We start from the raw sequence: 114901 nt of genomic DNA, 5'->3' as shown, positions 1-114901 counted from the left end.
TACCACCTCGACTGACTCATTTTTGCAGGGTCCGTGCCGTTTTTTGTGCCTGCTCCACGGCAGCCCTGGCCTCGGGCGGCATGTAGTTCTCATCATGTTTGGCCAATACTTCAGTAGCCACAAACTGTCCATTTCCTAAATTTCCTTCTGCCACTACGCCCCGTCCTTCCTTGAATAAGTCAGGCAGAATGCCCCGGTAGGAAACCGCGATTTCATTGACGGTATCCGTGACAATGAAATGAGCCACGAGGTCATGCCGCTGCAAAGACCCCGTTTTGACCAGTCCGCCAATGCGAAAAGCCCGGTCTTTCGGTGCTTCTCCGCGCACGATCTGAGTGGGGGTATAGAAAAAAACCAGATTGCTGCGAAAGGCATTGAGTACCAGAGCCACGGCTACCCCAAGTACCACCACCGCCCCGAAAATCAGCGCCAACCGTTTATGACGAGGTTTCATCCGTTCAACTCCTGCTTGGGTAAACGAGACTGAATGGTGCGCAAGCGCTGGCGCACCCACAGGGACTCGATGAGCATGCCCAAGGCACAGGCGCCAAAACTGCCCCATACATAAAGACCATACCCGCGCATAGTCAGAAAATCCTGCAAACTAGTCCAATGCATTACGTTTCACCCATTCGCTTGTCAGCTCCCGTTCCAGAATGATACACCGGACCCTCGTCAAAACCACGGCAATGGCGTAGGACCAGAACCCCAATGCCATGATCAACATGCCTTCCAGCATGATATGCGCCATGCTGGGGGCCTTGGTCAGGGATACGGAAGCGCCCTGATGCAGGGTATTCCACCATTGCACCGAAAAATAGATGATCGGAATATTGACCACACCGACCAAAGCCAGCAACGCTCCTGCCCGGTCAGCCCGACGCGGGTCATCAATAGCCGACTGCAGGGCAATGAAGCCCAGATACAGAAAAAACAGGATCAACTGTGACGTGAGGCGGGCATCCCAAACCCACCAGGCTCCCCACATGGGTTTGCCCCAGAGTGCACCCGTCCACAGGGAAAGAAAAGCGAAAAGAGCGCCAGTGGGTGCCAGCGCTGCGGTTAACATGCCGGATAATCGGGTATTGAAAGCCAAGCCCAGGGCCGACCAAAAGGCCATGACGCAGTAAATGAACATGGACAACCAACTGGCAGGTACATGGACAAAAATGATGCGGTACCCTTCACTCTGCTGTGCGTCGGTGGGTGCCACAAACAGTCCGATCCACAATCCCCAAGCGATCAATAGAACCGACAGCCCGAAAAACCAGGGAATCAAACGTCCTGCCAGAGGATAAAACGTGGCAGGAGAGGCATATTTGTACCAGTTGATAACCGAGTTGCTCATGGGAAATCTTACTCCAGTGCAATACGTAACGCCAGGGATGTCACCCAGGGAGAAAAAAACACGCTCAGAACCAGCAAGGCCCCCAGCAAGGATAAATGCCCCTGCGGGCTGATGCCGGACAGATCTGCTTCCACGGCTCCTGCGCCAAAGATCAAAGCAGGAATGTACAACGGCAGAATGAGCAACGACAAGAGGGCCCCGCCCCCCCGCAGACCCAGGGTCAGTGCCGCGCCCAGAGCCCCCACCGCCGACAGGATAGGCGTTCCGAGCAGAAGGGACAAGACCAGGATACCCAGGGAACGAGCGGGCAGGTCAAACTGGAGACCCAACAGGGGAGCCATGAGTACGACGGGCAGACCGCAAACCAACCAGTGGGTCACCATTTTACCCGCCACCAACCAGGCCAGGGGCACCGGAGAAAGGGCCATTTGTTCCAGGGTTCCATCGCCATGATCCGAGGAAAACAAGCGCTGCAGCCCCAACAAGGTGGAGAGCAATGCCCCGATCCACAATACTCCTGGCGCGATTTTGCGTAGTAAAGACACTTCCGGTCCAACCCCCAGGGGCAGCAGGTTGGTAACCATGACAAAAAAGAATAAAGCCGTCAGCCATTCACTCTTGTGCCGGGTCGCCAGCACCAGGTCCCGCCTCATGGAAGTCCAAAACCCCGTCATCATAACGCAATGCTCATGCCCGGGCGCAAACCCAAGGTTTGATGACTGGTGAGTATGGCACTGCCTCCCCGTTCCAAATGATCTTCAATGACCGTGGAAAGAAACTGGGTCGCATGAGTATCCAGGGCCGTATAAGGTTCATCGAGAATCCATACTTGTGCCGGACGGATGAGCAAACGTGCCAATAAAACACGCCGCCGTTGCCCTGCAGAAAGATAGCGAACCGGAAGATGCTCCCGCTCCTGCAAACCAAAACGATGCAGTGCTTCCATCAAAGCTGCTTCATCCACTGGAAAAGCTTCCAGCCCAAGACTGAAACGCAGGTTTTCCAGCGGGGTCAACTCTTCCTTGAGGGCCGCATGATGACCCAGATAGAGCAGAGCGCGCTGCCATTCGGCACGGCATTCCTGCACATCCTGGCCCTGCCAGGTCAAAGTTCCTTCCCGAGGTTGGACGAGTCCCGCCAAAACCCGCAGCAAAGTGGTCTTGCCTGCCCCATTGGGGCCTTGGATCTGTATCCATTGTCCTTCCGGCAGCGTGAAGGAAAGCCCCGAGAAAAGGGTGCGTGCGCCACGCTGACAGGTCAGTTGTGCCACAGCAAGCATATAACCGTTCTCGGCTCAGGGCTGCACTTGGTTAATGACCAGTTCCACCCCATGCGCTCCTGGTTTGAGCGGCAAGGTCGCTCCGAACAGGTCGCCGCTTGAAGGCATGGGATTACCCGATTGCGTCACCCGAACTTCCACCCGCACCAGATCCACCGACGAAAGGTTGAACTGAGGACTCATGGCCTGAGCATCGGTCAACTGAAATTTGAGGGGCCAGGACCCTACCGTGGTTCGAATCACTGCCAGAGGCATGGGAGGACCTTGTACTGCCTTGGCAAAAATGAACAGGGTTTCTCCCGGGGTGATCTTGTCCTTGAGCGCAGGATCCAGCGTCACTTCCCCACTGATGCTGCTGGCTGCAGCCCCTTTTTGAGCCTGGGGCTTGACGGGTCCTTCCGGCCCTGCGAAGGAATCTGCGGTCACCGGGGCCAGTTTGAGTTGTGCCCGTGCCTTGTTGAGTTGTTCCAGGACAAAGGAGGAATCCTGGGAACTCGGTTCCAACAGGGGCATCAACTTGCTCCAGTAGGACACCGCCAGAGCGTATTGCTGAGTGATGAAAGCAAAACTCCCGGCCATGAAGAGTCCCTTGCCATTACCCGGTTCCAGTTTGAGAGCATTCATGACCCAGGTATTGGACTCGATCATCTGCTTGTCATCGCCCCGCACCTGAGCATCCGCTGCCAATGCCTCGGCATAATCCACCATCAGTTCCGGATCATTGGCCATTTCTTTCTTCAGATGACCAAAAGCCTTGATGGCTTCTCCCGGTTTGTCCAAATTCATGTAGGAACGTGCAAGCATGGCCCATCCCTGTGGGTTATCGGGGTTTTTGGCCAACTTCTCGGCCAGGGCCTTGACCATGTCATTGATCTTGGCGGGGGTCATTTGCTGCGCTGGGGCTGCTGTCATTTCCGCCGGTTGGAGATCGAGGGCTTCAGGATGCCCGCGCCAAAGATACATACCGATGCTGGCCAATGGAATCAACGCCAGGAGCAGCAGCGCAGTCGTTCGGCCATGCACCCGATCCGTCACTTCCGGCATGACTTCCGTATCCTCCAGAAGACGGCGTTCCACCTCTTCGCGCGCCTGGTCATAGTCCTGATCGGCCAAACTGCCATCGGCCCGCTCAGCCTCCAATTCCTGCAACTGGTCACGATAGACGGCGGCATTGAGCGCTTTGCGATGGTCGCTGACCACGCCCCCTCGGATCAAGGAAAAAACGAGATAACACAGAATGAGCAGGGTCAATCCCCCGCTCGCCAGAATAAATACGGTCATGGTTGGTCGCGCAGGAGCGCCTCGATCTGTTGTTTTTGTGCGGAGGAAAGGGGGAGTTCAGGAGGCCGTTGCAGAATCCTGCGACGCAATACCCAGCCCAAAAGTCCCACCGCCCCCAGCATGAGAATGAAAGGACCAAACCAGAGTACCCAGGTTGATGGCTTGACCGGGGGACGATAGCGCACGAAGTCCCCATAGCGCGCAACCATGTAGTCTGTCACTTCCTGATCCGTTTTGCCTTGGCGAATCTGATCACGGATCTCGCGGCGCAGGTCTTTGGCCAGATCGGCCTGGGACGCTGCCAGAGATTCGTTCTGACACACCAGACAGCGCATATCTTCGGCAATCACCAGCAAACGCTTTTCCACTGCAGGATCATCAGCCAAAGGCTTGGCTTCTTCGGCGTGAGAAAACCCCCAGGGCCCCATCAACCCAAACCCCAGCAGCAGGACAGGGAAGTATTTGCGCCATTTCACACTGCTCATTTCTGTAATTTCTCCAGTAGGGGCAGCAGGGTTTTCTGCAGGACATCTTCCGTAATGGGTCCAATCTGCTTGTAACGAATCACGCCATTGCCATCGATGACATAGGTTTCAGGCACGCCATAGACTCCATAATCGATGCCCACCCGTCCATCCTGATCCATGGCGGTCAAGGTGTAGGGGTTTCCATATTGATCCACCCACTTGCGCCCGGCATCAGGGTCATCCTTGTAGTCCAGTCCCACCAGAGGAACCTGATGAAGACGAGCATATTTCAGCAGAATCGGGTGCTCTTCACGACAGGACACGCACCAGGAAGCCCAGACGTTGAGCATCCAGACCTTGCCCCGGTAATCCGCCGGCGAAAAAGTTCCCTCACCTTCCAGAAGCGGCAGACGAAAACTCGGTGCGGGCTTGCCGATAAAGGGCGACGGCACTTCATGGGGGTCATGCTGAAGGCCAAGTCCCATGAACAGTGCCAGCCCCACGAAGACACCCAGGGGAACCAGAAACCAGACATTGAAACGCGCAGACTTTCTGACCTCTACGGATTCCGGTTGAGACATATCCGACTCGGGATTCGTTCCAGTCATACGGTCACCTCGTGCTGCACTGCCATTTCTTGCCGTGCAGCCTTGGCCTGCACGCGATAACGCCGATCCGATGCCGCCACCGCGCCTCCCAGAGCCATCAGAACACAACCAGCCCAGATCCAGTTGACAAAGGGCTTGTAATAGATACGCACGCTCCAAGCCCCATTATCCAGGGGTTCCCCAAGGGAAACATACAGATCACGGGAGATCGTGGAATGGATGGCGGCTTCGGTCATAGGCATGGGCGAAGAAAAATAGGTCCGTTTTTCCGGCTCCAGCAATCCTTCCACCTTGCCGTTTTCGCTGTAGGTCACTGCGCCACGCAAGGCGCTGTAATTCGGCCCCGGCACCGGTTCCACCCCCACCAGACGGAAAGTTGTTCCCTTGAGCGTCAGGGTGTCCCCCGGCCCCATGCGCACATCCCGTTCAATTTCATAACCCTTGATCAGGGTCACGCCCACCACAAAAACCGCCATGCCAAAATGGGCTGTCTGCATGCCAATGAACCAGCGCGGAATTGTTTTGAGATGGCGCCAGGACCAGACCTGGCGGGCAATACTGGTGGCCAGCCAGGCCGCCGTGGCGATTCCCAATGCCGACAACAGGCTGAACGCCCCCATCAGAAAAGGAACCACGATGCCCACCACCAGGGCGATGACCATATCCAGCCGCACCTCGCGCAGAATATCCTTCAAATTCGCGCGCTTCCAGTGCGCCAGCGTCCCGATGGGCAGAATCAGCAGCAGAGGAATCATGAGGGGCACGAACACCGTATTGAAGTACGGGGGACCGACGGACAATTTGCCCATCCCCAGGGCATCGATCACCATGGGATAGATGGTGCCCAATAACACGGCGGCGGCAGCCACAGCCAGCAGGACATTATTGAGCAGAATGAAGGATTCTCTGGAGACCAGTTGGAAGCGCCCTCCCTCACCCACTGCAGGAGCGCGCCAGGCAAACAGGGTCAGAGAGCCGCCAATCACCAGGGAAAGGAAGAGCAGGACGAAGATCCCCCGCTTGGGATCCGAGGCAAAGGCATGAACCGAATTCAATACCCCGGAACGGACAATGAAGGTCCCCACCAGCGAGAGGGAAAAAGCCGCAATGGCCAGCAATACCGTCCACCGTTTAAAGGCACCGCGCTTTTCCGTGACCACCAATGAATGAATGAGGGCCGTACCCACCAACCAGGGCATGAAGGAAGCATTTTCCACCGGATCCCAGAACCACCATCCCCCCCAACCCAATTCATAATAAGCCCAGCGTGAGCCAAAACAGATCCCCAAGGTCAAGAATACCCAGGCGGCCAAAGTCCAGGGACGGGACCAACGGGCCCAGGTGGCATCCAGTTTTCCTGAAATCAGCGCGGATAAGGCAAAGGCAAAAGCCACCGAAAATCCCACATAACCCATGTACAGCATGGGTGGGTGGTACACCAATCCGGGATCTTGCAGGAGCGGGTTGAGATCCCGTCCTTCCAGAGCCGCCGGAAAAAGACGGTCGAAGGGATTGGAAGTCAGAAGAATGAAGAGCAGAAAACCCGTGATGACCAGGCCCAGCACCCCCAACGCACGGGCCACCACAGGATCAGGGAGACGGCGGGAAAAAATGGCAACGGCGGCGCTCCAGGTACTCAATAAAAGCACCCATAACAACAGCGAACCTTCATGCCCTCCCCATACGGCAGAAAACTGGTACTGCACCGGCAACTTCGAGTTGGAGTGCTGTGCCACGTAAAGTACCGAGAAATCGTTGTGCACAAAGGACCATGCCAGACAACCGAAGGAAACGGCCATGGCCAGCAACAGGGTCAAGGCAAGGGGGCGCGACAAACCAATCCATGAAGCCACGCCACGTTGCGCGCCCACCAGAGAAAAAGTCGCCATGCCCACAGCCAAGGTCAGTGCCAATATCAGTGAATAATGTCCAAGTTCCGGGGCCATGAGATCTCCCAAAGGGGCTATAATTTCCGTAAAGTTCGTAAGTGTACCTCACCCCGAACAGGGATGGGGAATCGGGGAAGCCCCCAGTTCAGGTCTCGAGGGAGGATCATTCATGTTTACCCATCTACTCATCGCCACGGATGGTTCGGAACTTTCGCATAAAGCGTTGAATGGAGGGTTGAGTTTGGCCAAATCCTTACAGGCCAAGGTCACGGTTTACTGTGCAGTCATTCAATACCTGCCCACCACCGAGTTTGTCGTGGATTCTCCACTGGAAATCATGAAGCAACTGGAGGGCTTGGCCGATCAATATCTAGCGAATGCCCAAACCCTGGCGAGTTCGCAGGAGGTCTCCATTGAAACCCGCAAGTCCGTAGAGTATTCCGTTTATGAAGGCATTATCGAATGCGCGCGCATCCAAGGGTGCGACCTCATCCTGATGGCCTCCCACGGACGACGGGGACTGACCGGGTTGATATTGGGGAGCGAAACACAAAAAGTCCTGACTCACTCCAAAATCCCGGTCCTCGTCTTCCGTTGATCCCGCACTCAAGGCTGGACAGGGCCATTGGGTGTGCTGGGAACGGCGTGCCATGGCTCAGGGCAACTTTCGACGTAGGGGTAGTAGCCCTTTGCCGAGTCGCAGTAGAACCAGTCGTGCGTCGCTCCCCCCGGTGGATCATTCTCTGGTTCTTGCGCTGCCGGTCCGACATAAGTCGTTTCCTGAGGCGAAACCGGCGCAGAAACCACCACGGTGGGAGGCGCCTGATAAACAGGATAGCCCACCGGATAGGGATCGTAGAAGAGAGGGTCATTCCAGGCCCAGGCCCCATAGCCCAAGCCCAAACCTAGTCCGAAACCGCCCCAACCCCAGCCTTCTCCCCAGCCACCACGCCAGCCACCATCTCTCCAGCCACCGCGCCAACCACCGTCACGCCAACCGCCACCGCGCCAGCCACCGCCGCGCCAACCCCCACCGCGCCAACCCCCACCACCGCGCCAGCCACCGCCACCGCGCCAACCACCTCCGCCCCAGCCCCCCTGATGGAATCCTCCTCCCCTGGCACCGCCGCCCCTTCCTCCACCGCCATGACCTCCTCCACCGCCACGAGCCCAGGATGGTTCGGTCACAACACACAAGACGCCGACCAACAGCCACGCCAAGACAACCTGTGTCTTTTTCTTTTGGTCAGCGTTCATGCAGGTTCTCCCGGAAAGTGATGCAGATGAGAATGAGGACTCACCCAGTTCAGTGACTGGTTGCGGCGGGAGGTGCAGGGGGTGCAGGAGGCATGGGCGGATGCATCATCATCCCCCCCATTCCCATTCCCATGCCCTCGCCATGCCCGCACATGGGATGCCCCATAGTGCTTCCCACCGCATAGGCTTGTTGCCAGTAGAGATCGAAAATGGTTTTCTGATTGGTATCCAGGGTGTCATAAAACTTTTGCGTACTGGCTTGCAATTTTTCCAGTAGCGCCAAATGATCCTGTAGTCGTTCAACCTCCAGACGCATGTGATCCAGACCATGAGCCATACGTTCAGGCGTGGAGACACGAGCGTGATCTGCCGTTGCACGATCCTCTTCCAGGGCCTTTTTTTCATGCTCTGCACGCCAGTGATGAATTCTTTCCGTTTGTGCCTGCGTGATGGACAGGACATCACCTGACCATGCTTTCCACCCTTCCAGTTGCGCAGCGGTCAGATTGAGTTGCTCTTTCATATCCAGCAACATGGCTTGACTGTGCTGCATCCACATATCCGGATGATGGGCATGATGGGCCTTATGCTGCACCACCGGTGCGGGGACGCTGGCAGAGGGTGCAGGGGCACTGGCCGAGGGAGGGGTTCCGGCATCGGCCAGAACGGCAAGGGATGACCCCATGGCCATTACAGCCACCAGTGCCATCATTTTTTTACGGTTTACGACCATGAAAAACTCCTCCATTTTTATAGTGGGGGTGGACAAAGAACCTCTGTTTTCACAGAGAGTCGGAAAAATTCAATTCGTTCCCTGGATCATCATGCCACACACAGGGTTTTCAAAGTATGAAGAACGACAGGACGAACCTCAACTCCAGTCGGAACCCGAATCGTTACTGGTCCAACCGGAATCCGAACCAGAATCCCAGGAGCCCCCATCGCTGACACCAAAATCACGCCCTCCCATATCGCTGTTTCCTCCTGCGCCAGAAGCATACGGATCCGCGGACCCGGTGCCTTCGCTCGGCCCATCCACCAAACGATGTGCCAGCGCTTCACCCGCCACCATCCCGGCGCCCAAAGCCGCCCCAGTGGCCAGACTACCCATTAGACCTCCACCCCCCATACCCCCCCCCATACCACCTGTGGGCCCCATGGAAGGAGGAACCCCACCGCCCATTCCGTTGTTGTAGTACCCTCCCCCCGGGCGCGGCATCATTCCCATGCCTGCCGGGCCTTGCGCCGTTTGTCGGCGCACCAGCCAAATCACCAACAGCAGGGCTATCCCCCCCACCACCAACAAGGTCCCCCAAGGGGTATGGCCCGTTCCACCGGCAGGAACGGTGGCACTTCCCGTGCTGCGATCCAACTCATTTTTCAATTCGGCCACGGCACTTGGCTTGGCAAAGGGCAATCCAGGTTGAAGTTTCTGGGCCAAAGCCAGTTCATCTCGCCCACCTGCCAGATTACCGGAACGCGCCAGAACTTCGGCTTCGGTGAAATGAGCCTTGGCGCTGTTGGGGTGAGCGCGCAATACTTCCTGCATCATTTGCTGCGCCTCTTCCAGTCGGCCACTGCGCGTTGCTTCATAGACCTGTTCCAAACTGGGCTCAGCCCAGGCCAAGGTCCCTTGCAACAAGGCAAAGGTAACTAAAATATGACGAAAATGTAACTTCATGAATGCGTTCTCCTGATCGTTTCAGTGTTGCCCGAAGGTGACCTCGGCGGAGCACCCCTGTGCCCTCTCATTCCACCTGCTCAGATAGGGTCTGTTGACAGCCAACACAAGGGGGGCATGCGTTTTTCTCATTATCGCGCAGAAGCAGAGGTTCCAACTCCTGCCGGGGAACGGGCCGGGAAAAAAGAAATCCCTGCAAAAAGTCACATCCCAGAGCACGCAGACAATCTTTTTGCAACTTGGTTTCCACCCCCTCGGCAACGACGATCATCTGGGCCGATTTTCCCAATGCCACGATCATGCGCACGATTTGATTGTCTTCCCCGCTGTTCGGAATATTCTGGATGAAACTTCGGTCGATCTTGATCGTATCCAGGGGTAACTGGCGCAAATGGGACAAACTGGAATACCCTGTCCCAAAATCATCGAGGGCCAGATGAATCCCCAATTTGCGCAAACGCTGAAGCACTTTGGCCGAGCGTCCCGGATTGCGCAACACCATGCTCTCGGTCAATTCAAACTCGATCAGCCGAGGTGGGGCGCCCGTTTCCTCCAGTATCCTTTCCACGGTATCCACAAAGGCGTCAGACTCCACTTGCAGGAGGGATAAATTGATGGCCACTCGATGACCGTAAAACAAGTTTTGATCTCTCCAACTCACCACCTGACGACAGACTGCCCGAATGACCCACTCTCCAAGCGGAATGATCAAGGCGGTTTCTTCCGCCACAGAAATGAAATCGTCGGGTTGGACGAGTCCGCGGCGTGGATGTTGCCAGCGAATCAAGGCCTCCAGTCCACATAACCTTTCCGTGGACAGGCAAAATTTTGGCTGGAAATATAATTCGAATTCCTGCTCCTGAATGGCACGACGCAGGTCTCGTTCCACTTCCACCCGGGCCACGGCCCGGCGATTCATTTCCGGATCGAAGAAACGAAAACCCGATTTCCCACTCGCCTTTGCGACATACATGGCCGTATCTGCATGCTTGAGCAGAATATCCGCATCTATACCATCCTCCGGGTAAATGCTGATGCCAATGGAGGAGGTGGTATGAAAATCATACCCCCCCAGGACGATAGGCTGTTCGATGATCTCGATCAACTTTTCTGCAATGATGGCCAATTCCTGGTGCCCGGCAGGCTGTTGAAGCAATACCACGAATTCATCCCCTCCCAGACGGGCTACCGTATCAGAGGCTCGCACCCCTGCCTGGAGCCGCCGGGAAACAGAAATCAGTAACTGGTCTCCTGTGGCATGGCCCAATGAATCATTGACCCACTTGAAATTGTCGAGATCGAGAAAAAGCACCGCCAACTGATTCTGATTGCGTTCGGCCAGACGAATGGCCCGGGACAGACGATCCTGCAACAGGTGCCGATTGGGTAAACCCGTCAGGCGGTCATGGTTGGCCTGATAAATAAAACGGGCCTCACTTTCCTTCTGTTCGGTAATGTCCTTGAAAACGGCAATGTAATTCGTCACTTGCTGACTGGCGTCGCGCACCACGCTGAGACTGAGCCAACGGGGGTACAGAGTGCCATCCTTGCGCATATCCAGCAATTCCCCGCACCAATAACTGTTCATCTCCACTGCCGCCCATATTTGCGTCAGGGGCGTTTCATTGGGAACGCTTACCGTGCTTGACAGCATTTCATTGCCCAACACTTCCTCTTCACTGTAACCGGTAATTCGCTTAAAAGCTTCATTCACGGTTAATAACCGGCGATCGCGCGCCGAGATCGCAATGGCATCCAGACTGCTGGCAAAGACTCGAGACCACAAATGTTGTTTCGCCTCTTCCCGCATGCGCAAGTTTTCATGACGCTCCATGTTGTCGGCCATTCTTTCCAGAATATCCGCCACCACGGTAATTTCATCCCGACGCGCAGCCCGTGCTTCCACGAGCGCACGTACAAATTCCAGAGAAACGCGATGCTGATCACTGAAATGGACCACGGCTCTTTGCAGGGCCTGCACGCGCCGAGCGCCTTCCAGCATCCATTTGCCGATGGAAAAAGCCAGAATTCCGCCCACCAGAACGAAGGTACTGAGCAAATAACCCAGACTTTCCCAAGAAAAAAAGACACTTCCTTCCGTGTAGGTCAAACCATCGCTCACCAAAAACACCAACAAAGCCAGTGCGCCTGCGCAGAGAACAAAGCGAAGGAGGGTCTGACGGGCGATGGATTGAAATCTTTCTGCGGACACAGCGACTCTCCGAATGTGCGGTGAGACCGAGGCCTTGCAAGAGTACCGCAAAAGTATCCCATTTAACAACAAACCGATGGAAATTCCCTTTTAATGGAATGACAGGAAGAATCCCATCACCATCACGGGAATCACGGCGGGAGAGAGAATCGTTGGCCAAAAAAGCAGCCCCACCAACCCCAGCAACCCCCATACCGTTCTACGTCGCCAACGCCAGGCACGCTCCCAGCGGTTCCATTCATCCCGCGCGCGGGAGGGACTGCCCACCTGCCACATCAAGGCCAAGGGATATAATCCCCCACTCCAATGCAGCAGAGCCAAAGCGCGGAATGCTGCCACGCCTCCCTGCGTATCCCCCAGACGCCCAATGATCCTGGGTGCCCACTGGAGAATCCACTGTCCGCCCCAGAGTTGCTGGGCCCGTATCATTTCCACTGCCAAGGGGTGCCACATACTCTTTCACTTGACCTCTCCAGGAACCCGGAGGCGCGGCAGGCAACCCCAGATCACCCCTTGTCCGGAAAAGAACCCCAGATAATGCAAATCTTCCAGACGGGTCAACCAGCCTTCGGGAATCAGGGGAACCTCCTGCCACTGCCGTTGCAGCATGGCACCCGCGCGAGGTTGACCCTGCCACCAATACCGGGGAGCAGGGGCCGTCGTCCCTGCCTGACGTTTCTGGATCTGGACCCGGCCGGCCCGATCATTCAGCGTTCGACAAGATTCCGCATCCAGGGTACGAAATACCAACAGGTGGGCCGCATTTCCCACCATCATGCGGGCTGGAGCCATTCCCCCCATGGCCACCTCGAGATCGGTCAGGGTTTGAACTGCCAACGTCACCTGCATATCGCACTCACGTCCTTTATTGAGTAATTGCACAAACGTTTCTCCCGACAGTTCCGCTGCTTCATCCACAAAAATTCGCACCGCAGACCGTTGCACCGTGGAAGCACGGTAGCGATCCCCCGCCAGGGCCGCCAGTTCCCCCAATACCAGCGTTCCCAACATCTGAGCCACCCGCGCATTAGACAAGGCCCCCAAGGATACGTACACCACTGCACGTTGCTCGATGAGTTCCTTCAGGGTGAAACGTTTCCTCCCGGAATCACTCCCCAACAACGTGCCCAGGACACCGGTGGCGAGGATTTCCAGAAGGGGCAATAGCGACACGATCATCTTCGAGTAATGCACGGCATCATGTCGGGCCAGGTGGTCCATACCCACGCTCAGCGTATGCTCCCGTCCCCACCGCTGCCAGCATGTCCGAACCAGTTGCCGGCCCTGGTCCCCCACATGAAAACGCAGGCTTGAAAAGGTCAGGGATTCATTCAATCCACGCAGGGCGGCAATGATCCGAAACAGGGTCATCCAGGCAAACTGGCCAAACACCGTTGCGCGTTCCGCGAGGGGCAAGAGTTGGCACAGGCGACTGGCCAGTTCCGAGGGATCTCGTCCAGCCGCCAGAACATCGAGGCAGCCACCCTGATGGGGATGGTGGGCATCGATTTCCAGATACACACGATGCCGTTGAAGCGCTGCACTTTGCAAGCAACGAGGGAAGGTCTCCCCTCCCTTGGGATCCAATACGAGCACGGTGTCCCCACGGGCCAAAGCCTGTAGGGCCATCAACAAAAATGCCTGGGTTTTCCCAGTCCCTGGCGCCCCCAGCACGATCATATGTCCACGCCCCTGGTTATCGAGCCAGACGGGACGATCTTCCCGCACCGGTGACAACTGATGGGGTTCTCCCATACTGGCATCCCAGTGCCGTTGCAAGCGGATGGCATCCCAGGGACCTCCCCACCCAAGCCAAAGCGCCGTCCGATGGTTTCGGATTCGCCGGAACAGGGAGTGGATACTGATTTCCCCGGCGGCAAAACGTCCTGATCGAAACAGGAGACGGTGTCGCCACATATCGGCACCACTGGCCAACATCAGAAGGTGGGTACTCAGATGCACAAACCAGGGGCCGTCCAAACCACTCCATTGACCAATCCACCGGAGACTCAAGGCAGCCAATCCCCAGCGTCCCCAGAAACGCAGGAAATAGCTAACCCCCGCCCCCATTTCAAGGTGATGCATGGGTCTGAAACCATTCCGAGATCCACCTCTGCCAGAGTGGGCTGGGACATACCGCAGAGACCCTGCGCTGCAGCAAGGGATGCCAACGCTCGATTCCTTCCGCCGGGGAGTGGCCCAGTACGCCCCGCGTCTGCCAGTACAGACACATCTCCCGAGATTCGGAGGGCAACGTGCCTCCTTCTGCGCCCAATCCCCGACGAAGATCTTCTCCAACCCTGGGCCAAAGCAGATACCACAGGCCGGCATCCTGCCAAATTCGACCCGGTTTCTGGCGTGGATCCCAAAGACCTTGAGTCAACAACCTGTCAGCCACCTGCCATTCCATTCCCCGTTCTTCCGCGGAGGTCCCGACCTCACTGCGTTCCACGGGATACAACGCCTCCTTACTTTGCTGCTCCAGCCAGAGCCAGGTTTCTCCTGCCAGAATGCGCCCTGCCAGATGATCCTCACCCTGCCAGGACAGCGTCTCACTTCCCCGTGGTTCAAGCCAGACCTGGTGGTTTCCCTGATGGGCACACCAACGCGCCAGTCCGGCCGAGAAGCCGCCCCACCGACGTTCCCTTTCCACCTGACCCACAGGGGTCACCTGCCAGAACACGATGGCCCCATGCAGTTTTCGAATCAGCACCTCGAGGGTCCGCAGGCAGCATTCCTGCCCCGAAGTTCCCGTCCAGAAGGGCGCATGAAGCGATTCCTCGAGAGTGGAAGCCAAAATACCCGGCAATGGGGGCGACTCCCCTGGATGAAAGGTGTCCGGACAGGGCAAGTTCAGAACCCACTCGCTCATGCGTTCCACGGAAGGAAGCAGTACCCGTTCGAAGAGTTGAACTTCTCCGGCAAAACGGGCGGCCATCTGGTGCAGGGTCGAATGCAACAGAGGGCGGCAGCGGATTGCCGGGTGAACGGTCCAAAGAGTCATGGCTTGCCCCCCTGCAAACGCAGAGGCGCATTACCAGAGGATCTCTGTCGGCGCTGTCGACAGGGATCACAGCGGTATCCCTGGCGCAATCGACTCCAGGGTTGCACATAGAGACCTTGGCACCCCTGACACCGACATTGTTGCAAGTGACGCATTTCCAGGGACTTGACCAGCCACCAGGCACGATCCAGAGTCAGGCAGGGGGACAAGCCACAGGAAAGAATCACATCGCGCCACTGGCTATACCCTTCCATAAGCGATGTACAGGCATCTTCCTCCTCCCCCACCAAATTCTTTACTCTGGAATAAATTTGGCAAAATAGCGAAGACTGGAGGAGATGCTTGCGCCTCAGGTACCATTGGTCCGAATTGGGAACCTGCCCCTTACGCGGAGATTCCCCATTGATTTCAAGAGACAGCTTCCGCAGGAACCAACTGGACAAATGGGTCAGGTCCGCAACCACGGGCACCCGTGCCCCCAGTTCCAGCAACCGTTCGGCCTGTCGGTAGCGCCGGATCTCCTGCTGCAAATCACGTTTGGTAGCCATGATCGCGCTCCCCTTCGCCCAGCAACAGAGCACGGGGCAAAGCCGCATCCGTCCCCATGGCGTATTGGCCCAAACATTCCCAGACCCGCATCGAACGCCAGCGTAGCCCCACCAAAAGTATGGGTGACTGGGCCAGATGATGGATTTCGGCGGCGGACATCTCCAACACCAAATCTGCCACCGGTGGGAGCAACCCAAGATTGAGGAGGCCCTGTAACCGGTCGCGCTGCAATACTTCGCGCGCCAGATACAACATGCCCAGATTGATTTCCGCAAAAGATTTGGCAAACCTGCTCATTACCATGACCTCCTTTCGTTTATCGTCAAAATTTCCCGTACCGGGAATCCTGACTATAAGGAAAGAAAGCCTGCTGCCCCAAGGGGCGAATGGGATTCCGAATTCATTGCCCATGAACCGGTCGGCAAAAATCAGTTCCCTGTAAATTTACAGGTGTGACAATCGTACCCCGTAAAGAAAAAAGAATCCTTTTCCCCCAGGGGATGCGTCCCTGTACACAAGGTCAGCCTGAAAATCTTCGGCGTTGCCCGGCCCTTCAAATTTTGGGAAGGGTGACGCCGTGCTGTCCCTGGTACTTTCCGCCCCGATCACGGTAGGATACGTCACAGGTCTCATCCGATTCAAAAAAGATGACCTGGGCAACGCCTTCATTGGCGTAAATCTTGGCAGGGAGCGGAGTGGTATTCGAAAATTCCAGAGTGACGTACCCTTCCCACTCGGGTTCGAAGGGGGTGACATTGACGATGATGCCACACCGGGCATAGGTAGACTTTCCCAAACAGATCGTCAACACCGTGCGTGGAATGCGAAAATACTCCACCGTTCGGGCCAGGGCAAAGGAATTGGGCGGAATGATGCAAACCGGCGCCTTGACATCCACAAAGGAGTTGGAATCAAAATTTTTCGGGTCGACGATGGTGGAGTTGATATTGGTAAACAGCTTGAATTCGTCCGAACAGCGAATATCATAGCCGTAACTGGAGGTCCCATAGGAGACGATCCGTTGCCCATTCACCTCTTTGACCTGTCCCGGCTCGAAGGGGTCGATCATGCCATGTTCTTCAGCCATACGCCGAATCCAGCGATCCGCTTTGATACTCATCCCGATCTCCTCAACCACCACTCCGCCCCGGAAAGAGCCCTCCCTCTCCGGGTCCCTCTGCTCAAGTATTCTGCACCACGATCCTGGGAAACTTGACACTGGGGTTCTCACTCCGCTGCGCCACTTTGAGGGCCACGCGTTGCGCTATTTTACGATAGGTCTGGGCCAGAGAGCCATGGGGATCGGCAATCACCGTGGGTTTTCCCGAATCGGTCTGTTCCCGGATGCGGATATCGAGGGGCAATGCACCGATCAGTTCCGTACCAAAGTCGGCACACATACGCTCAGCCCCTCCCTTGCCAAAGATGGATTCCTCGTGGCCACAGTTCGAACAGACATGGGTACTCATATTTTCCACCACCCCCAGAATGGGAACCCCCACCTTTTCGAACATCTTGAACCCCTTGCGCGCATCGAGGAGTGCGATGTCCTGGGGAGTGGTCACGATCACTGCGCCAGTGACGGGAACTTTCTGGGCCAGGGTCAACTGGACATCCCCCGTTCCCGGCGGCATATCGACGATCAGATAATCCAGATCATCCCAATGGGTGTCGCGCAACAGTTGTTCCAGCGCCTGGGTCACCATGGGACCCCGCCACACCATGGGCTGATCAGGGTCGATCAGGAAGCCCACCGACATGGTCTGTAACCCATGCCCCATGAGGGGCTTCATGGATTCCCCATCTTCATGGGTTTCCGGATTCCCATGAATGCCCAACATGGTGGGCTGGGACGGGCCATAAATATCCGCATCCAGCATGCCCACGCGGGCACCCTCGGCCTGCAGGGCCAAGGCCAGATTGACGGCAGTGGTGGACTTGCCTACTCCACCCTTGCCGGAGGCCACGGCGATCACGTTGCGAATCCCCTTGATCGGCGCAAGCCCCGCCTGCACCGCATGGGCCTTGATCCGGCTGACCAGGGTGACCGTAACCGCCGTCACCCCTTCAAGGCTGCCGAGTTCCTTGCGTAACCCCTGAATCACGGCTTCCCCAAGAGTCGCCACGGGATAGCCTAAAGCTACCGTCACACTCAGGTGGCCCTGGTCCTGACTCAATGCCTGCAAAGCCTTGGGCCCCAAGGGCTTACCTGTATTAGGGTCGATAAAACCCTGAAGACGTGCTTCTGCGGCGAGATTGGGCATAATTTCTCCTGAATCAATGATGAGAGGACGGTTTAACGAATCATTATAGTATGAGTCTCGAAAATCCCGCACCGGATTGATACAATGTCGGATTGCCAATCATCATCGGCCCCGTTTGGGCAGCTTTTGCAACCGGGTCAATTTCTCAGGATTACTCATGTCTCGCACCCTTCTCGTCACCAGCGCACTTCCCTATGCCAATGGCAGCATCCACCTCGGCCATCTTGTGGAACATGTCCAGACGGATATCTGGGTCCGTTTTCAGCGGATGCAGGGACATACCGTTCACTACTTTTGTGCGGATGACACCCATGGAACACCGGTCATGCTGGCCGCCAAAGCACGGGGATTGACCCCGGAAGCCATGGTTGACCTCGCCCATGCCGAGCATCTGGCAGACTTTCAGGGGTTCCACATCGAGCAGGACCTCTATTACAGTACCCACTCTCCCGAAACCCGGCACTATGCCACAGAGTTATACCTGCGCCTCAAGCAGAAAGGTCTGATCACCGTCCGTTCCATCGAGCAATTCTATGATCCCGTGGAAGCCATGTTCCTGCCGGATCGCTTCATCAAGGGCACCTGTCCGCGCTGCAAGGCCCCCGACCAATATGGCGATAACTGCGAAGTCTGTGGTGCCTCCTATGCCCCCACCGACCTGATCGAACCCCGTTCTGCCCTGTCCGGCGCCATCCCCGAACGGCGTCTGTCCGAACACCATTTTTTGCGACTGGCGGCGTGTGAGGACTTTCTGCGCGCCTGGACCCGCTCGGGGACCATTCCCGAAGAAGCCGCCAACAAACTGGATGAATGGTTCAAAAGCGGACTCACAGATTGGGATATTTCGCGGGACGCCCCCTACTTCGGCTTTGAAATCCCGGACGCCCCAGGGAAATTCTTTTATGTGTGGCTGGATGCCCCCATCGGCTACATCGGCACCTTCAAAAAATTGGCGGAAATGCAGGGGCTGAATTTTGAGGAGGCCTGGCGGGCCGACAGTCCCTGGGAACTCTACCATTTCATCGGCAAGGACATTCTTTACTTTCATGCCCTGTTCTGGCCTGCCGTACTGCACCAGTGCGGACTGCGTCCACCCACCCGCCTTTTCGTGCATGGTTTTCTCACCGTCAATGGCCAAAAAATGTCCAAAAGCCGGGGTTCCTTCATCACCGCCCGGCACTATCTGGAACGCCTGGACCCCAATTACCTGCGCTATTATCTGGCCGCCAAGTTGAATGGCAGCATGGAAGACATCGACCTCAACCTCGAGGATTTCACGGCCCGGGTGAACAGTGATCTGGTGGGCAAATACATCAATCTAGCCAGTCGCAGCGCCGGTTTCATCACCAAACATTTCGACGGTTACCTGTCCGTTTCCCTGCCCCCTGCACAAACAGCCCTCATCACCCAGTTCCAGAACCAGGCCACGGCCATTGCCCGGTCTTACGAAGCACGGGACACCAGTCGGGTGTTGCGCGACATCATGCAACTGGCCGACCTCGCCAATCAGTTCGTTGACCAGCACAAGCCCTGGGAGTTGGCGCGCGACCCGGCGCAGACCTTAGCTCTCCAACAGGTGTGCAGTACAGTGCTGGAGTTGTTTCGCCTGCTCACCCTGTACCTCAGACCCATCCTTCCGCGCATTGCAGAAGACGTCGAGCGTTTTCTGGACATTCCGCCTCTCTCCTGGGCCGATGTGACCCATACCCTGGTGGGGGGGCACCGCATCCGGCCCTATACGCACCTGATTACCCGCGCTGATCCCGCCAAAGTAGGCGAACTGGTGGGGGCAAACCCACCGCTGCCCAAGTAATGAAGGACGAGGATGAAGCCTTCATGGGCGAAGCACTGAACCTGGCCCAACAGGCCGCCCAGGCGGGGGAGGTGCCCGTGGGTGCCCTTCTGGTCCAGGAGGGCAGAATTCTCGGGTACGGACATAATTCCCCCCTGAGCGCCTGCGACCCCAGTGCCCATGCGGAAATGCAAGCCATTCGCATGGCTGCCCGCACCCTGAACAATTATCGTCTGCCGGAATGCACCCTGTACGTCACCCTCGAACCCTGTTGCATGTGCGCCGGCGTCATTCAACATGCCCGTCTCAAACGGGTGGTGTATGGGGCGGCCGACCCCAAGACCGGAGCCTGTGGCAGCGTGGTGGACCTCTTTTCCGACCCTCGCCTCAACCACCATACCCAGATCCTCGGCGGGGTCTGCACCGAAGCCTCGGCTGAATTGCTCCGCAGCTTCTTTCGAGCGCGCCGATCGTGAGCGCGCCTTCTTTCATCCATCTGCGCCTGCACAGCGAATTCTCCATTTCTGACGGCCTGGTGCGCATCGACGAAGCCGTGGAACTGGCGCGCTCCCTGAATATGGGGGCCCTGGCCCTGACCGATCTCAACAATCTGTTCGGCTGGGTTCGTTTCTACCTGCAGGCCCGCAAGGCCGGCCTCAAACCCATTGCCGGCGCGGAAGTCTGGATCGCTTCGGACGAAGACCACCCTCATCCTTTCCGGATCGTCTTGCTGGCACGCACGCTCCCCAGCTACCACACGCTCTGTCGCCTGCTGTCGGCAGCCTGGCGCGAACATCAGGCACAGGGCATTGCTTATGTGCCCCTTGCCCTGCTGGCCCAGGAAAAAGAAGGACTTCTGGTCCTCTCCGGGGCGGACCAGGGAGATGTGGGTCAAGCCCTGAGTGCGGGGCAGTGGGACCTGGCCCGGGAACGGGCCCTGGCCTGGAAAACCCGGTGGGGGGATGACTACTATCTGGAACTTCAGCGGATCGGCGACCCGATGCGCGACCGACTCTGCGAACCCACGGTCCAACTGGCTGCTGAACTGGATATTCCCGTGGTCGCCACCCACCCCATCCAGTTTCCCGCACGAGAGGATTTCAAGGCCCATGAAGCCCGCGTGTGTATCGCGGAAGGTCGCCTGCTGGCAGATCCAAAACGCCCGCGTCTTTTTACCCCGGAGCAGTATTTCAAGTCCCCGGACGAAATGGCCGAACTGTTTCGTGACATTCCTGCAGCCCTTGCCAACTCGGTGGAGATTGCACGCCGCTGTTCTCTGGAATTGACGCTGGGGAAGCCCCGTCTTCCCGATTTCCCCACCCCCGACGGCATCACCCTCGACGATTTTCTGCGCCAGCAGGCCCACGAGGGCCTGGAACGCCGCCTGGCACAACTGTATCCCGATGAAACCCTGCGCCAAAAAGAAACCGCCACCTATCGGGAACGTTTGGATTTCGAGTGCCAGACCATCGTTCAGATGGGATTTCCCGGCTATTTCCTGATCGTGGCAGACTTTATCAACTGGTCCAAACATCATGGCGTGCCGGTGGGCCCTGGACGGGGATCGGGGGCAGGATCACTGGTCGCTTTCAGCCTGGGGATCACCGATATCGATCCCTTGCGGTATGACCTGCTCTTCGAGCGCTTCCTCAACCCGGAACGGGTATCCATGCCTGACTTTGATATCGATTTCTGTCAGGACGGACGGGACCGGGTCATCGACTATGTCAGGGAACGCTACGGACGGGATTCTGTAGCCCAGATCGCCACCTTCGGTACCATGGCGGCCAAGGCCGTGATTCGGGATGTCGGACGGGTACTGGATCTACCCTATAATTTTGTGGACCAACTGGCCAAGCTGATCCCCTTCGAAATTGGCATGACCCTGGCCAAGGCCCGTGAACAGGAACCCCAGATCAACCAGCGCGCTGCCCAGGAAGAAGAGGTCGCCGAATTGCTGACCCTGGCCGAATCCTTGGAAGGTCTCACGCGCAATGTCGGCATGCACGCGGGAGGCGTGCTGATTGCCCCCGGCAAATTGACTGACTTCACCCCGCTCTACCAACCCGAAGGTTCGGAAGCCGTAGTCAGTCAATACGACAAGGACGATGTGGAAAAGGTTGGTCTGGTCAAGTTCGACTTTTTGGGGTTGCGCACCCTCACCATTCTCGACTGGGCGGTGCGCCATATCCAGGAACGGGCGCGCACCCCCGAGGAACGGCACTTCACGGTAGAACAGATTCCCCTGGACGATTCCAAAACCTATGCGCTCTTCGGCAGTGGCAACACCACCGCCGTCTTCCAGCAAGAATCGCGCACAGCCAAGGATATGGAAAAACGGCTCAAACCCGACAACTTTGAGGACATCATCGCCCTGATGGCCTTGAATCGTCCGGGGCCGCTCCAGTCCGGCATGGTGGATGACTTCATTCTGCGCAAACAGGGCAAGGCCGTCGCCGAATATTTCCACCAATCCCTGGAACCGGTTTTACGCCCCACCTACGGAGTCATCGTCTATCAGGAGCAGGTGATGCAGATCGCCCAGATCCTGGCAGGCTATACCCTGGGGGCCGCCGATCTGTTACGTCGCGCCATGGGAAAAAAGGATGCGGTGGAAATGGGTCGGCAGCGCAGTCGTTTCATCGAAGGAGCCACCACCCGTGGAGTCAGTGTCAAGTTGGCCACCCAACTCTTCGATCTGATGGAAAAGTTTGCCGAATATGGGTTCAACAAATCCCATTCGGCCGCCTATGCCCTGATTTCCTATCAGACCGCCTGGCTCAAGACCCATTACCCTGCCGAATTCATGGCCGCCACCCTGTCCGGAGATCTGGACGACACCGACAAGGTCGCGCTCTTCGTGGCCGATGCTCAGCAAAACGGATTGGTCATTCTGCCCCCGGACATCAATACGTCGGATTACCGTTTTCGTCCCGCCGGGGAAAAAACCATCCGGTATGGCCTCGGCTCGGTCAAGGGTACGGGGGAAGGGGCGGCTCTTGAAATCCTCAGGCAACGCAGTGGCTCCCCCCCTGAACCCTATCGAAGTTTGTTTGATTTCTGCCGGCGGACGGACAAACGCAGCGTCAATCGTCGGGTCATCGAAGCCTTGATCAAGGCGGGAGCCTTCGATACCCTGCACCCCAACCGCGCCGCCGCCCTCAATGCTGTGGAATCTGCTCTCAATCATGGGGAACAGGCCCAGCGTCATGCCCTGCAAGAAGGTCTGTTTGATGCGCTGGCAGAATCGGCCTCGAAGGACCCTCCCCTGCCCCCCCATCCCGAGTGGTCACCCAACGAGCAACTGACCCAGGAAAAATCCGTGCTGGGCTATTACTTCAGCGGTCACCCCTTTACGCACTACCGTCCCCAACTCCAGCACTGGGGATTGACCCCTCTGGATCAGTTGGCCCCCCGTGCCGAGTTGATTCGGGTGGCCGGAGTGGTGGTACAGAGCAGGGTCCAGCAAACCCGGCGCGGACGCATGGGAATGGTTACCCTGGATGATGGTTCGGCCCGTGTGGAAATCACCGTATTCAGTGAATTATTTGATCAGGTACGGCCCCTGCTCAAGGAAGATCGACTGCTGGTGGTGGAGGGTAAGGCAACCCTGGACAACTTCACCCAGGGGGTGCGACTCACCGCCGAACAGGTCCTGTCCCTACCCCAGGCCCAGACTCGCTTTGCGCGCCAGGTTACCCTGGAAGTTTCCCACAGCCAAAGCGCAAAAACCCTTGCTCTCCTGAAAGAACTGAAGCCTTCTTTCCAGCCTGGTTCCTGTGCTTTTGTGCTGCGCTACTGCCGTCCCGAGGTGGAGGCTTCCCTCCGCCTGCCTGACTTTCAACTGGATGAAGCCTTATGGGACCTGTTCCGCGCACGCTTTGGCGAAACCGCCCTGACGCTTGATTATGGAAGCCGTCCGATCAGCGAATGACGCACTGTTTTTACTGCGTCTCGAACCAGGCGTCCTGATCGACGAACCAGTCTCCTGCGCCCACCTGCCCCACCGGGAAACGTTGCCCCTGATCCAGAGCCTGCAGGATGGCGCGTTTACTCCCCCCCGTCACCAGAAAAACCCGTCGACGGGCTTGCTGCAACAGGGTCAAGCCCAGGGAAATGCGTTCGGGAGGAGGTTTTGGCGCGGAATACTCGGGCACCACCGGCGCTTGGGACAACAGGCTGGCATGCCCCGGAAACAGACTCGCCGTATGACCGTCTTCACCCATCCCCAGCAATACCAGATCAATGCCCCCCAACGTCTCCAGCACCTGGGCATGATGGGCACTACCGACCTCGGCCCCCCATTCCGCCCGCATGGGCTCGAAGCGGGCCGAACGGGGTCCTTCGGCCTGAAGCAGGGTATTTCGAATCAAGGTATCGTTACGTTCCGGATGGTCCACGGGAAGGCATCGTTCATCGCCCAAAGACAAGTCCAGACGCTGCCAATCCAGAACTTCCCTGGCCATCTGACGATAACAGGCCGCCGGGGTTTTGCCACCCGCCAGCACCCAATGAAAGCGGGGAGCCTGCGCCAGGCCCCTCCGGAGGATCTGCACCAGATGCTCCGTGGCGCCCAATGCAAGGGACTCCGGATCGGGGTACAGGTACACCCGACCATGGTCTTTCCAGAGAAAGGTTTGCATGAGGAGTACGACCTCAGAAGGGGTGCAGATCGGCTCCCGACGGATCGAGACCGTGACGCCAGAATTGATCTTCGTGGGAAAACAGACGGTAGGTGCCCCGGGGTCCCCAGGTTCCCGCCGGGTAGGTCTGGATGAACTCCCGTTCCGTGGCCCATACCTTGAGCACCGGATCCACGATTTTCCAGGCCGATTCCACCTCATCGATCCGCAAAAACAGGGAATGGTCGCCCTTGATTACATCCAGCAATAATTCTTCATAGGCGCTGTAATCGGTTTCATCGCCTTGCCGGTAGGTGGCATCCAGACTCAGGGTGCGGGTCTGCAACTCGAGTCCCGGCATGCGGACCTGCATCTCCACGCGCAAACATTCATCCGGTTGAATGCCCATCATGATCCAGTTGGGCTGTGCCGGTCCTGACCGTATGCCCCGCAACAAATCCTGGGGCGGTGTCTTGAACCGGATGTAAACCGCCGAACTGTTCTCGGCCAGCCGTTTTCCGGTACGCAGGTAAAACGGCACGCCCGCCCAGCGCCAGTTATCGATATACAGTTTCAGGGCAGCGTAGGTTTCAGTGGTACTGTCGGAGGCTACCCCGGATTCTTCGCGATACCCCGGAACGGTTTCGCCATGAACCGCCCCCCCGACATATTGGGCGCGAAAGGCCTGGGCATGCACCGCATTGGGGGGGATGGCGCGAATCGACTGCAACACCTTGACCTTTTCGTCCCGCAGATGCTCTGCCTCCAGGGAAACAGGCGGTTCCATGGCCACCAGGGTCAGCACCTGCAACAGGTGGCTCTGGATCATGTCGCGCAGGGCCCCCGCACCTTCATAATAATCAGCGCGTCCCTCAATGCCCAGGGTCTCCGAGTGGGTAATCTGCACATGATCGATGTGATGATGGTTCCACAGGGGTTCGAGCAGAACATTGGCAAACCGGAACACCAGAACGTTCTGAACCGTTCCCTTGCCCAGATAATGATCGATGCGATAGATCTGATGTTCCTGCAAGTGCCGATATAAGCCGGCTTGCAGGGTCTCGGCGCTCAGCAGGTCATAGCCGAAGGGTTTCTCGATCACCACCCGGCGCCAGCCATTCTTTTCCTGCAGCAAACCCTGGGTGCCCAACTGGTCGATGATGCCCGGATAATCCGCCGGACGCACGGCCATGTAGAACACATGATTGGAGGGAAATACGCCCCCGTCCTTCAACGTCACCTGGAGTGCCCGATAGGACGCGGCATCACTGGGGTCGATGCGTTGATAATGCCAGCGGGCCAGAAACCCCTCGATCAACGCATCCCGTTCCTGGGGAAATAGTTGCTGAATCTTGACGCGCCAGGAGTCCTGATCTTCCTCCTCGAGACTCAGTCCCAGAAACGTCAGCGATGCCGGCAAACGTCCCAGACGTTCCAACTGAAACAGGGCCGGAATCAACTTGCGCCGCGCCAGATTGCCTGCAGCCCCGAAAATCACCAGGGTGGTCGGTTCGAGTTCCTTCATGGGCATCTCCTGTTTACTGACCGCTGGACTGAATGGCATGTCCACCAAAGGCGTGACGCATCACCGAGAGCAGTTTGAAGGTCAACGCCTCCCGATCCTGACTCTGAAAACGCAGATGCAGGGCCAGACTGAGCACCGGTGCGGGTATCCCCTGTTCGATGGCCTCAATGGCGGTCCAGCGCCCCTCCCCGGAATCCGCCACCACCGCCGCCATCTGATTCCAGTCCACGCCCTTGCGCAGGGCATCCGCCGTCAGTTCGAGCAACCAACTCCGCACCACCGACCCTTCCCCCCAAAGATCGGTGATCTTGGCCAAATCGAGATCAAAGGCCGTTTTCCCCTGCAACAGGGCCAATCCTTCCGCCAGGGACTGCATCATGCCGTACTCGATGCCGTTGTGAACCATTTTGACATAATGTCCTGCGCCCACCGGTCCCACATGGGCCCACCCCCGCTCGGGATGAGGGGCCAGAATCTCGAGGAAAGGACGTACCTGCCGAGCGACTTCCGGGGTCGCCCCCACCATCAGGCAATAGCCGTTTTCCAGCCCCCACACGCCGCCGGAAGTACCGGCATCCATGAAACCGATCCCCTTTTCCGCCAACAGGGCTGCACGCCGCTCGCTGTCGTGATAATTGGAATTGCCCCCATCCACCACCACATCCCCCGGCGCAAGGCGCTGGCTCAGTCCCACCAGTTGTTCTTCGGTGATGGGTCCGCTGGGCAACATCAGCCAAATCACCCGGGGTGCAGGAAGCGCAGCAATCAGGGCATCCACTGAGGAGGCCCCCACAATGCCTGCGGAAGCCACCCAGGAACTGACCACTTCGGGCGAATGATCATGGCCCACCACGGTCACTCCGGCGCGCGCCAATCGGGTCGCCATATTCCCGCCCATCTTGCCCAACCCTATCATTCCAATTTTCATGCCGGTTTCTCCCTTGACAATGGTCTCCGCTGCCTCGTTCGACAGGACTGACCAGCGGATCATTTTAGTCCAGTTATCGGAGCAAATTGTGTCAATTCGCATCCCAGGTCCCGTCTCAGCCTATTGTGCTGACCTGCCCGGCAGCGTCTTCGATCACCATAGATGTGTGAAATTTACCGCCATAGATGAAGCCCGGTGCAAAAACACGCAGACTGACAACCACAGACCCCGCAACATACCGGGTGACCATTCACTGCATGAAGTATCATTCGGTGTGACAGAGTGCGATATCTGGGCATCATCGGATGTTGCACTTTGAACTTCAACCCATCTCCGCGAGAATCCCCTCGCTTTAGCCATGGGGAGGAAAGCGGGAAGTTGGTTTTGACTTAGATTTGTCTTGCATTATATATCTAGCATCTGTATAATTAGTACATGAGCGATTACACCATAAAATACAAGAGCAACCTGAACGTAGTTTACTCTTGCAAGTACCATTTTATATGGTGTCCTAAGTATCGGCGTTCGGTTTTAGTGAAGGGCGTTGACGTTCGTCTGAAAGAAATTATACAAGACGTTGCTACTGAGTATAAATGTGAAATATTGGAACTTGAGGTTATGCTGGATCATGTACATTTACTGGTAGAGGTTGACCCCCAGTTCGGAATACACCGGCTGATTAAGTTGATGAAGGGCAGGTCATCCAAATTGATACGTGAAGAGTTTAAGTGGATAAAGTCGCGGCTACCGACCTTGTGGACGAATAGTTACTTTGTATCGACGATTGGCGGCGCACCGCTTGAAGTGGTTAAACAATATATCGAGCAGCAAAAGCACAAATGAAACGCACCGCCACGCCCACCTTTGTTCTCAGCATTCCCCTGGTTGTGAAACCCGGTGAAGACCGGATACTGATCGGGCGCATGGAGGCGGGTAGGCGTCTGTACAACGCCACTTTAGGCGAAGCACTTCGCCGCCATGGCTTGCTGAAGCAGTCCAAAGACTGGCAGCACACCCGCACCATCGCCGACAAGAAATTGCGCTCCGACGAGTTTAAGCGGCTCTCGAAAGAAGCAGGGTTCACGCCTGCGGCCATCATCACCTTTGCCCGTACCTGCAAAAATGAAGCGGGATGGAAAGACCGGCTTGGTTCTAACGTAACCCAGCGCATCGCGGAGCAGGTGTTCGCAGCCGTGCAGCAATATGCCTTTGGTAAACGCGGTCGCCCACGTTTTAAAGGTGCTTCCCGCCCCCTGCATTCGCTTGAGGCAACCACCAATGCGGCCAACATCATCTGGAAGCCTGAAACGGGCTGTATCGAGTTTGGCGACCTCACGCTACCGGCCTTGCTACCCTCCAAAACACAAGACCCGTATTTGCACCAAGCGCTCACCAATAAAACAAAGTATTGCCGCGTGCTGTGGCGCGTTGTTTCCGGCTCACGCCGCTGGTTTGTGCAACTCATGCAGGAAGGCATCGCCCCGGCAAAGCACGAGCAGGCTTGTGGCGAAATCGTTGGTCTGGACATCGGTCCGAGCACGGTTGCTGTGGTCGGCGACAACTCCGCATCGCTGGTGAAATTCTGCGATACCGTGGTTCAGCCATGGAAAGAAACCCGCCGCTTGCAACGTGCCATGGACAGGTCTAAGCGAGCCACGAACCCGCATTGCTTTAATGCGAACGGGACGTGGAAAAAAGGCCAGAAGTTCACACCATCGAAACGTTACACGGCAATCCGCACTGAGTATGCGGAAGTGGAGCGCAAACTGGCGGCTGAGCGCAAACGCGCCCATGGTGAGCTTGCCAACCAGATTCTCGGACTGGGAAATGTCATCCAGTCCGAAACCCTGTCTTATATCGCCTTCCAGAAGAATTATGGCAAGAGCGTGAAGGTCAGAGCGCCAGGAATGTTTGTCGAACAATTGCGTCGCAAGGCTGAAAGTGCTGGCGGCCAGTTGATTGATTTGCACACCTGGTCGCTGAAAATGTCGCAGTACGACCACACCACCGGAGTTTGCACAAAGAAGCCGCTCAGTCAGCGGTGGCATGTGCTGGGGGATGGATCGGGAGTTGTGCAACGGGATGTGTATTCCGCATTCCTCGCACGCTGCGTAATAAGCAACACGCACCACCCATCCCATATCGAAACGATGTGGGCGGCTCAGAAACCTGTGCTGCTGCAAACGGGGTGGCTGCGTTCCGAACCTGCGAAGATAGAGCCTTCGGGCAAAATCACGGTGGCAACACCGTTAGAGCAGGTCGTTTGTGATAGAGGGTTTGCCATCGGTCATGGCCTGGATGCTGTAGCGGCGACGCGAGAGCCAGGAGACCCCGGTGGATTCGCCCTTAGAACCCCCTGCCTTTAGGCATGGGGAGGTTTAGTGAGGTTTGGAACAATGTGCAGTTGTGGAACCCATGGCACAGGTTTGATAAATTGACTCCCTTGGAGCGATGGTTGATCCCTGAGCGGTTGCGGGTATATCCACGGATTTTTTTCATTGCATTTGTTGGTGAATCTTTGTGGAAGTGGTGGCAATATGCCGATGGAATTCGTCATGGAAATCTTCCGGACATAGATTTTACCGTGTTTTGGCTTGCCTCAAAAGCGACTGCATCGGGCCATATCGTGATGCTTTATGATCCCCGATACCTCTATCAGTTGCTTCACCCGCTCTCCAGTTCGATCCATGGTAACTATGGCTGGTTCTATCCCCCTTCCTTTTCATTGCTCTTGTTGCCCCTGGCGGTGCTGCCTTGGCTTCCGGCTTATTTTCTGTTTGTTGGAGGAACCCTCTGGGCCTATATTCATACCTTGAAGCCTTGGTTAACCTCTCCTCGAATGGTTTGGGGCCTACTGGCTTTCCCGGGACTCTGGTTTAATCTGCTGACAGGTCAAAACGCTTTTTTGACTGCCTCTCTGGCGGGGTTGACCTTGTACTGGATGGATCGACGCTGGAAGTTATCGGCATTGTTTCTGGGGCTGCTGTTCATCAAACCCCATCTGGCCATTTTATTTCCTCTCGTGTTGTTGATCACCGGGAAGTGGCGAATTCTTGGGGGAGCTGTGTTGGTTGCAGGGGGGGTGCTGGGGCTTGCCGTTTTAGGGGAAGGAACTGAAGTACTACCGGCTTGGCTACATAGCCTTGGCGTGGCCAAATCCTGGGCTGAAAATGGTGGTCCCGATTACTGGAAGTTCATGCCCAGTGTTTTTTCCAGTCTCCGCTGGTTAGGATTGAGTATCCCGCTGGCTTATCTGTTTCATGGGTTGGTGGCGCTGACCGCTGCCCTGGCCACCGCCTGGGTGTGGCGTACCTGCCAGAACGCAGAGGTACGTGCCGCCGTCCTCACCAGTGCCAGTCTCTTGATCAGCCCTTACCTGTTTTACTATGACCTTGCCTGGTTGGCGTTACCCTTGATCCTTCTGACCCGGCAGGGATTGAAACATGGCTGGCGCTCCTGGGAACGGGAAATTTTATTGGGCACCTGGTTATGCCCCCTGCTCTGCAAAGCACTCCCCGTCATCTTTCCTTTGCAAATCGGGCCGTTGTTTACCATCGCTCTTCTTTGGATCAGCGTAAGACGGGCGCGATGGAGGGGCGTATAATCGGGTCATTATAAATGGTGCGGATGGCTATTGGTCGTAATGAAAAGGAGATATCGCTCTAATGCGATTGGACACAAATCAGATCGCATTCATACGTGAGACGGTCGCAGGTATGCTTGGCGCTTCTGCCCGTATTTATGTATTCGGCTCCCGATTACAGGATGATGCTCGGGGAGGCGATCTCGATTTGCTGCTTGAAAGCGAAACCAAGCTTTCATTTTTGCAGCGAGCGTGCATCAAGTTGACGTTGGAGTCTCATCTGGGGATACCCGTGGATATTATCTCCACGCAGCAAGGCGCTGCCCGGACCGCGTTTCAGGCCATCGCGCACATGCAGGGAGTATTGTTGTGAAAACAGATTTATTGCTGGCCGAAAAAACGCACTTGGGTAATTTGCTGGAGGCGATCCAGCGTTGTGTGTATTTTCTGGACGCAACTTCACGCAAGTTACCGTGGTTACTGAATGGGCCGTTATTACGTCAATACAAAAAAGACGAGGCCTTGTTTGAGGCTTTGTCTGCCTTTAATGAGCGTTTTTCAAAGTTACAGGATACGCTGGCGGCGGCCATGCGCCATGCGCAGCTTTTGTTGGGTGAACCCGGTGATTCTTTTCTGAAAGTGCTGACTTACTACGAGAAACATGCGGTGATTGATTCGATTGACTCTTGGCAATTACTCAGAGCAGCCCGTAATCTTGCAGCGCATGATTATGAAATTGATTATGCGGAAATTGCTGATCACTTTAATAGTTTGTATGAACTGCTCAAGGTGCTCTATCGCACTTCGCGGGCTTTTGTTTTGCATTGTGATGAGCAACTCGGCATCAAGCCTGGCAGCATGGACTTCAACTCGGAATTTTTTGAAATCACATCCCGTTTTTCTGATTCAATTTCCTCCCAAGCCCCCTCTGTAGGACAGGTGCGAACAAAACCGTCGAAAGACGCTTGAAAGAACCTGACCAACCCAGATAAGTGGAGTTGCAGACATCACACGCCCCACAATGGCCCTCATGACTTTCGCCAAAATAGTCTAGCAGAACCTGGCGCCGGCACCGCTGCGTACCGATGAATCTCTCCACCCCTTCGCGCTTTCTTTGCCACACAAGTTGACGAGATGAATTTCCGGTTCCTGCCCACTCATCACAGGAAAGTGACGGGTCCTCGGGATGATGGAGCAACAATACTTCAGATACCTGCCCATCCCGTCCGGCTCTCCCGGTTTCCTGATAGTATCCCTCGAGAGAACGTGGGGCAGCCAGATGAATCACGAAACGAATGTCCGGCTTGTCAATGCCCATCCCAAAGGCAATCGTCGCAATCATGATCTGTCCCGATGGCTGCAGAAATTGGTTCTGCGCCTGCTCACGCAAGGCCGAACTCAATCCCGCATGATAATGAAGGCAGGGCCAACCCGCGATTTGTAGCCGCATGGCAAGACTTTCCACCATTCGACGAGTAGGACAATACACAATTCCGCTTTGCCCACAGTGCCGCTGAAGAAAATTTTCCACCTGCGGCAGGACGGCCTTTCGTTCCGTCACACAATAATGCAGGTTGGGCCGGTCGAAACTGCTGACGAAACACCGTGCCCCGTCCAATGTCAGGGATTCGCCTATTTCCTGGCGGGTGTGCACATCGGCCGTTGCCGTCACGGCAATGCGTGGAACCTCCGGATATTGCTCGGCCAGCACGGACAACTGTCGATATTCAGGCCGAAAATCATGTCCCCATTCGGCAATGCAATGACACTCATCGATGGCAAACAACGCCACTTGCCTGCTCTTGTACAACCCCTTCAGCAATAACTGAAAGTGGCGCTGAACCAAACGTTCGGGAGCCAAGTAGAGGAATTTGAGTTCATGGGCCATCAACGCTTTCTGAACCTCTCTCATCTCAACCTCTGCCTGAAATGAATTGAGACATGCCGCAGCAACCCCGCGCTTCCGGAGTGCCTGAACCTGATCCTGCATCAGGGCGATGAGCGGAGAAATGACCAGAGTCACGCCGGGTCTCAACAATCCCGGGATCTGGTAGCACAGAGATTTGCCTCCGCCGGTGGGCATCAGTACCAGCGCGTGCCCCCCGCCACCGACATGATCGATCACCTCCTTCTGGAACCCACGAAATTCCGTGTATCCAAAAGTCTCACGCAAGATTTTCAGTGCAGGGTCCATGACCCCAGTATAGACAGCAACCCAATCAGGAATGGCACCGGTAAGGATGTAGTTTCTTCGTTATAATCCCAACCAGTCCTTACTGTTCAGGAATTGACCCCAGGGTCCGACCAATAAACCCGTCAGCCCTTCACGACGTTCAGGCATAGCATCAGCGTCATCGGATGCTGCGGCGATTCCCGAAAACCATGGTGCTCGTAGAACTCTTTGGCACGGTCATGAAGCGCATGCACCAGCAGCGCTCGGACACCGGCGTTCCGAGAAACCATCACTGCCCGGTTGACAGCGTCTCGCAGCAGGGATGCGCCAAGTTTGATACCCTGGGCGCGATGCTCAACCGCGAGCCGAGCCAGAACCATCACCGGAACTGGATCAGGCATGTTCCGGCGCACCAAACCGGTTGCCATCGGGTGCGAGACAGCGCCAGCTGCCATGGCGTAGTAGCCGTAAACACGGCCGTCCTGATCCGCTACCACAAACGTGCGGCTGGCACCGCTCAATTGGTTGGTCATTGCGCGGCGCTTGAGCCACTCGTCGAGAACGGCCTCACCGCACTCGAATCCATCCAGAAGGTGGGTGGCCACGAGCGGCTGAGGTGCAGTGAGTTGCAAACTCATGCCTTGGCGTTGACCCAAGGAGCAGTCACGGTCATGAGACGCTCAAGACCCGGATTGTGGCTGGGCGGGGCATCGAGCATTGCAGTGAACTGTGTGAACTTGTCGGCATCCATATTGAAGAAAACCTGGTCAAGTACTACCGCTTGCGCTTTGTCGCAGGCAGCCTCAAGCATGAAGTCCGAACGGTTCTTTCCTAACAGGGTTGCGGCATGGTCAATCAAGTTTCGTTGCTCTGGCAATGCACGCAGGTTGATGGCAGCGTTGCGCATGGAATTTCCCCTCTCAATGCATACATAGTAGATACACAAAGCATAGTCGTCAGTGTAACTGTTGTCAATACATTGAGTGTAACTGTTGTCAATACATTGGTTGCCGTATTCCACACGTCGGGTCTCAACAATCCAGGAATCTGGTAGCACAGAGACTTTCCTCCGCCGGTGGGCATCAGCACCAGCGCGTGCCCCCCGCCCCCGACATGATCGATCACCTCCTGCTGGAACCCACGAAATTCCGTGTATCCAAAAGTCTCACGCAAGATTTTCAGTGCATCGAGAAGCATTGCACGAACGCACTGAATATTCTTGACCGGTTCCACAGTGTCGCCAAACTGAATCTGGCACTTGACGAAGTGCGCGCCTCCGAGGCCATGCGACTGGTTCAGGACGGCTATGAGCCGGTGTTGAAGAAATCGCGCTGGTGCCTGCTCAAACGCAGTACCAATCCGACCCCAAAGCAGCGGGGCAAATTGCGTTATGTCCTCCGCTACAACTTGCAGAGTGTGCGGGCTTACCTTTTCAAGGAATATTTCCGGGCCCGAAAACAGTTTTCCAGCGGCATTGTCGAGGGTCTGAACAACAAAGCCAAAGTCACTATGAGAAAAGCGTATGGTTTCAGGACCTTTGAAATTCTGGAACTCGCGCTATATCATGTACTTGGAAAATCACCCGAACCAAAACTCACCCACCCATTTTACTGACGAACCTCAAAAAGCATTCATTGCTGAGTTTTCTGAACACAGTGATTTTCAGGTGATCATGAGCAACGCTTTCATTTTAGCGCGGACGTGGATCATGACTTCTGGCGGCACAACTGCCTTCTTCTTGGCCCGGCGCACTTTCCAGTCGAGTGACTTGACTTGATCAGACAGCACCGCACAGTCGACGCCATCGACCTGAGTAACGACCTCAAAGGGGTGACCCTTGATCTTCGTGGTTATCGGACAACAGACCATCAAACCTGTTTTGCTGTTGTAGTTGGCCGGACTGATCACCAATGCTGGTCGGTGCCCCGCCTGTTCGTGCCCTGCCTGCGGGTCGAATTCAAGCCAGACAACATCGCTAGCATCGGGGACATAGCCACGTGCCGCCATTAGAGCGCCTCTTTACCTACGGGTTTGCCAAAGCCGAACTCACTGTGCCCATTGCTGGCAGTGACACCACCCACCAACGCATCCAGGTCATATTCCACCTTTTTCAAAGGCTGAATGATGATGCGACCTCGTGAAACGATCAGATCCACCTTCTGCTCGAGGTGATAGCCTGCCTCCTTCAGTGCTGAAGTTGGCAGTCTCAATGCCGGGCTGTTGCCCCACTTACGGATTACGGCTTCCATGAGATTCCTCCTGTTTATGTTTCTACATTGTAGATACATTGCCCGAAAAAGGCAAGTGCTACTGTGCTACTACGTGCCCCACCTTGTACGGTGAATCGGGTCGAAGAGAGGTAAGCGTCCGGTAGACGAGCGGCCCTTTTATCCGATTCAGATTGAAGCGGAATTTTGCGACAGAGTGTCGGTCACTTTTTCTGGCGTGACCAGAGGCAGCAGTTCGTCCGGTTTGGCGTTTGGCCAAGTCGGTAATTTCTCCAAGGTATCCTTGAGCCACTGGTAGGGTTCCAGACCATTCATCCTGGCCGTTTCCAGCAAGATCCCGTTATGGGATATTATGTAACGATGCATATCATTTCGCACGCAAAGATTGTCCAGGCGCAGGCCGCGTACCCGGGTTGAGTCGGGTCTCAACAATCCCGGGATCTGGTAGCACTAGTGTTTAATTGCATTAATAAAAGATATTAATTAGAATATCACCTCCAGAGTGCATTGACGGAGGTACCCCATGTCTCGCGTTGCAGTAAAACTATCATGCACAAATGAGCAAGAGATGGCGTTGAATAAACTCGCACGCAGCCGCACAGAGCAGGCCAGATTGGTTGAGCGGGCGCAGATCGTTCTGGCTTGCTTGTCGGGCAAGCGCAACGATGAAATTGCTACCGAGATGAAGTTGCGCCCAAATACCGTAGGCATTTGGCGTAATCGCTTTGCAACGCATGGCTTGGCTGGCCTGTATGATCACGCGCGTTCCGGCAAACCCGCCACCTATGACCATCCGGCTTTACGCCAACGGATTCTGACGCAACTGGAAATGCCACCACCAGATGGCATGAGCACTTGGGATGGTGGCTTGCTTGCGGTGAGCTTGGGTGTTTCGCCTGATATTGTTTGGCGCATTTTGCGCAAAGAAGGTATTCAACTGCAACGCCATCGGTCTTGGTGCGTTAGTACTGACCCGGAGTTTGCCGCAAAGTCTGCCGACGTAATCGGGCTATATCTCGATCCACCCCACAATGCCTTGGTGCTCAGTATTGACGAGAAGCCATCAATTCAAGCCATTGAACGGACTTGTGGCTATGTTCACACCAGCAGCGGTAAGATCGTGCGTGCCATGAAGAGCACCTATAAACGTCACGGCACGTTGAATTTATTTGCCGCGCTGCAAGTTGCTACTGGACAGATACAGGGCAAAATCACTGCAACAAAAAAGCGCATAGACTTTCAAGCCTTTCTTGATGATGTGATCGCAGAGCAACCAGAGGAGCGAGAAATTCACATTGTGCTGGATAACCTATCGACCCACAAAGGAAACGCCGACTGGCTTGCTGCGCACCCAAACGTGACGCTCCACTTTACGCCCACCTCGGCGAGTTGGCTTAATCAGATTGAAATATGGTTTGGAATTTTGCAGCGCAAAGCCCTGCGGGGAGCGAGTTTTGAAAGTATCGAAAAACTTACGCAAGCCATTGAGGATTTTACGGCTGCGTACAATAAAAGCGCATCGCCGTTCGTTTGGCGAAAACGTGAAGTCAAAGGGGCTCAACTTAGAAATACTATTGTCAACTTGTGCAATTAAACACTAGAGATTTGCCTCCGCCGGTGGGCATCAGCACCAGTGCATGCCCCCCGCCACCGACATGATCGATCACCTCCTTCTGGAACCCACGAAATTCCTTGTATCCAAAAGTCTCACGCAAGATTTTCAGTGCAGGGTCCATGACCCTCAGTATAGACAGCAACCCAATCAGGAACGGCATCGGTAAGAATGTAGTTTCTTCGTTATAATCCCAACCAGTCCTTACTGTTCAGGAATTGACCCCATGGCACAAACCGCTTCCACCATGCTCGCCCTCGGAACCCAGGCACCGGATTTTTCTCTCCCGGACGCCGATGGCAAAATCTGGCGGCTTTCCGACCTGGCAAACCAGAAGCCCCTGCTGGTCATCTTCCTGTGCAACCATTGCCCTTACGTCATCCATATCCGCGAAAAACTGGCTGAGGTCACCGGTCGATTCATGACCCGGGGCGTGGCCGTGGTGGGCATCAACGCCAATGATGCCGCCCGGTACCCCTTGGACAATCCGGAAAAGATGAAGGAGGAAAGTCTCCTCGCTGGCTATGCCTTCCCTTATCTGTATGATGAATCCCAGACCATCGCCCAAACCTACCGCGCCGCCTGTACCCCGGACTTTTTTCTCTTTGATCGCCATCATCAACTGGTTTATCGGGGACAGTTCGACGGAAGTCGTCCAAAAAACGCAGAACCAGTCACTGGCAAGGATCTCATCACCGCGTTGGAAGCCGTCCTCATCGACGCACCGCAGGTCACGGATCAGTTTCCCAGCCTGGGCTGCAATATCAAATGGAAGGAAGGAAACGAGCCCGATTACTTCTGACGGGTATTACAGTTGCCCCACTGACGATTAAAGTGTGCGGTTGGAGGTCGCGCAAAATAACGTATCTATTACGTCATTACCTAAGTGGGGTATTCAGCTTAATGCTGTGCCTAGCTTCTCCATGGGTGCGAAGGCACAGAAATATCCAGCGAAGCTGGCGCTTTATGGCGAAGCTTGGCTGACACCGCGAACTCATGCGCCACAACTTTTGGCTTGGGATTAGTTACAAGCTCACGGAAGGACATAGGATGCATGGAAATGCACTGTTCGATCAACCTGTAGAAGAGCATGCCCCGATGCGTGGACTTGCGGCGGTTGAACCGAAACGCGAATTCGTCGAGATAGGCCTGCAGGTGTTCCTCCTCGAAGGATCCTTGGTGCGTGCCCATCAGCCAGCGCTTAACCAGCGCGGCGACGCGGTGTACACCCGGCAAGACCTCGTTGGCATCTTTGCCGGAGCCTTTGACGGACGTTCCATGGTGGAGGTATTCGTCTTTGGTTGCGCCTGGGTAGGATGTCAGCCCGTCGGTGTAGATGGTCGAGCCCGGTTTGATATGCTTCTGAATAAACGTCTTGAGCGCTTCGGTTTCGGCGTTGGGGATGATTTGCAACCGGCAACGCCCGAAACCCTTGGGGGAAAGCAACTCCACGGCGATGGCGACCAGCACCTTGCCTCCGGCACCGTGCCCGCGCTTGCCGTGCCTGACGCCACCAAAGACAGTCTCATCCACTTCGACATGTCCGGACAGCATGTCGTGCCCCGCATGGCTGATTGCGCACCGGAAACGGTGCAGCATCGCCCAAGCGGTAGGGTAGGAGCCGAAACCAAGGATCCGATGCAGTGTCATGGCGGAAACGCCATTCTTGGCGAAGGTAAAATGCCAGGCAGCGGCAAACCAGACGGTAAGCGGCGTTCTGGTGCGGTGAAAGATTGTCCCCGCCGTGCCGGATATACGGGTAGAGCATCCCTTGCACCACCACCGACCGCATTTCATGCGCCACGCCGTGGAGCCTCCACAATCCGGGCAAACAAAGCCGTGTGGCCAGCGAATCCAATCGAGATAGTCGAGGCAGGCGGCATCATCTGGGAACCACGCCTTAAATTCTGCGTAGTTGCGTGGGTAGTCGACCCCGGCGCGGGGCGCGACGGATCGAACTTGCGGAGTTTTTGATTCCATTGCATAATTCTAACATCACAGCACTAAGCTGAATACCCCACTTACCTAATTAAAGTGGGGAGTCGCATCATGTCGAAAGAAGTTGTTTTCACGATGAAGTTGGAACCGGAACTGCGCGCCGAATTCATGGCCGAGGCTGAGGCAACACACCGGCCCGCGTCTCAAGTGCTCCGCGAGTTGATGCGCGAGTTTGTGCAGCAGCAACGTAACGCAAGGGAATATGAGGATTTTCTGCGCGGCAAGGTAGAGGCTGGTCGAATCTCGATGGGTGCCAGCGTTGGCCGGTCGAATGAGGATGTTTGAAGCCGAGTTTGCCGCACGGCGGGCCGCTGTGGCAGTTCAGGCGTGAGGGTCATTTGGACGCCAGAAGCGCAGCAGGATCGCGCTGATGTGTGGGACCATGATGGTCAAAATGCGCGGTTTTGGGGGTCAGCTGTCGAACTCGGGGGACCGGGTATGGGCTGGGAGGTGACCATTCGCGATAGTGAAGGTGGGGAGTAATGTATAAGTTTTGGTGAAGAAGTTGGTCTGAGTTGTGGAGGATACATCATGATTCAATGCGCAACTATTCTGAATTCCTTAGGGCTTGCCACAGTTTTTTTTGGGAGCATTCTCTTATATCGAGGGACATGGGCTTATGAGCCAACACCAAGCATGGATGTGGATGAAACTGCCAAGTCAGCCCACAATTTTGCGGGCATGGTTGCTATCCAAAATAATCTCTCCCCGTCTGAGACGTCAGATTACGTTGGCAAGACAATTAACGAAGCGCTTTGCGGTGCAACTGTTAGAAACAGAAGGCGGGAAGGCCTAAATCGCAACGGATTACGTTTGCTAATACTTGGATTTTTTCTTCAATTTTCTGCGTTATGGGTGAATTAATCGCCTCCTCGCGTGAGCAGTTCGCCATGTCACCTCTCAGCCCATTGGAAAACGCAGTGATGTTGTAGGCATCCGATGCCTGTTCGGTTAAGGCGAAATGTGATGCCCCCCAGAACACAAAAAGATCTGTATAGATGCTGCAGCCTTTCGGATCGACCAGCTTCGAGTACCGAACAAAATCAATGCCGAGCATCAGGAATATTCCCCAGCATAAGAAAAGAATAGAGCCTGACGCGCCCCCGACTTAACCAGTGGTCATTTTGATCCATTTCTCCATCCATTTTTATGAAGCAAAGCAGGATTACCTCAACAGAACGTCGGGTCTGGTGCCCATACGGATACGCCTCAGGATAAGCAGCAGCATCCCTATAAACAATAATGGAGAAATCTGGGGAATGGGCAACGGAATCACAAAATGGAGTCCAATCAACAATGGGGATATCCAGACCAACCCCAACAGAACTTTTTCCCATGATCGCCACGCTTCAGGCTTGATGTCACGAACCAACCAGACCAGAGAAACCACGGCCCAAGTCATATCATAGTAATAGGCATAGGGAGTTGCGAGAATGCTCGCCATCATGAGCAGCGCATATCTGAGGGAAGCCGAGGCATTCTGGTTACGCCATCCCTGTCGTACGGCCCAAAGAGCCAATAAGGACCCCAGGGCCTGCCCAACATAGGCCTGTGCGACCGAAAGACCCAATTGACGCCCCAAGGCGAACAGCGTAGGCATTAATGTCCATGCCGCATATCGATCTTCAAACGTCACCCTGGACAAAGGAATCGCCTGTAACCAAGCATGAAAAGTGTCGATCCCAAGGATAGCCACCGCCCCCCCCATGAAGAGAAGTGCGCTGATCCCTGCCACCCACAGGGTTCGCCAATAACCTCCCGCGATCAATGCGATGGAAAACAAAACCCCCAGTTGAGGCTTGATGGAAAGCACCCCGATCAAAACCCCCGCAAGGATGGGCCGTTTTTCAAGATTCCATAGGGCGGTCGCTGCCAAGGCTGCGGTGAGCAGCCCATTTTGCCCGGTAAAAAAATTCAGCAAGGTGGCTGAGGACAGTAACCCCCACAGAACACCTTCCCACTTCAATAACCGGTAAAGCATCCCCCCCAGTCCCAGTAGAGAGATCAAACAGAAAAACAGATAGGACACGCCCAACGACAATCGGCCCAAAGGGTAGATCATCAAATAAAAAGTGGGGGGGTAATACCAACCAAAAACCCATTGGGATTGGGGTCTCAACTGCCGAACGGCCCGTTGCAGGAAATCCGGATCGTAAGCCTGAAGAGGCTGTCCCGACTCAGCCATCCTCGAGGCCGTCCAGAATACAGTGAAATCAAAAAGTCGTTGATAACTGACGCTCACCCAAAACACACCCAGGATGGAAATCAGCAACAAAGGCCATCGAAACTTACCGAAGGGAAAGCGCAAACTTTTCCTCCTCAGAACAGGAGATGCGTCGCCAGATCATGCCCATGGTCAGCCACAGGATGAATGGGGTGATCTGCACATGGGTCGCCGCCACCAGAAAGCGTCCTGCCACGGGAAGTACCCAGAGCACCAGTACCATCCAGCGCTCCCCCGGATACCATCCCTCGGTTTGGCCGTTTTCCAGCATGAAAATCAAAACATAGCCCAGCCAGATGAGGTCATAATCCATCAGGTAAGGACTGGTCATCAAGCTGACGAGTATCAGGGTTGCCCCTCGCCACCGCCACTCCGTCGTCCGTTTCCATACCAACGCCAACACCACCCAACTGACGGCCGCCAGCGTCCAGTGAACGCCATAGGCCATGGGTGAAGACACCCCGAACAAACGTAACTGCGCATACACGGTGGGCATATTGAGCCAGTAATGACTGCCCATCCCATCCTGTTCCATCATGCGCCGGGCAAGGCCCATCCCTTGCCACCATCCCCAGAAAACGGCATCTCCCAGGACGGCAACCGCTAGCCCGTTGCTGAGCAACACCACGACTGCGGCCACTGCCAGATCACGCCAGGCTCGGTTCAATAACAAAACAAACGGGAAAACCAGAGCCAATTGTGGTTTCATGGCCAGCAACCCGATCCAGACCCCTGTCCAGCCAGAGTTTTTGCGCAGGGACCAGAGGGCAGCCCCACATAAGGCTGCCGTCAAAAACCCATTTTGCCCATGCAGGAAATTCAACCATACCCCACCAAAGGAACCCAGGAACCAATAGGTCGAAGATCTGACCGAATAGCATCTCAACACCTTGACCCACGCCCCCAAGGTCGGCAGAATCCAGGCGAGATAAGCGGGGAAATAGTGGGGGAGAAACCCCAAGGGCAGAATCAATAAATAATAGGCGGGGGGATAAAACCAACCGAAGTTTCCTTTGAGGGTGGGAACAACCTGCGCCAATGTCGCATGGAGAATCGGTTCCTGATAGGCCGCCCCTGCCCTGCCCTGCAACGCCATCACTGCCGCCACCCAATAGACCGACAGATCGGAAACCATCAGAAAGCCATTTTTGGATACCGTTGAGGAAAATCCCACAAAAAACAGGGCAATTGCTCCGTAAATCCCCACGCCAATAGCACCCAACTTGGCGGTTTGTAACGGATCAAGGCGCAGATAGGTTTTAGTCATGGAAGGAAGAGGTTTCCCAAACGGTTCGCCGTTCCCACCAGAAGACAGCCATCAACCAAAACAGCAAATCCGCATACCGCACAGCGAAGCACGCCGAACGGTACGCCAGAAGATTCTGCCTCACCTGCCGGGCGCCAGCGGACTCCTCACTGGTGGTGGAAGGAGGACAGGGCATTATGAAGGGGGGGGGCGAGAATCAGAATGAACAGAAGAGGAAAAATGCACGAGATGAGGGGGAGAAGGATTTTTGTCGGAATCTTGGCCGCCTGTTCTTCCGCTTTCAAGCGTCGGTCCAGTCGCAAACTTTCAGAATAGACCCGTAAGGATTCGGCAATGCTGGTTCCAAACTTTTCCGACTGAATGAGCGAAGCCACCATGGCCTCCACATCCCGAATGCCTACCCGTTCCGCCATATTGGCCAAGGCTTGGTTGCGACTGGCGCCCGCCCGTTGTTCCAGAACCACCTGACGCAATTCATCGGCCAGGGCCCGGCTGCGGATACGCATTTCTTCCCCCACCCGGGCCAACCCGGCATCCGCAGACAAGCCCGCCTCCACACAGGTCCGCAGCAAATCCAGCGCATCTGGAAAATTTTGGGACAATTCTTCGCGCCGTCGGGCGACCATTTTACGCAACACGATGTTGGGCAAAAAGTACCCCCCCGCCGCCATGAAAAAAACCACATAGGCGATCAGGGCGGGTTTCCAGGCCGGTTGAAAAATCAGTACCCCCAATAAAAAGATGAGCGGCATCACCAGGGTCAGCAATGTCTTGAAGGAAAAAAAAACGACTTTGGCCGAATCATTCCGATACCCGGCCGACTGTAACTGCTTGGTCAGCGCCGAAACCTCTTCCGGTTTTGCTTTGTCCTCCTGCATGGAAAAACGGGCCAGGGGACTGATCCGTTTCTTCAGTTGTTGCCTCGCCACCTCGACTTGGGACCGGGTCCCAAATTCGATCTGACGCTCGCCTTGCACCGATTTTTTCAAGCGGCGCGCGGCGGGCGGGTTGATCTGATTCCACAGAACCATCCCCACGCCCAGGACCAACAGAACGGCAACCACTCCCACCGCCAGGATGAACAGATCCATTACCGATACCCCCCGACGTTCATGGGTTCTATACCTTGATCGTCGTCACGCTTTTCATCCACAGGATACCCAGGACGAATAATCCCGCCATCCCCTTCATCAACTGCTGCCCCGTGGGTTCTTTCCAGAAATAGGACAAATAATCCGGGCTCATCACCGTCATCATCAAACCAAAAGCCACGGGCAACAAACACAGGATCCATGCCGAAACCCGTCCTTCCGCCGACAGAACCCGGATAGTGCGCCGCAACTTCTGGCGCTCACGCATCAACTTGGCCAACTCCTGCAGCAAGTTGCTCAGGCTCCCCCCCGTATCCAGTTGAATCAGTACCGTCAGGACGAAATAACGTACATCCATCAGTTCGACCCGCTGGGCCAGTCCCAACACAGCTTCGCGAATGGAAGAACCATAGGTCACCTCATCGGAGGTCATACGAAATTCACTGCCAATCGGTTCGGGACTTTGTTGCCCAACCACCCGGAAGGCCCCGGAAAACGCGTGACCGGCCCGCAGTGACTGGGCCAGCATATCCAGGGCATCGGGCAATTGCTCCTCGATTTTGGTACTCCGCGCATGCACCCAGTGCCGCAACAGGGCCAGAGGCGCAAAAACCCCTACCCCCCCCAGAGGAAGCGCCAGAATCCCCAGGCCAAATCCCCACCCGAGCCCCAGTCCCAGCACCCCGCTGACCCCCATGTATCCCAGGACCTGAGCCACGGTCATCTTTTTCCCGCTTCGACCAATCAGCAGGTAAAGGGCTTCCAACCGAGGGAATTGTTTCAGTTGCTCGTCCAGTGCGGGATTCTGGGCATAGGCCCCCTTCTTGATCCAACTTTTTTCAGCCGTCGGCATGTCGTCCATGATCAGACTGAAGCGCATCTTGAACCGTTTGGAATGGTCTGCTGCCGAACGATTACCGAAGAAGGTCAACGTAAACTCCAGCAGCCCAAACAGGGCTAGAAACCCCATGATCAGCAGCAGATAACCCCAAAAGTCGAGAGTATTCATCGCGAGGCATCCGGATCAAACAGCCGTTCCGGCAATACCGAGCCATGGGACAACAGACGATCCATGAAGCGGGGTCTCACCCCCGTCGCCCGATGGCGCCCCAGAACTGCCCCGTCTGCCGCAATGCCAGTTTGCTGGAACTTGAAAATTTCCTGGGTGGTGATCATGTCTCCTTCCATCCCGGTAATTTCCAGAATGCTCATGACCTTGCGTTTCCCATCGCTGAGGCGGGAGGCCTGGATGATGGCGGTCAGGGCCGATACGATGGTCTGGCGCAAGGGACGCACGGGGATCACTATCCCCGAGATTCCCACCATGTTTTCCAGACGACTCAGGGCATCATGGGCGTTATTGGCGTGGATGGTGGCCATGGACCCCTCATGCCCCGTATTCATCGCCTGAAACATGTCGATCACTTCCCCTCCCCGTACTTCCCCGATGATGACCCGATCCGGTCTCATCCGCAAACTGTTGCGAATCAAGGCCCGTTGGTTGATTTCCCCCGTGCCTTCCACATTGGGCGGACGTGTCTCGAGACGGACTACATGGGGTTGTTGAAGACGCAATTCCGCAGCATCTTCGATGGTCACCAAACGTTCATCATCCGGGATGAAACTGGACAGTACGTTGAGCAGGGTCGTTTTTCCGCTTCCGGTTCCGCCCGAGATCAGGATATTCAGGCGGGATTTGACCATGGCAGCGATCAACATGGACATTTCCGGAGTCATACTGCCGTAATCCACCAGATCGTGCACGCTGAGGGGAACCGCCGGAAAACGGCGAATGGACAGGGCCGCCCCATCCAGCGCCAGGGGGGGAATGATGGCATTGACCCGTGAACCGTCCGGCAAACGGGCATCCACCATGGGGCTGGATTCATCGACCCGACGCCCGATGCGGGACACGATCTTGTCGATGATGCGAATCAGATGTTCCTCATCCGTGAACTTGACGTTGGTCAGTTCCAGTTTACCCTTGCGTTCCACGAATACCGTGAAGGGCCCATTGACCAGGATGTCGGAGATGGTCGGATCCGCCAGCAACGACTCCAGGGGACCCAACCCCATGACTTCATTCTGGATGGCCATCACCAAAGCGCGACGTTGGCTGTCACTCATCTCGAGGTGGCGTTCCTTGATGGTTTCCTCGACAAAACTGGCCAACCGCTGACGCAATTGTTCCTCGGAGATTTGCTCCATCATGGACAAATCAAATTTCTTGAGCAGGTCCTGATGGATCTGCGACTTCAGGCGAGAGGCTTCCACGTCCACCCGATGTACGGCGGGAATCGCCACCTCTCGTCCTCCCCCCGTCGCCGGCGGGGGCACGGAAGAATTCAGCAAATCGCGCAGTAGGGACACTTTGATCCTCCTTCTATCATCCTCATCCAGCCTTCCAATCCTCTATTTCAGGAAGATTTGAAGAGTGACGTGAGTTTACCCAACAATGAATGGTCCACATTCACCACTTTTTCTTCGGATTTCACGCCCAACAACTGGTTGCTCCACTGAATCAGTGCCTGGGTCAAAATCCCCTGGGGGGCGACCTCCATAAGCGGTTTCCCGGTGTTGATCGAGGTATTGACATTGAAAAAATCATTGGGCAAGCGCACGACAAACTTGGCTTGAAGGGCATTCTCGATATCCGCCATGGGCAGATCGTCCTTGTTGCCCTGGCGATTGGCCACCAACTTGATTTTGGACTCAGGGTAATGCAGGGCCCGAAAGGTGCGTTGCAGCCGCTGCATGCCGCGCACAAAGGGCAGGACGGTCTGCATGACCGGAAAAACCACATCCGACCGATCCATGACCCGCAGTGCAATGGGTTCCAGGGTGCGTGCCAGATCGATACAGACGAAATCGTAATGGCGCACCGCCACAGAAATGATGTCATCCACCTGATCCGGTGTGATACCCACGGACATTTCAGGATTCTGGGGAGCCCTCAACAACCAGAAAGTCTGCTCGATCTGTATGCTGGCCGACTCGATGACCGGACCGGACAAATGGGGGCGTGCCACCAGATCTGCAATACTCTTGATACTGTCATCGTCGGTCAGGCAAAATGACGCATCGGAAAACTCCAGATCCAGATCGATCATCAGCACCCGTTTTTTATGCACCTTGGCCAGAATATAAGCGAGATTGCTGGAAATGAAGGAAGCCCCACTCCCCCCCTTGCTGGGAATGAAGGAATAGACCTTCCCGCCCCGCAAGGCGCCCTCGAAGGCCGCCTGACGGGAACGTGCCCGTTCCACCACTTCAATCAACCGGTCCTCGAGTTCGGCCAGATACAGGGCATCGCGCACGCCCACCCGCATGGCCTGAACCAAAATCTGCTCTATCCGCTCGGCACAGATCAGAATCGTGCTGGAATGGGGATGTTGCAAATTGAACTTCTCGATATTGACCCAATCCGGTGCTTCCTCCTCCGAGCCATCGAGAATCAGAAGATTGGCATTGGCAATGTCCGGCATATCGAGATCGAGATGACTGGCTGACCGGTTCACCAATTCGACCTGGTCATTATCCCGCGCCCCAAGCAGCGTCACCTTGACCCGGTGAAGCAGGGCGTTATTTTTTGAAAGGACCGTGATCTTCATCGATGCGCCCACTCAACCCGGAGAATCATCATGCTCAGTAGGAACCCGTCTGATTCACCACAGGAGCCGCAACCGGACCCACTCCCGTAGCCGCTCCCATCCCCACGGCGAGCGCACTGGCCTGGGATTGGGGATGGAGATAGGAATAAATGTAATTGTCCGTGACGGCCTTGGTGGCCGCCCCATCCAGCGTAATGGGCGCAACGGACACCTGTGCGGGGGGAGTAACAGAATGCAACGCGATGTTATTCCTCACTGCATCACCAAACCTGGGATCTCCCTCGTATTCGGCACACCCGGCCATCATCAGAAGTGGGAGCACATAGGCGGCCAACTGGACTGATTTCATTTCTCATCTCCTTCCATTTTGCCCTCGAGTTGAAACTGGGTTCGGGTCGGGGGCTTGAAACTGTCCGAAGGCAGGGCAACCCGCTGCGTCGTCCCCTGAACGAGATGGGGCGTCACCACAAACACCAGTTCGGTTCGATTGTGCTGAAACTCCGAACTGCGAAACAAGGGGCCCAGAATGGGCAGTTCGCCCAGCAAGGGGAAAGCCTTGATGGTTTCCAGAATATTACTCTGAATCAGTCCACCGATCGCCAGACTTTCTCCATCGTTCAACTGAACGGTGGTGGACGCCCGTCGTGTGGTGATGGTGGGCACCACCGTGGCACCGGTCCCGGTTCCAAAGGTCGTCCCCGTGGACAGCAACTCGGAAACCTCGGGCGAAACCCGCAGATTGATTTTTCCTCCATCCAGTACGGTGGGCAAGAAATTCAGACCCACCCCATAATCCTCTTCCTGCAGGGTGATGAAAACCCCTCCTCCCACGCCAGAACTTTGTGGAATGGGGATATAGATTTTTCCACCGGCCAGGAAGGAGGCTTCCTGACCGCTCATGGCCACGATATTGGGTTCCGCCAATACCTTGGCGCGTCCCTTGTCGATTTCTCCCTGCAGGGTCATATTGGTAGTACCCCCGGTATATCCCACTCCACCGAGCAGATTGAAATTGGAAAACAGTGCGTTGGCTCCAGTTGTCGGCAATCCAGTTGTAGACGGCGAAAAGGAACTTACCCCGCCAAAAACCGTCGAACCCTGCTGTCCAAACGTCGCGTTGGCTCCCATCCGATCATCCAGGGTTTTCTGGATTTCCACCACCTTGACTTCCAGCATCACCTGCGAAACATTGCGCGTGGCCAACAGATTGACGATCTTTTTGCCCCCATACTGCTCGGCGATCAGTACGATCTGGCGAAGGATCACGCCATTGGCCACCGATCCCGACAATACAAAGGATTCTCCCGCCGCACTCACCGTCACACCCTTTTCCTGGGGGACCAACTCGTGCAACTTGCCCTGCAATCCGGATACATCGATGGACACCACCACGTCCATGGAGGTCATGGCTCCATCCTTGGTCCACAGAAACAGATTGGTGCTGCCCACTTTCTTGCCCACCAGAAAGATTTCGCGATTGCGCACCAGACTGACGTCTGCAATCTCGGGATTGGAAACCGAGACCCGCACCAGGGGAGCCTCCGCGTGCACGCGCAAGGATTTGTTCAGCGGCAACTGCAATAAGGGCGCGCGATCTCCCGACACCTGCAGAGGAGGCGCTTCCACCACCGGAACCAGGTTTGCCGGCGGAAGGACGGGGGAAGGTACGGGATCGGCCCGCCCCACCTCCACCATCATCATCAGCAGCCAAGATACGCCCATCACCCATTGGATTATTTTCATGTCATTCTCTATTGCGGGACGGTGGACCCATGAACGGTGCCACGGATGATCTCGATGGAAGGATTCACCCGTTCCACCCAACGAGGTTTGACCCCAGCGCGAATCGGCGTAACCGGTACCGCCGCATTGCCCAGCAAGGCTGCCTTTCGCACCCCGGCGGTGATCACTTCCTTTTTATCTACCTGATTGCGCAGCACCAGACTGACCGATCCCACGGCTTTGGCCAAATCCAGGGTTTCTGCCTGCTGCGGGGTTACCTCGAGGGTCACGGAATTCACCACCTTAGCTTTGACGTCATCCTTCAGGGTGACATCCTGTGCAACGGCCAATACCCGCACATCCTGAAGCACGATCTTGGAAATCATGTGGCTTTGTTCATCCTGCAGGCTGACCAATACATCCACGAGATTGCCCGGCAAGGCAAACCCCGCTACCCCCGCCACATCGTTGACATGGACGGCCATGGCCCGCTTGCCTTGGCCGATCAGGGCCGACAATCCCGCACGACTGCCTTCTGGTGCCAGATGTGACTCCAGCACCGGTTCCCCCAGAGCCAAGGGGGTGACCACAATACGATTGTTCAAAAGGGAGGGATCTGAAAAGCCACCGATGATGGGTTCCTTGGCGGGCCAGTCGATCTTTCTGAGCATGCCCGCATTCAGGTTTTCACCGGCCTGAATCGGCAGGGACGCCACCACTACCTTGACCGACTGATGGGAAACGCGGGAATCAATCTGACGATTGACCCAGCGCACCGCCCCCCACAGGGTCAATGCGCTGAGCACAAGAGAAATGATCAGGAATAACAGCGCTTTTTGTTTTTGCATGGCGTTACCGCTTTCTGCTCCCGATTCAACACATCAACTCGCTCTAAAATTTCTCACTCCCCTCAAAATGACAGAAAGGATCGGAACTCATAAACCCCCACCCCCACGGCAATGGCCACCGCGTAGGGCAAGCGCCGCGAAGCGCGCAAGACCAAGGTTAGAACCGCCAATACACCCCCTGCCAAGGCAGTGTAGAGCGCACTATATAACACGCCCTGCGGCCCCAGATACACCCCCACCAGACCCAGCAACTTGAGGTCCGCCGCGCCCATCCCGCCCAACCAATAGAAAGGCAGAAACACAATCAATCCCAGCAACCCGCCCAGCACAGCCTTCCATGGATCGAGCCCAAACAGCCAGAACAGGATCACATACGCCACCAGGCCCAGCCCCAACCACACATTCGGTACCTGCCGAGAACGAACATCCGTCCAAACCGCAACAGCAAGTACGCAACCTAGAACGAAAGATTCGAGGGCATGAACGTCCTGCATACCCTCGCCAAGTGCCGTGAATCAAATCGTAGTAGAAAGAGTTGTAAATATAGACTTGACACTACCGCCCAGTGATGTAACTGCTGCAATGATGGCCACCGCAATTAATGCTGCCAGAAGGGCATACTCAATGGCGGTGACGGCTTCTTCCGAACCCACAAAACGTTTCAATCCCAGAATGAACTTTTTCATGACTTTCTCCCTTTGGCTTTGGTACTCAAAAGATGATGCTGAACCTTCATTTAACCACAGATACCCTAAACCGACGACTTCTCTTTCCTTGCCAGTCCGCGATGCCCCCGATAAACTCTTGCCACGAGTGCATGTTATAACATGAGAATTTTGTCTTGATCAATATAATTTTTTGAGGCTCCATTAACTTATCCTGTTGATCTCGAATCATTAAATCATTCCCCGAGACAACCACAGGAATTACCCCGTCACTGAGTAGGAAATAATGACTGTCTTTATTGATCAGAAATAACTACGCCCAGAGACCGCCTCCCAAATACATAACGAATCGAATCACAAACTCGTGGTATTTCACCCCATGGATTACGTTATATTTTTACTATTTCTTCTGGTATTTACCTTGTACCTTCTAATATTTACATTACCCAACAATTAGTTACGAAAAATACCCCTTGCGATTCCATTTTTATTGGCGTTAAAATCACACTCGTCAACCTTCGGAATATAGAGATCATGTCCAGTGAGCGCGGTGTAGCCGCCGTGGAATTTGCCCTCATCTTCCCCCTCATGTTACTTCTCATGTTCGGGATCATTGAGTTTGGCACGATGATGTATGACCAAATCATGGTCACCAATGCGGCACGGGAAGGGGCGCGCTGGGGTTCGGTGCAGTCGGTTTCTCTGGCGCATCCCATCACCTCCTGTTCTGAGGTTTCCAGCATTCAAGGAGGATGTCCAGCGAGTTGCTCGGGCTCAGGCTCGGGCAGCGATGCTTGCACGGTGGCCAGCAACTACGCGGCCAATACCCTCATTTCCTACCAGGGAGGAAGCAACAACTCCCCCGTGGTGACGGTCGACTTCTGCCCTAGTAACAAGTGTCCCAACGGTGCAGCGATCGAGGTCACCGTCCAATACACCTTCCAGGGGCTGGGCCTGGGCTCATTGAGCGCTGTCCAGGGTTCGAACAACCTTTCTTCTACGGCGGTGATGTACTATGAATAAATCTCTCGGAATTTCAGCATCATCCCACGTTTCCCTGCTGTCGAATCAGCGTGGTGCCGTCAGCGTTGTTGCCGCGCTCTCCATGACAGCCCTGATGGGCGTGGGGGCCATGGCCGTGGATGTAGGCAATGTCATGGTGGCGCGCAATGATGTCCAGAATGCTGCGGATGCAGCCGCCCTGCGTGGGGCAGGACTGCTGTACACCCAGGGTTCTTCTTCCCCTGACTTTTCCGCCATGAACAATAGTCCCGGTGGGCCAGTCTATACTACGGCCGACCTGAATACCCCCATCGAAAAACAAGATACGCTCACGGTCAATGCCAACTACTGGAAAAGCCTCAACTCGAGCGCCCCTTCCAATGATGCTGCCGTCAGGGTCACCTACACCAAGCGTGTCAACCTGTTCTTTGCCGGCATCCTTGGCATGAACAGCATGAATGTGACGGCCACTTCCACGGCTATCGTCCAGAACCAGAACAGTTCGGGATTGGGCGCAGGGGGGACCCATCTTCCCATCGCCCTTCCTCAATGCGCCATCAACCAGTATTGGGACAGCAACAATAATCAGCCCAGAACCGATCAAATCCAGATAGGCCCCACCCATACCTGTTCTGGTGGAAACGGAAATCAGGAAAACCAGGGAAACCAACAAGAGAACCAGGGAAACCAACAAGAGAATCAGGGAAACCAACAGGACAATCAGCAACAACAGCAGGATAATCAGCAACAACAGCAGGATAATCAGCAACAACAGCAGGATAATCAGCAACAACAAAATAACAGCGAGAACAGTGCCTCTTTCCTACGGTTCACGAATGCACAGCATGGCACACGCCATGCCGCCCCGCTGATGAACTATGTGGTGAATAACCAACCTCATCTGGTACGGATGGCCTACGCCCTGCCCGCAAGCGCACTTCAGTTGCAGGGCTATCGATCGGGCTTTGTTAGGGTGACCAATAGCGGTGCAGATCGCAACGGAAGCGCCAATACTGTTCAGGGCACAGGCCAGGGGGCAGGCGGCCCAGGTAACGGGAACGGTCCTGGCCAAGGCGCGGGCCAAGGCTTGGGGGCCGACGCCCATGTTGGCGCCAGTGTCAATACGGGGGATACCAGTGCGGGGGTCAGCGTCAATATAGGCATCGGATCGGGACAAAGCAGTGGGAACAGTTGCATCACCGGACAATTCACCCCCCTGACTTCACAACCCGACAACAGTATTTTCAGCCACTCTGAACAGGTAGCGCAAAACGGCAACCCCGAGGATCTTCATGTGGGTGACCAGATCGATCTGGAAAACGGTGACTACAGCAGTTCTCAGGGCAGCCAGGGCAATAGTGGAGATCAGCATCATAGCCAGCGGGAATCCCGACAACACCTGGCCCAATCCCACTCCCTCATCGGTTTGATCCGAGCAGACCACCTTCCTGCCTCGGTCAACTCAACGGGTTTCAGCCGCCTTCAGCTTTCAATTCCATCCTCTGGCCTCCTTCGGGTAGACCAGCAAGGGAATGGAAACCAGAATCAGGGCAACGACAACAACCAGAATCAGGGGAACGATAACAATCAGGGAAACCAGCAGAACGGGGGAGATCCTTATACCACCATCAACAATTGCAGCGCAGCCGGGAATCACTCCTGCGAATATTCCATCGTTCCCGTGGTGGACAGTGCCACCCCGGGGCCCCATGGCAAGCAGACCATTGTCGGTTTTGCCTGCCTCCATGTCCTGTCAGCGGTCAATGGCACGATCAACGCCACCCTGTCCATGGGGTGCATCAGCAACTCCAGCGCAAGTGTCAATATGGCGTCCTCGTCCTCGTCGTCTTCAAGCAGTTCGACACAAACCTCCTATGGCGTAGTGAGCCCACCGCGTTTGGCCCAATAGTCTTTGAACGTCTCCAGCATCACTTGGGGTGACCGCGCGTCACCCCCTTTTTTTCAATGGTCACCTTGTATTTTCGGGGTCTGTGGGGGGCAGCGCTTCAGTTGCGACAGGTCGCGCACTGCGCCGCGGTCGGCGGAGGTTGTCAGCGCGGCGTAGGCTTGCAGCGCTTGCGAGACAGGGCGCACGCGGTTCACTGGCTGCCATGCGTCGAGACCGCGCGCTTCCATCGTGGCGCGGCGATACGCCAGGTCTTCGGCGGTGACGCGCAGGTTGATCGAGCGTGAGGGAATGTCAATATCGATCATGTCCCCCTCTTCCACCAGGCCGATGGCACCGCCTTCCGCCGCTTCCGGCGAGGCGTGGCCGATCACGAGGCCGGAGGAACCGCCGGAAAAGCGGCCGTCCGTGAACAGCGCACAGGCCTTGCCGAGTCCCTTCGATTTGATGTACGACGTGGGGTACAGCATCTCCTGCATGCCTGGACCGCCTTTCGGGCCTTCGTAGCGAATGATGACGACGTCGCCCCCATGCACTGTATCGCCGAGGATCGCTTCCACCGCTGCGTCCTGGCTTTCGAACACACGCGCCTTGCCGGAGAACTTCAGGATGCTTCCGTCCACACCGGCCGTCTTCACGATGCAGCCTTTCTCCGCGATATTCCCATACAGGACAGCGAGGCCACCATCCTGCGAATACGCGTGCGCGCGGTCACGGATGCAGCCGGCGCTACGATCGAGGTCGTTCTGCTCGTAACGCTCGGACTGCGAGAACGCCACCTGGGTCGGTACGCCGCCCGGCGCAGCGCGAAACAGTTGATGCACTGCCCCGTCGTCGCTGCGGCAGATATCGTACTTCTCGATCGCCGCACCCATCGTCGCGCTGTGCACCGTTGGCAGCGACGTGTCCAGCAGGCCGGCGCGTGCCAGTTCGCCCAGAATCGCAATGATGCCGCCGGCACGGTGCACGTCTTCGATGTGGAACTTGTCCGTCATCGGCGCCACCTTGCACAGGCACGGCACGTTGCGCGAGATGCGGTCGATGTCGGCCATCGTGAATTCCACCTGCGCTTCGTGCGCGGCGGCCAGCAGGTGCAGCACCGTGTTGGTGGAGCCTCCCATCGAGACGTCCAGCGCCATTGCATTTTCGAACGCCGCCTTGCTGGCGATACTGCGCGGCAGGACGGAGTAATCGTCCTGCTCGTAGTGGCGCTTGGCCAGTTCGACAATCAACCGGCCCGCGCGCAGGAACAGTTCCTTGCGGTCCGCGTGGGTGGCCACGATCGTGCCGTTGCCTGGCAACGAGAGGCCCAGCGCCTCGGTCAGACAGTTCATCGAGTTTGCCGTAAACATGCCGGAGCAGGAACCGCAGGTGGGGCATGCAGAGCGCTCCACTTCCGCCACATCCGCATCGGACACCGTGGAGTCACCCGCCTTGATCATCGCATCGATCAGGTCGAGCTTGATGATCTTCTTCTCGTTGTTGACGACCTTGACCACCTTGCCCGCTTCCATGGGACCGCCGGACACGAACACCACCGGAATATTGAGGCGCATCGCAGCCATCAACATTCCGGGCGTGATCTTGTCGCAGTTCGAGATGCACACCATCGCATCGGCGCAGTGCGCGTTGACCATGTATTCGACGGAGTCGGCGATCAGATCGCGCGACGGCAGCGAGTACAGCATGCCGCCATGCCCCATCGCGATGCCGTCGTCCACGGCAATCGTATTGAATTCCTTCGCAACACCGCCCGCCGCTTCGATCTCGCGCGCCACCAACTGGCCCAGATCCTTCAGGTGCACGTGCCCCGGCACAAACTGCGTGAACGAATTGACGACGGCGACGATCGGCTTTTCGAAATCGCCATCCTTCATGCCGGTGGCGCGCCACAGCGCGCGCGCTCCCGCCATGTTGCGGCCTTGGGTCGTGGTACGTGAACGGTAAGTCGGCATGGGATCTCCTCAGGGTGGTGAACAATCAGGAGCATTAGGGTGCCGCGTGTACCACGAGTTGTCAAATCCATGATTCATCCGAGGAGTTGCACTTGCACTTCACCAGAGATTCACGCAACGCATTTTCTATCACGCAAGCCGAAGTCAATATGGTTACGTCTTGGCTACGGTGGCAGGGCTTGCGCGTGATCGAAAATAGACATACCCCTTGTCAAACAGGCTATTTCGGACTAACATTAGTCCACTCAATCAAGCCGAGGTGCGCTATGACAACCGTCAATATCCATGAAGCCAAGACCCAGTTCTCTCGTTTTGTCGATCAGGCAGAGGCCGGTGAGGAGATTGTGATTGCCCGTGCGGGTAAGCCAGTGGCGCGTTTAGTGGCGTTGTCCGATCCCGCCAAACCTCCGCGCAAACTGGGTTTAGGAAAAAAATCCTTCACTTTCCCGGAGAAATTCGACAGTTTGAATGCCGCTGAAATTGCGGCCATGTTCGAGCAGGGAAAGTAGATGGCCGGGCACGTTTATCTGCTGGATACCAATGTGTTGCTTGCGGCACTGCTCGCCCCGGAGCGCCTGCCGAAGGAGGTGGTCGCCGGAATATCCGATTCGTCCAATACGGTTTATTTCAGTTCGGCCAGTATTTGGGAGGTGGCGATCAAACGTTCGTTGCAGCGGGCGGATTTCGATTTTTCTCCACAGGACATCCATCGCCTTGCTCTGGATACAGGCTTTGCCGAGTTGATGGTCAAGGGCGAGGATTGTTATCCGATTGCGAGTTTGCCTTGGCATCACCGTGATCCGTTTGACCGTTTGTTGGTGGCGCAGGCGCAGTCCTTGCCCGCTTACTTGCTCACCACGGATGGGGTGCTGAACCAATACTCTGAACTGGTCGTTCACCTGACGCTAAACCTCCCCATGCCTAAAGGTAGGGGGTTCTAAGGGCGAATCCATTGATATACCCGGTCAATGGGCAACAGGCAGTGATACGGGGGTTTTATGGGGCTGGCTGGAGACTCTGGCTACCTTTTTGTCTGGCCTCCAGCAGGGATCCCGCCACCATTCCCACCAAACTGGCACCCAATCCGGCTAACTGCGGAGGGATCAACGCTTCTGGAGCCCACCCTTCGCCCAACAACCATACCGCAAGACCCAAAACCACCGAAGCCAGCCCCCCCCAAGGAGTGGCGCGCTTCCAGTACACCCCAAAGGCCAGGGGCACAAAAGCGGCAACCAAGGTCACTTTATAGGCATCCTCCACCATACTGAAGATGGACGCCTGGGAATTGAGGGCGATGACCGTTACCAGACAGGTAAAACAAAACACCACCCAACGCATCACCGTCAACAACTGCCGGTCGGTCATCCCCGGCGTAAATCCGCGCACGATATTTTCCGCAAAGGTCACGGAAGGTGCCAGCAAGGTGGCCGAGGCACAACTCTTGATGGCCGACAGCAATGCCCCAAAGAACATGATCTGGGCGAATAGAGGGGAATGAGTCAGGATCAGTTGGGGCAGAATCTGTTGAGAATCCGTATCCAGGTAGCGACTGACCAGTGCCGGGTCGATACGTGTCGCAGAATAAGCCAGAAACATGGGAATGAAGGCAAACAGAAAATACAACACCCCACCCAGAATCGAAGCATTGCGGGCAGTGATTTCCGTGTCGGAGGAGGTCACCCGCTGAAAGACATCCTGCTGCGGAATGGACCCCAGCATCATGGTGATCCAGGCCGTGAAGAAAGCGATCACAGCCCCCCAGTGCGGGGCGGGCCAGAAGGCCAGTTTGCCCTGCACCGACGCCTGATGGACCACGGCACCCACCCCCCCCGCCGGCCCCCCCAGATCCCAGCCGATGTACACCATGCCCAGCATGATGATGATCATCTGGATGAAGTCCGTGATGGCCACCGACAGCATTCCGCCAAACAGGGTATAAACCATGACCGTGGTCGCGCCTACGATCATGCCGGTGGCTTTGCTCATCGCTCCGGCGGAAACCACGTTGAACACCAGTCCCAGGGCCTTGATCTGGGCCGCCACCCAGCCCAGATAAGAGATCACGATGCACAGGGTCACCAGTACCTCCACGGTACGCCCATATTGACGTCGATAGAAGTCACCGATGGTCAGCAATTTGCGCCGGTAGAGGGGGCGGGCAAAGAACAAACCGACGAGCACCAGACAAAGAGAGGAACCGAAGGGATCTGCCACGACGCCCCGCAAGCCTTCCTTGAGAAAAGTGGCCGGAATCCCCAGTACCGTTTCAGAGCCGAACCAGGTGGCAAACACAGTGGCTGTCACCACATAAAGAGGCATGCGATGCCCCGCAGCTGCATAATCTGCGGTATTGCGCACGCGCAAAGCCACGATCAGGCCAATGGCTACCGAAACGGCCCAATAGCCGATGACAAACCAGAGCAACATGACAGAACTCTCTCCGTGAACTTTACACCGCAGAGCGGGGCGATTTTCTCAAACTTTCCCAGTGGAGGGCAGTGTACCCGAGTTCAGGCGGCATCCCGTAGGGATACCGGCCCAGAAAAGGTCCTGGCAAACGTGCCTGCAACGTCCGGATCTGTCCCTCTTCTTCCTCCAGATCGGGACTCAGGCAATTGGCGATCCATCCCGCCCAGGGCAGCGAACGATGTTGGAGGGCTTCGGCGCTCAGCAAGGCATGATTGAGACACCCCAGACGTAGCCCCACCACCAGAATTACAGGCAGGGCGAAACTTTGAGCCAGATCGACCATATCGCCCTCCTCCCCCAGGGGTACCAACACCCCCCCTGCGCCTTCCACCACCAGACAATCGGTCTCGCTCTGCAAATGTTGATACGCAGTGCGCATGACCCCGAAGGAAAGGTTGACCCCTTGCCGATGCGCCGCCAGATGGGGCGCAATGGGCGGTTCGAAACCATAGGGATTGATCCATTCCTCTGGAACTCGTCCACCGGAATGTTTCAGCGTGGAATCCCCATGATGTTTCAACAGTTCCACATCTTCGTTGACCCATCGGTCGCCCTGTCGGAAAAACCCGGTAGCCACGGGTTTCATGCCCAACCCGTGCAGTCCTTCTCGGCGCACGCCTTCCAGCAAGGCACAAGCCACCCGGCTCTTGCCCACCCCCGTATCGGTGCCCAACACGAACCAACCCCTCATGCCAGCACCTCCTCGAGGGTTTCCAGGGTCCGACCCACCAGAAAATCCAGTTCCTCTCCCGTCAGATTGAGGGGAGGCATAAAGTAGAGGGTATGCCCGATGGGGCGCAACAACACGCCGGCTTCCCAGGCACGGGCATGAAAACGACGGGCAAAGTGCGCGGGGGGATCGATCACCTCGCAGGCCCAGATCATGCCCCGCTGTCGTCCCTGAGTGATGCGCGGATGGGCAAACAGGGGCGCCACCTGTTGTGCCATTTGTGCTTGGCGGGCCTGATTGAGCGCCAAAATTCCGGTTTCGTCGAATAACTGTTGTACGGCCAGCGCAGCCCGACAAGCCAGAGGATTGCCCGTATAAGAATGGGAATGAAGAAAGGCCCGATCCACCCCTTCCGCGTAAAAAGCCTGATAGAGGGGGTCCTGGGTCAGGACCACGGAAAGAGGCAGAAACCCACCGGTGATCCCCTTGGACAAACACAGGAAATCCGGGGTGATCCCGCTTTGCTCATAGGCAAAGAAGGTACCCGTCCTGCCAAATCCCACGGCAATTTCATCGGCAATGACATGGACGTCATGGTGCCGGCAACAGGCCAGCACCGCCCGCACATACTCCGGAGAATGGAACACCATGCCCGCTGCGGCTTGCACCAGAGGTTCCAGAATCAGTGCTGCCACTTCTCCCTGATGAGCAGCCAGATAAGTTGCCAGCGCTTCCAGGGAACGGGCCTCGCTGCCCGGAATCCGACTGTCCGGAGCGGGAATGGTGTGCGCTCCCCGAATCAATGCGGCATAGGCCGTACGGAATAGCGGAATATCCGTCACCCCAAGCGCCCCCAGGGTTTCCCCATGGTACCCATGGGCCAGCGCGATGAAGGAATTTTTATTTGGCTGCCCCTGATGGCGCCAGTAATGGACACTCATCTTGAGGGCCATTTCCGTGGCCGAAGCACCATCGGACCCATAAAAACAGTGACCCAGGGTTCCGCCCGTACGAGCGCTCAGGCGTTCGGACAATTCCACCACGGACTGATGGGTCAGCCCCGCCAGCATCACATGATCCAGTCGGTCCAGTTGGTCCTTGAGCGCCGCCACAATGGCGGGATGGCCATGCCCCCACAGGTTGACCCACCAGGAACTGATGGCATCCAGGACGCGTCGCCCCTGCTCCTCCACCAGCCAGGCCCCCTGTGCCGACTGGATCAGATGGACCGGATATTCTTCCAGCCATTGCATCTGGGTACAGGGGTGCCAGACTGCTGCCGCACTCCGTTTGGCCCAACTCGCGGCTTGATTCATGCTTCGACCCCTATCGCTTTTTCAAGACCTTCCAATAACCGATCGATGTGCGCCACCGAATGGGCTGCACTCAACGAAATTCTCAGACGGGCCGTTCCTTCCGGAACGCTGGGCGGGCGAATGGCCGCTACCCACAGCCCCTCTTCACGCAACCGATGAGACACCGCCATCACCCGCGGGTTCTCCCCCAGAATCAGGGGATGAATGGCGGTGCAGGAAGGCACCCCCCCCAGACCCAGAGCCTGCAATCCCCTCTGGAGTCTTTCCCCCAACTGGGCCAGATGGGTACGCCGGAATTCCTCACTGGCCACACATTCCAAAGCAACCTGGGTAGCCGCCTGCACCAGGGGCGGCAGGGCCGTGGAAAACATATGGGTACGGGCCCGTTGTGCCAACCAGTCCATCAAGGTGGCGGTGCCCCCCACAAAAGCACCTGCAGTACCTACCGCCTTGCCAAAGGTCGCCATGTGCAAGACCCGTGCGGAACTCACCCCAAGGGCTGCCAGACTGCCCTTCCCCTCCGGACCCAGGACACCCAGCCCATGGGCATCATCCACCAGAACCCAGGCTTCGTACTGTTCTGCCAGGCGCACCAATTCCCGCAAGGGGGCGACATCCCCATCCATGCTGAAGACTCCATCCGTAAGTATCCAGCGTTGTCCGAACGCGCAAGTGCGCAAGGACCGTTCCAAAAATTCCCAATCCCCGTGGGGGTAAATGGTCAGTTGGGCAGGCCGGGCCAGCCGCACCCCGTCGATCAAACTGGCATGGTTGAGCGCATCGGAAAACACGGCGGTTGCCCCATCCACCAGCACGGGAATCACCCCCAAATGCGTGAGATAGCCCGAGGAAAACACCAGCACCCGTTCCAGACCCAGCCAATGCGCGATCCACGCCTCCAGTTCGGCCTGGGCGGCGCTATAGCCGCATACCAGAGCCGAGGCACCGGCACCGATCCCATACTGCTCGAGCCCCCTTTGAGCTGCGGCGCAGACTCGGGGATCGTTGGCCAGCCCCAGATAATCATTGGAGCAGAAGGCCAGAAATGTCCGGTTGTCCACGCTCAGATAGGGTCCCTGGGGACCCTGCACCGGATGGTGCGGTCGTTCCAACCCCTGGCGTTGCCAATCCTGAAGACGTGAGGCGTAGACGTTCATCATAGGTTCTCTGGCTAGTCGGTGCGTACCTTATTCAGCCAATGTTTTCACAGGCACAACTTCAAGAACGTCACTTGATTGAATTCCACCATCGTTGGTCAAGAAGAATTTACAGCCCGCTTGAATCGCCGTAGCGTAATGCAGCGCATCGATAAATTTCAAGCCACGCTCGGCCCTCAACTGTGCAGCCAAGTCAAAGGTTTCAGCATCATGCGGTTGGATAGACAAAAAATCTTCCATGCCAAAAAATGTCTTAACACTCTCAACCAGTGCCGGATTACCGATTTGATAGGGCTTCACTAATGTCTCGGCAACCGCGGCATCCCCGGTATAGCCGATGATTAACCCAGAATCAATGGCTTCAATGATGGGTGCGACCACCGAGAAATAGTCTGGGTTGCGGTCCAGGAAGTACACAAAAACATTAGTGTCCAGGTAGACGCGGTGTCCGACCATGCGGGCGATAGCATCCTCTATCTTTCCCATGTGTCACGACCACCATTCAGGTCGGCTTCAATTTCTGCGGTTGTTTGCCCCCAAAGGCCACGTGCGATACCTGCGTAGGCCATTGCCGACTCTTTGCGCGCCTTGCGGTTTACGGGCACCAAGGTAACAACGCCGTTTGCAAAAGCCACTTCAAGCATGTCGTTGGGTTTGATGTGCGCTGCTTCAGCAATGCGGGTGGGGATTGTAATCTGGTGTTTGAGTCTTACTCGCACTTGTGACATGGCCGGCTCCAGTGCTGGTTGGAAAGTAGGAATTCATCCTAGCATTCCTACTATTCTGACGCAAGTTTGTTCGCCGATCCACTCTGATTAAGTCCAAAATGTTCAGTATATCCATCGTTCCGGTTTGGCATATAAGATTATAACCGTGCAGACTTTGGAATCCCGTCGAGACAGATTATAATCGTGGTTTTCCTTGGATTTTTCGTCATCATGGCCGCGTATAGTACCGAAAAAATTCTCTCTGTCCATCATTGGAACGACACCCTGTTCAGTTTTACGACCACCCGGGATGCCGGGTTACGCTTTGAAAACGGTCATTTTGTCATGATCGGTCTGGAGGTGGACGGAAAACCCCTGACCCGTGCCTACAGCATTGCCAGCGCCAATTATGACGAACATCTGGAATTTCTCAGCATCAAGGTTCCCAACGGTCCCCTGACCTCGCGTCTGCAACACATCCAGGTGGGGGATTCCCTGCTGGTCAGCAAAAAACCCGTGGGCACCCTGGTGATTCATGACCTGCTCCCCGGCAAACATGCCTACCTGTTTTCCACGGGCACCGGCTTGGCCCCCTTCATGAGCATCATCAAGGATCCCGAAACCTACGAACGTTTCGACAAGATCATTCTGGTACATGGCGTGCGCCAGGTTTCCGAATTGGCCTACCGCGATTTCATCACCCACGAACTGCCTGCCAATGAATTCTTTGGCGAAGAGGTACGCCGGAAACTGATCTATTACCCCACTGTCACCCGTGAGGAATTCGAGACGACGGGACGCATCACGACCCTCATCGAAAACGGAAAACTGTTTTCCGATGTGGGCTTGCCCCCTCTTGATCCCGCTGTAGACCGGGCCATGATCTGCGGCAGTCCAGGGATGCTGAAGGACATTTCAGCGTTACTCACCGAACGGGGACTGAAAATCTCCGGAGGCGTGGGCGAACCCGGTGACTTCGTCATCGAACGGGCCTTCGTGGAACGTTAAGCCGGGGCTTTTTCTTCTTCCTGACGGACCCGCGCCAGCCATAGATACATGGCAGGAACCACGAACAAGGTGAACAGGGTACCGATGGACAGCCCGGAAAAAATCACCAACCCCATGGCACGGCGCCCTGCGGCGCCTGCCCCCCCGGCCAGCACCAGGGGCAGCACGCCCAATACCATGGCAGTCGTGGTCATCAGGATGGGACGCATCCGAATGCTGGCGGCTTCCACGATCGCCTCCCGTTTGGTGCGCCCTGCCCGCTGCAACTCATTGGCAAACTGGACAATCAGGATTCCGTGTTTGCTGATCAACCCCATCAGAGTCACCAAACCGACCTGGGTATAAATGTTGAGGCTGGCCCCCCCGAGGTTGATCAGGAGCAAGGCACCAAACAGGGCCATGGGAATGGAAATCAAAATGATGAGCGGATCACGGAAACTTTCAAACAAGGCGGCCAGCACCAGAAAGACCATGAGTACGGCAAACAGCAAGGTCACGGCAAAACTCCCCGATTCGCTCATGAACTGCCGGGAAGCCCCGGAATAATCCACGTTGAAACCGCTGGGCGCCACCTCCTGAAGCGTTTTATTCAGAAAGGCCAGAACTTCACCCTGCGACACCAGCGGCGTCGTCACCCCGCCAATGGTCGTTGCATTGAGTTGCTGAAAGTGGCTCACCGTTTCCGGCACCACGAGTTGACGCAAATGTCCCAGGGTCGCCGCCGAAAATAATCGCCCGTCCGGAGTACGAAAATAGTAGGCAGGAACCTGGGAAGGATTGAGGCGATCTGTTTGTCGAACCTGTGGAATGACCCGGTAAGAACGCCCATCCATGGAAAAATAATTGATGTAATTCCCCGACAATGCCCCACTGAGACCGTCGCCCACATCCTGTTGGGTGAGACCCAGCGCGGCGGTCAGGTCACGATCCACGACAAACCGGGATTGGGGTTTATCCAGTTTGAGATCCGCATCCACGAAGAAGAACATCCCGCTCTGACGCGCCCGATCCACGATCTTTTGCGCCACTTCATCCAGTTGTTCAAAGGATTCGGTGGTGGTGATCACGAACTGTACAGGCAGTCCCTGGGTTCCCGGCAAAGGAGGAAACTGGAAGGCAGCCACCCGGACGCCAGGCACCTGGGCCCAACGCATCTGTAATTCTTTCTGCAACTGTTCCGCGCTGCGTTTGCGTTCTTCCCAGGGTTTGAACACCACCCCGCCGAGCCCCTGATTGAGCACTGGCGCGCCCGTGATCTGAAACATCTGGGAATATTCGGGCTCGGTCCTGGCGATTTTCTGAAGAGCCTGGGCATTTCGCTGCATTTCATCCGCTGTCACATTGGCCGGGCCAATCATGGAGTAAAGCACGATCCCCTGATCTTCCTGTGGCGCCAATTCGCGCATCGAGGTCATGAATAAAAATACCGTCACGCCCAGAAACAGAAAACCCATCACGATCATGACCCCATGGGTTTCCAGGGCACTGGAAAGAGTTCTGCGGTACCGGTCGTGCAATCGTTCCAGGCCCCGTTCCAGACGGGCCATAAACCCCGCAGAGGCATGTTCCTGCTTGAGAAAGTGGGCACACATCACGGGAGACAAGGTCAAAGCCACGATCCCGGAGAGGGTCACCGCACCGGCCAGAGTGAAAGCGAACTCCGTAAACAGGGCACCCGTCAGTCCCCCCTGGAAACCGATGGGAATATAGACCGCCACCAGCACCACGGTCATGGCCAGGATCGGCCCGGCCAGTTCCCGAGCCGCCAGAAATGCCGCTTCCCGGGCGCTCTTGCCCAGGCGCTGATGACGTTCCACATTCTCCACCACGATGATGGCATCATCCACCACCAACCCGATGGCCAGCACCAAGGCCAGAAGGGTCAGCAAGTTGATGGAATACCCCAGCATGAGCATGACCAAAAACGTGCCCACCAGGGACAGGGGCAAAGTCACCAGGGGAATGATCACGGCACGGGCGCGCCCAAGGAACAGAAAAATCACCGCCGTGACAATGACCAGCGCCTCCAGCAGGGTCTTGGCCACTTCGTGAATGGCCGAAGTAATATACTCGGTGGAGTCATAAACGATCTTGCCCGTCAGTCCCGCGGGTAATTTGGCCTGCAGGGCAGGGAAGGCTTTGCGTACCCGTTCGGCCACCTCCAGAACATTGGCATTGGGGGCCACCTTGATCCCGATGAAGACGGACTTCTGCCCATCAAAGGCCACATTGAAATCATAATTGTCCGAACCCAGCGTCACATCCGCCACATCCTCGAGATGCACGAGACCGAGGCCCGTTTGCTTGACCACCAGACGCTTGAATTCCTCCACCGAATGAAGATCCGTGCCCGCCGTCAAGTCCACGGTGACAGCCTGCCCTTTCGTGGCCCCCGCCGAGGTCAGATAATTGTTGGCGGCCAGCGCCGCGCTTACATCGGCGGCCGTCACCCCGTTGGCGGCCATACGGTTCTGATCCAGCCAGGCCCGCAAGGCAAAATTGCGCGCGCCCAGCAATTCGGCGGTTTGCACCCCCTCCACGGAATCCAGGGTGGGTTTGATTTCACGCAACAAAAAGTCGGTTACATTGCTGGTGGGCAAGGTTTCGCTGTAAAACCCCATGTACATGGCATCCACCGTCTGCCCCATCTGAACGGACAAGACGGGTTGCTGGGCTTGGGGGGGCAGTTGGTTGCGTACCGAATTGACCTGGGTGTTGATTTCCGTCAGGGCGCGACTGGCGTCATAATTCAGACGCAAGGTAGCGGTGATGACGGATGCTCCCATCAAGCTGTTGGAAGAAAGGTAATCGATGCCCTGCGCCTGGGCAATAGCAGCTTCCAGGGGCTGGGTAATGAATCCCGCAACGGTCTGGGCATCGGCACCATAGTAACTGGTGGCAATAGTGACCACCGCATTCTGGGTCTGCGGATATTGGCTCACCGGCAACCCGAACAACGCCCGCAACCCCAGCACCAGGATGATCAGGTTGACCACCGTGGCCAACACCGGTCGGCGCAAGAAGAGATCCGTAAAACGCATGGTATCCCCTTACTGTTCTTGCGGGTTAGGCGCCGCCGCAAAGGGCGGTGCAGCCGCCGTACTGAGCGCGACGGACATGCCTGACTTGAGTTTCAATTGCCCGCTGGTCACTACTTCGTCTCCCGCTTTAAGACCGCTCAATACCGCGATCTGATCGCCCCGGGTTGCCCCCGTGGTGATGAACACCTGTTGGGCTTTGGGAGGAGTTCCCCCAGGACCACGCTGAATCACAAACACGGTGGCCCCATAGGGATTGAAAGCAATGGCCGACTGGGGAAGAGTCAAACGTGGGGCCGCTCGGTCATAGTCCCAGGTCACGTGGGCAAAGGCACCGGGCAACAGGGAAGCAGTGCCCGGTTCGAGACGGGCCTCCACCGACACGTTGCGGGTACTGGCATCCACCTCGGGATTACGCGCCACCACCCGGGCGGCAAAGGTTTTACCAGGCCAGGCTTCAAAAGACAAATGAACCCATTGTCCCACGGCGATACGGCCCAAAAATTGCTGAGGCAGATTGAAATCCACCAGCAACTGGTGCACGGTTTGCAAGGTGGCAATTTTGTCGCCGGGATTGAGGTACTGTCCGGGATTGACCAGGGTGATCCCCATCTGTCCCGCAAAAGGGGCCGTGACCTTTTTTTTGGCCAGCAGGGCCAGTGCCTGATCTCGCTGCGCCGTCCGACTGTCCACATCCGCGCGGTCCACCTCCAGTTGCGCCTGACTGATGGCATGCACCGCATACTGGGCTTCATCCCGTTTCAATGTCAGGCGGGCCAGTTCCAGTCCTGCGATCTGCGCCTGGAGGGCCGCCCGTTCCGCATCATCCACCATTTCCACCAAGGTTTGTCCGGCTTGAACCTCATCCCCGGCCTTGAAAGCGACCCGGCGCACCATACCCGCAACTTCCACGCTGATCTGCACGCCACGGGCTGCCCGCAGGGAACCGATGGTGTCGAAGGAGGGTTGCCAGTTCGTCCATTGAATAACCTGGGCTGTCACCACCTGAGGGGGGTGAGCCGCACCGCCCGTCAGGTATTTTTGCATCATGGCCCGTTTGAACAGAGTGAATCCCACCAACCCCACCACCAGCAGAGTCATCAGCGCACCCATGAGGATCAGGCGTTTTTTCAGGGAAGGGGCAGATTGAACTGTCATAAAATCACCGTGCATCTGGAAGGGCAGATTGTGCCGAAGAAGAAGGGGAAACCGGAGTGGCCTGCGCCACGGCCGCGGGGTCTACTTCTCCCCCCAGGGCCAAATAAAAGGCGGCCGTATCGGCCAAACGGACTCCCTGGGCCTGGGCGACCCCCATATGGGCCTGGGCATCCTGAACCCGTGCGGCGAGAAGTGCCGGATAACTGATGCCGCCCAACCGATACTGTTGATCCGCCAGATCCAAACTTTGCTGCCGTATTTCCATGATCGATCGTTCAGCCTCCAGCGTGGCCGCATCATGGGTCAAGGCGCGCAAGACATCGGCCACGGTACGAAAGGCCTGGACCACGGTGTTGCGATACTGCGCCGCCGCGCTCTGGACCGCCGCTTCCGCACCCCGTTTGGCCGCGCTCAAGGCCCCCCCATGAAAAATCGGCTGAACCACCCCGGCACCCAACGACCAAACCGATGAAGCAGGACTGAACAGAGCCCCCGGGGTCAAGGCCATCGCCCCCATATCTCCCGTGAGGGTCAGATTGGGATAAGCCCCGGCAATGGTCACCCCCAGATTGGCGGTGGCTTGATGCCATTGCGCTTCACTGGCCCGGATATCCGGACGCTGACGCAACAACGCCGAAGGAACGGCCTGAGGAAGAAATTGAGGCAGATGCAGATCCGCCAGATGGAATTCGGGCAAGGAGTTTTGCGCAGGATATTGCCCCAGATATGCCGCCAGTTGATGGCGGATCTGCTCCAACTGTAAAGCGAGGACCTCGCGATTGGCACGGCTCTGGGCCAGTTCGGCCTGGGGCTCTGCCACTTCGTTGAGGGACAGGGCGCCCATCCCCTGCCGTTGGCGCGTCAGGTCCAGCAATTCACCTTGCGCCTGGAGCAGCGCGTTCGTTGCATCGAGTTGGGCGCGCAGACTGGCCTCCCGCACCACGGTGGTCACCACATTGGCAATCAGGGTTTCCCGTGCAGCCTGCCACAGGTGGGCCTGCATTTCATGTTGGGCTTGCAGGGCCTCGACCTGACGGCGGTTGCCCCCAAACACATCCAAAGGATAGGACACGTTGACCGAAGCATTGCTAAGATTGAACTGATAAATCTGTCCTCCCGGCATGCCAAAGGCCGCCGTGGAAAAGCGCTGGCGGGTTTGCGCAAATTGGGCATCGACGGTGGGCAGGGTCAGATTATCCTGAATTGCGGTGGCGTTTTCTCCCGCTTGTATCAGGGTGGCACGGGCGGCTTCCACTGTAGGATTTTGATCCAGGGCAATCTGTACCAACCCATCGAGATCCGGACATCCATAGGATTTCCACCAATCCTGACTTCCGGTTTGGCCCGCCACAAAGTGTTGGGCGTCCCCCTCGGCTCCCCCTACCTGAGGAGAAGAAGCCGGCAACACAGACACGCCCTTGGCCAAGGTGGGGGACTTGAAATCCGGGCCCACCGTGGTACATCCGGTCACCAGCGCCAGAATCATGCCACGACCCAGGATTCGTGCTCCCGACCTGCGCAAGCCACAGAAAAACGGGAGGCCGGAACGGTCACTTCTGTTTTGGCTGGAACGACCGACACCCGACACTGGATTTACTCCAATTCTAAAACGACCTTATTGTACGCACCCGTATCATCCAACGCAAACCTTTCCGCCTAACTGCGGGAGGCCCGCTTGCGATCATTTTCCAGCAGGTAGCGCTTACGAACGCGCAGTGTTTGAGGCGTGATCTCCACCAATTCGTCATCGGCAATGAATTCGATGGCAGATTCCAGGGTCAACGTCACCGGAGACATCAAAACCACCGCTTCGTCCTTGCCCGCCGCACGAATATTGGTTAATTGTTTGGTTTTCACCGGGTTGACCACCAGATCATTGTCCCGACTGTGAATCCCGATCACCATACCTTCGTAGACACGATCCCCAGGAATCACGAACATACGACCCCGTTCCTGCAATTTCCACAGGGCATAGGCCACGGCTTCGCCCTGTTCGGCAGAAACCAGGACTCCATTGCGACGCGCCGCAATTTCCGGTTTCATGGGGCCATAATCATCGAAGACATGACTCATCAACCCGGTTCCTCGGGTCATGGTCAAAAATTCGGATTGAAACCCGATCAGACCGCGCGCCGGAATGTGGTAATCGAGGCGTACCCGTCCCTGACTGTCGGATTGCATGTCCTGCAAATCACCCCGTCGTTCGCCCAGCGCCTGCATGACCGCGCCCTGATGGGCATCTTCCACATCCAGCGTGAGCGCTTCAAAGGGCTCACAGCGCACTCCATCGATCTCTTTCAACAGGACACGGGGACGGGACACCGCCAATTCGTAGCCTTCCCGACGCATGTTCTCGAGCAGGATGGTCAAATGCAATTCGCCTCGTCCGGACACCAGAAAAATGTCCATATCGTCGGTTTCCTGGACGCGCAGGGCCACATTGCTGAGCAATTCACGCTCCAGCCGTTCGCGGATCTGACGACTGGTGACGAACTTGCCTTCCTGCCCGGCAAAGGGCGAGGTATTCACCTGGAAATTCATGGTCAGGGTCGGCTCATCCACGTCCAGCATAGGAAGCGCTTCGGGTTTATCCACCTCGGTCAGGGTCACCCCGATGCCCAACTCTTCGATGCCCGTGATCAGAACGATATCTCCGGCTTCCGCAGTTTCAAAAGGAACCCGTTCCAACCCCTTGAACCCCAGGATCTGATTGACGCGTCCGCGCTTCAAAGGCGAGTCCGGACCCCGCAAGATAGCCACTTCCTGACCCGTCCGGATACGTCCGCGGTGGACCCGGCCAATCCCGATCCGCCCCACGAAACTGGAATAATCCAGAGACACGATCTGCAATTGCAGCGGACCTTCCGCATCCCCCTTCCGCTCCGGAACATACTTCAGAACTGCGTCAAACAGGGGACGCAGATCCGTACCCGGATGCTGGGGGTCGAGGGTGGCATACCCCTGCAAGGCCGAAGCGTACACCACCGGAAAATCCAGTTGTTCTTCCGTGGCACCCAACTTGTCGAAAAGATCGAAGGTCTGATTGACCACCCAGTCCGGACGGGCCCCCGGACGATCGATCTTGTTCACCACCACCACCGGCTTGAGTCCCTGGGCCAAGGCTTTGCGGGTGACGAAGCGGGTCTGGGGCATGGGCCCTTCCACGGCATCCACCAGCAACAGCACACCATCCACCATGGACAGCACGCGCTCCACTTCGCCGCCAAAATCGGCGTGTCCGGGGGTATCCACGATATTGATGTGGACCCCTTCATAATCCACGGCACAATTCTTGGCCAGAATGGTGATGCCCCGTTCCTTTTCCAGATCGTTGCTGTCCATGACCCGTTCCGTCATGTGCTGATGAGCCGCGAAGGTCCCGGACTGCTGGAGCAATTTATCCACCAGCGTGGTCTTGCCGTGGTCCACATGCGCGATGATGGCGATGTTGCGTAAATGACGAGCCATGAAAATTCAACCAATAATTTAGAAAGACCACTATTCTACCAGCAAGGGGGGCTTGCCGAGTGGTGAAAAAGTGTCCATAGTCTCGCCCATGCGACTCTTGGCCCTGAAAGTGGATGTAGACACCCTGCGCGGAACCCGCACAGGGGTTCCCGCGCTGGTGGAATTACTACGTGCCGAACAGGCCCAGGCCACCTTCCTGTTCAGCCTGGGGCCCGATCATACGGGACGTGCCCTCAAGCGCGTCTTTCGACCCGGTTTTCTGGGCAAGGTCAAACGCACCTCCGTGCTGGAACATTACGGTCTGCGCACCCTGCTCTATGGCACCCTGCTTCCCGGACCCGACATCGGCCTCAAAACCGCCCCCATACTGCGCGCCGTGGCTGCTGCAGGCTTTGAAGTGGGGATTCATACCTGGGACCATACCGCCTGGCAGGACAACCTGCACCAGCGCCCGCCCGCCTGGGGACGCGCCCAGCTTGGCCTGGCCTGCGCCCGTTTCAAGAAAATCTTCGGGGAAGCCCCCCACGTCCACGGCGCCGCCGGTTGGCAGATGACCGAGGACGCCCTGTGCTGGCTCGATGAACAGCATTTCAAATGGGCATCGGATGGGCGCGGACAGGGCCCCTTTCGCCCTCTGCTGGGCGATCACCCTGCACGCTGCCTGCAGTTGCCCACCACCCTCCCCACCCTGGACGAACTGATTGGCCTGGAGGGAGTGGATGTCTCTACAGTCGCTTCGAAATTACTGGCCCTCACCCAAGAGGACCCGCCCCTGGGCCATGTCTTCACCCTGCATGCCGAACTGGAAGGTCAGCGTTTGCGCCCGGTATTCCAGGAATTACTGCGGGGCTGGAAAACCCAGGGCTACCAGTTGGTTTCCCTGGCCCAAATGGCTTCGACCATGGAATTCCACCCCTTGCCCTCGTGCCCCATGATCCAGGGCTCCCTCCCCGGTCGCTCAGGCACCTTGGCCCTGCAAGGTACAGCGCGCTGAACCATAGGCTATACTTGCACCATCACGGACCTGTTTTGGAGAAACCATGGAGAAAATGGAGTTGGTACCGGACTTCCGGTTGGCGTCCACTGCCGGACCGCACTTTCAGTTGAATGACCAACGGGGAGCGCCTCTGATTCTGTATTTCTACCCCAGGGACGATACCCCGGGATGTACCGACGAAGGACTTCAGTTCACCCAGTTGTTTTCCGAGTTTGAGGCTCTGCGTTGTCCGATCTGGGGCATCTCGCGCGACAGCCTGTCCAGCCACGAAAAGTTCCGGGCCAAGATGAGCTTCCCTTTTCACCTCCTGAGCGATCCCGATGAACTGGCCTGCACCCTGTTCGGCGTCATGAAAATGAAGAACATGTACGGCAAGCAGGTTCGCGGCATTGAACGCAGCACCTTCCTGATCGATTCTGAAGGCCGTTTGGCCGAAATCTGGCGCGGGGTCAAAGTCCCCGGTCACGCGCAACACGTTCTGGAAACCCTCCGCACACTGCCCTGACCACTTTCTCCCGGAGCCCACCGCCCATGGTTGACCACTCAATCCCCAAGTTGTTCGTCCTCGATACCAACGTGTTGCTGCACGATCCCACCAGCCTCTTCCAATTTCAGGAACACGATGTGTTTCTGCCCATGATGACCATCGAGGAATTGGATCACAACAAGAAGGGGATGACCGAAGTGGCGCGGAATGCCCGGCAGGTCAGTCGTTTTCTCGATGAAATCATCACCCGTGCGGGCAAAACCGATATCAGCCTGGGAATTTCCCTCGCACGCGCACAGAATCCCGGCCCTTCAGGTACCCTGTTTTTGCAGACCTTGAAGAAAACCCCGCCTACCGCCCTGCTGGCTGAGGAAAAACCCGACAACCAGATCCTGGCCGTTGCCCTCGAACTCCAGCGCAGCCAACCCCAGCGCCCCGTCATCCTGGTCAGCAAAGACATCAACATGCGCATCAAGGCCCGCGCGTTGGGCGTCGATGCTGAGGATTATTTCAACGACAAGGTCCTGGAAGATACCGATCTGCTGTACACCGGCGTTCGTGAATTACCGGAGGATTTCTGGGAAACCCACGGCAAGGGCATGCAATCCTGGCAGGAACAGGGACGTACCCTGTACAAGGTGGAAGGTCCTTTGGTTCCCGGCTTCTTCCTGAACGAATTCGTCTATCAGGAACAAGGGGAAAAACCCTTCTATGCCCGCGTCAAGGAACGGATCGGGTCCTCTGCCGTCCTCGAAATACTGCGCGACTATACGTCCCAGCGCAATAACACCTGGGGAATCGTGGCGGCCAACCGGGAACAGAATTTTGCCCTGAACCTGCTCATGAATCCTGATCTCGATTTCATCACCTTGCTCGGTCAGGCAGGAACGGGAAAAACCCTACTGACTCTGGCCGCAGGACTGATGCAAACCATTGAACACAAACTGTATTCCGAGATCATCATGACCCGGGTCACAGTGCCGGTGGGGGAAGATATCGGTTTCTTGCCCGGGACGGAAGAAGAGAAAATGACGCCCTGGATGGGCGCGCTGGAAGACAATCTGGATGTTCTCAACAAGGGGGACGAAGAAGCCGGAGACTGGGGACGGGCAGCCACGCGCGATCTGATTCGTTCGCGCATCAAGATCAAGTCCCTGAATTTCATGCGTGGACGAACTTTTCTCAACAAATATCTGATCATCGATGAAGCCCAGAACCTGACGCCCAAACAGATGAAAACCCTGATCACGCGTGCCGGTCCGGGAACCAAGGTGATCTGCCTGGGGAATATCGCCCAGATCGACACCCCCTACCTCACGGAGGGCAGTTCCGGACTCACCTATGTGGTGGACCGTTTCAAGGGTTGGGTACACAGCGGACACGTCACTTTACAACGGGGAGAGCGCTCCCGTCTCGCCGACTACGCAGCCGAAGTGCTGTAACTCCAGGCCTTTCATGGAGTTAGGGTTCTATATCATACTGCTGGCGCAATTTCTTTCTGCGCTGGCTGACAACGCCTTGTTGTTTGCGGCCATTGCCCTGCTCAAAACGATCTCGGCCCCCCCTGAGTATGTCCCTTTCCTGCAACAATTTTTTGTACTCTCCTACATTTTTCTGGCCCCCTTCGTGGGCGCTTTTTCTGATGCCCTGCCCAAGGGGCGCGTGATGTTCCTCAGCAATATCATTAAATTGCTGGGCTGTCTGGCCATGCTGGCGGGGATCAACCCGCTCTTTGCCTACGGCTTGGTGGGTTTGGGGGCGGCGGCCTATTCGCCCGCCAAATACGGTATTTTAACGGAGTGTCTCCCCCCCGGAAAATTGGTGGTTGCCAACAGCTGGATGGAGGCCTTGACCGTCATTGCCATTATTTTCGGTGCTGTATTGGGAGGCTGGATACTCAAACCCGGCCTGCCCCTCTACCAACTTTTTGTCGCCTTCAGCACCCCTTTGATCGGCCACACCCTGAATGCCCCGCGCTTTTCCATTCTCATCATCCTGCTGCTCTATGTTGGAGCCGCCGTGGTAAACCTGTATATTCCCCGCGTCTTGCCCGACCATGTCCCCCCGCGCAGGAACCCCTGGTTTCTGGTGCAGGATTTCTGGCGCTCATTTCTCCAACTGTGGCGTGACCCGCTGGGGCAGGTTTCTCTGGCAGTGACCACCATTTTCTGGGGCGTTGGTTCTTCTCTCCGTCTGATCGTGCTGGTTTGGGCAACCCTCCAACTGCATTTCAACCTGGAGCAGGCCACCCAACTCACGGCAGTTTCCGCTGTGGGAATCGCTCTGGGTTCCATTGCGGCCGCCAAATGGGTACGTCTGGAAAGTGCCATCAAGGTGCTGCCGGTGGGCGTGGCCATGGGGTTCGCCATTCTGGGCATGCTGGTGGTGCGGGACTGGGCCGTGGCCGTGGTCCTGCTGGTGGCGGCCGGTGCCATGGCCGGATTTTTTGTGGTGCCAATGAATGCCCTCCTGCAACATCGCGGCCATCAAATCATGGGGGCAGGTCATAGCATCGCAGTTCAAAACTTCAATGAAAACATCAGCATTCTTGCTCTGCTTGGAATTTATGCCGGAGTCATTCGGGCCGACGTGCCCCTGCGCCACCTCTTTCAGGACCTGGGCATCGAAACCCTGCGCGGGCACGCCCTGAGGCCGACGGAAGCGGCTTTTTACACCAGCGTCCTGCTGCTGGCCCTGTTCATCAGTAGTTTGATGTTCTGGCTCTATCGCCGTTATCGTCACGTGGAGTATGTGGATTGAACCCCGACCTTCTCCTCGCCCTGGAATTTTCCACTGAGCGTGCCTCCGTCGCCCTGTGGCAGGAGGGACAGATTCTGGCCACGCACCAGGATGAAGGGGCCGCGCCTTCCGAGCGCATCTGGTCCTTGCTGGACTCGGTTCTGGCCAAGGCCCAACGAACCTGGGAGGACCTGGGAGGAATTGCCTATGGAGCAGGCCCCGGCGGCTTCACCGGGGTCCGGCTGGCCTGTGGCATCGCGCAAGGCCTGGGATTGGGTCTGGGGATCCCCCTTTTCCCCATTTCCACCCTCGAATGCCTCACGGAGGTCGCCCCCCATCCCCGCGTCGTCGTGGCGCTGGATGCGCGCATGAACCAGGTCTATCTCGCCGCCTATGAGCGTCAGGGTGAAGAATGGCAGGAACGTTTGCCGCCTCAACTGTGTCATCCCACGGACTTGCCCGACCTGCCCGCCGGAGACTGGTGGGGCGTCGGTTCCGGAGCCGTCGCCTGGAATACCCTGCTCGACGCGCGCTGGGGCTCCCAGTGGCAGGGCACGGTCCCGGGACTGTTTCCCCACGCCACGCACATCGCCGCCCTGGCAGGACAGGCCAGGAAGCGCACGGCCGGGGTCAGTCCCGCCACCGCCCAACCCATCTATCTGCGCCAGCGGGTTGCCCTGACCCGCGCAGAACGTGGTCTGTGAATACCTGTTCCCTGCGTCTGCTCACCCTCCAGGACGTGGATGCGCTTCGCGCCATCGAAAAGCGCAATTTTTCTGCGCCCTGGAGCGGGCGTCAACTGCAGGAATCCTTGTCCCAGCATCAGGGATTGGGAATGGTGACCCCCTCGGGAACGCTGTTCGGTTATGCTTTTTTCTTGCTCGTTTTTCAAGAAGCCCAACTGCTCAACCTGGTCATTGACCAGCCTTGGCAACGCCAGGGTTATGGGCGCATCCTGCTCCACGAGGTCATCACCCAGGCCAGCGCGCAGGGCGCGGAATGCCTGCTGCTCGAAGTACGCATCTCTAATGAAGCCGCCCTGGGTTTATACCGCTCGGCCCATTTCCAGCCCATTGGAACCCGCCGGGGTTATTATGCGGCCCCCACGGGAACTCGTGAGGACGCCCTCGTGCTGCGCCGCTCCCTGACCCCCTGAGCCGGAGAGCGTCGATATGCACACACAGGAAGCCTGCTGGAGAGAGTTGGGACTGTGGCCCCTCTGGATTCCCCGAGCAAACCCGCTGCCTGCCCTCCCCGAAACTCTCTCCCCCGCCAGAAAAGAGGGGGAAAGCCGGGGCATTCCCACCCTTCCGCCGGTGCTCCCCGACTTGCCGGTAACGGGGGATCTGCGCCAGCAGGTGGCTTCCTGCACCCGTTGTGCACTTCACGAACAACGCAAACAAGCGGTTTTTGGCCTGATTCACCCCGGCAGCCCCTGGATGTTCATCGGGGAAGGACCCGGCGCAGAAGAAGATGCGCGCGGATTGCCCTTCGTCGGACCTGCGGGACGTCTGCTGGATGCCATGCTCACCGCCCTGGGGCTGGAACGGGGTCCCCAGGTCTCCATTGCCAATGTGGTGAAATGCCGTCCGCCCCATAATCGCACCCCCAGTGACCCTGAATGTGCGACCTGCCTGCCCTTCCTGCGTCAGCAAATCGCACAGGTCCAACCGCGCATTCTGGTCCTGCTGGGCAAGGTTGCCGCCCGCACCTTGCTGGATACCCCTCTGTCCATGGCCCAACTGCGTTCCACGACCCATCTCTTCGAAGGCATCCCCACCGTCGTTACCTGGCATCCCGCCTACCTTCTGCGTACCCCGGCAGAAAAAGCGGGGACCTGGGCAGACCTCTGTGGTGCGCGCCGTCTGCTCACGGAACCTGCCCAATCCGGATCCCATCCCCAAACGACACCGGAATGATTACAAATCGATACAATTTTTTTTCCGGTTACACTATCATGCGCACATGAATACTCCACGCCCCCGCATCATCGTCCTGGATGACGATCTTCGATTACGCGAACTACTGCAGCGTTATCTTTCTCAACAAGGCTTCAGTGTGACGGCCGTCCCCGATGCCCTCGCGCTCGACCAGGCCTTGGCGAAAACCCCCCAGGATTTGCTGGTATTGGACCTGATGCTCCCCGGCGAGGATGGTTTGGCGCTGTGCCGTCGGCTGCGCGCCCAAAACAACCCCATTCCCATTATCATGCTCACCGCCAAGGGCAATGACTCGGACCGGATTCTGGGACTCAACACAGGTGCCGATGACTACCTCTCCAAGCCCTTCAACCCCAAGGAGTTGCTGGCTCGGATTCAGGCCGTCCTGCGGCGCCAGTCCTGGGATACACCCCTGCCCGCAGACCACCATGCCCAGGATCTGGTGACCTTTGGGGAGTTCAGTTTTCATCTGCTGCAACGCACCCTGCACAAAAATGGAGAACTGGTTGCCCTCTCCAGCAGTGAATTTTCTCTCCTGCGGGCCCTGGTCACGCACCCCCACGAACCCCTTTCCCGAGAAAAACTCACGGATCTGGTACGGGGTCGGGAACGGGAGGTGTTTGACCGCAGCATCGACGTCCAGATTTCGCGCTTGCGCCGTCTGCTCGAAGAAGATCCGGGATGTCCCCGCCACATCCGTACCGTCTGGGGCATCGGATACATCTTCGTCCCCGAGATCACCGCCCCGGAATGATCGCCCGCTCACTGCTGGGACGTACCCTCTTCGTCACGGTACTGACGGTGCTGGTGACCCACATCGCCACCCTCTTCGTGTTTCAGCGCTTCTATGTCGCACCTTTGCTGGAACATACCATTCAGGATCGGGCCAATCATATTTTTTCCCTGATCACCGCGCTGGAATATCTCTCCCCTACGGCGCAATCGGCGTTCATTCGAGAATTTGATGACAGCGAAGGCGGCGTGATTCAATCCGCCACCCCCGATCCCCGGCGGATTCGCAGTCCCGCACCCTCCAGCCGGATCTTCCTGCTGCAACAACGATTGCAGCTCCGTTATCCCGCAACCCGCCTCTGGATCACTACCCAAGGTCAGTTGCCCACCGTCTGGATTCCTTTGCATACCACCCACGGAGATTTTTGGTACATTACCCAACGCCAACGCTTTGACGCAGATTTCCCGGAAAAATGGGCCCTCTTGCTGGCCCTTGTGATCCTGCTCGGATTTTCCAGCGTGTACTGGGCAGTCTATCGCATCAATCGTCCCTTGCGGGATTTGACCCAGGCCGCACATTGCATTGCCTCCGGGCAACCCAGCCTCCTGAAAATCACCCCGGACATTCCCACTGAAATTCGCGAAGTCAGTGAAGCCTTCCACACCATGCAACATGCGCTCAAAAACCTGGAATCCAACCGCACCATCATGCTGGCGGGAGTTTCCCACGATCTGCGCACCCCCCTGTCACGGCTGCGTCTGGCGCTGGAAATGCTCCAGTTACCCGGCCCCCCGGCGCTCGACCCCCTGATTCAGGATCTGGAAGAAATCGACCGGATTATCGACCAGTTTCTGGATTTTGCCCGGGATCGACCCCATTACCCCCTGCATCTCCGGACCGTTGCGCCCCTTGCCGTGGCGTGCCAGGAACGCTTCGTCAGTCGGGGTATTCCGGTCACTCTGGACATAACCCCCAATCTGCCCCGGGTATGCTTCAATGAACGTGCCCTCGAACGAATCCTCAACAATCTGTTGGAGAATGCGATTCGTTATGGCAAGCCTCCCTTTCACCTGGGCTTGCATCAAAAGGGGAAAGCCGTCTGTCTGGTCGTACGGGACCACGGCGAGGGTATTCCAGTCCAGGAGATTCCCCACCTCCTGCAGCCGTTCACACGGCGCGAAAGTTCGCGGGGAGGCCCCCCCGGATCGGGACTGGGACTGGCCATCGTGGCGCGTATCGTGGACCTGCATCACGGTACACTGGAATTACGCAGCCCCCCGGAGGGAGGGCTGGAAGTCACCGTCCGCTTGCCCCTTCCTAATGACTCTCCTCCGGATCTGACCCCTTGACCGGTTCAATGGGTCCGGAGGCAGCGGGACGCTGAAAGAAACCACAGGCCACCGCCAACTCTCTCGTCCGCGCCATGGGGGGCAAACTCTGCCAGATTTTTGTGCCGTAGGATTTTTCCAGGATACGACGATCCCCGATCATCAAAACCCCGCGATCCTGTTCATCGCGAATCAAGCGCCCGGCTCCTTGCTTGAGTTGCAGGATGGCGCGGGGTAACTGATAGTCCATGAAGCCATTGCGCCCTGCCCGATTGATTTCCTCGATGCGCGCGGCCTCGACGGGATCATCCGGGGGAGCAAAGGGCAGCTTGTCGATGATCACCACGGAAAGGGCTTCGCCCTTGATGTCCACGCCCTCCCAGAAAGAAGAGGTACCGAGCAGAACCGCATGTTTCGTGCGGCGAAAGCGTTTGAGCAGATCGCTTCGAGTACGCTGCCCCTGAACCAGCACAGGATAGGCCCATTGCCCTTCCTGCTTCCAGGCTTCCAGAATGCGCTGTGCTTCCTGCAGTGCCCGGTAGGTCGTAAAAAGCAGGAAGGCTCGTCCCTGACTGGCCTCCAGCAGGGGACGGGCCCGTTCCAGCAGGGTACGGGTATGAGTCGGCTCCTGGGGCAGGGGCAAATCCTGCGGCACATACAGAAGCGCCTGATGAAAATAATCGAAGGGACTCTCCCAACTGAGGGCACGGGCTTGAGGGAGCCCCATGGCTTCCAGATAATGGGAAAAGTCTCCCTTGACCGACAAGGTGGCCGAAGTGAAGATCCAGGCCCGTTGGGTATCCTGCCAGTAGGGCCCCAGCAACTTTCCCAAACCGAGGGGTGTGGCATTGAAATGGAGGGTTTGGGGAAAACATTCCACCCAGCGCACCTGTCCGGGCAACTCGGCTGTTTGCCAAAGAACAGCCATGTCATGGCAATTTTGTGCTTCCTTGGCCAATTCCTGCAGGGCTTCAGCGCGCTCGCCATGAGTGACCAAGCGCCCCACAAATTGTTCCAGCGCCTGAATGAAGGCTTCCCATGCCGCAGCAAAGGCGGGTTCGCGGCGAACCTGCTCCAGAGTCAGCCTTCCTTCCCGCAAAGTGAGGGAATGACGCAAGGGCGTGGTGCTTTTTTCCAGTTGGCGGGCACTCTGGCTCAGTTCATCCTGCTCGATGCCGAGGCCAGGCAGAAGGGCATGGAGGGTTTCCGTGAGTTCAATAACCCGGAATGTGGAAAGAGATTGACCAAAAAAATGGGTAGCGATGGCCGGTAACTGATGGGCCTCATCAAAAATCACGGCATCGGCCAAAGGCAGCAATTCCCCAACGCCTTCATCGCGCAATACCAGATCGGCAAAGAACAGGTGGTGATTGATGACCACCAGATCTGCCTGAAGCGCCTGTTTGCGCGCGGCCAATATGAAACAGTTGGCAAGGTGGGCGCATTCCTGCCCCAGACAGTTTTCCCGCGTGGAGGTTACCTTGCGCCAGATGGCCGACTGTTCCGGAACTTCCCCCAGTTCGGCAATATCCCCGCTGGTGGTCCGCTGGGCAAAAGCCTGTACCTGATGCAGGTGGGCCACTTCTTCACGATCAAAAAGCACCCCCTGACGGAGCGTTTCTTCCAGGTGATGGGGACAAAGATAGTTGGCTCTGCCCTTGAGCAAAGCCACAGACACGGGGATTTTCAGCACCTCCCGCAGCGCCGGGATGTCGCGCTGAAACAGTTGGTCCTGCAAGGTTTTCGAAGCCGTGGACAGGATCACCCGAGCCCCGGACAGAAGGGCAGGAATCAGGTAGGCGAAAGTTTTTCCGGTTCCTGTCCCGGCTTCCACGACGAGGGCTGATCGTTCCTCCAGCGCCTGCAGCACAGCCTGTGCCATTTCTATCTGGGCCGGACGGAGTCGATAGGCCGCCACGCCCTGGGCGAGGGGGCCGCTACTCGAAAATGCAGGTCCGATATCCAGCATGAGCGCTCTCCCTTGCCTCCCTCAGTTCAGCCCGTAACGGCGGATGAACCACGTTTTGACCACGTGTGCCAGCGTCAGGTACCCTGCCAATATACCCACCAAATAAGGCCAGAAGTGGATGGGCAACGGCGTGAATCCCAGGGCATGGGCAAAGGGTGAATAGGGCAACCAGACGGCAACCGAGCAGATGATCAAACTCGTCAGGGTCATGGGCAAGCTGGCCCGACTCTGCAGAAAAGGAATCCGACCCGTACGGATGATATGGATGATCAGGGTCTGGGAGAGCAGGGATTCCACGAACCAGGCGGTCTGAAACATCGATTCGCCCGCCACCGTATTGGCTTTGAAGACGTAATACATCAAGGCAAAGGTCAGATAGTCGAAAATGGAACTGATGGGCCCCATCATGAGCATGAAGCGCGTGATATTGGCAATGTCCCAGCGCCTGGGTTGGGAAATGTATTCCTCATCCACATGATCCGTGGGAATGGCCGTCTGGGAAAAATCATAGAGCAGGTTATTGGTCAGCACCTGGATGGCCTGCATGGGCAGAAAGGGCAGCCAGGCACTGGCACCCAGTACGCTGAACATGTTGCCAAAGTTGGAACTGGCGCCCATCTTGATGTATTTGACGATATTGCCAAAGACTTTGCGCCCTTCGATGACGCCTTCTTCGAGCACCATCAAACTTTTTTCCAGCAGGATGATGTCTGCCGATTCCTTGGCGATATCCACCGCCGTATCCACCGAGATACCGACGTCTGCTGCCTTCAGAGCCGGACCATCATTGATTCCGTCCCCCATGAAACCCACCACATGGCCGCGCAGATGCAATGCCTTGATGACCCGTGCCTTCTGCGCCGGAGACAATTTGGCAAAGACCACGATGCGTTCTGCGGCTTCCGCCAATTCCTCATCCGAAAGGGTTTCCATGACGGAACCCAGCAGGATTTCATCAACCTTGAGCCCCACTTCATGGCAAACCTTGCGGGTAACCACATCATTGTCCCCGGTCAGGATCTTGACCTGCACCCCATGCCGATGGAGCGCCGCAATGGCTTCCCGTGCACTGTCCTTGGGCGGATCCAGAAAGGCAATGTAGCCCACCAGCACCAGATCGCTTTCGTCCTTGAGCCCGTAGGCGCCACCCCGGGAAGCCGTTTCCTTGTAGGCAATGGCAATGACCCGAAACCCATCTTCATTGAGTTCCCGTGTCACCTGCAGGAGTTGTCCCAGATAGGAGGGTTCAAGGGCTTCCACACTTCCGTTGACCTCGGCATGGGTGCAGCAGGAAAACACTTCTTCCACTGCTCCCTTGCAGATCAGAAGGTGGCGACCCTTGCCTTCCACCACCACCGACATACGGCGACGCTGAAAGTCAAAAGGAATTTCATCGATCTTGCGGTACTGCACCCCAGCCTTGATCCGTTCTGTCAGTCCGGCATATTCCAGAACCGCCACATCCAAAAGATTCTTGAGTCCGGACTGGTGATAACTGTTGAGATAGGCATACTCCAGTACGTCCTCGTTCTCATGACCGTAGATATCCACATGTTTTTCCAGGATAATCTTGTCCTGGGTGAGAGTCCCGGTCTTGTCCGTGCACAGCACATCCATGGCCCCGAAATTCTGAATGGAGTTGAGGCGCTTGACGATCACCTTCTTGCGGGACATGGCCAGGGCCCCCTTGCCCAGATTGACCGTGACGATCATGGGCAGCATTTCCGGAGTCAGCCCCACCGCCACTGCCACCGCAAACAGGAAAGCCTCCATCCAGTCGCCCTTGGTAAATCCATTGATCAGGAAAACCAGCGGAGTCATGACAAAAATGAATCGGATCATGAGCCAGGTGAACTGGCGGATGCCCCGGTCAAAACTGGTCAGGTTCTTTTCACCCGTGACCAACTGGGCCAGACGCCCAAAGTAAGTCAGTGCGCCGGTATGCACGATCACTGCCGTTGCCGTGCCACTGACCACATTGGTCCCCATGAAACAGACATTGTTGAGTTGAAGGGGCGCACGCGTCGTATCGGTTTCAGCCGCAAAAAACTTTTCCACCGGCAAGGCTTCGCCCGTCAGAGAGGATTGGTTGATGAACAAATCCTTGGCCGTCAACAGCCGCACATCTGCCGGAATCATGTCCCCGGCCGAGAGTTGAATCACATCCCCAGGCACCAGTTCCGCAATGGGAACCTCGCGCCGTTGGGGGCCATGGGGATGCAAATGAATATTGAAATAACGATTGACCTCATCGGGAACCCCGCTGCGCCGATCCTTGCGCAACACCGTCGCGGTGGTACTCACCATTTCGCGCAACCGTTCGGCGGCATTGGTGGAGCGGTACTCCTGCACAAACGTCAGGGTAATGCTGATGACCACCATCAGGGCAATGATGGTGGCTGCCTCCCGGTCTCCCAGATAGAGGGACAGCACCGCCAAGGCGATCAACAGCAAGTTGAGGGGATTCTTGAAATAGGAAAGGAGTTGGCGCAGGGGCCCCACTCGGGCCTCCTGTGCCACAGTATTGGCACCATACACCCCCAAGCGGTCCTCCGCTTCCCGATCGAGCAATCCCTCCACAGAACTGTCCAGCCGACGCAGGGCCAACTCGCTTTCACAGTGGGCCACTTCCAGCAACAATGTGGAGTCGCTCTGGCCTGGGGGGGCGGAGGAACGGGATGAAACGTTCCGTTTGAAAAAGATGCCACGAAAATCTGCCATACAACCTCCTGACCGGTCATCCCGGTATTCAGTCATGGTCAGATTAAGAGATTATGACGGGAACCCTTGGGAAAACCGTTGTTCATTCAACGGACGTAAACTAGAACACTCCAAGATGGACTCCAACGTCATGCGAAGTCGCGATTCTCTGACAAAAAATGGGCTCTGTCAATGGCACTCGTATTTTTTCTTCAATCCTGCCCCACATGGAGCCAAATGTCTCCTGTACCGCCTTGATATTCTTCTTCCTGCGCCCCATGTAGGCCTCAGGACCCTCAATGATTCAGGAGTGCACCATGCGATTTGACAAACTGACCACCAAATTTCAGGAAGCTTTTGCCGATGCGCAGAGTTTGGCTCTGCGTCATGACCATGCCAACATCGAACCGGTCCATCTGTTGCAAGCCCTTCTGGATCAACAGGACGGAACCACGGCTTCGCTGCTGGCTCGTGCCGACATTCAGGTACAACCCCTGAAACAAGGGCTGCCTCCTCTTCTGGAGCGGGTTGCCCATCACTCCACCCCAAACGGAGAGATCAGCGTCTCCCGTGATCTCAACACCCTGCTCAACCTGACGGAGAAGGAAGCCCAGAAGCGTCATGACCCTTTCATCGCTTCCGAACTTTTTCTGCTGGCCCTGTGCGATGATAAAGGCGAAGTGGGACGCCTGTTTCGCCAGCACGGCGCTCAACGCCCCCGCCTCGAAAAGGCGATCGAAGCTCTGCGCGGCGGTGCCGGGGTAACCAGTCAAGAAAGCGAAGGGACCCGTGAGTCCCTCAAAAAATACACCCTGGATCTCACCGAACGAGCCCGGCTCGGCAAACTGGATCCCGTCATCGGAAGAGATGATGAAATCCGTCGGGTCATTCAGATCCTGCAACGCCGCAGCAAGAATAATCCGGTACTGATCGGTGAACCCGGCGTCGGCAAAACCGCCATCGTCGAAGGACTGGCCCAGCGTATCGTCAATGACGAAGTCCCCGACAGTCTGCGGCACAAGCGCGTACTGGCACTGGATATGGCCGCCTTGCTGGCGGGTGCCAAATATCGCGGAGAATTCGAGGAACGTCTCAAAGCCGTACTCAAGGAGTTGGCCCAGGACGAAGGACAGACCATCGTTTTCATCGACGAACTCCATACCATGGTGGGCGCCGGCAAGGCAGAGGGTGCCCTGGATGCAGGCAACATGCTCAAGCCGGCTCTGGCGCGGGGAGAGTTGCACTGCGTGGGGGCCACGACCCTGGATGAATACCGCAAATACGTCGAGAAGGATGCTGCCCTCGAACGGCGTTTTCAGAAGGTGCTGGTGGGCGAACCCACGGTGGAAGACACCATTGCCATTCTGCGTGGGTTGCAGGAAAAGTACGAACTCCATCATGGGGTGGACATCACGGACCCGGCCATCGTAGCGGCGGCGGAACTGTCCCAACGCTATATCACCGACCGCTTCCTGCCCGACAAGGCCATCGACCTGATCGATGAAGCGGCTGCACGACTCAAAATGGAAATCGATTCCAAGCCTGAATCCATGGACAAATTGTTCCGGCGCCTGATCCAGCTCAAGATCGAGCGCGAGGCGGTACGGCGCGAGAAAGATGATGCGTCCCAGAAACGCCTGGCCTTGCTGGAAGAGGAAATTCATAAACTGGAACAGGAATACGCAGATCTGGAAGAAGTCTGGAAAGCCGAAAAGGCCCAGGTACAAGGTTCCCAACACGTCAAGGAAGCCCTGGACCGGGCCCGTGCAGAAATGGAATCGGCCCAACGGCAGGGCGACTTGCAAAAAGCCTCGGAACTCAAATACGGTCGGATCCCTCAACTGGAAGCCCAGTTACGTCAAACCACCGAAAGCAACGGCAAGTCTCAACCCCTCAGACTGTTGCGCACCCAGGTGGGAGCAGAAGAAATTGCTGAAGTGGTGTCGCGCGCCACAGGCATCCCTGTGGCCAAAATGATGCAAGGGGAACGGGAAAAGTTGCTGCGCATGGAAGATTATCTGCACCAGCGCGTGGTTGGACAGGACGAAGCGGTGCGCCTGGTCTCCGACGCCATTCGGCGCTCCCGTTCCGGTCTGTCCGACCCCAACCGACCCTATGGTTCTTTCCTGTTCCTGGGACCTACGGGGGTGGGAAAAACAGAACTCTGCAAAACCCTGGCCAACTTTCTGTTCGACTCGGAAGATCATCTGATTCGCATCGACATGTCGGAATATATGGAAAAACATTCCGTTGCCCGTCTCCTCGGTGCCCCACCTGGTTATGTCGGCTTTGAAGAAGGCGGCTATTTGACGGAAGCCGTGCGGCGCAAGCCTTATGCCGTCATCCTGCTGGATGAGGTGGAAAAAGCGCACCCTGACGTCTTCAATGTCCTGCTCCAGGTCCTGGACGACGGACGCATGACTGATGGACAGGGGCGAACAGTGGATTTTCGTAACACGGTGGTGGTCATGACCTCCAATCTGGGATCGCAAATGATCCAGCAAATGGCCGAAGACGATCAGGCCGTCATAAAATTAGCCGTCATGGCCGAAGTCAAGACCCATTTCCGCCCTGAATTCGTCAATCGCATCGACGAAATCGTGGTCTTCCATGCCTTGGGAGAAGCTCAGGTCCGCGCCATTGCCCGTATCCAGATGGCTCAATTGACCCGCCGACTGGCAAAAATGGAACTGACTCTGGAGGTGAGCGATACCGCCCTCGATCAACTGGCCGCCGTGGGTTTCGACCCGGTTTATGGGGCCCGCCCCCTCAAACGGGCGATTCAGAGCGAATTCGAGAACCCTCTGGCCCGTCGCATCCTGGAAGGCGCCTTCCTACCCGGCAGCACGATCCAGGCAGACTGGAAAGGAGGGCAGTTCCTGTTCAAAACCTCCTGAATAAACTTTCCCGGCCCCAGTCCATCGCAACTCCTGTTGGCTGTGTAGTCATTTTCGAGCCATTCATGATAGACCTCTCGTTCTTCCTCGCCGGCCGTACGAAAACTAATTATGTTACGATGCAACTGACAATAACATCCCCATGTTCTCACTCATCATCGGGTGAGGGTGGGGGGTGTCCGTCATAGATCAGGTTACGTCGTCTCTGCAGATAGGCGTCGCGCATGAAGGCATAGGGATCCAGAGCGGCAGTATCCAGAACGTTGGAGGCCGCCAGAAGGTTGGTACGGGTATTCAGCACATCCACAGAGCCGATTTCGATCTGCTTGGTCCAGGTCGTATTGAGGTAGGGATAGATCGTCCAGGGATATTCGCCCACTAACCCCAGGGAATCCCGCAGCGTACTGGGACCCAGGATCGGAATAACGAAGTAACTGCTGTTTTCCCAACCCCAAACCGCCATGGTTTGACCAAAGTCCTCGTGGTGACGCTCCAACCCCACCGGGGTTGCCACATCAAACAAGCCGAAGATGCCCACCGTGGTATCAAGCAAAAAGCGCCCACCATCGACGCCTCCCTGACGAACTTTCCCCTGCAGAAAATCATTGACCGTTGTACTCAGATCGGAAAGATTGGCAAAGAAGTTGGTCACCCCGGCGCGCACAAAATCCGGAGCCACCGCGCGATAGCCTTCTGCCACCGGCTTGATGACATGTCGGTCCAGCGTATCGTTGATGCCAAACATGGTGCGGTTATAACTTTGCAGGGGGTCTTCTGCCGTGCTGCTTCCCGCAGGAACGCTGGCGCATCCGCCCAGTCCCAGCATCATCACTGTCGGTAATAGTGTCTTCCACCGCCTCATGCTTTTTCTCCTTGCGCACATCTCAATGACCCTATGGGGGCGGAGCGAGATTATAAACGGAAAAATTTCCCAGAATGTTACAGGAACTTTCCGATCAGTTCCGCAATGGGACCCTTTTCAGCGGCCACACCATGAGTCGGCTGGCTTTGGGCAATGGCCGTGTCCGGATCTTTCAGGCCATGTCCGGTGAGGGTCGCCACGATCGTCGAACCCGCCTCGATGCGTCCCGCCTTCAAATCCTTGAACAGACCGGCCAGGGAAGTGGCGGAGGAAGGCTCACAGAAAATACCTTCGGTCCGGGCCAGAAGTGCCTGAGCCGCCAGAATTTCCGCATCGGTACATTCGTCGAACCAACCACCGGATTCCTGCACTGCGGCCCAGGCCAGGGACCAGGACATGGGATTGCCGATGCGGATGGCCGTTGCAATGGTTTCCGGATGAGCCACGGGCCCCCCGCGCATGAAGGGCGCAGATCCGGCGGCCTGATAACCCACCATGATGGGTCGACGGGTCGTCAAGGGCACAGGGCCGTGATAGGGACACTGGCCCTGGCAATGGCCGCAGGCGGCCGTCTGCACCCCACTGGCCTCACAATACCCGCTCCAATGTGCGCTGATATTGCCCGCATTGCCCACCGGCAATACATGGTAATCAGGGGCCGTCCCCAGGGCTTCGACGATTTCAAAGGCCACGGTCTTTTGCCCCTGCAAGCGGTACGGATTCACCGAGTTGACCAGGGCGACGGGCATTTCTGCCGAGATTTCCTGTACCAGACGCATGCCATCGTCGAAATTACCCTGGATTTGCAGCACTACAGCCCCATGCATCATGGCCTGCGCCAATTTTCCCAGGGCAATCTTGCCCTCCGGGATGAGCACGAAGGAAGTCATGCCGGCCCGCGCTGCGTAGGCCGCCGCCGCGGCAGAGGTATTCCCCGTGGAGGCGCAGATGATGGCCTGCGACCCGGCTTCCAGAGCCTTGGTTACGGCCAAGGTCATCCCGCGGTCCTTGAAGGACCCGGTGGGATTCAAACCCTCGAACTTCACCAGGATCCTTCCGTCGAAGCCCAAGGTATCCGGCAAACGCTGCAATTCAATGAGCGGAGTGTTGCCCTCGTTGAGAGTCACGATGGGGGTGTGCTCGGAAACCGGCAAACGGTCCCGATAGCGGTGAATCAAACCTTGATAGTGAGCCATGGCAGTTGTCTCAGTCATAAAAAATCAGGAAGAAAGGGTTTCGAGGCGTAAACGCACCACGGGTGCAGCGATACTTTCCAGGCTCTCGATTTCTGCAATGGCGGCATCGATGGCCCGTTCCTGCGCGACATGGGTCAGCATGATCACGTCCACCCGCTCTTCCCCTGCTGCCGGTTCCTTCTGGAGCATGGCTTCGATGGAAATATTCTGCTGCGCCAGGATGCGTGTGACCTCGGCCAATACGCCGGGTCGGTCGGTGGCACGCAGACGCAGATAGTAGGCCGTTTCAATCTCGGCCACCGGCAGCACCACTTCGTTACGCACCTGGTCAGGCTGAAAAGCCAGATGGGGCACCCGATGTCCGGGATCAGAACCGGTCATGCGCGCGATATCCACCAGATCCGCCACCACCGCCGAACCGGTGGGTTCGGCCCCGGCCCCGGCCCCGTAGTAAAGGGTGGAGCCCACGGCATCCCCATGGACCAGTACGGCATTCATGACGCCATCCACGTTGGCAATCAAACGGCGCTCGGGAATCAGGGTCGGATGTACGCGCAACTCGATGCCTCGCGCCGTGCGCTTGGCAATTCCCAACAATTTGATGCGGTAACCCAACTCCTCGGCATAACGGATGTCCTCTGCCGTCAGTTTCGTAATCCCTTCCACATGGGCGCGCTCAAACTGAACAGGAATTCCGAAGGCAATGGCCGCCAGCAAACTCAATTTGTGCGCTGCATCCACTCCTTCCACGTCGAAGGTGGGATCGGCTTCGGCATAACCCAAGGCCTGAGCCTGTTGCAAGGCTTCAGAAAAGCCCATGCCCTGGTCGCGCATCTGGGTCAGGATGAAATTGCTGGTGCCGTTGATGATCCCGGCCAACCACTGGATGCGGTTGGCGGTCAGTCCCTCGCGCAGGGCCTTGATGATGGGAATGCCCCCCGCCACCGCCGCCTCGAACCCCACCATCACCCCATGCTGCAAGGCTGTAGCAAAAATCTCGTTGCCATGCAGGGCAAGCAGTGCCTTGTTCGCGGTCACCACCGGTTTGCCGAGTTCAAGGGCATGCAGAACCAGAGTCTTGGCAGGCTCGTACCCCCCCATGAGCTCAACCACCACGTCCACATCCCCAGCCTCCACCACCTGCAGCGGGTCTGTACTCAATTGAATGCGCCCGCCGGTCTTCAGGGCCGCCCGTTCCAGATCCTGAGGACGCACGGCAGCGCGGGTCACCACGATTTCCCGGCCCGCCCGACGGGCGATTTCTTCACGATTCCGTTCCAGGATCTGCCATGTCCCGCCTCCGACAATCCCCAGACCCAGCAATCCCACTCGAATGGGTGTCATAACAATCCGTCCTTACGAAACATATCCCGAATTCCCCGCATGGCCTGACGGGTACGTGCTTCATTCTCGATCAGGGAAAACCGTACATGACCATCCCCCAACTCTCCAAACCCAACGCCGGGCGACACGGCCGTATGAGCATCCTGAAGCAATTTCTTGGCAAACTCCAGTGATCCCGATTTGCGATAGAACTCGGGAATCTCTGCCCAGACATACATGGTCGCCTTGGGATTGGCTACATTCCAACCGATGTTGTGCAACCCCTGCACCATCACATCGCGCCGGCGCTGATAGGTGGCACGAATGGTTTCCACACAGTCCTGCGGTCCTTCCAGAGCAACGATGGAGGCCACCTGAATGGGGGTGAAGGTGCCATAATCATGATAACTTTTCATGCGCCCCAAGGCCGCCACCAGGTCCCGATTGCCCACCATGAAACCGACCCGCCATCCCGCCATGCTGTAACTTTTGGACAGGGTAAAAAATTCCACGGCCACATCCTTGGCTCCCGGCACCTGCAGGATGGAAGGTGCCTGATAGCCGTCGTACACGATGTCGGCATAGGCCAGATCATGCACCACATAGATGCCGTATTCCTTGGCCAGAGCCACTACCCGTTCGAAGAAAGGCAGGTCCACACACTGGGTCGTGGGATTGCTGGGAAAATTGAGAATCAGCATCTTGGGTCGGGGCCAGGAGCCGCGCAACCCCTCTTCCAGTTCTTCGAAAAAATCCACGCCGGGGATCATGCTGACATGACGGATGTCTGCGCCTGCAATCACAGGTCCATAGATGTGAATGGGGTAACTGGGATTGGGCACCAGCACCATGTCTCCCGTATCCAGAACCGCCAGCATGAGGTGCGCAATCCCTTCCTTGGAACCGATGGTAAAAATGGCTTCGGTTTCCGGGTCCAGTTCCACGCCAAAACGACGCTGATACCAATGACAAATGGCCTTGCGTACCCGCGGAATCCCCTTCGACAAAGAATAGCCATGGGTGTCGTTGCGCTGGGCCGCTTCCACCAGTTTATCCACAATGTGCTGTGGGGTGGGTTGATCCGGATTGCCCATGCCGAAGTCGATGATGTCCTCGCCCCGGCGCCGGGCGGCGGCCTTCAGTTCTCCCGTGATATTGAATACATAGGGAGGCAATCTTTGAATACGAGGAAATTCGGGCATGGTACGTTGCGTGAGTGAGTGAGCAAAAGGTATCATTTTACCCTAACCCATCACTCTGATGAAGCCCTCCTATGAAACTCGTTCACCATCGTGCGGACACACCCCTGACTTTGACCGGTCACGGCCCCGGTTTCGTGCTGATCGATCAGATCAAGTACACTGAAAGTCTGGTGCTCAGCCCGGAACGCTTGCAACCCATCTGGGCTTCCCGCCTTGAACTGTTGGAAGAGCGACATTTTGCCGAACTGCTCGACTTTGACCCCGAACTGGTTCTGTTGGGAAGCGGAGCCCGTTTCCGTTTTCCGGACTGGGGTTTGACCCGTCCCCTGCTGGAACGCGCCATTGGACTGGAAGTCATGGACACGGCAGCGGCCTGCCGCACTTATTCTATCCTGGCCAGCGAAGGGCGACGGGTGGTTGCCGCCCTGATTATCGAACCGGTATCTTAGAATCCGTGGCTTTGCCCGCATAGAAGGTGAGCGGGTTGAGGGGTTTGCCTCCATGGCGGATCTCGAAGTGCCAGGGTTTGTCTTTTTTGCCCTTCACTCCGGTTTCGGCAATTTTCTGTCCCCGCGTCACCACCTGGCCCTGGTGAACCACCACCTTGCCGTTATGGGCATAAACACTAACGTAATCATTGGGATGTTTGAGGATCACCATCAGACCGTAACTGGAAATCCCCTCTCCAACGTAACTGACCACACCGTCCGCCGCCGCCAATACCGGTTGGCTCTGACGAGTGGAAATATCGATGCCCATGCCATTGGGAGTACCCCCTTTCTGATTGAGAGGCCACCCCCAAAGGGTGCCATCCACCGTCACGGAATGCGCCATTTTTTCAGCCGGTCCGGAGGGTTTTACTGCCACGTTTGTGCCCGACTTTTCGGCCGGCGTGGTGGTCACTGGTCCGGTGGAACGGGACTCCTGGATGGGCGCGGGCACTTCGGTGGCGCATCCCCCCAGACCGAAGAGTACCATCACGCCCAGCAGGCCCAGCCCGCGTTGGGCGAAAAACCGGGGATTACAGTTGAACAGGGGCATCACAGACTCCTTGAAAATTTAACTCAGATTGGTCAACAGAGGGACGAAATGTACTGGATCGAGAATGGTTTCGCGCACCTCTCCCTCCCGTTTCTCCACCAGAATCAGATGTTGAGCATGAGTTCCCACCGGCACGATCAACCGCCCGCCAGGAGCCAGTTGTTCCACCAGCGCGGGAGGAATCCGGGGCGCAGCCGCTGCCACGATGATTGCGTCAAACGGTGCAGCCTCCGGTAGCCCCTGAAAACCATCGGTATGTTTGAGACGCAAATTCTGGATCCGCAGGGACCACAAACGGGCACGGGTTTTTTCCAGCAGGGCTCCGATCCGTTCCACCGAATACACCTCGGGAATCAACCGAGCCAGTACCACAGCCTGATACCCACACCCCGTGCCCACTTCCAGTATCTTTTTGGGCAGGGTCCCGGCACAGATCAGTTCCACCATACGGGCCACCATATAGGGCGCAGAAATTGTCTGACCAAAACCGATGGGCAGGGCTGAATCCTCGTAAGCGCGACTGGACAAGGCTTCATCCACGAACAGGTGGCGCGGGACGCCGGCCAAAGCCGCCAGCACGGTTTCATCCCTGATCCCCTGTGCCCGCAAACGTTCCACCATACGCACACGGGTACGCTCCGAGGTCATACCGCTTCCCTGAACCGTCGGAGAACTTCTCACGAAGACACCCATGAGCGCAGCGCATCCATTTGAGGATAGTGGGTCAAATCCACCTGCAACGGGGTAAGAGAAACCCAACCCGCAGCCACCGCATGAAAATCGGTTCCCTCCCCTGCATCGGCCACCGGACCTGCCGGCCCCACCCAATAGATGGTTTCTCCGCGCGGATTGGTGGACTGAATCACCGGCTCTGCCTTATGCCGTCGGCCCAGGCGCGTCACTTTCAGGCCACCCAGAGCTTCATAGGGAAGATCGGGCACATTCACATTGATCAGGGAAGGTCCCACAAAAGGACGGTGCTGCCACCGTCGCACCAGATCAGCGGCCACCCGGGCTGCCGTGGAAAAATACAGAGGTTGACTCCGTTCGGCTTTGGATGCAGTACCCACCCCCTCTGCCCCATAGGCCAGAGAGATGGCCAGGGAGGGAATCCCCAGCAGGTAACCTTCGGTAGCCGCCGCCACGGTTCCGGAATAGAGGGTGTCATCCCCCATGTTGGCCCCATGATTGATGCCGGACACCACCACATCCGGCTCCCATTCCAGCAAGCCGGTCACGGCCATGTGAACGCAATCCGTGGGCGTTCCATTGATCCGGTAAAACCCGTTAGGGGCCCGCCGCACGGTCAAAGGGCGGTCCAGGGTCAGAGAATTGCTGGCCCCACTGCGTTCCACATCGGGTGCCACCACGGTGACTTCCCCCAAAGGAGTCAGGGCCTCCACCAGTGCCGCCAACCCCGCCGAAAAGTACCCATCATCATTGCTTACCAGTATCTTCATGAAATCGACCTTTGACGCAAGGGAGGCAAATCGGTACATACTCCTTCATACAACTCTGCCGCCAACCCCACCGTTTCACCCAGCGTCGGATGGGGATGGATGGTACGCCCCAAATCAGTGGCATCCGCCCCCATTTCCACCGCCAGGGACAATTCACCGATCAGGTCTCCCGCCGCCGTACCCACGATCCCTCCGCCCAATACACGATGAGTGGTTTCGTCAAACAGAATCTTGGTAAAACCTTCCGCCCGTCCATTGGCCAAAGCCCGTCCGCTGGCCCCCCAGGGGAAAACTGCCTTGCCATAGGAAACTCCCTGGGCTTGGGCCGCACTTTCCGTAAGACCGGTCCAGGCCACCTCCGGATCGGTATAGGCCACTGCGGGAATCTGTCGAATATCCAGACCCCGCGGCAAACCTGCCGCCACTTCTGCGGCCACATGCCCTTCATGGGTGGCTTTATGGGCCAGCATGGGTTGCCCCACCACATCCCCAATGGCGAAGACATGGGGTTGAACCGTCCGCTGCTGGCGATCCACCGGGATGAATCCCCCTTCATCCACCTTCACACCCACGGCTTCCAACCCCAGATCATGGCTGTTGGGCCTACGCCCCACCGCCACCAGAAGCGCATCGTAGGGCGTGGCCTCACATTCCTGCCCCTGGGCATCCACCCACTTGACCCACAGAGCATCGGGACGGGCCTCCACGGCAGTCACGCGGGTATCAAGATGCAACTTGCCCAAACGAGGCGCATTATGCTTCTCCCAGACCTTGACCAAATCCCGGTCTGCCCCGCCCATCAATCCTCCAGACATTTCCACCACATCGATCCGGGATCCCAGGGAAGCATAAACCGTGGCCATTTCCAGACCGATGATTCCCCCACCCACCACCAGTAAACGAGCAGGCACCGAAGTCAGGGCCAGTGCTCCGGTGGAATCCAGAACGCGCGGATCCTGGGGCAGAAAAGGCAGGGTTACCGGGGCCGATCCCGTGGCGATGATGGCTTGCTGAAACCGGACCGAACGGAGCACCCCCGCTTCATCCTGCACCTCCAGGGTATGGGGCCGGGTGAAATGTGCCGTGCCGTGCCACACCTCCACCTTGCGCACCTTGGCCAGGCGCACCAACCCACTCGTCAATTTTCCTACCACCTGATCTTTCCAGGCACGCAAAGCATCCAGATCCACTTGCGGAGGCGCAAAGTGAATCCCTTGAGCGCTCAGGGCCAGAGCCGCATCCTTCACCGCCGCCACATGCAAGAGCGCCTTGGAGGGAATGCAACCCACGTTCAGACAGACCCCGCCCAGGGTCGTGGCACGTTCCACCAGCAAGGTTCGCCGCCCCAGGTCCGCACTGCGAAATGCCGCCGCATACCCGCCAGGACCGGCCCCGATCACAACCACCTCAACATCCGTTTCCAGCGCTTGACTCATCATCCGTCACTCTACCCTAAACTAAAATCCGGCGGATGTCCGCCAGGATCTGGCGCAACGCCTCATTGAAACGGGCCGCGCCTGCCCCATCGATAACCCGGTGGTCGTAGGACAGGGACAAAGGCAGCATCCAGCGCCCCGCCACGGTTCCCGCGCACCAAACCGGTTTCTGGAGCGCACGCCCCAATCCCAGAATGGCTACTTCCGGCGCATTGATAATGGGGGTAAAAAACGACCCTCCAATCCCACCCAGACTGGAGACAGAAAACGTTCCGCCCTGCATCTCTTCTGGGGCCAGCCGGCCTTCCCGGGCACGGGCCGCCAATTCTGCCACCTCGCTGGCGATGGAGCGGATTCCCTTGGAGGGCACATCACGAACCACCGGCACCATCAATCCCGAGGCGGTGTCTGCGGCAAAACCCAGGTGGATATACTGCTTCAGTATCAGGGCATCCCCCTGCAGGGATGCGTTGAATTCCGGAAAACCCGGCAATACGGCCGCCAGAGCCTTGAGCACCAGGGTCAGCAGGGTGATCTTGGGAAATTCCGGCCCCGCCTCGCGATTCAAGTCCTGACGGAATTCTTCCAATTCCGTGATGTCCACTTCCTCGTGGTTGGTGACATGGGGAATCATGAGCCAGTTGCGGTGCAGATATCCTCCGGACAACTTTTTGATCCGGCCTAGTGGACGCGTCTCCACCGGGCCATATTTGGTGAAATCCACCATGGGCCAGGCGGGCAGATCCCCCAGGCTCCACCCGCCGCCCTGCGCAGGGGAAGACTGCAACGCAGCCTTGACAAAGCGCTGGATGTCTTCCTGCAGAATTCGTTGGTGGGGACCACTGCCGGCCACCTGCCCCAAATCCACCCCCAGTTCACGCGCGAAACGACGAACCGTCGGACTGGCATGGGCAGTTTGCAATGCCTCCTCCCCAGCGGGCGTCATCCGGGGGACAGAGAGGGGAACTGTGGAAACAGGAGGAGGCGCCACCACCGGCGCACTCACCCACTTCTCCTCCACCGGCAGCGTCACCGGATCAGCGCCAGGAGTTGCCACCGGAACCGGATCAGGAGAAGGGGACTCCGTTGATTCCCCCGGTGCCGCCAGAATGAGAATGGGCGAACCTTCAGAGACCCGCTCCCCCAATTTGACCAATACCCGTTCCACCCTTCCCGCTTCGGGAGCGGGAACTTCCAGGGTCGCCTTGTCCGATTCCAGGGTGATCAGAGGTTGATCCAACTTCAACAGATCTCCTTCCTTGACCAGCAACTCGATGATCGGAACATTCCTGAAATCGCCAATGTCTGGAACTTTAACCTCTTTTCCCATATCCTGTATGTTCCTGAAGTATCTGACCCACGGTGAAAGTCAGGGTTGACTCTGCTAGAGTGACGGGTGAGTGGCAGGATTTTATCACGAGCCCTCGAGGCGCAGAATGGAAAGAAAAAAATGAATGAGAAGTTGTTGAAAGGGGGGGTGATCGTATCCACAGCCCTATTGCTGGCCTTGGGGTTTCATTTCAGAAGTGAACCCATCCCGCCCCCGGTGGCGCCACCCAGTTTCGGCAAGTTGATCCTGCCCGACCTGCAGGGCACCCCCCAGTCTCTCCGGCAATGGCCCCAGCGCTACCGCCTGATCAACTTTTGGGCGCCCTGGTGCACCCCCTGTCGCGCTGAACTGCCCATGCTGATCCGACTGTACCCTCAATGGTCCGCCCGGAACATACAATTCATCGGCATTGCCATGGATACGCGAGAATCGGTGAGTGCCTTCGTCAAGACGCATTCCCTGCCTTATCCAGACCTGATTGGCCAGGACGATACCCTGACCCTGACCAAAAGTCTGGGAAATGCCCAACAAGGGTTGCCCATGACCGTTCTGCTGGATCATCGAGACCAGGTGGTCTGGGTCAAACTGGGCCAACTGGATGAAGCCGAACTCACTCAGGAATTGGCTCGGATCAGCGCTGAAAAGTAATACAGGAGCTCACACCCACCCCTGTTCGGCAAAACTCACCAGTTCAGGCCCTGCCACCAAAAAATGGTCGAGGACCCGAATATCCACCAGTGCCATCGCCCTTTTCAGAACTTCCGTCAGTTGGCGATCAGAGGCACTGGGCTGTGCCATTCCCGAGGGATGGTTGTGAGACAACAGAATGGCTGCTGCATTATGCCGTAAAGCCCCCTTCAGCACCTCCCGCGGATATACGGCAGTCTGGGTCAGGGTACCGCGGAACAGTTCCTCTGCCTGAATCAGTTGATGCTGGGCATCGAGGTACAAAACCCAAAAGGATTCATGAGTCTGCCCCTTGAAGATCAGGCGTAGATAATCTTTGACCACGGCAGGCTGGCCCATGACCTCACCCCGGCGCAATCGCTCCTCCAACCAGCGTCTCAGGACTTCCCGCAAGGCTTGTCCCTTGCGTTGCAACTTTCCATCCATTTCATTGAACAGGGGTTCCAGAGTTTCCTCGCAGGCCCGGTAATTACCACGGGTTCCGAACAAACAAGCCAGCAGTTGGGCATTGGTCCAATGTTGTAGTTGGGTCATGGGCGTCTCCCTGAAAACCCCATTGTGACCGGTCACTTCCTGCGCACCTGCTCAAAAAACACAAACCTGCTCAACTTTAGAAGTCTTGAGACAGAAGGTCCCGCGCTTCCGCCTGGCGTGCCCGATCCGCCTCGATGCTTTGGGGACGAGGTAGGGTATCGATCACTTTTTTCAAACAAATCAGGGCATGGGGTTTGTCTCCTTGCGTCAGAAGAAATTTTCCATAGAAAAAATTGGCATCGATATTGTCCGGGTCCACCTTCAAGGCCTGTTGAAGATATTGACGCGCCTTGTCGTCATCTCCAAAGGAACCAAATTTCGGAACCCTGAAGTAGAGTGCACCGAGCGTAATCAAGCCAGACCCATCCATGGCAGAGGAATCGATGGCCACGGCCTGAAGGAGAACATCCCGAGCTTGCCGAGCCGTTCCCAGGGCGCTGAAAAGGTTTTGATATTTGGCGTGAGTCGCGGTGATGATGCCTTCCCAGACAAGGGGGTCAGCCTGGTGCGGATAGTGCCGGGACAAATCATGGGCCTGACTTTGCAAACGGGCAAAGTAGGCCTCTCGCGCCGGTTCGGGCAAATAATAACTGCCTTGGGTCCAGGCCTGGGTTTCCTGAGCCAAGCCCTCGGCCAGCGTTTCAGCCTGAAGGTCTGTCACCCCGAAAAACCCAAGTAACCCCAGCAGGAAAGCGCCACAAAATCGACCGATCATCGCAGTGTTCATCACGGAAATTTGCCCCATTCTTCGTGCAATCCCGGCACCGGCTTGGTGCGCTCACCCATCAATATTCCCTGCCCGATGCGTCCCAAATCATGAACTCCTTAAGCCAGACAAGGCTTGAAACAGAATGGCACAGATTATGCTTTATAATCTCCAGTATAAAGGGATCGTCCACCCAAACAGAATTCGTTATTGAACATCCCAGGTTTTTTAGTGTCTTTATCTTAGGAATCATAAAATAATAACGTGCACTTTTAAGTTGTGTTCGGTGTAATGGTGTAATTCCATTCGCCATGGAAACTATCACGATCCAAACGAATGGCTGCGAACTCGTCATCGGAAACCTTGATGCCTTTTGGATAGAGATTTGTATCCAGTTGCGCCTGAACCTTCAATCCTTTTCGTGTCGTAGTCGCTGCAATTAAATTAACGATAACCTCGTGACTCACCAATGGCTGCCCACGCCAATTCATGCTTATGTATGAGAACAGGCGATGCTCAATTTTGTTCCATTTGCTTGTCCCTGGTGGGAAATGACTAACCCGAATTGGGATGGCAAGTTCATCGGCAAGTTGTTGTAACTCAAACTTCCATAGCCGAACTCGCGAGCCGTTGCTTCCCCCGCCATCCGCCGTGATCATCAGTTCTTTGGCACTGGGGTAAAGTGCTTTTCCCATGGCAAACCACCAGCGCCGAACAGTAGCAACGGCAAAACTCGCCGTGTCGTGATCAGTACCCACGCTGACCCACGCACTATTGCTACCCAAGTCGTAAACGCCATAGGGATTGGCCTTGCCCAGTTCGCCCACAAAATCATGCACATTGACCTCATCCGGCTGTCCTTGCGGGTGCCATTCCTTTCCACCATTTTTGTACTGACCAACCAGCTCCTTCTTCTTGGTATCAACCGAAATGACGGGCTGCCCGGCATTCAAGGCTGTCTCTATTTTCTTGTTGATAAATTCAAACTGAGCATTTCGATCAGGATGACTGGCTCCCTCCAGTGTCTTGCGATTACCTTGCAGGCTATAACCAAGTTCTTTCAACATGGTGCCTACTGACACATGACTGATCTTGTGACCACAAGCAGCCAATTCACCCGACAACTGCATCAGACTTTTGCATGTCCAGCGCAATGGGGACTCCGGGTCGCCTCGCGTAACCGGCTCAACGAGCCGTTCCAGCGCCTCTTTCACCCCGGCGTCCAGTTCTGTCAACTTCTTGCGCCCAGCTCCTGCGCGCCTGATGCGACGAACTTCACCCGTAATCGTGACTATCCCTTGTTCCAACTCCCGAAGACCTGCCAATATCGAACCTCGTGCAACGCCGGTAGCCTCATGAACGCGCTTGACCCCTCCGTGACCAAGCACCTTGGCTTCCACTGCCGCATACAGCCGCCTCTGATGCTCATCAAGAACGCATTCGAGAGCTTCGTACCGCGCCGTGATTAGTTTGTCTGCCTCCATGCACCAAGTGTAGCAGACAATGCATAAAAGTCCATTTTATTTTTTAACGATTCCTTAGGAGGTATTTATGAAAAACGCTCTTTTATTCGCCGCACTATGCCTGACCGCCTGGTCAGCATCGGCCAAGTTGCCGGATCCCCTGTGGACACCCATGGGTGGGAACTACCAGCAGCAATTTGGCATTCCCAAACCCCGTCCCGCTGTGCCTGAACTGGTATCTCATGCGCTGAACGGTCAGATTACGTCAACACCTGAGCGTTGCGGGCAAAATAGCACCCATGCATGCGCCCGTCCAGCACCTACAGTGACCGCCAGCCATCAGATGTAATTTCACCGACGATGGGGGCCCCGCCAGAAAATTCCGGGACCCCCATCGTCACTTTCCCCCGCTTCAGTGAGGACCCAGTGCTTTCTCCAGTTCGGCTCTGGGCAACGCGCCCGGAACCACTTCGCCATCTGCAAACACCAGGGTAGGCGTTCCACTGATCCGATACTTTTCCCCCAGGTTCTGAACCTCTTCGAGTTGATCCTGACACTCGTGATGGATGGGTTCGATATTTCTTAACTGATAGTCTTCCCAGGCTTTTTCCGGATCTTTGGAACAGGCTATCCAATGGGACCGTTCCGGGGCATCAGGATGCAGCGATGCAATGGGATAAAGGAAAGTGTAAACGGTCACATCGGTAATGCTGCTCAGCTCCTTTTCCAACTTTCGGCAAAAAGGACAATCCGGATCAGAAAACACCGCCACCACCCGTTTCCCGTTCCCCTTGACCCGTTTCAAGGCCAGGTTGAGCGGAAGATCGCCCGGTTTGACCGCCCCCAGAATCTTGAGACGAGCTTCCGTCATGTTATGCAGGTTATGAGCCTCAATCAGATCTCCCGCCACCAGCGTGGTAACCGCCTCATCCACATAGAGAATCTGACGATCATCGGTGTAAAGTTCGTACAGACCCAGGGCATGGGCCGGATGAATCTGCAGCACATGGGGGGCCAGTTTGGGCAATTTCTGTTGCAGATGTTGACGCACCAACGCCTCGTCCGCCTGCGCACCGGCCAACACCGTACCCAGCAAGGCCCCGGACCAGAAACGCCCAAGCCAGTCTTTCCAACGTACCCCGCTTTCCATTTTGACTCCTCGATTCATTGCCTATCGATTGGCATAACGCACCAACTCATCCTTTAACCAGGAACATCCTTCCAACCGATTCATTCCCCAATTCCTGACCCACCCCCATTGACTCCGGGAAGCAGAAAACAGATGGGCCAATCCTCCCGTCAGACCCTGCATCACCGCCACAGGTTCCCGACGAGCCCGTTCATACCGACGCAGGAGGGAACGATCGCCACAATCCGGTCCTGGCCCACGGGCCATCAGCGTATCAGCCAAACAGGCTGCATCCTGCAAACCCAGGTTCAAACCCTGTCCGGCCATGGGGTGTACCCCATGGGCCGCATCCCCCACCAAAGCAAAGCGTGGAGCAATCCAGCGCGCCACATTCATGCGGCGCAATTCGAAATCGGCCGGTACGGAAATTTCTTCCAGGAGACCCAGTTCATACCCCACCTGTTGCTGCAAGGCCTGGGTACGTTGCGCAGGAGACATCGCCAGCAAGGCTTGGGCATGATCGCTCTGGGCAGACCATACCAGGGAAACCCGCTGTCCCGGAAGAGGCAACAGGGCAATCACTTCGCCAGGAACGAACCATTGTCGGGCCACCCCTCCATGTTCCCCACTGATTCGATAGTTGGCCACCACGGCCCTGTGACCATAGGGACTGAAGTATGCAGGAATGCCAAACCGTTCGCGCAAATCCGAATGAAGCCCATCGGCCGCCACCAGAAGTCGGGTTTGCCAGCACTGCCCCTGACTCAGGTGCACTTCCAGACTGCGTTCCTTCTCGTGAACGGCACTGACGGTCACCCCGGTTTCAAGCAATTCGGGCGCCACCTTTTTCTGGTACCGGTGTAAGGCACTGGACATGGCACCTGCCTCCACAATCCAGCCCATAGGGGAAGTTTGTCCATCGTGGGGGGTCAAAGAAAAGCGTCCATCCCGGTCGCCCTGCACTTTCATCCCGAGAATCGGCTGGATGCGCGTCCGATCCATGTCCTGCCAGCCTCCCGCACGACGCAGGAATCCTTCACTGGCCAGACTCATGGCATAAATGCGCTGATCGAATCCCGCCGGCGCAACAAACTCAGGCAAGGGCTGACGATCGATCACCTTCACGCGCACACCCTTCTGATGCAAGACCAACCCCAAAGCCAATCCGGTAATCCCTGCCCCAACGATCATCACTTCCAGCGGTTGAGTTCGTCCTGTCATCCTCTCCTCCCTCCCTGGAACCCGAAGGACATGACGCGGGTCAGAGCCCGGCGCATTCCCGGTAATCCATTCAGCGCCGCCAACCCGATGCCCCGACCCTGGGTCAGGATCGGCCAGTCATTGGAAAACAGGCGTACCAGCGAATGGGTGAATCCGATCCCCCAGCGCCGGTCCCGCTGGCGCAGGGCCACGAACCGTTCCAGTTGAGCGGCACTTCCCCGGCAATCCGGCTCGCCTTCCCCCACCAGACGGATCAACTGGTCGGCGTCCCGCAACCCCATGTTGAGCCCTTGCCCCGCCACCGGATGCATGGTTTGAGCCGCATTGCCAATGGCCACAGCATGGGGACGGATCACGCTATCCAGAACCTTGAGGGTGAGGGGAAACCAACTGCGTCCATGGAGTCGAAGAAAATTGCCTGCCCGCCCCCCGAAAGCCGCCTGCAATTCGTTCAAAAATTTTTCATCAGACCAATCCAGCCTCAATTCAGTCTGTTCCTGGGTTCCCGTCCACACCAGGGTATACCGTTGCCCCAGAGGAAGCAGCGCGATGGGGCCCTCTGGTGTAAATCGTTCGTAGGCCAGGGATCCGACGGATCGATCCGTTTCCAGTTGGGCCACCAGGGCCACCTGGGTATAAGGCTGTTCCCGTGCGGCACCAAATACCTGCGCAGTCAACGCCCGCCCCCCATCGGCCAGCACCGCCAGTGGAGTCCGGGCACGGCACTCTTTGCCCTGTGCCTGCCAAATCACCTCGGTCTCCTGGCCTCCGGGTAACACCGCCTTGACTTCAGCGCCGGTTTCAAGCGACAGGCCGGGAGTCTGGCGCACCTGTTCGTCCATGCACGCCATCAGCGTGTTGTAACGCAGAATGTAACCCAGTGCGGGCATTCCAGCCTCCTGAGCCGTCAGCGTGGTTTGTCCGAAGCGATGACGCTGGGAAATATGGATTTGATCGATGGTCGTCACCTCTGCCCTGGGCCAGGCCCCTAATCCATCGAGCAATTGCCGGCTTCCCTGAGCCAGGGCCAGGGTGCGCCGGTCATCGGCACGCAAGGAGGGACGAGCCTCGAGCAGGCGTACCGGCACCCCGCGCCGGGCCAGACCCAGCGCAGTCGCCGCCCCTACGGGCCCTCCCCCAACAATGATCACCGCCGCCGGGTCTGCGCCATCCATGTCTCGATCTCCTCCACTGTTCTGGGAACGGCATCCGTAATTACTTCATGCCCCTTTTCCCCCACCACCACATCGTCCTCGATACGAATGCCCGTATGGCGAAAAGCAACCGGAATATCCTCCTCTCCCCCCACATAAAGGCCCGGCTCCACCGTCAATACCATACCGGGCAACAGTCGGCGTGGTTTCCCCTCATCGTCCACATAGCGCCCCACATCGTGCACATCCCTTCCCAACCAGTGGCCCGTGCGGTGCATGTAAAAACGCCGGTATTCCCCACTTTCCAGAACACCCTCCACACTTCCCTGACATAAACCCAGGTCGATCAGCCCCTGAACCAACACCTTCAGAGCCGCCTCATGGTAAGCCGATACCCGTTTCCCCGCCTTGATCTGTCCCAATGCGGCCTGCTGGGCGGCCAGCACCACTTCGTAAAGATCCCGTTGAGCCGTACTGAAACGTCCGTTAACCGGAAACGTGCGCGTAATGTCCGCAGCATACCCCTGCCATTCACAGGCCGCATCGATCAACAACAGATCTCCGTCGCGCAGACGGGCCGAGTTGTCCACATAATGGAGGATACAGGCATTCTCTCCGCCCGCGACAATGGAAGGGTAAGCGGGACCCGTGGCTCCCCGGACCCGAAACTCATGCAACAGTTCGGCCTCCACAGCGTATTCGTAGCGCCCCGGACGGGTCGCCTGCATGGCACGTAAATGGGCACGAGCCGATATCTCCGCAGCCCGGCGCATGAATTGTAACTCCCGTGCTTCCTTGACCAGACGCATTTCTCCCAGGCAATCGGACAGATCAATCCACTGACGGGGGGCGCGTACTCCACTTCGCACCTGATTCCGCAGGATCTGCAACCACCCCTGAATCCGCCGATCCCAAGTTTCATCCTGGCCCATCATGGAATACACCGTCTCACACCCTGCCAGCAAGGTAGGTAATAGTTCATCCAACTCGGACAACGCATGGGCAGCATCCATCCCAAACTGCGCGCAGGCCTGTTCCGGACCATAGTGACGCCCCTCCCAGCGTTCCCGTTCAGGATCCCGGGGACGACAAAACAGCAGACTGCGCGGTTTTTTTCCTCCCTGCAGCACCAACACGGCCTCGGGCTCGGGAAATTCCGTCAGATAATGAAAATGGCTGTCCCAACGATAAGGATGATGCGTATCTGCATTCCTTACCCGCTCGGGCGCCGTGGGAAGAATGGCGATGCCCGAACCCAGGGAATCGGCCAAACGGCGACGACGGGCACGCAACAGGGACAAGGAGGTCAAAGGGACAGACATGGATCAGACTCCTTCGAATAATTTTTCAGCACGTTGCCACTCTGCCAGCGTGCCCACATTGATCCAGGGAGAGACGGTCCATTCTCCGCTCACCTGGTGCCGGGACACCGCGTCCCTCAATAAAGCCCCCAGATCGGCATTTTCTCCACGCTCCCGGGAAGTGAAAAAAGAACGCCGGAACAAACCGATGTTGCCATAGGTCCCTGCCCGATCGGTGGGCGGGGTCACCCTGCCCTTGGCATCCAGGGAAAAATCCGGGGGATAGCGCTCATCTTCCACCAACACCAGATGAGCCAGTGGAGGTTGGTCTACGCCTTCCCCCTCCAGCGAATTCCTCCAGCGTTCCAACCGAACCCTGAGCAGTTCATAGGCATAGGTGGTATGAATATCGGCACTGACCACGGCAAATATCGGGTCCGTCAGAAACGGCAGGGCTTGCACCACGCCTCCCGCCGTACCCAATGCCTGATTTTCCCGGGACCAATGCAGCGTAATGCCCCAGCGCTGCCCCTGCGCCAGAAAGGATTCCAGGGGCTCTGCCAACCATGCCCCATTGACCACAATCTCATCGAATCCCGCCCGAACCAACCCCTCGATCTGCCATTCGATCAATGGTTTTCCACGTACCGGCAACAGGGGTTTGGGACGCTGGTCCGTGAATGGACGCAGGCGCTCGCCCCGCCCCGCAGCCAAAATCATGGCTTGGGGCATCAGAAGGTATACCCTGTCCGGGACGGTGTCTGCCACAACCGTTCCAGGAGCGGTACCAGAGGCTGTAACGTTTTGTAGCGCCGGCAGGCCGTCATCAGATACTTCTCCACGCGCGGCATGTCCGCCAGATACCCGGTTTTCCCATCGCGTTGGGCAAGACGTGCAAAAATCCCCAACACCTTCAGGTGCCGTTGCACGCCCATCCATTCAAAATCCTGATAGAACGCTCCAAAATCCTTCCCCACCGGAATCCCCGCAGCCCGTGCCCGTTCCCAATAGCGCACCAACCAATCCAGCACCTGTGCCTCTTCCCAATGGATATAGGCATCCTTGAGCAGAGAAACGGCATCATAGGTCACCGGACCCTGCACGGCATCCTGAAAATCCAGCACCCCTGGATCAGGCGTAGCCACCATCAGGTTGCGACTATGGTAGTCCCGATGCACCCAAACCTGTGCCTGACCTTCGATGGCATCCAGCAATCCCTGAACCACCGCCTCAAAGGTAGCTCGTTCCTGCGTCGTCCAGACGACCCCCAGATGCTTTTGCACATACCACTCTGGAAAGAGATGGATTTCCCGCAGCAACAGGGGACGCTCATAAAGCGGCAGAACCCCGTCCCCACTGGCCAACTGAATGCGCACCAACGCCTCCAGCGCATTGCCGTACAGGGTGTCGGCACTCAGTCCTTGCCCCCCGTCGGTTTGCAACGCACTCAGGTAGGAAGTCTCGCCGAAATCTTCCAGCATCATGAAACCCAGTTTTTCTTCCCAGGCAAAAATGCGCGGCACATGAACCCCCGCCTCGGCAAAAAGACGGGAAACCCGCACGAAGGAATGGCAATCCTCCTTGTCCGGCGGGGCATCCATGAGAATGCGTGAGCCCTCCGGGGTCATGACCCGGTAGTACCGACGAAAACTGGCATCGGAGGAAGCGGGCCGGATTGCCTCGAAAGGCACCGGATAAAACGGGGTCAACCACTGATGAAGGGCTTGTCGTCGCACCAATTATTTTTCCAGGAAATGAAAGCAAGGATTGCCATTTAGGTCAATTTGTGAGATTTTAACAAAGATTTTCAACCTGATAACCCGTTCGATGTCCGCTTCGTCTGCACGTCACTCTCTTTCCGCATGATCCCTGCCCTGTTACTCGCCATGGCCCTGCTTTGGCTTCCCCTGACAGGTCTGGCGTCTTCAGTGTTGGATGACGCAGGAAACACGCCCTCCCCCGCCGACTCCGATGTCAATGACAGAAAGCCTTCCGGCACCGCAGGTTCCTCGAAAAACCAGGGATCCTCTCCCCAGAAAAACGGCGAGCCGGATCCTTCGGTTCCGGTCATCAAACTCAAGACCGCCCCCATTCTGGAGGATAATGCCACAAATCCTGCGCTGGGCGATCAAAATCCGGCCTCGTTTCTGCGTGCGGACAAACTCTCCGGGCAGAAAGACCAATTCATGGATGCCCAGGGGCATGCTGAATTGCGGCGCCAGGGTATAGTCATCGAAGCCGACCATTTGCACTATGATCAACCCACGGACACCGTGGAAGCCACGGGAAACGTCCGTATGATCCGGAATGACACGCTCCTCCTGGAAAGTCCCCATGGCTTTTATCAATTAGGGGGACAGATCGGGGTTATGGACAGCCCTCATTTCTCCTACCGCGATCCCGGTACCCTGCTTTGGAGTCCTCCGCCTGCCAGTTATGTCATCCCCCTGCCCGGCAGCCCCATCCAACGTCCCCCGCTCTGGTTCATGCAGGGCACGGGCAAGGAAATGGACCTGACGGCAGGAGACAAGGAATCCTTGCTGGATACGACGTTCAGCACCTGCAAGGCCAGCACCCCTGACTGGTTCATTCGCACCCCAAGACTGGACCTCGACCATACCTTGCAGGAGGGCGATGCCCACGATGCCACCCTGAATTTCAAAGGGGAACCCCTCCTGTACTCCCCGGATTTGACTTTTCCCCTCGACAATCAGCGGCGCTCGGGTTTGCTGTCTCCGGTCATCGGTTCCTCCAGCACCACCGGTCAGGATATTGCCGTTCCCTATTATCTCAACCTGGCGCCCAATGTCGACGATACCGTCACACCCCGCTTCATGAGTACCCGCGGACTCCAGTTGGGCAACGAAGTGCGTTATCTCGACCCCTCGATGTCAGGCATCCTGAGTGCCGAATATCTGCCCCACGACAGTCAGTTGGGCACGGACCGCTGGTTTACTTCCTGGACCCATAATCAGGTACTGGCCCCGGGACTGACCTTCAATGCCAATGTCCAGAGCGCCTCGGACCCCAATTACATGAACGACCTCAACACCCTGATCGGCCCGCAGGGACTGGTCTATCTGCCGCGCAGTCTGAATCTGTCCTATACGGGTATCCAGAATTGGCAGTTTGGTGTCAATTCCCTCAACTACCAGCCTCTGCTGGGCGGGGTGGCCCAATACCGCATCGACCCTCAACTGTCCGCCCACGGATTCCTGAACGACTGGCATGGACTGAATCTGGACATGGCCTCCCAGTACACCAATTTTGTCAGCCCCGGACCGAACACTTTGGCGGGGACCACCGTGGTCAATGGCATTACCTACAACGGCAACTATCAGTCCATCGTCAGCGGCAGCCGTTTGCATGTCAATCCCACCGTCACGATTCCCTGGCGCAACAATGAAGCCTTTGTGACCTTCAAGACCGGCATGGATTTCACTCAATACAACCTGGGACAATTCAATACTTCTCCCCAAAGCGTGTACAACCGGACCTTGCCCATCACCAGTCTGGATTCCGGTCTGTATCTGGATCGCAATTTCAATTTCGGCGGGAAAGATTATCAGCAGACCCTGGAACCTCGTCTGTATTATGTGTACATTCCCTATCGGAACCAGAATAACCTCCCTATTTTCGACACCGGGTTGTCCGATTTCAATGCCTCCACCATTTTTACGGAAAACCAGTTTGACGGAATCGATCGTATCAACAATGCCAACCAGCTCACCGCCGCCGTGACGAGCCGCCTGCTCAATCCGGCCACCGGCGGAGAAATGGTGCGTGCCCTGCTGGGCGAACGTTTCTATTTCACCCAGAACCAGGTCCTGCTCCCCGGCGAACTCCCCCCGGTTTCCAGTGCTTCGGACATCATCGCCGCATTCACGGCGGCCATTACGGAACGCTGGAATTTTGACAGTTACTTCAACTTTGGGGCCCAGTCGCACCGGACCCAACAAATGGCTACCTCCATTGCATACACCCCGGCGGCAGGCAAGGTTTTCAACCTTGGCTACCGTATCGACACCCCTTTGCAGGGAATGCCCACCACGGTCATCAACTATCTGGGGCAAACCACCACCTACATTCCCGGCGTAACGGGTCCGATTCCCATCAATGATCTGACCTCGGTGAAACAATGGGATATTTCAGGACAGTGGCCGATTACCAGTCGCCTGTCTTTCCTCGGACGCCTGGCTTACTCCTCCCTGGATAATCAGGTACTGGAAGCCCTGACGGGGGTCGAGTATAATGCGGGATGCTGGGCCTTACGGGTGATTTCCTCGCGCTTTCCCGTCAGTCCCATTCAAACAGATACCGCTTTTTATGTCCAGCTCGAGTTGGGCCCCTTGGGGCTAGGTCCTAATCCTTTGGATACCCTGCGCTACAATATTCCCGGCTACACCAAAACCAACGAGATATCCCCCCAATGATGTATCGCCTTTGTGCCCTATTGATGTTGTTGCTCTCCTGTCGCCTTGTCCTTGCAGAGACCTCCGTGCCGGCCTCTGCAGCGACACCTGTCACAGCAACCCCGGCAGCCGCCCCCCTGACGCCCCCGCCTGCGGACAAACCGGATGTTTCCGACACCCCCACCGACGAGGAGACCCATCATCCGGTGGTGGATCGAATCGTGGCTGTCGTCAATACCCACATCATCACCCAGTCGGAACTGGATGAACGCACGGCCATGATTACCTCCCAACTGCGTCGCCAGGGGGTCCAACTACCGGACCAGGCCATTCTGGTCCACCAGATCCTGGAAAAAATGATCATGGATGAAGTCCAACTCCAGTATGCCTACGATGCGGGCATCAAGGTCGACGATACCCAACTGGATCAAGCCATGGCCCGTCTGGCCGAACAGAATAAACTGACCCTTTCCGGTTTCAAGGAAGAGGTGGAAAAGGAAGGCTTGACCTGGACCAAATTTCGTGAAGAGATTCGCAATGAAATCATTCTTTCCCAGGTCCGCGAACGGGAAGTGGAAAATCGCATCTTCGTGTCCGACAACGAGGTCAATGAAGAATTGGCAAAGGAAAAAAACCAGGGGAATTCAACCCCGGATGAGTATGATCTCGCGCATATTTTAGTCACCGTCCCCGAAAATTCCCCACCTTCCGTCATCAAGGAACGGCAGAAAAAGATTCAGGAAGCCATGAACCAACTGGATAAGGGGATGCCTTTCTCCCAGGCCGCAGCGGCTTATTCCGAATCTCCCGATGCCTTGACCGGCGGCGACCTGGGCTGGCGTCCCAGTACCCGTCTGCCCTCCCTCTTCGTGGAAGCCGCCAGCAAGTTGAAACCGGGCGAACACAGTGAAATTTTACGCAGCCCCAACGGGTTTCACATCATTCAGGTGATCAATCGGCGAACGCCCAATGCCATTGCCAACGTCAATCAGTATCACGTCCGCCAGATTTTGGTCAGAATCACCCCGGAAACCAATCCCAAGGATGCTCAGGCCAAGATCGTGGGGCTCTCCGGACGGATTCAGGGGGGTGAAGACTTCGCCAAGTTGGCGACTCTCAATTCGGAAGATGAAAGTCGCAATCGCGGGGGAGACCTTGGCTGGATCTCGGAGGGCTCCACCCTGCCGCAGTTTGAAAAGGTCATCAAGACCCTCAAACCCGGAGAGGTCAGCCAACCCTTTGAAACTCCCATGGGATGGCACCTCGTTCAGTTGATCGAGGTACGTCAGGCCAGCGATTCGGAGGACGGCAAAAAAATGGCTGCACGCCAGGGACTGCGTGCCCGAAAAGCCGATGAAGCCTACGAAGAATGGGTCCGCCAACTGCGCGATCAAGCCTTTGTAGACATTCGCCTCGATGACCACTGATCCTCTTCCCATAGGAATTTCCGCAGGGGAACCGGCAGGCATCGGTCCGGACCTCTGCCTGCAACTGGCGCACCAGTTCCCTGACGCCCCTCTGGTCATCGCAGCCGATGCCACCCTGATGCGCGCCCGCGCCCGCCTGCTGGGCCTGCCCTACCCCTTTCTCGAGGTCGACCCTTGGGAGGGAACCCTTCCCCGCCCCCGGCGCCCGCTGCTCTGGCATCACCCCCTGGCGGTACCCGCCCGTGCGGGACACCTGGAGCCGCGCAACAGCCGCGCAGTTCTGAATGCCCTGGACAGCCTGACGGATGCCTGTCAGGCGGGACACCTGGCTGCACTGGTCACTGCTCCCCTGCAAAAAAGCGTCATCGTCGAAGCGGGAATTCCCTTCACCGGACATACGGAATATCTGGCCGCCCGACTCGGGGTGTCCCATGTGGTCATGATGCTGGTGGGGGGAGGACTGCGGGTGGCCCTGGCCACCACCCATCTCCCGCTCAGTCAGGTTCCCTCGGCCATCACCCAGGAAGTTTTGGATAAAACCCTCACCCTTCTCCACCACGAGTTGAAGTTTCGTTTTGGCTGCCCTTCTCCCCGTATTCTGGTGGCCGGACTAAACCCCCATGCAGGAGAAAACGGTCATCTGGGACAGGAGGAAATCACCGTCATCAGCCCCGCCATCGCGCGCGCCCAAGCCGCAGGCATTGATGCCCAGGGTCCTTTTCCCGCCGATACCCTGTTCCTTCCGGAGCGCCTGGAAGGCAGCGATGCCGTCCTGGTCATGTACCATGATCAGGGGCTTCCCGTTCTCAAACGGGCCAGCTTCGGATCCGGAGTGAATATCACATTGGGATTACCTATCCTGCGCACCTCTGTGGATCACGGCACTGCTCTGGACCGGGCGGGCACGGGAAATCTGGACCCAGGCAGCCTTCAGGCCGCCCTGGCCCTGGCCCGATCCCTGGCTCAGGGTACCCCATGAACCCCTCCACGCACCGCGCCCGCAAACGGTTTGGTCAACATTTTCTGACGGATGAAGGGATCATCGAAGGCATCTTGCGCCTTCTGGCTCCCGCACCCACGGATAAAATCATCGAGATCGGCCCGGGCCTGGGAGCGCTGACCCTCCCGCTGCTGGAACGGGGGATGACTCTGACGCTCATCGAACTGGATCGGGATCTGGTGGAACGCTGGCGCCGTCACCCGGCCCAGGATCGCTTGACTGTGGTTCCCCAGGACGTCCTGACGGTGGATTTTGCCCAGTTCGGCAACGCCTGGCGACTGCTGGGTAACCTGCCCTACAACATTTCCACTCCGCTCCTCTTTCATCTGATACCCCATGCCGCCGCCCTGAAAGATGCCCTGTTCATGCTCCAGAAGGAGGTGGTGGATCGTCTCGTGGCCGCGCCTGACACTTCGGATTACGGACGTCTCTCGGTCATGCTGCAGTATCACTTCCATATGGAAGCCCTACTCGAGGTCCCGCCCCAGGCTTTTACGCCGCCCCCCAAGGTGGACTCTGCCATGGTGCGGCTCATTCCCAAGTTGCCCCACGAACGTCCCGAGTGTAACCCCGTCGCCCTGTCCCGGGTCGTTGCTCAGGCGTTTTCGCAACGCCGCAAGATGCTGCGCAGCACCTTGAAAGGAACCCTCCCGGCAGATGCCTGGGACGCGCTGGGCATCGATCCCCAACGCCGTGCCGAAACCCTCAGCCTGGAAGAGTTCTGCCAACTCTCGAAGGTGTTCAACGCCCCCCGGGATTTTCCAGAAAATTCCTGAGCATGTCGTAACCAAACTCGGTGAGAATGGATTCGGGGTGGTATTGCACCCCCTCCATGGCAAATTCGCGGTGACGCATGCCCATGATTTCTCCATCTTCCGTCCAGGCCGTGATTTCAAAACAGTCAGGCAACGTGTCCCGACGCACCGCCAGAGAATGGTATCGGGTGGCCTGAAAGGGATTGGGAAGAGAACGAAACAGACCCTGCCCTTCATGAAACACAGGGGACACCTTGCCATGCATGAGGGTCTTGGCCCGCACCACCTCGCCACCAAAGGCAAATCCCATGGCCTGATGCCCCAGACAGACGCCCAACAGGGGAATCCTGCCCGCAAAATGCTGGATCACCGGCACAGAGATCCCGGCTTCCCGGGGACTGCAAGGACCCGGAGAAACAACCAGATAGTCCGGGGCCAGGCGCTCGATTTCGGTCAGGGTGATCTGGTCGTTGCGAAATACTTCCACCTGTTGACCCAGGACCCCGAAATACTGGACCAGGTTATAGGTAAAAGAATCATAATTGTCGATCATCAGCAACATATTTTCATACCATTTTGATGGTTATCAATTTATCCAATCTTCGAGAAGGAGGTTGGCCACCTGACCGAAAGCCTGGTCATTGGTCACCAATATCGCGCCCTTACTGAGTGCATGCGCGGCGATCAGCAGATCAAGCGGCGCGAGTATATTGCCTTGTTTCTCCATATCGGCCCGTACCGTTCCGTAACGCTCCGAAATGACACTGTCCCAGGGCAGCACATCAACACGCCGTAAAAATTCCCGCACAGCGGTATGGAGTCGCTTTGCCTCCGGTCGCTTCGCCAGGCCAAAAAGAAGTTCTCCCTCAGTGATGGCCGAGATGGACAGGGAAGCCATTGGCACCTCCACCATGCGACGAGCAACGGTCGGATGGGCTTTGAGCAGATGACGCACCGTGTTGGTATCGAGCATGTATCGTTTCATTCGCGCCATCCCTCGAAGGGATCACGATTTTGCGTCCCCTGGTCGCGCTCCTCCGCATCGAGAAAATCAACGGGCACATCCACACCCTGGAGCGCAGAAAAAAAACTGTCCCAGTCCGTGGGCTTGCGCGACAAGATCACATCGCCGGTTTCAGCATCTTGACGGATGAAAACTTCCTTGGTATCGAACCGATAGGCAGCGGGCAAGCGTACCGCCTGGCTTCGACCGTTGAGGAACAGTTTGGCTACTTGGCTCATGGATATTCCCTTGATTACGCCGATGAATGACAAATATTATATACCCTACGAAAGAATATATCAAAGCATATACCAGGAGATACCCGCATACCCGTCCCTGAGGTTTTGCAGCCCAAGCAACGGGCAGCCAATTGCATGCAAATGAATTCGTTGACTGATAAAAAAATCAGGGACTTTCAAATATTTTCATTTTACGATTGATTTTATTTTTTCATATTTGAAAATAAAACTTATTTTCAAATATTTTTATTTTTATGATGGATTTTATTTTTTTTCATATTTTAAAATAATGCTGATTTTTAAATGAATTTCATTTTTTTCCATATTAAAAAAATATGTCAGGTTTTTTTACACATCAGCGATAAATATAAATGGGTAAAAAATACGGTTTGTTTTATTTCAACGCATTGAAACCATTGGCATAGATATTGCTTATAATATTCAAGCAACGCCGTGAATGCTTTCCAATCTCAATTTTCTCAAGGATTCATCATGACCCAAAAGAAACAACTTGCCACTCTGGCCTTGTGTGCCCTCTCCATCGCGCCTCTTTCTGCGCTGGCCAACCCAATCCCGCTCAATGGGAGTTTCTCTTTTAATGGTGCCTCCGTTACCCAGTTCACCTCGGGTGGAACCACGTACTTAGCCGGTAATCTTGGTGCAGGCATCAATACGGCCACCAGTGTCACCGTACAAAATCCTATTACCATCACCGCCACCCCCGCAAACACCTTTGGCGCCCCCAATGACTTGAACGGCCAACTTCTTGCAGGGTCAACGGGCTATATCGTCAACCCAGCACCCGGCGGAACCTACACCCTGCAAATCCCCCAGAACAACGCATCCAATCCGTTTTCAATGGGAATCCTCCCTTTTGCCAGCACGACCTCGTCGGTGAACGGTGATACGTTCAATTTTTACGCCACCAGCGATCAAGTCCTCTCGAGCGTCTCCCTTGGCAACATCTCCGAACTGGGTATCATCATTCTAGGAACAGTGTCCGATACCCAAAACAAATATACTTCCTCTCTTGCCTCCGTGGGATTGACCTTCATCGACAATGCGGGCGCCCTGGGATATACCGGCGCTTTCTCAGCCCCACCGGCCACCACCAACGTTCCCGAACCCGGCAGCCTCCTTCTCGTAGGTATTGGCGCCTTGGGCCTGGGATTGTGCGCACGCAAATTCAAGGTCACAGGACGGGTATCTTCCGGCTTGCAAGGCTCCATTGCCTGATTACGCCTTCTCCAGTCCACCCAAAAAATAACAAGTCCCGGGGCCAGAGTTTCTGGCCCCTCTTCAAAACTGGTACAATCGAGCGGTTGAATGTCGGCAACTTCTGACCTGGACTATGCCGCCATCCGTTCCCAGGGCATACGACCATAGTTCCCATCCAGACCGAATGACCTTCACACCGCCAGAGCATATCCCCAAGCAACCCGTCTTCGATCTGCTCGCTTTGGCCGGGTCTTCGAAAGGAAGCCCGTCTTCGCCCAGTTTGCGGGATGCCCCGTACCAGTGCCCGGTGAACCGGGGAAGTCTGGCCATTGCCCTAGCCCTGCGCCATATCGGTCTGTCCGGGCGTAAGGAGGTTCTCGTCCCCGCCTACCATTGCGGTGCCATGATCGAACCCATTCTTGCCGAAGGCGGCGTTCCGGTTTTCTACCGGATTCGCGCCGATACCACCGTGGATCTGGAAGATATGGCACAGCGTCGCACCCCCGCCACCCGCGTCGTCCTGGTGCCCCATTTCTTTGGTTTCCTGCAACCCCTGCAGGCCGTCCGCGCCTGGTGCGATGCCCACGATCTGATCCTCATCGAAGATTGCGCCCATGCTTTCTTTGGCGAAACGGAGGGATGCCCGGTGGGGACCCAAGGCGACTATGCCATCGGCAGCACCTGGAAATTTTTTCCGCTCAACGAAGGGGGCTGTCTGGTTTCTTTTCGTCATCCTCTGAACACCATTAAAACCCGTGCGCCCAGTCTCTCCGAAGAATTGAAGGCGGTGGTCAATACGTTGGAATATGCCAGCACCTACGGACGACTTGGATCCTTCAACGCCTTGTTCAAAAATATTTTTCACCTCAAGGACTGGCTGGTCCAACGCCTCAGGTCAGAACCGCCTTCCCTCGCTCCGCCACGCAAACCTGGAGACGCCCCGACCCCGGAAGATTTCGTTCCCGCCCCCTTTCATTCGGGCTTCGATCCCAAACGCACCACCCTTTCCGGTTCTCTCTGGGCACGCTGGGTCACTGAAAAATCTTCCCTTTCCTTCATCGTCGAAAAAAGACGGGAAAATTATCAAACTCTTCTGGAAGCCAGTGTCAATCTTCCCGGCTGTCATCCCTTGTTCCCTCATCTTCCCGAAGGGATCGTCCCCCATGTCTTTCCCCTGGTCATGGATCAGCCCCTGGCCGTATTTGGAAAACTCAAGTTTGCCGGGGTTCCGATCATACGCTTTGGTGAATTTTTATGGGATAAAATGGAAAAGGGCACCTGCCCCATCAGTGAAGACTATTCGCGCCGTATTTTTCAATTCCCTTGCCACCAAAGCCTGCAAAAACATGAACTGAACTGGATGATTCAGGTCTTGTCTGCCGTCCTCACCGGCTCCGGTTCCCTTCCCTCACACCCGGATCAACACGCCC

Annotated in this window: 111 protein-coding genes and 4 pseudogenes (2 of these 115 cut by a window edge); 38 read left to right on the top strand and 77 right to left on the bottom strand. The window is 56.7% G+C overall.

What is annotated here, in order from left to right; genetic code table 11:
• Positions 1 to 15, top strand: the 3' end of a protein-coding gene (locus HO274_RS11615; protein ID WP_273119836.1) for a helix-turn-helix transcriptional regulator. 648 nt of this gene lie to the left of the window's left edge; only the last 15 of its 663 coding nucleotides appear in the window; the start codon falls outside the window, past its left edge; it ends in the stop codon at positions 13 to 15.
• Between the two features lies 1 nt (position 16).
• Here HO274_RS11615 and ccmE read toward each other — a convergent pair whose 3' ends face one another.
• The 9 genes from ccmE to HO274_RS11570 are packed head-to-tail and all read right to left on the bottom strand — an operon-like array spanning position 17 to position 6929.
• Entirely contained in the window at positions 17 to 454 is a 438-nt protein-coding gene (gene ccmE, locus HO274_RS11610) for a cytochrome c maturation protein CcmE (RefSeq protein WP_031596248.1), read from the bottom strand.
• Positions 451 to 618, bottom strand: coding sequence for a heme exporter protein CcmD (gene ccmD, locus HO274_RS11605; RefSeq protein WP_273119834.1), 168 nt, complete (start codon positions 616 to 618; stop codon positions 451 to 453). The genes ccmE and ccmD overlap by 4 nt, the downstream gene beginning before the upstream one ends.
• Positions 605 to 1348 carry a heme ABC transporter permease CcmC gene (gene ccmC / locus HO274_RS11600; RefSeq protein ID WP_273119832.1) on the bottom strand — a complete coding sequence of 248 codons (744 nt, stop codon included), beginning with the start codon at positions 1346 to 1348 and terminating at the stop codon, positions 605 to 607. The genes ccmD and ccmC overlap by 14 nt, the downstream gene beginning before the upstream one ends.
• 8 nt (positions 1349 to 1356) lie before the next feature.
• Complete coding sequence (gene ccmB, locus HO274_RS11595; RefSeq protein WP_264753751.1) at positions 1357 to 2001, bottom strand: heme exporter protein CcmB; 645 nt, start codon at positions 1999 to 2001, stop codon at positions 1357 to 1359.
• Between the two features lie 20 nt (positions 2002 to 2021).
• Positions 2022 to 2627, bottom strand: coding sequence for a cytochrome c biogenesis heme-transporting ATPase CcmA (gene ccmA / locus HO274_RS11590; RefSeq protein WP_031596252.1), 606 nt, complete (start codon positions 2625 to 2627; stop codon positions 2022 to 2024).
• A gap of 15 nt (positions 2628 to 2642) precedes the next feature.
• Positions 2643 to 3908, bottom strand: a complete 1266-nt coding sequence (gene ccmI, locus HO274_RS11585) for a c-type cytochrome biogenesis protein CcmI (RefSeq protein ID WP_273119829.1) — start codon at positions 3906 to 3908, stop codon at positions 2643 to 2645.
• Positions 3905 to 4393 carry a cytochrome c-type biogenesis protein gene (locus HO274_RS11580; protein WP_031596256.1) on the bottom strand — a complete coding sequence of 163 codons (489 nt, stop codon included), beginning with the start codon at positions 4391 to 4393 and terminating at the stop codon, positions 3905 to 3907. The genes ccmI and HO274_RS11580 overlap by 4 nt, the downstream gene beginning before the upstream one ends.
• Positions 4390 to 4956, bottom strand: coding sequence for a DsbE family thiol:disulfide interchange protein (locus HO274_RS11575; protein ID WP_051862045.1), 567 nt, complete (start codon positions 4954 to 4956; stop codon positions 4390 to 4392). The genes HO274_RS11580 and HO274_RS11575 overlap by 4 nt, the downstream gene beginning before the upstream one ends.
• 23 nt (positions 4957 to 4979) lie before the next feature.
• Complete coding sequence (locus HO274_RS11570; RefSeq protein ID WP_273119827.1) at positions 4980 to 6929, bottom strand: heme lyase CcmF/NrfE family subunit; 1950 nt, start codon at positions 6927 to 6929, stop codon at positions 4980 to 4982.
• Positions 6930 to 7041: 112 nt separating this feature from the next.
• Here HO274_RS11570 and HO274_RS11565 point away from each other — a divergent pair, with 112 nt between their 5' ends.
• The gene (locus HO274_RS11565) at positions 7042 to 7470 is read left to right on the top strand and encodes a universal stress protein (protein ID WP_062188256.1); all 429 of its coding nucleotides are present in this window, start codon (positions 7042 to 7044) and stop codon (positions 7468 to 7470) included.
• An 8-nt stretch (positions 7471 to 7478) separates the two neighbouring features.
• Here the strand turns inward: HO274_RS11565 and HO274_RS11560 are convergent, their stop codons facing one another.
• The 11 genes from HO274_RS11560 to apbC form a co-directional block, all read right to left on the bottom strand.
• A complete protein-coding gene (locus tag HO274_RS11560) occupies positions 7479 to 8129 on the bottom strand; it encodes a hypothetical protein (protein ID WP_273119826.1) in 651 nt (216 codons plus the stop codon).
• Between the two features lie 49 nt (positions 8130 to 8178).
• Positions 8179 to 8862, bottom strand: a complete 684-nt coding sequence (locus HO274_RS11555) for a Spy/CpxP family protein refolding chaperone (RefSeq protein ID WP_031599465.1) — start codon at positions 8860 to 8862, stop codon at positions 8179 to 8181.
• A gap of 138 nt (positions 8863 to 9000) precedes the next feature.
• Entirely contained in the window at positions 9001 to 9810 is an 810-nt protein-coding gene (locus HO274_RS11550; protein ID WP_273119824.1) for a tetratricopeptide repeat protein, read from the bottom strand.
• 67 nt (positions 9811 to 9877) lie between these two features.
• Entirely contained in the window at positions 9878 to 12022 is a 2145-nt protein-coding gene (locus HO274_RS11545; RefSeq protein WP_273119821.1) for a putative bifunctional diguanylate cyclase/phosphodiesterase, read from the bottom strand.
• Between the two features lie 90 nt (positions 12023 to 12112).
• Positions 12113 to 12475: a hypothetical protein gene (locus HO274_RS11540; protein ID WP_273119819.1), complete on the bottom strand. Its 363-nt coding sequence runs from the start codon at positions 12473 to 12475 to the stop codon at positions 12113 to 12115.
• Positions 12476 to 12481: 6 nt separating this feature from the next.
• Entirely contained in the window at positions 12482 to 14107 is a 1626-nt protein-coding gene (locus tag HO274_RS11535) for a type IV secretion system DNA-binding domain-containing protein (RefSeq protein ID WP_273119817.1), read from the bottom strand.
• Entirely contained in the window at positions 14094 to 15026 is a 933-nt protein-coding gene (locus HO274_RS11530; protein ID WP_031596316.1) for a hypothetical protein, read from the bottom strand. Before HO274_RS11530 ends, HO274_RS11535 begins: the two co-directional genes overlap by 14 nt.
• Positions 15023 to 15574 carry a FlhC family transcriptional regulator gene (locus HO274_RS11525; RefSeq protein WP_031596315.1) on the bottom strand — a complete coding sequence of 184 codons (552 nt, stop codon included), beginning with the start codon at positions 15572 to 15574 and terminating at the stop codon, positions 15023 to 15025. Before HO274_RS11525 ends, HO274_RS11530 begins: the two co-directional genes overlap by 4 nt.
• Positions 15558 to 15872 carry a flagellar transcriptional regulator FlhD gene (locus HO274_RS11520; RefSeq protein WP_031596314.1) on the bottom strand — a complete coding sequence of 105 codons (315 nt, stop codon included), beginning with the start codon at positions 15870 to 15872 and terminating at the stop codon, positions 15558 to 15560. The genes HO274_RS11525 and HO274_RS11520 overlap by 17 nt, the downstream gene beginning before the upstream one ends.
• Positions 15873 to 16128: 256 nt before the next feature.
• Entirely contained in the window at positions 16129 to 16695 is a 567-nt protein-coding gene (gene dcd, locus HO274_RS11515) for a dCTP deaminase (protein WP_031596313.1), read from the bottom strand.
• Positions 16696 to 16756: 61 nt separating this feature from the next.
• A complete protein-coding gene (gene apbC / locus HO274_RS11510; RefSeq protein WP_031596312.1) occupies positions 16757 to 17839 on the bottom strand; it encodes an iron-sulfur cluster carrier protein ApbC in 1083 nt (360 codons plus the stop codon).
• Between the two features lie 157 nt (positions 17840 to 17996).
• Between apbC and metG the strand changes: the two are divergent.
• The 3 genes and pseudogenes from metG to dnaE all read left to right on the top strand — a co-directional run.
• Positions 17997 to 19634 (top strand): annotated as a pseudogene (metG, locus tag HO274_RS11505) (methionine--tRNA ligase); the annotation flags it as partial.
• 17 nt (positions 19635 to 19651) lie between these two features.
• The gene (tadA, locus tag HO274_RS11500) at positions 19652 to 20107 is read left to right on the top strand and encodes a tRNA adenosine(34) deaminase TadA (protein ID WP_031596308.1); all 456 of its coding nucleotides are present in this window, start codon (positions 19652 to 19654) and stop codon (positions 20105 to 20107) included.
• A complete protein-coding gene (gene dnaE, locus HO274_RS11495) occupies positions 20104 to 23565 on the top strand; it encodes a DNA polymerase III subunit alpha (protein WP_273119809.1) in 3462 nt (1153 codons plus the stop codon). Before tadA ends, dnaE begins: the two co-directional genes overlap by 4 nt.
• Positions 23566 to 23575: 10 nt before the next feature.
• On the opposite strand, the gene pgl is transcribed toward dnaE, so the two are convergent.
• From pgl to gnd, 3 genes are read right to left on the bottom strand one after another with little or no spacing between them, the layout of a single operon-like run.
• A complete protein-coding gene (gene pgl, locus HO274_RS11490) occupies positions 23576 to 24274 on the bottom strand; it encodes a 6-phosphogluconolactonase (RefSeq protein WP_273119807.1) in 699 nt (232 codons plus the stop codon).
• Between the two features lie 13 nt (positions 24275 to 24287).
• Entirely contained in the window at positions 24288 to 25778 is a 1491-nt protein-coding gene (gene zwf, locus HO274_RS11485) for a glucose-6-phosphate dehydrogenase (protein ID WP_273119805.1), read from the bottom strand.
• A gap of 13 nt (positions 25779 to 25791) precedes the next feature.
• On the bottom strand, positions 25792 to 26769 hold the full coding sequence (gene gnd, locus HO274_RS11480) for a phosphogluconate dehydrogenase (NAD(+)-dependent, decarboxylating) (RefSeq protein WP_273119804.1): 978 nt from the start codon (positions 26767 to 26769) through the stop codon (positions 25792 to 25794).
• 372 nt (positions 26770 to 27141) lie between these two features.
• On the opposite strand from gnd, the gene tnpA reads away from it, so the two are divergent.
• From tnpA to HO274_RS11455, 5 genes are all read left to right on the top strand, one after another.
• On the top strand, positions 27142 to 27549 hold the full coding sequence (gene tnpA, locus HO274_RS11475) for an IS200/IS605 family transposase (RefSeq protein ID WP_273119803.1): 408 nt from the start codon (positions 27142 to 27144) through the stop codon (positions 27547 to 27549).
• Positions 27546 to 29072, top strand: coding sequence for a transposase (locus HO274_RS11470; RefSeq protein WP_273119801.1), 1527 nt, complete (start codon positions 27546 to 27548; stop codon positions 29070 to 29072). The genes tnpA and HO274_RS11470 overlap by 4 nt, the downstream gene beginning before the upstream one ends.
• A gap of 89 nt (positions 29073 to 29161) precedes the next feature.
• Entirely contained in the window at positions 29162 to 30310 is a 1149-nt protein-coding gene (locus tag HO274_RS11465; RefSeq protein ID WP_273119799.1) for a glycosyltransferase family 87 protein, read from the top strand.
• Positions 30311 to 30371: 61 nt separating this feature from the next.
• Positions 30372 to 30662: a nucleotidyltransferase domain-containing protein gene (locus HO274_RS11460; RefSeq protein WP_273119797.1), complete on the top strand. Its 291-nt coding sequence runs from the start codon at positions 30372 to 30374 to the stop codon at positions 30660 to 30662.
• Positions 30659 to 31258: a hypothetical protein gene (locus HO274_RS11455; protein WP_273119795.1), complete on the top strand. Its 600-nt coding sequence runs from the start codon at positions 30659 to 30661 to the stop codon at positions 31256 to 31258. Before HO274_RS11460 ends, HO274_RS11455 begins: the two co-directional genes overlap by 4 nt.
• Here HO274_RS11455 and HO274_RS11450 read toward each other — a convergent pair.
• The 4 genes and pseudogenes from HO274_RS11450 to HO274_RS13605 form a co-directional block, all read right to left on the bottom strand.
• Entirely contained in the window at positions 31176 to 32483 is a 1308-nt protein-coding gene (locus HO274_RS11450) for a RecQ family ATP-dependent DNA helicase (protein WP_273119793.1), read from the bottom strand. The two genes, HO274_RS11455 and HO274_RS11450, sit on opposite strands and share 83 nt — an antisense overlap.
• Positions 32484 to 32605: 122 nt before the next feature.
• On the bottom strand, positions 32606 to 33100 hold the full coding sequence (locus HO274_RS11445) for a GNAT family N-acetyltransferase (RefSeq protein WP_273119791.1): 495 nt from the start codon (positions 33098 to 33100) through the stop codon (positions 32606 to 32608).
• Entirely contained in the window at positions 33097 to 33369 is a 273-nt protein-coding gene (locus HO274_RS11440) for a type II toxin-antitoxin system TacA family antitoxin (protein ID WP_273119788.1), read from the bottom strand. The genes HO274_RS11445 and HO274_RS11440 overlap by 4 nt, the downstream gene beginning before the upstream one ends.
• Before the next feature lie 122 nt (positions 33370 to 33491).
• A pseudogene (locus HO274_RS13605) lies at positions 33492 to 33659 on the bottom strand (DEAD/DEAH box helicase); the annotation flags it as partial.
• On the opposite strand from HO274_RS13605, the gene HO274_RS11435 reads away from it, so the two are divergent.
• Positions 33579 to 34076, top strand: a complete 498-nt coding sequence (locus HO274_RS11435; RefSeq protein ID WP_420537409.1) for a transposase — start codon at positions 33579 to 33581, stop codon at positions 34074 to 34076. The pseudogene HO274_RS13605 and the gene HO274_RS11435 sit on opposite strands and share 81 nt — an antisense overlap.
• A gap of 48 nt (positions 34077 to 34124) precedes the next feature.
• Here the strand turns inward: HO274_RS11435 and mazF are convergent, their stop codons facing one another.
• From mazF to HO274_RS11420, 3 genes and pseudogenes are all read right to left on the bottom strand, one after another.
• Positions 34125 to 34469 carry an endoribonuclease MazF gene (gene mazF / locus HO274_RS11430; RefSeq protein WP_273119785.1) on the bottom strand — a complete coding sequence of 115 codons (345 nt, stop codon included), beginning with the start codon at positions 34467 to 34469 and terminating at the stop codon, positions 34125 to 34127.
• Positions 34469 to 34711 carry an AbrB/MazE/SpoVT family DNA-binding domain-containing protein gene (locus HO274_RS11425; RefSeq protein ID WP_273119783.1) on the bottom strand — a complete coding sequence of 81 codons (243 nt, stop codon included), beginning with the start codon at positions 34709 to 34711 and terminating at the stop codon, positions 34469 to 34471. Before HO274_RS11425 ends, mazF begins: the two co-directional genes overlap by 1 nt.
• A gap of 147 nt (positions 34712 to 34858) precedes the next feature.
• Positions 34859 to 35023 (bottom strand): annotated as a pseudogene (locus tag HO274_RS11420) (transposase domain-containing protein); the annotation flags it as partial.
• 190 nt (positions 35024 to 35213) lie between these two features.
• On the opposite strand from HO274_RS11420, the gene HO274_RS11415 reads away from it, so the two are divergent.
• Positions 35214 to 36284 (top strand): IS630 family transposase, encoded by a 1071-nt coding sequence (locus tag HO274_RS11415; RefSeq protein ID WP_273119781.1) that lies wholly within the window; start codon positions 35214 to 35216, stop codon positions 36282 to 36284.
• Positions 36285 to 36528: 244 nt separating this feature from the next.
• Positions 36529 to 37104 (top strand): thioredoxin family protein, encoded by a 576-nt coding sequence (locus tag HO274_RS11410; protein ID WP_273119779.1) that lies wholly within the window; start codon positions 36529 to 36531, stop codon positions 37102 to 37104.
• A 110-nt stretch (positions 37105 to 37214) separates the two neighbouring features.
• Here the strand turns inward: HO274_RS11410 and HO274_RS11405 are convergent, their stop codons facing one another.
• Positions 37215 to 38282, bottom strand: a complete 1068-nt coding sequence (locus HO274_RS11405) for an IS1595 family transposase (RefSeq protein ID WP_273119777.1) — start codon at positions 38280 to 38282, stop codon at positions 37215 to 37217.
• Positions 38283 to 38351: 69 nt separating this feature from the next.
• Here HO274_RS11405 and HO274_RS11400 point away from each other — a divergent pair.
• Positions 38352 to 38631: pseudogene (locus HO274_RS11400) on the top strand (antitoxin of toxin-antitoxin stability system).
• 438 nt (positions 38632 to 39069) lie between these two features.
• On the opposite strand, the gene HO274_RS11395 reads toward HO274_RS11400, so the two are convergent.
• From HO274_RS11395 to HO274_RS11340, 12 genes are all read right to left on the bottom strand, one after another.
• A complete protein-coding gene (locus HO274_RS11395) occupies positions 39070 to 39357 on the bottom strand; it encodes a hypothetical protein (RefSeq protein ID WP_273119772.1) in 288 nt (95 codons plus the stop codon).
• A 108-nt stretch (positions 39358 to 39465) separates the two neighbouring features.
• The gene (locus HO274_RS11390; RefSeq protein WP_273119771.1) at positions 39466 to 40572 is read right to left on the bottom strand and encodes a glycosyltransferase family 87 protein; all 1107 of its coding nucleotides are present in this window, start codon (positions 40570 to 40572) and stop codon (positions 39466 to 39468) included.
• Between the two features lie 16 nt (positions 40573 to 40588).
• Positions 40589 to 41791 carry a glycosyltransferase family 87 protein gene (locus HO274_RS11385; protein WP_273119769.1) on the bottom strand — a complete coding sequence of 401 codons (1203 nt, stop codon included), beginning with the start codon at positions 41789 to 41791 and terminating at the stop codon, positions 40589 to 40591.
• 146 nt (positions 41792 to 41937) lie between these two features.
• Entirely contained in the window at positions 41938 to 42882 is a 945-nt protein-coding gene (locus HO274_RS11380) for a type II secretion system F family protein (RefSeq protein WP_273119766.1), read from the bottom strand.
• Between the two features lie 28 nt (positions 42883 to 42910).
• On the bottom strand, positions 42911 to 43891 hold the full coding sequence (locus HO274_RS11375) for a type II secretion system F family protein (RefSeq protein ID WP_273119764.1): 981 nt from the start codon (positions 43889 to 43891) through the stop codon (positions 42911 to 42913).
• Complete coding sequence (locus tag HO274_RS11370) at positions 43888 to 45252, bottom strand: TadA family conjugal transfer-associated ATPase (protein ID WP_273119762.1); 1365 nt, start codon at positions 45250 to 45252, stop codon at positions 43888 to 43890. Before HO274_RS11370 ends, HO274_RS11375 begins: the two co-directional genes overlap by 4 nt.
• Positions 45253 to 45299: 47 nt before the next feature.
• Complete coding sequence (locus HO274_RS11365; RefSeq protein ID WP_273119760.1) at positions 45300 to 46493, bottom strand: CpaE/TadZ family protein; 1194 nt, start codon at positions 46491 to 46493, stop codon at positions 45300 to 45302.
• Between the two features lie 34 nt (positions 46494 to 46527).
• Positions 46528 to 46842: a hypothetical protein gene (locus tag HO274_RS11360; protein ID WP_273119758.1), complete on the bottom strand. Its 315-nt coding sequence runs from the start codon at positions 46840 to 46842 to the stop codon at positions 46528 to 46530.
• Positions 46839 to 48236, bottom strand: a complete 1398-nt coding sequence (locus tag HO274_RS11355) for a type II and III secretion system protein family protein (protein WP_273119756.1) — start codon at positions 48234 to 48236, stop codon at positions 46839 to 46841. The genes HO274_RS11360 and HO274_RS11355 overlap by 4 nt, the downstream gene beginning before the upstream one ends.
• A gap of 8 nt (positions 48237 to 48244) precedes the next feature.
• On the bottom strand, positions 48245 to 49063 hold the full coding sequence (gene cpaB / locus HO274_RS11350) for a Flp pilus assembly protein CpaB (protein WP_273119754.1): 819 nt from the start codon (positions 49061 to 49063) through the stop codon (positions 48245 to 48247).
• A gap of 62 nt (positions 49064 to 49125) precedes the next feature.
• Positions 49126 to 49557 (bottom strand): A24 family peptidase, encoded by a 432-nt coding sequence (locus tag HO274_RS11345; protein ID WP_273119752.1) that lies wholly within the window; start codon positions 49555 to 49557, stop codon positions 49126 to 49128.
• Positions 49558 to 49578: 21 nt separating this feature from the next.
• Positions 49579 to 49749: a Flp family type IVb pilin gene (locus tag HO274_RS11340; protein WP_273119750.1), complete on the bottom strand. Its 171-nt coding sequence runs from the start codon at positions 49747 to 49749 to the stop codon at positions 49579 to 49581.
• 513 nt (positions 49750 to 50262) lie between these two features.
• Here HO274_RS11340 and HO274_RS11335 point away from each other — a divergent pair.
• Both HO274_RS11335 and HO274_RS11330 read left to right on the top strand, forming a co-directional pair.
• The gene (locus HO274_RS11335; RefSeq protein WP_273119748.1) at positions 50263 to 50751 is read left to right on the top strand and encodes a TadE/TadG family type IV pilus assembly protein; all 489 of its coding nucleotides are present in this window, start codon (positions 50263 to 50265) and stop codon (positions 50749 to 50751) included.
• Entirely contained in the window at positions 50744 to 52639 is a 1896-nt protein-coding gene (locus tag HO274_RS11330) for a pilus assembly protein TadG-related protein (RefSeq protein WP_273119746.1), read from the top strand. Before HO274_RS11335 ends, HO274_RS11330 begins: the two co-directional genes overlap by 8 nt.
• A gap of 53 nt (positions 52640 to 52692) precedes the next feature.
• On the opposite strand, the gene ilvD is transcribed toward HO274_RS11330, so the two are convergent.
• A complete protein-coding gene (ilvD, locus tag HO274_RS11325; protein ID WP_273119745.1) occupies positions 52693 to 54591 on the bottom strand; it encodes a dihydroxy-acid dehydratase in 1899 nt (632 codons plus the stop codon).
• Between the two features lie 266 nt (positions 54592 to 54857).
• On the opposite strand from ilvD, the gene HO274_RS11320 reads away from it, so the two are divergent.
• Together HO274_RS11320 and HO274_RS11315 are read left to right on the top strand one after the other, a co-directional pair.
• Positions 54858 to 55100: a type II toxin-antitoxin system Phd/YefM family antitoxin gene (locus tag HO274_RS11320; RefSeq protein WP_273119743.1), complete on the top strand. Its 243-nt coding sequence runs from the start codon at positions 54858 to 54860 to the stop codon at positions 55098 to 55100.
• Positions 55101 to 55532 carry a type II toxin-antitoxin system VapC family toxin gene (locus tag HO274_RS11315; RefSeq protein WP_051862634.1) on the top strand — a complete coding sequence of 144 codons (432 nt, stop codon included), beginning with the start codon at positions 55101 to 55103 and terminating at the stop codon, positions 55530 to 55532.
• Positions 55533 to 55587: 55 nt separating this feature from the next.
• Here the strand turns inward: HO274_RS11315 and HO274_RS11310 are convergent, their stop codons facing one another.
• From HO274_RS11310 to HO274_RS11285, 6 genes are read right to left on the bottom strand one after another with little or no spacing between them, the layout of a single operon-like run.
• A complete protein-coding gene (locus HO274_RS11310; protein ID WP_273119742.1) occupies positions 55588 to 57018 on the bottom strand; it encodes a high affinity choline transporter 1 in 1431 nt (476 codons plus the stop codon).
• 22 nt (positions 57019 to 57040) lie between these two features.
• Positions 57041 to 57751 carry a dethiobiotin synthase gene (gene bioD / locus HO274_RS11305; RefSeq protein WP_273119740.1) on the bottom strand — a complete coding sequence of 237 codons (711 nt, stop codon included), beginning with the start codon at positions 57749 to 57751 and terminating at the stop codon, positions 57041 to 57043.
• Positions 57748 to 59046, bottom strand: coding sequence for an adenosylmethionine--8-amino-7-oxononanoate transaminase (gene bioA / locus HO274_RS11300; protein WP_273119737.1), 1299 nt, complete (start codon positions 59044 to 59046; stop codon positions 57748 to 57750). Before bioA ends, bioD begins: the two co-directional genes overlap by 4 nt.
• Positions 59043 to 60206 carry an 8-amino-7-oxononanoate synthase gene (bioF, locus tag HO274_RS11295; RefSeq protein WP_273119733.1) on the bottom strand — a complete coding sequence of 388 codons (1164 nt, stop codon included), beginning with the start codon at positions 60204 to 60206 and terminating at the stop codon, positions 59043 to 59045. The genes bioA and bioF overlap by 4 nt, the downstream gene beginning before the upstream one ends.
• Before the next feature lie 27 nt (positions 60207 to 60233).
• Positions 60234 to 60689: a type II toxin-antitoxin system VapC family toxin gene (locus tag HO274_RS11290; protein ID WP_062188463.1), complete on the bottom strand. Its 456-nt coding sequence runs from the start codon at positions 60687 to 60689 to the stop codon at positions 60234 to 60236.
• Positions 60677 to 60931, bottom strand: a complete 255-nt coding sequence (locus HO274_RS11285) for an AbrB/MazE/SpoVT family DNA-binding domain-containing protein (RefSeq protein WP_031596275.1) — start codon at positions 60929 to 60931, stop codon at positions 60677 to 60679. Before HO274_RS11285 ends, HO274_RS11290 begins: the two co-directional genes overlap by 13 nt.
• 210 nt (positions 60932 to 61141) lie before the next feature.
• Between HO274_RS11285 and HO274_RS11280 the strand changes: the two genes are divergently transcribed.
• Entirely contained in the window at positions 61142 to 61918 is a 777-nt protein-coding gene (locus HO274_RS11280) for a ferredoxin--NADP reductase (RefSeq protein ID WP_031596276.1), read from the top strand.
• Here HO274_RS11280 and HO274_RS11275 read toward each other — a convergent pair.
• The 4 genes from HO274_RS11275 to typA form a co-directional block, all read right to left on the bottom strand.
• Complete coding sequence (locus HO274_RS11275) at positions 61915 to 64959, bottom strand: efflux RND transporter permease subunit (RefSeq protein ID WP_273119729.1); 3045 nt, start codon at positions 64957 to 64959, stop codon at positions 61915 to 61917. The genes HO274_RS11280 and HO274_RS11275 overlap by 4 nt on opposite strands.
• Positions 64960 to 64968: 9 nt before the next feature.
• Complete coding sequence (locus tag HO274_RS11270; protein ID WP_273119727.1) at positions 64969 to 66114, bottom strand: efflux RND transporter periplasmic adaptor subunit; 1146 nt, start codon at positions 66112 to 66114, stop codon at positions 64969 to 64971.
• A 4-nt stretch (positions 66115 to 66118) separates the two neighbouring features.
• Positions 66119 to 67702, bottom strand: coding sequence for an efflux transporter outer membrane subunit (locus tag HO274_RS11265; protein WP_273119725.1), 1584 nt, complete (start codon positions 67700 to 67702; stop codon positions 66119 to 66121).
• A 68-nt stretch (positions 67703 to 67770) separates the two neighbouring features.
• Positions 67771 to 69582, bottom strand: a complete 1812-nt coding sequence (gene typA, locus HO274_RS11260; RefSeq protein WP_273119723.1) for a translational GTPase TypA — start codon at positions 69580 to 69582, stop codon at positions 67771 to 67773.
• 88 nt (positions 69583 to 69670) lie between these two features.
• Between typA and HO274_RS11255 the strand changes: the two genes are divergently transcribed.
• From HO274_RS11255 to HO274_RS11215, 9 genes are read left to right on the top strand one after another with little or no spacing between them, the layout of a single operon-like run.
• On the top strand, positions 69671 to 70576 hold the full coding sequence (locus HO274_RS11255; protein ID WP_420537408.1) for a polysaccharide deacetylase family protein: 906 nt from the start codon (positions 69671 to 69673) through the stop codon (positions 70574 to 70576).
• A gap of 55 nt (positions 70577 to 70631) precedes the next feature.
• Entirely contained in the window at positions 70632 to 71084 is a 453-nt protein-coding gene (locus HO274_RS11250) for a peroxiredoxin (RefSeq protein ID WP_082783197.1), read from the top strand.
• A gap of 26 nt (positions 71085 to 71110) precedes the next feature.
• Positions 71111 to 72508 carry a PhoH family protein gene (locus HO274_RS11245; RefSeq protein WP_273119717.1) on the top strand — a complete coding sequence of 466 codons (1398 nt, stop codon included), beginning with the start codon at positions 71111 to 71113 and terminating at the stop codon, positions 72506 to 72508.
• 13 nt (positions 72509 to 72521) lie between these two features.
• On the top strand, positions 72522 to 73826 hold the full coding sequence (gene lplT / locus HO274_RS11240; protein WP_031596291.1) for a lysophospholipid transporter LplT: 1305 nt from the start codon (positions 72522 to 72524) through the stop codon (positions 73824 to 73826).
• On the top strand, positions 73823 to 74509 hold the full coding sequence (tsaB, locus tag HO274_RS11235; protein WP_273119714.1) for a tRNA (adenosine(37)-N6)-threonylcarbamoyltransferase complex dimerization subunit type 1 TsaB: 687 nt from the start codon (positions 73823 to 73825) through the stop codon (positions 74507 to 74509). The genes lplT and tsaB overlap by 4 nt, the downstream gene beginning before the upstream one ends.
• Complete coding sequence (gene rimI, locus HO274_RS11230; RefSeq protein ID WP_273119712.1) at positions 74506 to 74961, top strand: ribosomal protein S18-alanine N-acetyltransferase; 456 nt, start codon at positions 74506 to 74508, stop codon at positions 74959 to 74961. The genes tsaB and rimI overlap by 4 nt, the downstream gene beginning before the upstream one ends.
• Positions 74962 to 74977: 16 nt before the next feature.
• Positions 74978 to 75724 carry a uracil-DNA glycosylase gene (locus HO274_RS11225; RefSeq protein WP_273119710.1) on the top strand — a complete coding sequence of 249 codons (747 nt, stop codon included), beginning with the start codon at positions 74978 to 74980 and terminating at the stop codon, positions 75722 to 75724.
• A gap of 46 nt (positions 75725 to 75770) precedes the next feature.
• The gene (gene ompR, locus HO274_RS11220) at positions 75771 to 76499 is read left to right on the top strand and encodes an osmolarity response regulator transcription factor OmpR (RefSeq protein ID WP_273119708.1); all 729 of its coding nucleotides are present in this window, start codon (positions 75771 to 75773) and stop codon (positions 76497 to 76499) included.
• Entirely contained in the window at positions 76427 to 77827 is a 1401-nt protein-coding gene (locus HO274_RS11215; RefSeq protein ID WP_273119706.1) for an ATP-binding protein, read from the top strand. The genes ompR and HO274_RS11215 overlap by 73 nt, the downstream gene beginning before the upstream one ends.
• Here the strand turns inward: HO274_RS11215 and HO274_RS11210 are convergent.
• Positions 77796 to 79775, bottom strand: a complete 1980-nt coding sequence (locus HO274_RS11210) for a DNA repair helicase YoaA (RefSeq protein ID WP_273119704.1) — start codon at positions 79773 to 79775, stop codon at positions 77796 to 77798. The two genes, HO274_RS11215 and HO274_RS11210, sit on opposite strands and share 32 nt — an antisense overlap.
• 21 nt (positions 79776 to 79796) lie before the next feature.
• Entirely contained in the window at positions 79797 to 82496 is a 2700-nt protein-coding gene (gene mgtA, locus HO274_RS11205) for a magnesium-translocating P-type ATPase (protein WP_273119702.1), read from the bottom strand.
• Positions 82497 to 82792: 296 nt separating this feature from the next.
• On the opposite strand from mgtA, the gene clpB reads away from it, so the two are divergent.
• Entirely contained in the window at positions 82793 to 85372 is a 2580-nt protein-coding gene (gene clpB, locus HO274_RS11200) for an ATP-dependent chaperone ClpB (RefSeq protein WP_273119700.1), read from the top strand.
• Between the two features lie 148 nt (positions 85373 to 85520).
• On the opposite strand, the gene HO274_RS11195 is transcribed toward clpB, so the two are convergent.
• The 4 genes from HO274_RS11195 to alaC all read right to left on the bottom strand — a co-directional run bounded on the left by HO274_RS11195 (position 85521) and on the right by alaC (position 89955).
• Entirely contained in the window at positions 85521 to 86234 is a 714-nt protein-coding gene (locus tag HO274_RS11195; protein ID WP_035417829.1) for an MlaA family lipoprotein, read from the bottom strand.
• A 77-nt stretch (positions 86235 to 86311) separates the two neighbouring features.
• Complete coding sequence (gene thrC, locus HO274_RS11190; RefSeq protein WP_337954678.1) at positions 86312 to 87430, bottom strand: threonine synthase; 1119 nt, start codon at positions 87428 to 87430, stop codon at positions 86312 to 86314.
• 24 nt (positions 87431 to 87454) lie between these two features.
• Positions 87455 to 88774, bottom strand: a complete 1320-nt coding sequence (locus HO274_RS11185) for a homoserine dehydrogenase (protein ID WP_031598305.1) — start codon at positions 88772 to 88774, stop codon at positions 87455 to 87457.
• Positions 88771 to 89955, bottom strand: a complete 1185-nt coding sequence (gene alaC / locus HO274_RS11180; protein ID WP_031598303.1) for an alanine transaminase — start codon at positions 89953 to 89955, stop codon at positions 88771 to 88773. The genes HO274_RS11185 and alaC overlap by 4 nt, the downstream gene beginning before the upstream one ends.
• A 71-nt stretch (positions 89956 to 90026) precedes the next feature.
• Between alaC and HO274_RS11175 the strand changes: the two genes are divergently transcribed.
• Positions 90027 to 90404 (top strand): Mth938-like domain-containing protein, encoded by a 378-nt coding sequence (locus tag HO274_RS11175; RefSeq protein WP_031598302.1) that lies wholly within the window; start codon positions 90027 to 90029, stop codon positions 90402 to 90404.
• On the opposite strand, the gene HO274_RS11170 is transcribed toward HO274_RS11175, so the two are convergent.
• From HO274_RS11170 to HO274_RS11150, 5 genes are read right to left on the bottom strand one after another with little or no spacing between them, the layout of a single operon-like run.
• A complete protein-coding gene (locus HO274_RS11170) occupies positions 90385 to 90996 on the bottom strand; it encodes a murein hydrolase activator EnvC family protein (protein ID WP_273119695.1) in 612 nt (203 codons plus the stop codon). The genes HO274_RS11175 and HO274_RS11170 overlap by 20 nt on opposite strands.
• A gap of 18 nt (positions 90997 to 91014) precedes the next feature.
• Entirely contained in the window at positions 91015 to 91644 is a 630-nt protein-coding gene (locus tag HO274_RS11165; protein ID WP_031598298.1) for a protein-L-isoaspartate(D-aspartate) O-methyltransferase, read from the bottom strand.
• Between the two features lie 29 nt (positions 91645 to 91673).
• Positions 91674 to 92456 carry a 5'/3'-nucleotidase SurE gene (surE, locus tag HO274_RS11160; RefSeq protein ID WP_273119693.1) on the bottom strand — a complete coding sequence of 261 codons (783 nt, stop codon included), beginning with the start codon at positions 92454 to 92456 and terminating at the stop codon, positions 91674 to 91676.
• Entirely contained in the window at positions 92453 to 93895 is a 1443-nt protein-coding gene (gene lpdA / locus HO274_RS11155) for a dihydrolipoyl dehydrogenase (RefSeq protein ID WP_420537365.1), read from the bottom strand. The genes surE and lpdA overlap by 4 nt, the downstream gene beginning before the upstream one ends.
• A 13-nt stretch (positions 93896 to 93908) precedes the next feature.
• Complete coding sequence (locus HO274_RS11150; RefSeq protein WP_273119691.1) at positions 93909 to 95222, bottom strand: 2-oxo acid dehydrogenase subunit E2; 1314 nt, start codon at positions 95220 to 95222, stop codon at positions 93909 to 93911.
• A 120-nt stretch (positions 95223 to 95342) separates the two neighbouring features.
• Here HO274_RS11150 and HO274_RS11145 point away from each other — a divergent pair, with 120 nt between their 5' ends.
• On the top strand, positions 95343 to 95870 hold the full coding sequence (locus HO274_RS11145) for a TlpA family protein disulfide reductase (RefSeq protein ID WP_051862575.1): 528 nt from the start codon (positions 95343 to 95345) through the stop codon (positions 95868 to 95870).
• A 9-nt stretch (positions 95871 to 95879) separates the two neighbouring features.
• Here the strand turns inward: HO274_RS11145 and radC are convergent, their stop codons facing one another.
• The 3 genes from radC to HO274_RS11130 all read right to left on the bottom strand — a co-directional run bounded on the left by radC (position 95880) and on the right by HO274_RS11130 (position 98633).
• Positions 95880 to 96443, bottom strand: a complete 564-nt coding sequence (gene radC, locus HO274_RS11140; protein ID WP_051862574.1) for a RadC family protein — start codon at positions 96441 to 96443, stop codon at positions 95880 to 95882.
• A gap of 76 nt (positions 96444 to 96519) precedes the next feature.
• Entirely contained in the window at positions 96520 to 97188 is a 669-nt protein-coding gene (locus HO274_RS11135; protein ID WP_273119687.1) for a tetratricopeptide repeat protein, read from the bottom strand.
• A gap of 233 nt (positions 97189 to 97421) precedes the next feature.
• Positions 97422 to 98633, bottom strand: a complete 1212-nt coding sequence (locus tag HO274_RS11130; protein WP_273118831.1) for an ISAzo13 family transposase — start codon at positions 98631 to 98633, stop codon at positions 97422 to 97424.
• A gap of 67 nt (positions 98634 to 98700) precedes the next feature.
• Between HO274_RS11130 and HO274_RS11125 the strand changes: the two genes are divergently transcribed.
• Complete coding sequence (locus HO274_RS11125) at positions 98701 to 98961, top strand: hypothetical protein (protein ID WP_273119686.1); 261 nt, start codon at positions 98701 to 98703, stop codon at positions 98959 to 98961.
• Positions 98962 to 99024: 63 nt separating this feature from the next.
• Here HO274_RS11125 and HO274_RS11120 read toward each other — a convergent pair whose 3' ends face one another.
• Genes HO274_RS11120 through HO274_RS11095 form a run of 6 tightly spaced genes read right to left on the bottom strand, consistent with a single transcriptional unit; the run spans position 99025 to position 105153 of the window.
• On the bottom strand, positions 99025 to 99762 hold the full coding sequence (locus HO274_RS11120; RefSeq protein WP_273119685.1) for a DsbC family protein: 738 nt from the start codon (positions 99760 to 99762) through the stop codon (positions 99025 to 99027).
• A gap of 21 nt (positions 99763 to 99783) precedes the next feature.
• Positions 99784 to 100962, bottom strand: a complete 1179-nt coding sequence (locus tag HO274_RS11115) for an FAD-dependent monooxygenase (protein ID WP_031598046.1) — start codon at positions 100960 to 100962, stop codon at positions 99784 to 99786.
• A complete protein-coding gene (locus HO274_RS11110; RefSeq protein WP_031598044.1) occupies positions 100959 to 102137 on the bottom strand; it encodes an FAD-dependent monooxygenase in 1179 nt (392 codons plus the stop codon). Before HO274_RS11110 ends, HO274_RS11115 begins: the two co-directional genes overlap by 4 nt.
• Entirely contained in the window at positions 102110 to 103438 is a 1329-nt protein-coding gene (gene pepP / locus HO274_RS11105) for a Xaa-Pro aminopeptidase (RefSeq protein ID WP_273119682.1), read from the bottom strand. The genes HO274_RS11110 and pepP overlap by 28 nt, the downstream gene beginning before the upstream one ends.
• A 3-nt stretch (positions 103439 to 103441) precedes the next feature.
• Complete coding sequence (locus tag HO274_RS11100) at positions 103442 to 104149, bottom strand: nucleotidyltransferase family protein (protein ID WP_273119679.1); 708 nt, start codon at positions 104147 to 104149, stop codon at positions 103442 to 103444.
• Positions 104149 to 105153: an aminoglycoside phosphotransferase family protein gene (locus HO274_RS11095; protein WP_200874370.1), complete on the bottom strand. Its 1005-nt coding sequence runs from the start codon at positions 105151 to 105153 to the stop codon at positions 104149 to 104151. The genes HO274_RS11100 and HO274_RS11095 overlap by 1 nt, the downstream gene beginning before the upstream one ends.
• Before the next feature lie 126 nt (positions 105154 to 105279).
• Here HO274_RS11095 and HO274_RS11090 point away from each other — a divergent pair, with 126 nt between their 5' ends.
• Genes HO274_RS11090 through rsmA form a run of 4 tightly spaced genes read left to right on the top strand, consistent with a single transcriptional unit; the run spans position 105280 to position 111032 of the window.
• Complete coding sequence (locus tag HO274_RS11090) at positions 105280 to 107850, top strand: LPS-assembly protein LptD (protein WP_273119676.1); 2571 nt, start codon at positions 105280 to 105282, stop codon at positions 107848 to 107850.
• Positions 107847 to 109256: a peptidylprolyl isomerase gene (locus tag HO274_RS11085; protein ID WP_082783422.1), complete on the top strand. Its 1410-nt coding sequence runs from the start codon at positions 107847 to 107849 to the stop codon at positions 109254 to 109256. The genes HO274_RS11090 and HO274_RS11085 overlap by 4 nt, the downstream gene beginning before the upstream one ends.
• The gene (gene pdxA, locus HO274_RS11080) at positions 109246 to 110235 is read left to right on the top strand and encodes a 4-hydroxythreonine-4-phosphate dehydrogenase PdxA (RefSeq protein ID WP_273119674.1); all 990 of its coding nucleotides are present in this window, start codon (positions 109246 to 109248) and stop codon (positions 110233 to 110235) included. The genes HO274_RS11085 and pdxA overlap by 11 nt, the downstream gene beginning before the upstream one ends.
• The gene (rsmA, locus tag HO274_RS11075; RefSeq protein WP_051862509.1) at positions 110232 to 111032 is read left to right on the top strand and encodes a 16S rRNA (adenine(1518)-N(6)/adenine(1519)-N(6))-dimethyltransferase RsmA; all 801 of its coding nucleotides are present in this window, start codon (positions 110232 to 110234) and stop codon (positions 111030 to 111032) included. The genes pdxA and rsmA overlap by 4 nt, the downstream gene beginning before the upstream one ends.
• Here the strand turns inward: rsmA and HO274_RS11070 are convergent.
• From HO274_RS11070 to HO274_RS11060, 3 genes are read right to left on the bottom strand one after another with little or no spacing between them, the layout of a single operon-like run.
• On the bottom strand, positions 110998 to 111573 hold the full coding sequence (locus HO274_RS11070) for an anthranilate synthase component II (RefSeq protein WP_031598033.1): 576 nt from the start codon (positions 111571 to 111573) through the stop codon (positions 110998 to 111000). The genes rsmA and HO274_RS11070 overlap by 35 nt on opposite strands.
• A 24-nt stretch (positions 111574 to 111597) precedes the next feature.
• Positions 111598 to 111996 carry a type II toxin-antitoxin system VapC family toxin gene (locus tag HO274_RS11065; protein ID WP_273119670.1) on the bottom strand — a complete coding sequence of 133 codons (399 nt, stop codon included), beginning with the start codon at positions 111994 to 111996 and terminating at the stop codon, positions 111598 to 111600.
• A complete protein-coding gene (locus tag HO274_RS11060; protein ID WP_273119668.1) occupies positions 111993 to 112253 on the bottom strand; it encodes an antitoxin in 261 nt (86 codons plus the stop codon). Before HO274_RS11060 ends, HO274_RS11065 begins: the two co-directional genes overlap by 4 nt.
• A 492-nt stretch (positions 112254 to 112745) precedes the next feature.
• Here HO274_RS11060 and HO274_RS11055 point away from each other — a divergent pair, with 492 nt between their 5' ends.
• Positions 112746 to 113489, top strand: coding sequence for a PEP-CTERM sorting domain-containing protein (locus HO274_RS11055; RefSeq protein ID WP_273119665.1), 744 nt, complete (start codon positions 112746 to 112748; stop codon positions 113487 to 113489).
• 166 nt (positions 113490 to 113655) lie between these two features.
• Positions 113656 to 114901 carry the 5' portion of a DegT/DnrJ/EryC1/StrS family aminotransferase gene (locus HO274_RS11050; protein ID WP_273119663.1) on the top strand. 5 nt of this gene lie beyond the right edge of the window, so only the first 1246 of its 1251 coding nucleotides appear in the window; it begins with the start codon at positions 113656 to 113658; its stop codon lies beyond the right edge, outside the window.

Origin of the sequence: Ferrovum myxofaciens (assembly GCF_013181415.1) — a bacterium.
In the GTDB taxonomy this organism is placed as follows: domain Bacteria; phylum Pseudomonadota; class Gammaproteobacteria; order Burkholderiales; family Ferrovaceae; genus Ferrovum; species Ferrovum myxofaciens.
This window is presented reverse-complemented; position numbering and strand designations above follow the sequence as displayed.

Excerpts from the sequence above, each read along its gene's own strand:
- ccmE (WP_031596248.1), bottom strand. The coding sequence starts at position 454 with ATGAAACCTCGTCATAAACGGTTGGCGCTGATTTTCGGGGCGGTGGTG.
- ccmD (WP_273119834.1), bottom strand. The coding sequence starts at position 618 with ATGCATTGGACTAGTTTGCAGGATTTTCTGACTATGCGCGGGTATGGT.
- ccmC (WP_273119832.1), bottom strand. The coding sequence starts at position 1,348 with ATGAGCAACTCGGTTATCAACTGGTACAAATATGCCTCTCCTGCCACG.
- ccmB (WP_264753751.1), bottom strand. The coding sequence starts at position 2,001 with ATGAGGCGGGACCTGGTGCTGGCGACCCGGCACAAGAGTGAATGGCTG.
- ccmA (WP_031596252.1), bottom strand. The coding sequence starts at position 2,627 with ATGCTTGCTGTGGCACAACTGACCTGTCAGCGTGGCGCACGCACCCTT.
- ccmI (WP_273119829.1), bottom strand. The coding sequence starts at position 3,908 with ATGACCGTATTTATTCTGGCGAGCGGGGGATTGACCCTGCTCATTCTG.
- HO274_RS11580 (WP_031596256.1), bottom strand. The coding sequence starts at position 4,393 with ATGAGCAGTGTGAAATGGCGCAAATACTTCCCTGTCCTGCTGCTGGGG.
- HO274_RS11575 (WP_051862045.1), bottom strand. The coding sequence starts at position 4,956 with ATGTCTCAACCGGAATCCGTAGAGGTCAGAAAGTCTGCGCGTTTCAAT.
- HO274_RS11570 (WP_273119827.1), bottom strand. The coding sequence starts at position 6,929 with ATGGCCCCGGAACTTGGACATTATTCACTGATATTGGCACTGACCTTG.
- HO274_RS11565 (WP_062188256.1), top strand. The coding sequence starts at position 7,042 with ATGTTTACCCATCTACTCATCGCCACGGATGGTTCGGAACTTTCGCAT.
- HO274_RS11560 (WP_273119826.1), bottom strand. The coding sequence starts at position 8,129 with ATGAACGCTGACCAAAAGAAAAAGACACAGGTTGTCTTGGCGTGGCTG.
- HO274_RS11555 (WP_031599465.1), bottom strand. The coding sequence starts at position 8,862 with ATGGTCGTAAACCGTAAAAAAATGATGGCACTGGTGGCTGTAATGGCC.
- HO274_RS11550 (WP_273119824.1), bottom strand. The coding sequence starts at position 9,810 with ATGAAGTTACATTTTCGTCATATTTTAGTTACCTTTGCCTTGTTGCAA.
- HO274_RS11540 (WP_273119819.1), bottom strand. The coding sequence starts at position 12,475 with ATGTGGCACCCCTTGGCAGTGGAAATGATACGGGCCCAGCAACTCTGG.
- HO274_RS11535 (WP_273119817.1), bottom strand. The coding sequence starts at position 14,107 with ATGCATCACCTTGAAATGGGGGCGGGGGTTAGCTATTTCCTGCGTTTC.
- HO274_RS11530 (WP_031596316.1), bottom strand. The coding sequence starts at position 15,026 with ATGACTCTTTGGACCGTTCACCCGGCAATCCGCTGCCGCCCTCTGTTG.
- HO274_RS11525 (WP_031596315.1), bottom strand. The coding sequence starts at position 15,574 with ATGGCTACCAAACGTGATTTGCAGCAGGAGATCCGGCGCTACCGACAG.
- HO274_RS11520 (WP_031596314.1), bottom strand. The coding sequence starts at position 15,872 with ATGAGCAGGTTTGCCAAATCTTTTGCGGAAATCAATCTGGGCATGTTG.
- dcd (WP_031596313.1), bottom strand. The coding sequence starts at position 16,695 with ATGAGTATCAAAGCGGATCGCTGGATTCGGCGTATGGCTGAAGAACAT.
- apbC (WP_031596312.1), bottom strand. The coding sequence starts at position 17,839 with ATGCCCAATCTCGCCGCAGAAGCACGTCTTCAGGGTTTTATCGACCCT.
- tadA (WP_031596308.1), top strand. The coding sequence starts at position 19,652 with ATGAAGGACGAGGATGAAGCCTTCATGGGCGAAGCACTGAACCTGGCC.
- pgl (WP_273119807.1), bottom strand. The coding sequence starts at position 24,274 with ATGCAAACCTTTCTCTGGAAAGACCATGGTCGGGTGTACCTGTACCCC.
- zwf (WP_273119805.1), bottom strand. The coding sequence starts at position 25,778 with ATGAAGGAACTCGAACCGACCACCCTGGTGATTTTCGGGGCTGCAGGC.
- gnd (WP_273119804.1), bottom strand. The coding sequence starts at position 26,769 with ATGATCCGCTGGTCAGTCCTGTCGAACGAGGCAGCGGAGACCATTGTC.
- tnpA (WP_273119803.1), top strand. The coding sequence starts at position 27,142 with ATGAGCGATTACACCATAAAATACAAGAGCAACCTGAACGTAGTTTAC.
- HO274_RS11470 (WP_273119801.1), top strand. The coding sequence starts at position 27,546 with ATGAAACGCACCGCCACGCCCACCTTTGTTCTCAGCATTCCCCTGGTT.
- HO274_RS11460 (WP_273119797.1), top strand. The coding sequence starts at position 30,372 with ATGCGATTGGACACAAATCAGATCGCATTCATACGTGAGACGGTCGCA.
- HO274_RS11450 (WP_273119793.1), bottom strand. The coding sequence starts at position 32,483 with ATGGACCCTGCACTGAAAATCTTGCGTGAGACTTTTGGATACACGGAA.
- HO274_RS11445 (WP_273119791.1), bottom strand. The coding sequence starts at position 33,100 with ATGAGTTTGCAACTCACTGCACCTCAGCCGCTCGTGGCCACCCACCTT.
- HO274_RS11440 (WP_273119788.1), bottom strand. The coding sequence starts at position 33,369 with ATGCGCAACGCTGCCATCAACCTGCGTGCATTGCCAGAGCAACGAAAC.
- mazF (WP_273119785.1), bottom strand. The coding sequence starts at position 34,469 with ATGGCGGCACGTGGCTATGTCCCCGATGCTAGCGATGTTGTCTGGCTT.
- HO274_RS11425 (WP_273119783.1), bottom strand. The coding sequence starts at position 34,711 with ATGGAAGCCGTAATCCGTAAGTGGGGCAACAGCCCGGCATTGAGACTG.
- HO274_RS11415 (WP_273119781.1), top strand. The coding sequence starts at position 35,214 with ATGTCTCGCGTTGCAGTAAAACTATCATGCACAAATGAGCAAGAGATG.
- HO274_RS11410 (WP_273119779.1), top strand. The coding sequence starts at position 36,529 with ATGGCACAAACCGCTTCCACCATGCTCGCCCTCGGAACCCAGGCACCG.
- HO274_RS11405 (WP_273119777.1), bottom strand. The coding sequence starts at position 38,282 with ATGGAATCAAAAACTCCGCAAGTTCGATCCGTCGCGCCCCGCGCCGGG.
- HO274_RS11395 (WP_273119772.1), bottom strand. The coding sequence starts at position 39,357 with ATGCTCGGCATTGATTTTGTTCGGTACTCGAAGCTGGTCGATCCGAAA.
- HO274_RS11385 (WP_273119769.1), bottom strand. The coding sequence starts at position 41,791 with ATGACTAAAACCTATCTGCGCCTTGATCCGTTACAAACCGCCAAGTTG.
- HO274_RS11380 (WP_273119766.1), bottom strand. The coding sequence starts at position 42,882 with ATGGATCTGTTCATCCTGGCGGTGGGAGTGGTTGCCGTTCTGTTGGTC.
- HO274_RS11375 (WP_273119764.1), bottom strand. The coding sequence starts at position 43,891 with ATGAATACTCTCGACTTTTGGGGTTATCTGCTGCTGATCATGGGGTTT.
- HO274_RS11365 (WP_273119760.1), bottom strand. The coding sequence starts at position 46,493 with ATGAAGATCACGGTCCTTTCAAAAAATAACGCCCTGCTTCACCGGGTC.
- HO274_RS11360 (WP_273119758.1), bottom strand. The coding sequence starts at position 46,842 with ATGAAATCAGTCCAGTTGGCCGCCTATGTGCTCCCACTTCTGATGATG.
- HO274_RS11355 (WP_273119756.1), bottom strand. The coding sequence starts at position 48,236 with ATGAAAATAATCCAATGGGTGATGGGCGTATCTTGGCTGCTGATGATG.
- cpaB (WP_273119754.1), bottom strand. The coding sequence starts at position 49,063 with ATGCAAAAACAAAAAGCGCTGTTATTCCTGATCATTTCTCTTGTGCTC.
- HO274_RS11345 (WP_273119752.1), bottom strand. The coding sequence starts at position 49,557 with ATGCAGGACGTTCATGCCCTCGAATCTTTCGTTCTAGGTTGCGTACTT.
- HO274_RS11340 (WP_273119750.1), bottom strand. The coding sequence starts at position 49,749 with ATGAAAAAGTTCATTCTGGGATTGAAACGTTTTGTGGGTTCGGAAGAA.
- HO274_RS11335 (WP_273119748.1), top strand. The coding sequence starts at position 50,263 with ATGTCCAGTGAGCGCGGTGTAGCCGCCGTGGAATTTGCCCTCATCTTC.
- HO274_RS11330 (WP_273119746.1), top strand. The coding sequence starts at position 50,744 with ATGAATAAATCTCTCGGAATTTCAGCATCATCCCACGTTTCCCTGCTG.
- ilvD (WP_273119745.1), bottom strand. The coding sequence starts at position 54,591 with ATGCCGACTTACCGTTCACGTACCACGACCCAAGGCCGCAACATGGCG.
- HO274_RS11320 (WP_273119743.1), top strand. The coding sequence starts at position 54,858 with ATGACAACCGTCAATATCCATGAAGCCAAGACCCAGTTCTCTCGTTTT.
- HO274_RS11315 (WP_051862634.1), top strand. The coding sequence starts at position 55,101 with ATGGCCGGGCACGTTTATCTGCTGGATACCAATGTGTTGCTTGCGGCA.
- HO274_RS11310 (WP_273119742.1), bottom strand. The coding sequence starts at position 57,018 with ATGTTGCTCTGGTTTGTCATCGGCTATTGGGCCGTTTCGGTAGCCATT.
- bioD (WP_273119740.1), bottom strand. The coding sequence starts at position 57,751 with ATGAGGGGTTGGTTCGTGTTGGGCACCGATACGGGGGTGGGCAAGAGC.
- bioA (WP_273119737.1), bottom strand. The coding sequence starts at position 59,046 with ATGAATCAAGCCGCGAGTTGGGCCAAACGGAGTGCGGCAGCAGTCTGG.
- bioF (WP_273119733.1), bottom strand. The coding sequence starts at position 60,206 with ATGATGAACGTCTACGCCTCACGTCTTCAGGATTGGCAACGCCAGGGG.
- HO274_RS11290 (WP_062188463.1), bottom strand. The coding sequence starts at position 60,689 with ATGGGAAAGATAGAGGATGCTATCGCCCGCATGGTCGGACACCGCGTC.
- HO274_RS11285 (WP_031596275.1), bottom strand. The coding sequence starts at position 60,931 with ATGTCACAAGTGCGAGTAAGACTCAAACACCAGATTACAATCCCCACC.
- HO274_RS11280 (WP_031596276.1), top strand. The coding sequence starts at position 61,142 with ATGGCCGCGTATAGTACCGAAAAAATTCTCTCTGTCCATCATTGGAAC.
- HO274_RS11275 (WP_273119729.1), bottom strand. The coding sequence starts at position 64,959 with ATGCGTTTTACGGATCTCTTCTTGCGCCGACCGGTGTTGGCCACGGTG.
- HO274_RS11270 (WP_273119727.1), bottom strand. The coding sequence starts at position 66,114 with ATGACAGTTCAATCTGCCCCTTCCCTGAAAAAACGCCTGATCCTCATG.
- typA (WP_273119723.1), bottom strand. The coding sequence starts at position 69,582 with ATGGCTCGTCATTTACGCAACATCGCCATCATCGCGCATGTGGACCAC.
- HO274_RS11255 (WP_420537408.1), top strand. The coding sequence starts at position 69,671 with ATGCGACTCTTGGCCCTGAAAGTGGATGTAGACACCCTGCGCGGAACC.
- HO274_RS11250 (WP_082783197.1), top strand. The coding sequence starts at position 70,632 with ATGGAGTTGGTACCGGACTTCCGGTTGGCGTCCACTGCCGGACCGCAC.
- HO274_RS11245 (WP_273119717.1), top strand. The coding sequence starts at position 71,111 with ATGGTTGACCACTCAATCCCCAAGTTGTTCGTCCTCGATACCAACGTG.
- lplT (WP_031596291.1), top strand. The coding sequence starts at position 72,522 with ATGGAGTTAGGGTTCTATATCATACTGCTGGCGCAATTTCTTTCTGCG.
- HO274_RS11225 (WP_273119710.1), top strand. The coding sequence starts at position 74,978 with ATGCACACACAGGAAGCCTGCTGGAGAGAGTTGGGACTGTGGCCCCTC.
- ompR (WP_273119708.1), top strand. The coding sequence starts at position 75,771 with ATGAATACTCCACGCCCCCGCATCATCGTCCTGGATGACGATCTTCGA.
- HO274_RS11215 (WP_273119706.1), top strand. The coding sequence starts at position 76,427 with ATGTCCCCGCCACATCCGTACCGTCTGGGGCATCGGATACATCTTCGT.
- HO274_RS11210 (WP_273119704.1), bottom strand. The coding sequence starts at position 79,775 with ATGCTGGATATCGGACCTGCATTTTCGAGTAGCGGCCCCCTCGCCCAG.
- mgtA (WP_273119702.1), bottom strand. The coding sequence starts at position 82,496 with ATGGCAGATTTTCGTGGCATCTTTTTCAAACGGAACGTTTCATCCCGT.
- clpB (WP_273119700.1), top strand. The coding sequence starts at position 82,793 with ATGCGATTTGACAAACTGACCACCAAATTTCAGGAAGCTTTTGCCGAT.
- HO274_RS11195 (WP_035417829.1), bottom strand. The coding sequence starts at position 86,234 with ATGAGGCGGTGGAAGACACTATTACCGACAGTGATGATGCTGGGACTG.
- thrC (WP_337954678.1), bottom strand. The coding sequence starts at position 87,430 with ATGGCTCACTATCAAGGTTTGATTCACCGCTATCGGGACCGTTTGCCG.
- HO274_RS11185 (WP_031598305.1), bottom strand. The coding sequence starts at position 88,774 with ATGACACCCATTCGAGTGGGATTGCTGGGTCTGGGGATTGTCGGAGGC.
- alaC (WP_031598303.1), bottom strand. The coding sequence starts at position 89,955 with ATGCCCGAATTTCCTCGTATTCAAAGATTGCCTCCCTATGTATTCAAT.
- HO274_RS11175 (WP_031598302.1), top strand. The coding sequence starts at position 90,027 with ATGAAACTCGTTCACCATCGTGCGGACACACCCCTGACTTTGACCGGT.
- HO274_RS11170 (WP_273119695.1), bottom strand. The coding sequence starts at position 90,996 with ATGCCCCTGTTCAACTGTAATCCCCGGTTTTTCGCCCAACGCGGGCTG.
- HO274_RS11165 (WP_031598298.1), bottom strand. The coding sequence starts at position 91,644 with ATGACCTCGGAGCGTACCCGTGTGCGTATGGTGGAACGTTTGCGGGCA.
- surE (WP_273119693.1), bottom strand. The coding sequence starts at position 92,456 with ATGAAGATACTGGTAAGCAATGATGATGGGTACTTTTCGGCGGGGTTG.
- lpdA (WP_420537365.1), bottom strand. The coding sequence starts at position 93,895 with ATGATGAGTCAAGCGCTGGAAACGGATGTTGAGGTGGTTGTGATCGGG.
- HO274_RS11150 (WP_273119691.1), bottom strand. The coding sequence starts at position 95,222 with ATGGGAAAAGAGGTTAAAGTTCCAGACATTGGCGATTTCAGGAATGTT.
- HO274_RS11145 (WP_051862575.1), top strand. The coding sequence starts at position 95,343 with ATGAATGAGAAGTTGTTGAAAGGGGGGGTGATCGTATCCACAGCCCTA.
- radC (WP_051862574.1), bottom strand. The coding sequence starts at position 96,443 with ATGACCCAACTACAACATTGGACCAATGCCCAACTGCTGGCTTGTTTG.
- HO274_RS11135 (WP_273119687.1), bottom strand. The coding sequence starts at position 97,188 with ATGGGGCAAATTTCCGTGATGAACACTGCGATGATCGGTCGATTTTGT.
- HO274_RS11130 (WP_273118831.1), bottom strand. The coding sequence starts at position 98,633 with ATGGAGGCAGACAAACTAATCACGGCGCGGTACGAAGCTCTCGAATGC.
- HO274_RS11125 (WP_273119686.1), top strand. The coding sequence starts at position 98,701 with ATGAAAAACGCTCTTTTATTCGCCGCACTATGCCTGACCGCCTGGTCA.
- HO274_RS11120 (WP_273119685.1), bottom strand. The coding sequence starts at position 99,762 with ATGGAAAGCGGGGTACGTTGGAAAGACTGGCTTGGGCGTTTCTGGTCC.
- HO274_RS11115 (WP_031598046.1), bottom strand. The coding sequence starts at position 100,962 with ATGACAGGACGAACTCAACCGCTGGAAGTGATGATCGTTGGGGCAGGG.
- HO274_RS11110 (WP_031598044.1), bottom strand. The coding sequence starts at position 102,137 with ATGGATGGCGCAGACCCGGCGGCGGTGATCATTGTTGGGGGAGGGCCC.
- pepP (WP_273119682.1), bottom strand. The coding sequence starts at position 103,438 with ATGTCTGTCCCTTTGACCTCCTTGTCCCTGTTGCGTGCCCGTCGTCGC.
- HO274_RS11100 (WP_273119679.1), bottom strand. The coding sequence starts at position 104,149 with ATGCCCCAAGCCATGATTTTGGCTGCGGGGCGGGGCGAGCGCCTGCGT.
- HO274_RS11090 (WP_273119676.1), top strand. The coding sequence starts at position 105,280 with ATGATCCCTGCCCTGTTACTCGCCATGGCCCTGCTTTGGCTTCCCCTG.
- HO274_RS11085 (WP_082783422.1), top strand. The coding sequence starts at position 107,847 with ATGATGTATCGCCTTTGTGCCCTATTGATGTTGTTGCTCTCCTGTCGC.
- pdxA (WP_273119674.1), top strand. The coding sequence starts at position 109,246 with ATGACCACTGATCCTCTTCCCATAGGAATTTCCGCAGGGGAACCGGCA.
- rsmA (WP_051862509.1), top strand. The coding sequence starts at position 110,232 with ATGAACCCCTCCACGCACCGCGCCCGCAAACGGTTTGGTCAACATTTT.
- HO274_RS11070 (WP_031598033.1), bottom strand. The coding sequence starts at position 111,573 with ATGTTGCTGATGATCGACAATTATGATTCTTTTACCTATAACCTGGTC.
- HO274_RS11065 (WP_273119670.1), bottom strand. The coding sequence starts at position 111,996 with ATGAAACGATACATGCTCGATACCAACACGGTGCGTCATCTGCTCAAA.
- HO274_RS11060 (WP_273119668.1), bottom strand. The coding sequence starts at position 112,253 with ATGAGCCAAGTAGCCAAACTGTTCCTCAACGGTCGAAGCCAGGCGGTA.
- HO274_RS11055 (WP_273119665.1), top strand. The coding sequence starts at position 112,746 with ATGACCCAAAAGAAACAACTTGCCACTCTGGCCTTGTGTGCCCTCTCC.